Origin of the sequence: Flavobacterium sp. LHD-80, assembly GCF_030929605.1 — a bacterium.
Taxonomy (GTDB): domain Bacteria; phylum Bacteroidota; class Bacteroidia; order Flavobacteriales; family Flavobacteriaceae; genus Flavobacterium.
In genome coordinates, this window is record NZ_JAVFVS010000005.1 from 519,041 (window position 1) to 621,971 (window position 102,931).

94 protein-coding genes, 1 tRNA gene and 1 rRNA gene (1 of these 96 only partly in view) are annotated in these 102,931 nt (G+C 33.1%); 47 read left to right on the plus strand and 49 right to left on the minus strand.

What is annotated here, in order from left to right; translation table 11 throughout:
- The 16 genes from RB619_RS10275 to RB619_RS10350 form a co-directional block, all read right to left on the minus strand.
- Positions 1-381 carry the beginning of a WecB/TagA/CpsF family glycosyltransferase gene (locus RB619_RS10275; protein WP_308097026.1) on the minus strand. 381 nt of this gene lie to the left of the window's left edge, so the window shows 381 of its 762 coding nt (coding positions 1-381); it begins with the start codon at positions 379-381; the stop codon falls past the left edge of the window.
- A gap of 8 nt (positions 382-389) precedes the next feature.
- The gene (locus tag RB619_RS10280) at positions 390-1,544 is read right to left on the minus strand and encodes a glycosyltransferase family 4 protein (protein ID WP_308097027.1); all 1,155 of its coding nucleotides are present in this window, start codon (positions 1,542-1,544) and stop codon (positions 390-392) included.
- Between the two features lie 34 nt (positions 1,545-1,578).
- A complete protein-coding gene (locus tag RB619_RS10285) occupies positions 1,579-2,715 on the minus strand; it encodes a glycosyltransferase family 4 protein (protein WP_308097028.1) in 1,137 nt (378 codons plus the stop codon).
- A gap of 66 nt (positions 2,716-2,781) precedes the next feature.
- The gene (locus RB619_RS10290; protein WP_308097029.1) at positions 2,782-3,906 is read right to left on the minus strand and encodes a glycosyltransferase; all 1,125 of its coding nucleotides are present in this window, start codon (positions 3,904-3,906) and stop codon (positions 2,782-2,784) included.
- A 19-nt stretch (positions 3,907-3,925) separates the two neighbouring features.
- On the minus strand, positions 3,926-4,579 hold the full coding sequence (locus RB619_RS10295; protein WP_308097030.1) for an acyltransferase: 654 nt from the start codon (positions 4,577-4,579) through the stop codon (positions 3,926-3,928).
- Positions 4,580-4,601: 22 nt separating this feature from the next.
- The gene (locus RB619_RS10300) at positions 4,602-5,441 is read right to left on the minus strand and encodes a glycosyltransferase family 2 protein (protein WP_308097031.1); all 840 of its coding nucleotides are present in this window, start codon (positions 5,439-5,441) and stop codon (positions 4,602-4,604) included.
- A gap of 12 nt (positions 5,442-5,453) precedes the next feature.
- A complete protein-coding gene (locus RB619_RS10305) occupies positions 5,454-6,680 on the minus strand; it encodes an O-antigen ligase family protein (protein ID WP_308097032.1) in 1,227 nt (408 codons plus the stop codon).
- Between the two features lie 198 nt (positions 6,681-6,878).
- Positions 6,879-8,099, minus strand: a complete 1,221-nt coding sequence (locus tag RB619_RS10310) for a glycosyltransferase family 4 protein (protein ID WP_308097034.1) — start codon at positions 8,097-8,099, stop codon at positions 6,879-6,881.
- A 159-nt stretch (positions 8,100-8,258) separates the two neighbouring features.
- Positions 8,259-9,038 carry a LicD family protein gene (locus RB619_RS10315; RefSeq protein WP_308097036.1) on the minus strand — a complete coding sequence of 260 codons (780 nt, stop codon included), beginning with the start codon at positions 9,036-9,038 and terminating at the stop codon, positions 8,259-8,261.
- Positions 9,039-9,048: 10 nt separating this feature from the next.
- Complete coding sequence (locus RB619_RS10320; RefSeq protein ID WP_308097038.1) at positions 9,049-9,777, minus strand: SDR family oxidoreductase; 729 nt, start codon at positions 9,775-9,777, stop codon at positions 9,049-9,051.
- Positions 9,774-10,229: an adenylyltransferase/cytidyltransferase family protein gene (locus RB619_RS10325; protein ID WP_308097040.1), complete on the minus strand. Its 456-nt coding sequence runs from the start codon at positions 10,227-10,229 to the stop codon at positions 9,774-9,776. Before RB619_RS10325 ends, RB619_RS10320 begins: the two co-directional genes overlap by 4 nt.
- A 28-nt stretch (positions 10,230-10,257) precedes the next feature.
- Positions 10,258-11,202, minus strand: a complete 945-nt coding sequence (locus RB619_RS10330) for a glycerophosphodiester phosphodiesterase family protein (protein ID WP_308097042.1) — start codon at positions 11,200-11,202, stop codon at positions 10,258-10,260.
- A 254-nt stretch (positions 11,203-11,456) separates the two neighbouring features.
- Positions 11,457-12,992, minus strand: a complete 1,536-nt coding sequence (locus RB619_RS10335) for an MATE family efflux transporter (protein WP_308097044.1) — start codon at positions 12,990-12,992, stop codon at positions 11,457-11,459.
- 98 nt (positions 12,993-13,090) lie between these two features.
- Positions 13,091-14,173: a GDP-mannose 4,6-dehydratase gene (gene gmd / locus RB619_RS10340; RefSeq protein WP_308097046.1), complete on the minus strand. Its 1,083-nt coding sequence runs from the start codon at positions 14,171-14,173 to the stop codon at positions 13,091-13,093.
- A gap of 74 nt (positions 14,174-14,247) precedes the next feature.
- Complete coding sequence (locus RB619_RS10345) at positions 14,248-15,198, minus strand: GDP-L-fucose synthase (RefSeq protein ID WP_308097048.1); 951 nt, start codon at positions 15,196-15,198, stop codon at positions 14,248-14,250.
- A gap of 15 nt (positions 15,199-15,213) precedes the next feature.
- Positions 15,214-15,639: an adenylyltransferase/cytidyltransferase family protein gene (locus RB619_RS10350; RefSeq protein ID WP_308097205.1), complete on the minus strand. Its 426-nt coding sequence runs from the start codon at positions 15,637-15,639 to the stop codon at positions 15,214-15,216.
- A 459-nt stretch (positions 15,640-16,098) separates the two neighbouring features.
- Here RB619_RS10350 and RB619_RS10355 point away from each other — a divergent pair, with 459 nt between their 5' ends.
- The 4 genes from RB619_RS10355 to RB619_RS10370 all read left to right on the plus strand — a co-directional run bounded on the left by RB619_RS10355 (position 16,099) and on the right by RB619_RS10370 (position 20,566).
- Complete coding sequence (locus tag RB619_RS10355) at positions 16,099-17,064, plus strand: T9SS C-terminal target domain-containing protein (protein ID WP_308097050.1); 966 nt, start codon at positions 16,099-16,101, stop codon at positions 17,062-17,064.
- Positions 17,065-17,157: 93 nt separating this feature from the next.
- On the plus strand, positions 17,158-19,020 hold the full coding sequence (locus RB619_RS10360; RefSeq protein WP_308097051.1) for an ABC-F family ATP-binding cassette domain-containing protein: 1,863 nt from the start codon (positions 17,158-17,160) through the stop codon (positions 19,018-19,020).
- A gap of 178 nt (positions 19,021-19,198) precedes the next feature.
- Positions 19,199-19,663, plus strand: a complete 465-nt coding sequence (locus RB619_RS10365; protein WP_308097053.1) for an FKBP-type peptidyl-prolyl cis-trans isomerase — start codon at positions 19,199-19,201, stop codon at positions 19,661-19,663.
- A 123-nt stretch (positions 19,664-19,786) separates the two neighbouring features.
- On the plus strand, positions 19,787-20,566 hold the full coding sequence (locus RB619_RS10370) for a class I SAM-dependent methyltransferase (protein ID WP_308097055.1): 780 nt from the start codon (positions 19,787-19,789) through the stop codon (positions 20,564-20,566).
- Positions 20,567-20,621: 55 nt separating this feature from the next.
- Here the strand turns inward: RB619_RS10370 and RB619_RS10375 are convergent, their stop codons facing one another.
- On the minus strand, positions 20,622-21,284 hold the full coding sequence (locus tag RB619_RS10375) for a DUF6565 domain-containing protein (RefSeq protein ID WP_308097057.1): 663 nt from the start codon (positions 21,282-21,284) through the stop codon (positions 20,622-20,624).
- A gap of 306 nt (positions 21,285-21,590) precedes the next feature.
- Between RB619_RS10375 and RB619_RS10380 the strand changes: the two genes are divergently transcribed.
- The 9 genes from RB619_RS10380 to RB619_RS10420 all read left to right on the plus strand — a co-directional run bounded on the left by RB619_RS10380 (position 21,591) and on the right by RB619_RS10420 (position 33,012).
- Positions 21,591-22,283, plus strand: a complete 693-nt coding sequence (locus RB619_RS10380; RefSeq protein ID WP_308097059.1) for an ABC transporter ATP-binding protein — start codon at positions 21,591-21,593, stop codon at positions 22,281-22,283.
- A 112-nt stretch (positions 22,284-22,395) separates the two neighbouring features.
- Complete coding sequence (locus RB619_RS10385) at positions 22,396-22,965, plus strand: cob(I)yrinic acid a,c-diamide adenosyltransferase (protein WP_155104300.1); 570 nt, start codon at positions 22,396-22,398, stop codon at positions 22,963-22,965.
- Between the two features lie 220 nt (positions 22,966-23,185).
- Positions 23,186-23,407, plus strand: coding sequence for a DUF2795 domain-containing protein (locus RB619_RS10390; protein WP_007138072.1), 222 nt, complete (start codon positions 23,186-23,188; stop codon positions 23,405-23,407).
- An 89-nt stretch (positions 23,408-23,496) separates the two neighbouring features.
- Positions 23,497-26,841, plus strand: a complete 3,345-nt coding sequence (gene secA, locus RB619_RS10395) for a preprotein translocase subunit SecA (RefSeq protein WP_308097062.1) — start codon at positions 23,497-23,499, stop codon at positions 26,839-26,841.
- A gap of 273 nt (positions 26,842-27,114) precedes the next feature.
- Positions 27,115-27,459, plus strand: a complete 345-nt coding sequence (locus RB619_RS10400; RefSeq protein WP_308097064.1) for a hypothetical protein — start codon at positions 27,115-27,117, stop codon at positions 27,457-27,459.
- An 87-nt stretch (positions 27,460-27,546) separates the two neighbouring features.
- Positions 27,547-29,706 (plus strand): TonB-dependent receptor, encoded by a 2,160-nt coding sequence (locus RB619_RS10405; RefSeq protein WP_308097066.1) that lies wholly within the window; start codon positions 27,547-27,549, stop codon positions 29,704-29,706.
- 50 nt (positions 29,707-29,756) lie between these two features.
- On the plus strand, positions 29,757-31,352 hold the full coding sequence (locus RB619_RS10410; protein WP_308097067.1) for a PepSY-associated TM helix domain-containing protein: 1,596 nt from the start codon (positions 29,757-29,759) through the stop codon (positions 31,350-31,352).
- A gap of 116 nt (positions 31,353-31,468) precedes the next feature.
- On the plus strand, positions 31,469-32,104 hold the full coding sequence (locus RB619_RS10415) for a DUF2306 domain-containing protein (RefSeq protein WP_308097069.1): 636 nt from the start codon (positions 31,469-31,471) through the stop codon (positions 32,102-32,104).
- Entirely contained in the window at positions 32,101-33,012 is a 912-nt protein-coding gene (locus RB619_RS10420; RefSeq protein WP_308097071.1) for a YARHG domain-containing protein, read from the plus strand. The genes RB619_RS10415 and RB619_RS10420 overlap by 4 nt, the downstream gene beginning before the upstream one ends.
- A gap of 153 nt (positions 33,013-33,165) precedes the next feature.
- Here the strand turns inward: RB619_RS10420 and RB619_RS10425 are convergent, their stop codons facing one another.
- Positions 33,166-33,828, minus strand: coding sequence for an RNA methyltransferase (locus RB619_RS10425; protein ID WP_308097207.1), 663 nt, complete (start codon positions 33,826-33,828; stop codon positions 33,166-33,168).
- Between the two features lie 192 nt (positions 33,829-34,020).
- Here RB619_RS10425 and RB619_RS10430 point away from each other — a divergent pair, with 192 nt between their 5' ends.
- The 5 genes from RB619_RS10430 to RB619_RS10450 all read left to right on the plus strand — a co-directional run bounded on the left by RB619_RS10430 (position 34,021) and on the right by RB619_RS10450 (position 40,771).
- The gene (locus tag RB619_RS10430) at positions 34,021-35,328 is read left to right on the plus strand and encodes a BNR repeat-containing protein (protein WP_308097073.1); all 1,308 of its coding nucleotides are present in this window, start codon (positions 34,021-34,023) and stop codon (positions 35,326-35,328) included.
- Positions 35,329-35,343: 15 nt separating this feature from the next.
- Positions 35,344-36,033 (plus strand): NAD-dependent deacylase, encoded by a 690-nt coding sequence (locus RB619_RS10435; RefSeq protein WP_308097075.1) that lies wholly within the window; start codon positions 35,344-35,346, stop codon positions 36,031-36,033.
- 231 nt (positions 36,034-36,264) lie between these two features.
- Positions 36,265-37,611 (plus strand): adenylosuccinate lyase, encoded by a 1,347-nt coding sequence (purB, locus tag RB619_RS10440; RefSeq protein ID WP_308097077.1) that lies wholly within the window; start codon positions 36,265-36,267, stop codon positions 37,609-37,611.
- 6 nt (positions 37,612-37,617) lie between these two features.
- Positions 37,618-38,232, plus strand: coding sequence for a hypothetical protein (locus tag RB619_RS10445; RefSeq protein ID WP_308097080.1), 615 nt, complete (start codon positions 37,618-37,620; stop codon positions 38,230-38,232).
- 286 nt (positions 38,233-38,518) lie between these two features.
- Positions 38,519-40,771, plus strand: a complete 2,253-nt coding sequence (locus RB619_RS10450; RefSeq protein ID WP_308097083.1) for a cation:proton antiporter — start codon at positions 38,519-38,521, stop codon at positions 40,769-40,771.
- Between the two features lie 141 nt (positions 40,772-40,912).
- Here the strand turns inward: RB619_RS10450 and RB619_RS10455 are convergent, their stop codons facing one another.
- Together RB619_RS10455 and RB619_RS10460 are read right to left on the minus strand one after the other, a co-directional pair.
- Positions 40,913-41,551 carry a peroxiredoxin gene (locus RB619_RS10455; RefSeq protein WP_026727986.1) on the minus strand — a complete coding sequence of 213 codons (639 nt, stop codon included), beginning with the start codon at positions 41,549-41,551 and terminating at the stop codon, positions 40,913-40,915.
- A 112-nt stretch (positions 41,552-41,663) separates the two neighbouring features.
- On the minus strand, positions 41,664-42,575 hold the full coding sequence (locus RB619_RS10460; protein ID WP_308097086.1) for an AEC family transporter: 912 nt from the start codon (positions 42,573-42,575) through the stop codon (positions 41,664-41,666).
- Positions 42,576-42,823: 248 nt separating this feature from the next.
- Here RB619_RS10460 and RB619_RS10465 point away from each other — a divergent pair, with 248 nt between their 5' ends.
- The 3 genes from RB619_RS10465 (at position 42,824) to meaB (ending at position 45,332) form a co-directional block, all read left to right on the plus strand.
- Positions 42,824-43,231: an Rrf2 family transcriptional regulator gene (locus RB619_RS10465; RefSeq protein ID WP_308097089.1), complete on the plus strand. Its 408-nt coding sequence runs from the start codon at positions 42,824-42,826 to the stop codon at positions 43,229-43,231.
- A 57-nt stretch (positions 43,232-43,288) separates the two neighbouring features.
- A complete protein-coding gene (locus RB619_RS10470) occupies positions 43,289-43,930 on the plus strand; it encodes an NAD(P)H-binding protein (RefSeq protein ID WP_308097092.1) in 642 nt (213 codons plus the stop codon).
- Positions 43,931-44,237: 307 nt separating this feature from the next.
- Positions 44,238-45,332, plus strand: coding sequence for a methylmalonyl Co-A mutase-associated GTPase MeaB (meaB, locus tag RB619_RS10475; protein ID WP_308097094.1), 1,095 nt, complete (start codon positions 44,238-44,240; stop codon positions 45,330-45,332).
- A gap of 153 nt (positions 45,333-45,485) precedes the next feature.
- Here the strand turns inward: meaB and RB619_RS10480 are convergent, their stop codons facing one another.
- The 3 genes from RB619_RS10480 to RB619_RS10490 form a co-directional block, all read right to left on the minus strand.
- Entirely contained in the window at positions 45,486-47,417 is a 1,932-nt protein-coding gene (locus RB619_RS10480; RefSeq protein ID WP_308097096.1) for an LTA synthase family protein, read from the minus strand.
- A gap of 226 nt (positions 47,418-47,643) precedes the next feature.
- On the minus strand, positions 47,644-47,871 hold the full coding sequence (locus RB619_RS10485; RefSeq protein ID WP_026984926.1) for a hypothetical protein: 228 nt from the start codon (positions 47,869-47,871) through the stop codon (positions 47,644-47,646).
- 122 nt (positions 47,872-47,993) lie between these two features.
- Positions 47,994-49,379, minus strand: coding sequence for an MATE family efflux transporter (locus RB619_RS10490; protein WP_308097098.1), 1,386 nt, complete (start codon positions 49,377-49,379; stop codon positions 47,994-47,996).
- A 189-nt stretch (positions 49,380-49,568) separates the two neighbouring features.
- On the opposite strand from RB619_RS10490, the gene RB619_RS10495 reads away from it, so the two are divergent.
- A complete protein-coding gene (locus RB619_RS10495; RefSeq protein ID WP_308097100.1) occupies positions 49,569-50,087 on the plus strand; it encodes a hypothetical protein in 519 nt (172 codons plus the stop codon).
- A gap of 188 nt (positions 50,088-50,275) precedes the next feature.
- Here the strand turns inward: RB619_RS10495 and RB619_RS10500 are convergent, their stop codons facing one another.
- From RB619_RS10500 to RB619_RS10510, 3 genes are all read right to left on the minus strand, one after another.
- On the minus strand, positions 50,276-52,060 hold the full coding sequence (locus tag RB619_RS10500; protein WP_308097103.1) for a cytochrome c peroxidase: 1,785 nt from the start codon (positions 52,058-52,060) through the stop codon (positions 50,276-50,278).
- A gap of 94 nt (positions 52,061-52,154) precedes the next feature.
- Positions 52,155-53,606, minus strand: coding sequence for a hypothetical protein (locus RB619_RS10505; protein WP_308097105.1), 1,452 nt, complete (start codon positions 53,604-53,606; stop codon positions 52,155-52,157).
- A gap of 191 nt (positions 53,607-53,797) precedes the next feature.
- A complete protein-coding gene (locus RB619_RS10510) occupies positions 53,798-54,679 on the minus strand; it encodes a PPK2 family polyphosphate kinase (protein ID WP_308097107.1) in 882 nt (293 codons plus the stop codon).
- A gap of 293 nt (positions 54,680-54,972) precedes the next feature.
- Here RB619_RS10510 and RB619_RS10515 point away from each other — a divergent pair, with 293 nt between their 5' ends.
- The 7 genes from RB619_RS10515 (at position 54,973) to RB619_RS10545 (ending at position 62,199) form a co-directional block, all read left to right on the plus strand.
- The gene (locus RB619_RS10515) at positions 54,973-55,809 is read left to right on the plus strand and encodes a hypothetical protein (protein WP_308097108.1); all 837 of its coding nucleotides are present in this window, start codon (positions 54,973-54,975) and stop codon (positions 55,807-55,809) included.
- Between the two features lie 343 nt (positions 55,810-56,152).
- On the plus strand, positions 56,153-56,830 hold the full coding sequence (locus tag RB619_RS10520) for a CPBP family intramembrane glutamic endopeptidase (protein WP_308097110.1): 678 nt from the start codon (positions 56,153-56,155) through the stop codon (positions 56,828-56,830).
- 167 nt (positions 56,831-56,997) lie between these two features.
- A complete protein-coding gene (locus tag RB619_RS10525) occupies positions 56,998-57,498 on the plus strand; it encodes a sigma-70 family RNA polymerase sigma factor (RefSeq protein WP_308097112.1) in 501 nt (166 codons plus the stop codon).
- Positions 57,499-57,500: 2 nt separating this feature from the next.
- Positions 57,501-58,463: a hypothetical protein gene (locus RB619_RS10530; protein ID WP_308097114.1), complete on the plus strand. Its 963-nt coding sequence runs from the start codon at positions 57,501-57,503 to the stop codon at positions 58,461-58,463.
- A 71-nt stretch (positions 58,464-58,534) separates the two neighbouring features.
- Positions 58,535-60,703 carry a von Willebrand factor type A domain-containing protein gene (locus RB619_RS10535; protein WP_308097115.1) on the plus strand — a complete coding sequence of 723 codons (2,169 nt, stop codon included), beginning with the start codon at positions 58,535-58,537 and terminating at the stop codon, positions 60,701-60,703.
- Between the two features lie 199 nt (positions 60,704-60,902).
- The gene (locus RB619_RS10540) at positions 60,903-61,619 is read left to right on the plus strand and encodes a 3-ketoacyl-ACP reductase (protein ID WP_308097117.1); all 717 of its coding nucleotides are present in this window, start codon (positions 60,903-60,905) and stop codon (positions 61,617-61,619) included.
- A gap of 70 nt (positions 61,620-61,689) precedes the next feature.
- On the plus strand, positions 61,690-62,199 hold the full coding sequence (locus RB619_RS10545) for a hypothetical protein (protein ID WP_308097119.1): 510 nt from the start codon (positions 61,690-61,692) through the stop codon (positions 62,197-62,199).
- A 193-nt stretch (positions 62,200-62,392) separates the two neighbouring features.
- Here the strand turns inward: RB619_RS10545 and mtaB are convergent, their stop codons facing one another.
- The gene (mtaB, locus tag RB619_RS10550; protein WP_308097121.1) at positions 62,393-63,727 is read right to left on the minus strand and encodes a tRNA (N(6)-L-threonylcarbamoyladenosine(37)-C(2))-methylthiotransferase MtaB; all 1,335 of its coding nucleotides are present in this window, start codon (positions 63,725-63,727) and stop codon (positions 62,393-62,395) included.
- Positions 63,728-64,200: 473 nt separating this feature from the next.
- On the opposite strand from mtaB, the gene RB619_RS10555 reads away from it, so the two are divergent.
- Positions 64,201-64,719, plus strand: coding sequence for a hypothetical protein (locus RB619_RS10555; RefSeq protein ID WP_308097123.1), 519 nt, complete (start codon positions 64,201-64,203; stop codon positions 64,717-64,719).
- Between the two features lie 76 nt (positions 64,720-64,795).
- Here RB619_RS10555 and RB619_RS10560 read toward each other — a convergent pair whose 3' ends face one another.
- From RB619_RS10560 to hisS, 12 genes are all read right to left on the minus strand, one after another.
- The gene (locus RB619_RS10560; protein WP_308097125.1) at positions 64,796-65,323 is read right to left on the minus strand and encodes a GNAT family N-acetyltransferase; all 528 of its coding nucleotides are present in this window, start codon (positions 65,321-65,323) and stop codon (positions 64,796-64,798) included.
- A gap of 7 nt (positions 65,324-65,330) precedes the next feature.
- Entirely contained in the window at positions 65,331-66,134 is an 804-nt protein-coding gene (locus RB619_RS10565) for a Cof-type HAD-IIB family hydrolase (RefSeq protein WP_308097127.1), read from the minus strand.
- Between the two features lie 95 nt (positions 66,135-66,229).
- Entirely contained in the window at positions 66,230-66,448 is a 219-nt protein-coding gene (locus RB619_RS10570; RefSeq protein ID WP_026727963.1) for a putative signal transducing protein, read from the minus strand.
- A 19-nt stretch (positions 66,449-66,467) separates the two neighbouring features.
- Positions 66,468-67,277 carry an alpha/beta fold hydrolase gene (locus tag RB619_RS10575; RefSeq protein WP_308097129.1) on the minus strand — a complete coding sequence of 270 codons (810 nt, stop codon included), beginning with the start codon at positions 67,275-67,277 and terminating at the stop codon, positions 66,468-66,470.
- A gap of 21 nt (positions 67,278-67,298) precedes the next feature.
- Entirely contained in the window at positions 67,299-67,961 is a 663-nt protein-coding gene (locus tag RB619_RS10580) for a DEAD/DEAH box helicase (RefSeq protein ID WP_308097131.1), read from the minus strand.
- 96 nt (positions 67,962-68,057) lie between these two features.
- Positions 68,058-69,221, minus strand: a complete 1,164-nt coding sequence (locus RB619_RS10585) for a sigma-54 dependent transcriptional regulator (RefSeq protein WP_308097133.1) — start codon at positions 69,219-69,221, stop codon at positions 68,058-68,060.
- Positions 69,222-69,311: 90 nt separating this feature from the next.
- Positions 69,312-70,628 carry an ABC transporter permease gene (locus RB619_RS10590; RefSeq protein ID WP_308097135.1) on the minus strand — a complete coding sequence of 439 codons (1,317 nt, stop codon included), beginning with the start codon at positions 70,626-70,628 and terminating at the stop codon, positions 69,312-69,314.
- Between the two features lie 79 nt (positions 70,629-70,707).
- Positions 70,708-71,637: an ATP-binding cassette domain-containing protein gene (locus RB619_RS10595; protein ID WP_308097137.1), complete on the minus strand. Its 930-nt coding sequence runs from the start codon at positions 71,635-71,637 to the stop codon at positions 70,708-70,710.
- Between the two features lie 162 nt (positions 71,638-71,799).
- A complete protein-coding gene (dnaJ, locus tag RB619_RS10600; protein ID WP_308097139.1) occupies positions 71,800-72,909 on the minus strand; it encodes a molecular chaperone DnaJ in 1,110 nt (369 codons plus the stop codon).
- Positions 72,910-72,977: 68 nt separating this feature from the next.
- Positions 72,978-73,556, minus strand: a complete 579-nt coding sequence (locus RB619_RS10605) for a nucleotide exchange factor GrpE (RefSeq protein WP_308097141.1) — start codon at positions 73,554-73,556, stop codon at positions 72,978-72,980.
- Between the two features lie 499 nt (positions 73,557-74,055).
- Positions 74,056-74,126, minus strand: a tRNA-Trp gene (locus RB619_RS10610).
- Positions 74,127-74,246: 120 nt separating this feature from the next.
- Complete coding sequence (hisS, locus tag RB619_RS10615; RefSeq protein ID WP_308097143.1) at positions 74,247-75,674, minus strand: histidine--tRNA ligase; 1,428 nt, start codon at positions 75,672-75,674, stop codon at positions 74,247-74,249.
- A gap of 251 nt (positions 75,675-75,925) precedes the next feature.
- On the opposite strand from hisS, the gene RB619_RS10620 reads away from it, so the two are divergent.
- Entirely contained in the window at positions 75,926-77,170 is a 1,245-nt protein-coding gene (locus tag RB619_RS10620) for an ABC transporter permease (protein ID WP_308097145.1), read from the plus strand.
- A gap of 82 nt (positions 77,171-77,252) precedes the next feature.
- Here RB619_RS10620 and prmC read toward each other — a convergent pair whose 3' ends face one another.
- Both prmC and RB619_RS10630 read right to left on the minus strand, forming a co-directional pair.
- On the minus strand, positions 77,253-78,107 hold the full coding sequence (gene prmC / locus RB619_RS10625) for a peptide chain release factor N(5)-glutamine methyltransferase (protein ID WP_308097147.1): 855 nt from the start codon (positions 78,105-78,107) through the stop codon (positions 77,253-77,255).
- Positions 78,108-78,191: 84 nt separating this feature from the next.
- A complete protein-coding gene (locus tag RB619_RS10630) occupies positions 78,192-78,677 on the minus strand; it encodes a GNAT family N-acetyltransferase (RefSeq protein WP_308097149.1) in 486 nt (161 codons plus the stop codon).
- Between the two features lie 108 nt (positions 78,678-78,785).
- Here RB619_RS10630 and ribD point away from each other — a divergent pair, with 108 nt between their 5' ends.
- The 3 genes from ribD to RB619_RS10645 all read left to right on the plus strand — a co-directional run bounded on the left by ribD (position 78,786) and on the right by RB619_RS10645 (position 81,173).
- Positions 78,786-79,835: a bifunctional diaminohydroxyphosphoribosylaminopyrimidine deaminase/5-amino-6-(5-phosphoribosylamino)uracil reductase RibD gene (gene ribD, locus RB619_RS10635; protein ID WP_308097151.1), complete on the plus strand. Its 1,050-nt coding sequence runs from the start codon at positions 78,786-78,788 to the stop codon at positions 79,833-79,835.
- Positions 79,828-80,430, plus strand: a complete 603-nt coding sequence (locus RB619_RS10640; RefSeq protein WP_308097154.1) for an HAD family phosphatase — start codon at positions 79,828-79,830, stop codon at positions 80,428-80,430. The genes ribD and RB619_RS10640 overlap by 8 nt, the downstream gene beginning before the upstream one ends.
- A gap of 110 nt (positions 80,431-80,540) precedes the next feature.
- On the plus strand, positions 80,541-81,173 hold the full coding sequence (locus tag RB619_RS10645) for a YigZ family protein (protein ID WP_308097155.1): 633 nt from the start codon (positions 80,541-80,543) through the stop codon (positions 81,171-81,173).
- Between the two features lie 31 nt (positions 81,174-81,204).
- On the opposite strand, the gene RB619_RS10650 is transcribed toward RB619_RS10645, so the two are convergent.
- The gene (locus RB619_RS10650) at positions 81,205-81,609 is read right to left on the minus strand and encodes a thioesterase family protein (RefSeq protein ID WP_133524814.1); all 405 of its coding nucleotides are present in this window, start codon (positions 81,607-81,609) and stop codon (positions 81,205-81,207) included.
- 186 nt (positions 81,610-81,795) lie between these two features.
- Between RB619_RS10650 and dnaA the strand changes: the two genes are divergently transcribed.
- From dnaA to scpA, 10 genes are all read left to right on the plus strand, one after another.
- Positions 81,796-83,223: a chromosomal replication initiator protein DnaA gene (dnaA, locus tag RB619_RS10655; RefSeq protein ID WP_057116951.1), complete on the plus strand. Its 1,428-nt coding sequence runs from the start codon at positions 81,796-81,798 to the stop codon at positions 83,221-83,223.
- 9 nt (positions 83,224-83,232) lie between these two features.
- Positions 83,233-83,700, plus strand: a complete 468-nt coding sequence (locus RB619_RS10660; protein WP_308097158.1) for a low molecular weight protein-tyrosine-phosphatase — start codon at positions 83,233-83,235, stop codon at positions 83,698-83,700.
- Between the two features lie 60 nt (positions 83,701-83,760).
- Entirely contained in the window at positions 83,761-84,474 is a 714-nt protein-coding gene (locus RB619_RS10665; protein WP_308097160.1) for an SAM-dependent methyltransferase, read from the plus strand.
- 20 nt (positions 84,475-84,494) lie between these two features.
- On the plus strand, positions 84,495-84,929 hold the full coding sequence (locus RB619_RS10670; protein WP_308097162.1) for an energy transducer TonB: 435 nt from the start codon (positions 84,495-84,497) through the stop codon (positions 84,927-84,929).
- Between the two features lie 51 nt (positions 84,930-84,980).
- Positions 84,981-86,108 (plus strand): methionine aminotransferase, encoded by a 1,128-nt coding sequence (locus RB619_RS10675; protein WP_308097164.1) that lies wholly within the window; start codon positions 84,981-84,983, stop codon positions 86,106-86,108.
- 74 nt (positions 86,109-86,182) lie between these two features.
- A complete protein-coding gene (locus tag RB619_RS10680; protein WP_308097166.1) occupies positions 86,183-87,064 on the plus strand; it encodes an SDR family oxidoreductase in 882 nt (293 codons plus the stop codon).
- 264 nt (positions 87,065-87,328) lie between these two features.
- A complete protein-coding gene (udk, locus tag RB619_RS10685; protein WP_115888988.1) occupies positions 87,329-87,937 on the plus strand; it encodes a uridine kinase in 609 nt (202 codons plus the stop codon).
- A 146-nt stretch (positions 87,938-88,083) separates the two neighbouring features.
- On the plus strand, positions 88,084-88,416 hold the full coding sequence (locus RB619_RS10690) for a septum formation initiator family protein (RefSeq protein ID WP_115888989.1): 333 nt from the start codon (positions 88,084-88,086) through the stop codon (positions 88,414-88,416).
- Positions 88,417-88,433: 17 nt separating this feature from the next.
- A complete protein-coding gene (locus RB619_RS10695; RefSeq protein WP_308097172.1) occupies positions 88,434-89,795 on the plus strand; it encodes a methylmalonyl-CoA mutase subunit beta in 1,362 nt (453 codons plus the stop codon).
- A gap of 45 nt (positions 89,796-89,840) precedes the next feature.
- The gene (scpA, locus tag RB619_RS10700; protein WP_308097175.1) at positions 89,841-91,988 is read left to right on the plus strand and encodes a methylmalonyl-CoA mutase; all 2,148 of its coding nucleotides are present in this window, start codon (positions 89,841-89,843) and stop codon (positions 91,986-91,988) included.
- A 50-nt stretch (positions 91,989-92,038) separates the two neighbouring features.
- Here the strand turns inward: scpA and RB619_RS10705 are convergent, their stop codons facing one another.
- The 4 genes from RB619_RS10705 to dapF form a co-directional block, all read right to left on the minus strand.
- Positions 92,039-92,680 (minus strand): peptidoglycan-binding protein LysM, encoded by a 642-nt coding sequence (locus RB619_RS10705; protein WP_308097177.1) that lies wholly within the window; start codon positions 92,678-92,680, stop codon positions 92,039-92,041.
- A 530-nt stretch (positions 92,681-93,210) separates the two neighbouring features.
- Positions 93,211-94,251, minus strand: a complete 1,041-nt coding sequence (gene mltG, locus RB619_RS10710; RefSeq protein WP_308097179.1) for an endolytic transglycosylase MltG — start codon at positions 94,249-94,251, stop codon at positions 93,211-93,213.
- A gap of 10 nt (positions 94,252-94,261) precedes the next feature.
- Positions 94,262-94,795 carry a GNAT family protein gene (locus RB619_RS10715; RefSeq protein ID WP_308097181.1) on the minus strand — a complete coding sequence of 178 codons (534 nt, stop codon included), beginning with the start codon at positions 94,793-94,795 and terminating at the stop codon, positions 94,262-94,264.
- Positions 94,796-94,879: 84 nt separating this feature from the next.
- A complete protein-coding gene (gene dapF, locus RB619_RS10720) occupies positions 94,880-95,662 on the minus strand; it encodes a diaminopimelate epimerase (RefSeq protein WP_308097183.1) in 783 nt (260 codons plus the stop codon).
- 174 nt (positions 95,663-95,836) lie between these two features.
- Between dapF and RB619_RS10725 the strand changes: the two genes are divergently transcribed.
- Positions 95,837-97,237: a trypsin-like peptidase domain-containing protein gene (locus RB619_RS10725; RefSeq protein WP_308097186.1), complete on the plus strand. Its 1,401-nt coding sequence runs from the start codon at positions 95,837-95,839 to the stop codon at positions 97,235-97,237.
- A 222-nt stretch (positions 97,238-97,459) separates the two neighbouring features.
- Positions 97,460-98,908, plus strand: a complete 1,449-nt coding sequence (locus RB619_RS10730; RefSeq protein ID WP_308097188.1) for a glyceraldehyde-3-phosphate dehydrogenase — start codon at positions 97,460-97,462, stop codon at positions 98,906-98,908.
- Between the two features lie 61 nt (positions 98,909-98,969).
- Here the strand turns inward: RB619_RS10730 and RB619_RS10735 are convergent, their stop codons facing one another.
- The gene (locus RB619_RS10735; RefSeq protein WP_035690121.1) at positions 98,970-99,428 is read right to left on the minus strand and encodes an Lrp/AsnC family transcriptional regulator; all 459 of its coding nucleotides are present in this window, start codon (positions 99,426-99,428) and stop codon (positions 98,970-98,972) included.
- A gap of 200 nt (positions 99,429-99,628) precedes the next feature.
- Here RB619_RS10735 and ald point away from each other — a divergent pair, with 200 nt between their 5' ends.
- Positions 99,629-100,747, plus strand: a complete 1,119-nt coding sequence (gene ald / locus RB619_RS10740; RefSeq protein ID WP_308097192.1) for an alanine dehydrogenase — start codon at positions 99,629-99,631, stop codon at positions 100,745-100,747.
- A gap of 124 nt (positions 100,748-100,871) precedes the next feature.
- On the opposite strand, the gene pafA is transcribed toward ald, so the two are convergent.
- Both pafA and rrf read right to left on the minus strand, forming a co-directional pair.
- Positions 100,872-102,512, minus strand: coding sequence for an alkaline phosphatase PafA (gene pafA, locus RB619_RS10745; protein WP_308097194.1), 1,641 nt, complete (start codon positions 102,510-102,512; stop codon positions 100,872-100,874).
- 272 nt (positions 102,513-102,784) lie between these two features.
- Positions 102,785-102,894: ribosomal RNA gene (rrf, locus tag RB619_RS10750) — 5S ribosomal RNA — on the minus strand.
- Positions 102,895-102,931 lie beyond the last annotated feature (37 nt).

Here is a 102,931-nt window from a genome sequence, read left to right on the forward strand (position 1 = left end):
TTTAATATTAGGGAATTCTTCTGATACTTTCTGAATAATCATATCCAAAGTTTTTTGAGAAGAGCCTAAATAAAAACAGGATCCTCCTTTCTTATTTAGGTCAGTAAGTAGTGATTCATGAATATCAGCTCCCGCTATTTTTTTTATTTTTTTTCCATTCAATAATTGAACTGCCGCAACGATACCTATCCCATCAGGCAAAAGAATATCGGATTCCTGTAAAGCTTTTTTAAACTCAGGATCTTCTTCTGCAATACAATAAGAGTATTGATTGATTGTACTTATTAAGACCTTGCCACAGACTGAAAATGTACAATCAGATATATCTCCATTAAAAATCAAATAATCTACACAAGACGTAAATAATATATCACTATTCATTTAATCACTTAATTTAAAATATTGCAAAAAATAGAATTAAAATACTCGATTTGCAAATTGGAATCATATTCCTTTGAAAATTTTTTATACGCATTTTTTTGTAGATTCACTTTCATTTCTTCAGGTAATTCAAAAAAATATTTTATAGTTTGCCTCAAACTATCGACGTTTCCTACCTCAAAATGGAATCCATCAACTCCATCTGTAATCATCGAAGAGGTAGCACCCAAATTTGAAGCTATTATTGGAGTCTTACATGAAAAAGCCTCCAAAATTGTCATTGGCATTCCTTCATACCAAATTGATGGAAAAATTAATGCTGTCGCTTTTTGCAATTCCAATAGTACTTCTTCTCTTTTCAAATTACCTAAATAAGTAATATTGTTGTTTTTTTTCGCTACATCCAAAACTTTTTCTTTCAACTGACCATCTCCTGCAATTTTCAACGAATAAAGAGTATCTTTAAAAGCATTCAACAAAACTGATATTCCTTTTTCATTAGATAATCTACCTACAAACAAAAAATATTCTTCTTTTTCAAGACTCGTAGTTTTAATGGGGATAGAAGTGAAATTTGGTTTTACAACAAATTTTTTCTTTTCAATTCCAAAGTTGGATTTTTGAAAAAGCTCAACAGCAAAGGATGTTAAACAAATATAACAATCAATTTTTTTCCAAGTACCAATTTTTTTATGGAACCACACAATAAAGGCAAGCCAAAATGTTTGAAAAAAAGAAGAACGATATACTCTATTAACAATTGCTTTCCACGGAAAAGATTGCGATAAACTATCTGTAAATAAATAGTCTTTGTGTAAAAGAATTGCTGATGGACACAACAAACGATAATTATGTATGGTATGGATTACCGGTATTTTCAAACGATTTATTGTCCTAAAAATTAAAGGGCCAGAGGCAAAATGCCAATTATGTACATGAACAACATCAGGTTGAAACTCCAATATTTTTCGTTTTACTTTTTTTGCAGAAAAAACATTCCATAATGATCCAAGAAACTGTAATCCCCCCTTTAAACCTCTTTTATTTTGGAAATGTAAAATTTCGACCTCATGCAATTGTTTTAACAGTAATGCTTCTTGGTCAACAACCGCGTCTTCGCCTCCGCGCAATAAATAGTGACTATGTATTATGAGAATTTTCATTTATTTTTTTTCGACTATGAATCTAATATTAATCTTAAGATAGATCTGCATAAATTTTATTGTATTTTTCAATCATACAATCAATACTGAAAAGTCTGTTTGCAAAATCAAACGCTTCCTGTTTTAGTTCATTAATATCAAACTCTTTGTTTACAATTTTCTCAAAAATATTCAATAAACCTTCTTCATTATTTAAATCAAACCATAATGGCCAATTTTCTGGTAATGTCTCCTCTAATCCAGGCGTTTTGGCAGCAATCACAGGAACTTTGGAAAATGACGATTCAATTGAAACAAGTGGCAAGCCCTCAAAACGAGAAGGCATTATGACAAAATCAAAACAATGCAGCTTATTAGCAATCGAAGGAATAGCTTCGTGCACAAAAATATTATCATTATGCTTTGCAAGGTTATCCAATTCATGTTTGAACTGACCACTTCCTATAAAATAAAAATGTAAATTGTTTTTATAAAGCCGATTAATACTCGACATTCGATTTATTAAAATATCAACTCCTTTTTGATACTCAAAACGACCACAAAATGCAATATTAATTTTACTTAGCGACAAAGAAATATCAATAACTGATGGTACTGTTAAATTACGACCATTATAAACAACCATTTTTCGATTAGAAACACTTAAATTATTACTTTCTCGAATATTGCAATATGCTTGAAGAGCAGCTTTTGAAACACCAACTACAACATCATTATTAAAAACACTTTCTGTATATTTAGCAATTCTTGGATATGTTGGCCACAATTTTGTATTATGTATAGTACGAATAATTTCCGGAATATCCATTCTGAATAAATGCATTAAACGGATTGTATTTGCAAGAACTAAATCGGGCAAATCGGTATGTGAATGAATACAGATTGGCTTTTCTTTTTTAATAAACCACAATAAAGTAATAGGTGCAAAAATTAAACTTAAATGCTTAAATCCTTTAAACAAACTCAATGTTTCTATTTTCTTCTCTTTTAATTCGACACGTTTACTATTCGAATAGCTTGTACTTGAACGATACAATTCCACTATAAAAAATTCAATAGATTTATCGCCATTTCTTTTACAATGCTCTGCAAGTGTAAAAGCAACATTTTCAGCACCTCCCAAATTGACAGAAGTAATTAAATGAAAAATTTTTTGCTTCTTTTTATTCATCTATGATTTACAGTTATATATTTTTTATCTATGACTATTAATTACGTTCATCAATCCATCATAAGTTTATGAGCTAACTATCTTTTTTAGCTCTTCTTCAATAAAATCTCTTCGAAACACAATTTTAGAAGGTTTACTAGATAGTAGCAAAGTCTCTAATATATTTACATTACTTAAAAATATTTGAAGTCTTTCAATCACATCATTTGCATCAATAGGATCAAATAACTCACCCATGTCATATTCTAACAAGCTAGCTGATCCGGCATACTTTGAACAAAAAACAGGAAGTCCGAAAATCAATGCTTCATTTACAACTGCACCAAAAGGTTCGTAAGTACTAGGCAAAATAAAACCAGATGCACATAAATACCATGCCAAAAGTTCATCCCCTTCAAATCTTCCCGGCAAGATAACTTTTGATTGCAACTGATAGTTTTTAATTATCGACAAAATTTCACCCTTAACATCACCTTCTCCTATCAAAACGAGTCTTAAATTTTCATCATTACTTAGTAAAGAAGATATCGTTTTTATAAAAAGAGGCAAACCTTTTGGTTCTATAAATCTTCCTACAAATAGTAATACTTTTTTTCCTAAGAGGTCATATTCACTCGCATACTTTTCAGCTATTTGTTCTAAAGAGCTTGAATTTACCCGTAAACGTTCAGGTAATTGCAAAATAGGAAAAACCACAATCCTACTTTTTGAAAGATTAAATTTTCTATTATAGTAATCAGAAACATCCTTAGATAGCACTATTATAAAGTCTAATTTTTTTACCGAAAAACTTCGTGCTAAAAATCTTAATTTTGATTGTACTTCGTCACATATTTGAATACTATCATCAATCGTAGAACCAAGTGTCTGATTGATTATACCCAAACGTTTAAGCATTATTAAATACTGTGTTGTAAACGAATATTCATAGCTAATAATAAATTCTGGCTTAAAATCCCTGATAGCTTTTAACATCCCAAATCTAAAGACCCTCCCCTTGAACTCTGGCCCTTTTAATAAAAAAGAATAAGAACACTTTAACTGCGAAAGCAATTTTTCTTGATCAAATTTATGGTTCCAAACATTGTCGTAAATAAATAAAATTTTAACTTCGAATAAATCACTTAAAAAATTAAAATAATCTATCCTATAAGGAGCCAGTGCTGGATGAAAAATAAGTAGTTTTTTCATGTCATTTTTTCTCTCAACTTTAATAACGATCTCTTGTCCACGTGACACCTTCCTTGATTTTCGTTGCAGGAATTCCAGCATATACAGCATTAAAATCTGAAAATTTTCCAGTAACGATGGCACCGGAAGCAATAATTGAATTATCACCAACAATTGATCCTTTTAAAATTTTTGAATCAGCACCTAACCAAACATGATTTCCTATCAAAACTGACTCGGCAGGATTTATCCTTAACATTGATTTTTCATCGTAAATAGCATGACTATCACCATTCCTTATTTCAATTCTATGTGCAAACATGCAATCTTGGCCAATAGAAATTGATTTTCCTTCCGTAGCTGCAATATGCCCGCTCTCCATGGTAGTGCGATGACCAATTTGAATTATACCTCCATCATCTTCAATCCATAGCTCAATATTGGACAATATACAATGTTCACCAATTATTATTTCACAATTATTACCCGAAACATGCAACAAACAATTCTGTAATCTATTTTCAGGATGAATTCTTATTATATTATTTTTTCCGTTAATTCTAATTTTTGTCTTTTTAAGGAAAGCTTGCTTTAAAATCAGGCGGTTTCCAAATATGCCACGCATATATAAAAGAGAAAATAAACTATAAAAAAAGGCTAAAAGTGACATTAGATTTTTATTTTCTTTCATCATGTATATTAATGTTTTCCGCATTTCACTTAAGCTTTAAATTCCATAAAGAAGGGATGATAGCACGTAAATGTATTGTGCAATAATGAAAGCAAGCCACGAAAAACCCATTATGTCTTTTATCGAAAACAAAAAATTGAGGTGGATAACAGCCACTGGATGCGGAATACAAGCTTTTTAATCTGGTTCTTAAACTTAATGATACCGATCTCCATCTTGGCACTTCGGAATGGCTCTCACAGAATCCAATATATCTAGGCGCTAAAAAAAGATCTATACCATTTTTTTTAGCTCTAAGACTATAATCAAAATCTCCTACAGCATGATGAAAAATATAATCCAAATTACCTAAAACTTGAAATACCTTTCTAGGTATCAATACACAATTTCCATTACAATAATCGGCTTTCTGGAAAGTTCCGTCAGGAATGATTAGTTGATTAGAGTTCCTATTAAATCCTCCATAAGTTATATTATAACTTTCTGAAGATTGCGTAGAACCACAAACAATCGCATTAGGAAAATTTTGACTTAACAAATCAGAAATAGCTTCTTTAACTAAAAAAGTATCATCATTCAACCATAAATAATAATCAAAATCCTTTGCAATCGAAGCTCTTTCCCATGCTAAATGCATTCCTCTATTCCAATAAAGATCACCATTTCCCATAATAATATTTACAGATGGAAATTGAGACGTTATAGCTTCAGAAGTCCCATCAGTCGAACCATCATCAACTAAAAAAACATCAAAAGTAAATTTTTCTGGAATAATACATTGATAGAGTGCTGTTAGACTTGATATGGTTTTATCTTTACGATTATGACATGTTAATAAAACTGCTATTGAAGATTTATAATCCATTTATCTATATTATTACTGTGGGAAATTATCCCTTTTAATTAACATTTTTTCATTAACTACTTTATTTCTGACAGAATATCTTTTTAGATTTTCTTTTTTAAAAAATGGAAAGCAATACACACTCAAAATAAAGAAAGTCCACGGCGCTGAATTTACAAGCCCATTATTAGTAGATCCGACAAGTATAAAAGAACAAAAAATTACAAATTTATCAAGCAATCTATACTGTTTAAAAAATCTATTTATAAATAAATAATACAAAAAAAGTAATATTATTGATAATGGTAATCCGTAGTTTATTATCAACACTATATATGAATTCTCAACACCTCCTGCACCTAACTTATACATTATAGGCAGATAATTTTCGCCATTGCCACACCAAAAATCACTATCACTGATGTATGAAAAAGCATCAAAAACCTCAAATCGTGTTTGGGCACTACCGTCGTTAATTTTTGAATTTGTAATTCTTCCACCTAATCCGTAGTCATTAACAGCCTTAAAAATTAAATATCCAGATATGACAAAGAAAAATAAAAACAGAAAAGAAACTATTTTTTTTGTCTTTTTATCCTTTAATACACGCCAAATATAGATTAACAATAGAAAAAGCCATACTAAAATTGAAGCTCGAGCATTAAAACAAAGTAATGCAATAAACCCTAAAATAACTAAAACTAATTTCGTTTGCAATTTCATGGAACTAGTAATAATAAAGCCCATCATTGTAGAGACGCACAAAGCATTAGAAAGTGGGTGACCCAAAAAACCAGAGCTTCTAAATGCCCAATCTTCTAAATAATACTCCGCATTACTATCCATATAAGGAAATACATTTACAAAAAAAAGTCGTTCATAAATAGCTAAAAGACACTCCGTTATAAAAAAAATAAGAACTAAATATCTAATTATTTTTCTATTTTCTTTATTTTGAAAGCCTACCAAAACTGATAAAATCATTGGCATTAAGACAAAAAACAATACCTGATTTATTTGATTAGACTGACCTATGAAAATTTTAAAAAAAACAATAATTATTCCAACGAACATTATTCTAAACTCTAGCTTAAAGCGCTTAATGAGTGCTTGATTAACATCTGTTATAATATTAGACACAAATAATACAAATAAAATAAAACTTGAATATGTACCTACTTGAAGTATTCCAATTTTAGCTGCAACAGTAGTACTTATAAACATATAAAGTAATATCCCTAGAAATAAAAAATATCTCATTTTTATACTTTCATAACATACACAAATTCATGCGTAAAAAATTATTATTTTCTAAATTATTTCACGAAATTTTCACCAAACATTGTAGTTAGTAAAAGACCTGCTTTCAAAAATTAACAAATCAAGAAAATGAAGATGACCGACGTATATTTTTTTTAAAGTCAAAATGCATTTGAAAAAAACTATTATGAAATAAAATCAATTATTATTTTTCCAATTAGCTATAATATAATCGTAATAATCTAAATATTGTTTAACAACCTCTTCGGAAGAAAATCTATTAATAACATTTTGATATCCATCCTTGGCAATTTCTTTATAAAGAATTTTATTTGTTAATATTTCAAAGAGTTTATCCTTAATTTTAATTGGATCACTTACATCCACCAATAACCTGTTATCATTTAAGACCCAAGGTACTGCTCCAGAATTTTCTCCCCCGATAGCAGGTAAGCCAAAAGACATTGCCTCAATAAATACCACTCCAAAAGATTCTTCTAACGATGGGTGCATTAGTATATGCGCTTGTTTTATTTCTTCAACAAGTGTTTGGTGCGAAACAGGTCCATAAAAAGTAACATTTTTTAATCCAATTTCATCTGCATCTTGATTAGCCAAGCCATTTTCCTCTGAACCATTGCCAAAAAGATGCAAGGTAGCTAAGGGGATTTCTTTTTGTAATTCCTGAAAAGCTAGTAGTCCATTACATCCATTCTTTCTAGAATCCCAGCTATTATTAATCATCAAAATACGGGGATTTACTAATGATTCAGTCTTTATTTCAATGAATAATTCAATATTAGAAATTTCTTTACTTATTACTGTAGGATTTGGAATAATTCTAACCATTTTACATTTTCTTTGCGCATAAGATAACATATAGGGAGAAACGGTAGAAGCAAATTTTACTTTTTTAAGTATTTGCTCTGACATTACCAAACGGAGAAACCAAAATAATTTCTTTACAAAACGAAATACCTGAAAAGCATTATCATGAATAGTAACTAAATAAGGAAAACCGGATTTAATAGCTGATCCTGCAAATTCATATGACCAATGAGCATGCACAAAATCTGGTTTAACTAATTTTATTTGCTTGGTTAATTGATTGATTTCATAATGATATAAATCTAATATTCTTCCTATTTTGTGACCATTCATACGCATAGATCTAGGTCTTGAAGGCACAACAATCCAAGTAAAGTTATCACATGTGTAGGATTTTATACTATAATCATTTTCAACGGCTACTGTTGTTGTAATTGCAGTTACTTTGTAATTTTTGTTTAAAAGCTCTCCGATAATTGTGCCTATAAATGGGGCTCCAGAAAAACCATTTGGCAATTCTTCTTCTTGATAAATATGTAAAAATTTACTTATAAAAGTTTTATCGGATGGGGAAACGATTGCGATATGCATATTATTTAGTTTGAAAAATTATCAGCACTCTTCAATAATGAACAATTTTTATTTTAAGAATGATAGTATAAAATATAGTAATACAAAATCTTCATTTTTTACATTGATAAATATCTGCGTGCATTTTAACTGACATATTTTAAATTAATAAAAATTACTTTACTCAAATATTTTAATCTCAGCAGAGTGAATTTGTCTTTTATTAGCTGGTGGGATTTCCATATAGTCTCCATACTCATCAATTAGATATTGGTTAACATCGTTTGGAGCATTAAAAACAAAACCTTCAAATTCTATTGATCCTACAGGAAAACATGTGGATAACTTGTGAGGAGCATAAAAAAAATTACCATAACCATGTGAGTACCTATCTTTAGTAAATCTCCCAAAAAACCTTAAAACAGGAACAAGTACAGAAGTTAAATAAAAGAAAAAACTAGCCACAATTTTCCAAAACAAACCTTTTTTACCCTCATATTGAAGTTTAGAATATCTTACATCAAAAGCAAGTTTCCATTTTTTTGTCAAACATATAGATTCGAATGGAAAAATATCTATAAACAATCCTGTGTATTTATAAGATCTATGCAGCGAATCATTTTCAACAATTTTAGAATTCAGATCTCGAATTTTTGCAAAGTAAAATGGAAAATTCGAATCACTATTTTTAGCTTGTAATTTTAAATTTTCGGGCAATTCTTTTTCTAAACAGATCAATAATTTACCATAATCTTCGTACCTAACTCCTACATCAAAGTCATCATCCCATGGAATAAACCCCCCATGTCTTTTAGCTCCTAACAAAGTGCCAGACATAATCCAATAAGGAATTCCATTATTATTACAAATGCGATCAAACTCTCTAGCTATTTCGAGCATCCGCAATTGAGCTTTACGTAAATCAGATCCCTCAGGATTATATAAATTTAGATCTTCCATTGACATTAAATTACGACAGGGAATAACCTCCATCAATCACCAATATTTCACCATTAACATAGTTATTTGTTATCAAAAACAAATAAGCATCTGTTAATTCATCTGGGGCACAAAAACGGCCCAATGCTATTTTTTTATTAATATTTATCTTTTGCTCTTCAGGTTTTGTTTTTTGCCATTCTGTATCAACAAATCCGGGAGCGATGGCATTCACTCTAATTTTTTGAACCGAAAATACTTTTACTAAATTCTTAACTAAAGCATGTACCGCAGCTTTCGTAACTCCATAAGCTAAGGAAAGAGAATGAGCATGTATTCCCATCAGTGAACCTGTAAAAATGATTGATGACTTATTATTCAAACGAACTGCTATTTTTTGCAATAAAAACGTTGGAACATTTATATTGATATCAAAAACCCTTTGCCAATTATCTGTAGAAATTTCTCCAAAAAAACTTCTATCTGTTGCTCCAGCATTAAATAAAACCGCATCAAGATAAATATTGTTTTCAACTAAGTTGCTATGTATTGAGTCTATAGCACTTAAATTACTACAATCAATTTTTAAAATGGTAATTGTAGATTTAGGATATAAAGAAGACAGCTGATTTTCCATTAAATTAGCATTGTTATCGTCAAAAAAATAAGTCACTATGACATTCCATCCCTCACTTAACAGACGTTCAGTAACAGCTCTTCCTATACCTTTGGTACCTCCAGTAATTAAAGCCGTTTTCATCTTATTTTAATTTCAGGATTTCTCTTTTCACTATCAACCTTCAATTCCCTATATTTATTAAAAATATCTTCCTTAAGTTTAGATGAGGATACACCATCTCCATAAGGAAAATAAAAAACTTCAATACCTAGCTCTCTTAAGTAATCATACTTTCCAACCCAATCATCACCTACAACGAAAGCATCAATATTTAAATTCTTAACAAGTTCAGTATGATCCAGAGAACGCTGAGGTATAACAACATCTGGATATTTCAAAGCTTCTATAATAGCCAATCTTTCTTCAAAAGGAATTATTGGAGCTTTTTTATAAGAGCAAACTAATTCATCCGAACTTACTCCAACTATCAAAGTTTCACCTAATCCCCTGGCATATTTTATCATTTTTAAATGATTGGAATGAAACATATCAAACGTCCCAGAGGTATAAATAATTTTTTTTTTCTTTTGCATTATCTTATAATATTTTAGAACCAATTATTTATTTCTTACTCAGAAACAATTCCGGTTCGTCAGTTGTAACAAAATCGAACTTATTATCTATCGCCCATTTCATTTCCACATCCTGATTTACAGTCCAAACATTTAAGGTAACATTATTTTTCTTTGCATTGATTATCCATTCAGGATTATTTTTATAAACAGATATATTATAATCAATCCCAGATATTTTATCCGCTTTAAGTTGTTCAGGAGTGATATTTCCAGATAAATATTCGATATTAGCAAAAGGATCAATAGCTCTAATTTGCTTCATTATATTGTAATCAAAACTGATGTAAACCATTAATTGATGCGCTTTTAATTTTTCAACTGTCAACAGAGTATTTTGAACAAACAAAATTCTTCTTTCTTGTGGTAGCGAATAATTTTTTAATTCGCAAAACAATTTGGTTGTTGTATTATTTTGTTTTCCTGCTAATATATATTCTCGCAATGTTGGTAATTTTTCTCCATTGGAAAGATTCAAATTTATTAAATCTGTATACTTTGATTTCTGAATATCTAATTTATTATACTCAAGATCATGGCTCACTACTAACGAATCATCTGCCGTCAGAATGATATCAAATTCTGCTCCATAATATTTGGATCGAATTGCTTCCATTAAAGATGCTATCGAATTTTGAGGTAAATTCCTTTTTTTCCACGCACCGCGATGAGCAATAACATTATTATCAGTTAAAATTAAATTATTTAATGATTGTGGAACGTACACTATATTACTTTTGTTGTTTACACTATTATCTGAAACTGTATCAGTATTCACAACATTATTTTTAGTATCAACAACAATATCTGAAACGGTATCAGTATATACAAGTGAAGGTGGTTTCGATACAAAATTATTTACTGGCTCTTCAGTTGAACATCCTAAAAAAAACAAAACGTATAAAAATGTAACTAATGGTAATTTTAATTTCATATTTTTTAATTTATTATATTCAAAAAAATTGATAATCGATTTAATGTTAAAACTATCAAATATAAATTTTACAATAGATGATTTAAGGCAAAATCAGATTGAATTTATAATTAATTCATTAACTATTTAATAAATCCAAAAAGTATTGTTAAATGTAATTTAACTCCCAAAAAAAAATTAAATTAACTCAAAATACATTCCGTTTCGCAATCTATTTTATTAGCTCTAAGCAGCTATGCGCTAAACTTCTCTTTTTAAAATAATTTATTTACAGAAAATATAAACTTATCTTTCAAATTCAGAACTAATATTCTTTCTTGCTTAGTTAGGGCAAAAATCCAAATTAATACCATATAAGAGAAAATCCCGATGATGGTTACTGAAATAAGCTGAAAAAATTGATTACTAAAAATACAAAGCGAGAAGAATGCCAAACATAAAGCCAAAGTAAACGATATAAAGCAAGCAAATACAACATTAAAATAGAAATCTTTTAACTGCAATCCACAATTAATACTTGCGTAATAAGCAACATTCGCAACCTTAGCCATTGAAAAGAATAAAAAAATCAAGTAAAGTGCATATGGCGGATAACCAATTTTAAAAAAAATATAAGTAAAAACAAATGGCACACAATTTAATAATGAACTTGCTATTTGATACTTTTTAATTTTACCAACCGCTCCTAAAGCATTGATCAATGGCATATACAATTGTTCAACTAAATTTCTTACCAATAGCAACCGACAAAATATCACAGTGAACTCAGGAACATTTTTTAGCCATAATCCTAAAATATAAGGCATTTTGATCAAAAAAGGTATGCATAAAAATCCAAGTAAAAAAAAAGAAATTTTCGTACCGCCTAATGTTGCTTTTAGCATTAAGCTTCTATTTCCAGCTCCTTCACTTTTATCTATTAATGGGTTCAGAGCTTTACTTAGCGTAAGTGAAAAAACTCCCAATTGTCCACTTATCTGTGTTGCAATACCTTGAGCTGCATTAACCAATGTACCAAAAAAAACATTCATTAAAATTCCTTGACCATAAAAAGCAACCATACTAGTTGCTGAGCCTAGTAAAGACCAACCAGCAAAACTGCTGATTTCCTTCATTAGGCTTTTCTGATAATATTTAGAAAAATCAAATACACATTCAGTATAATAACGATGACAATAAATACGCCGTAAAATCAATAAAAAAATTGACAGCCCAGCCATTAAAAATCCATAAGCAATCAAATGATCAAAGGCACTGTAACTAATGTATACTGCAATTGCTAACTTTAGTACTGCTTCCAGAACTCCTAAAACAGCATAAAAAGTCATATTTTCATGGGAGGTAATTACCGCTTCATATGGTACTGACAAAACCGTAAAAAAAGTATTAACCATCATAAAATGGTAAATAATTTTTGCTACGTCAAGTCGATCTTCTTTGATGTTCAATATCCCATTGAAAAAAAAATACCCTACAATTTCTAATACTAATACAATAAGTACAGCAATACCAGCATGTAAAATCGTACTCATATTAAAAATACGCTTTACTCTTTCTAAATCTCCAGCACCTTGTGCATATGAGATAAATCTTTGGGTCGCCGAAGCCATGGAACTATTCAAAAACCCCAGCATTGAGACAACTCCACCAACCACATTAAACAAACCAAAGTCTGCTACGCCCAAAGCCTCTAAAATCAACCTCGTACTATATAACGAAATAAATACGGTGATTGCCATTCGCATATACAAAATCCCAGTATTTTTTACGACTCGTCTTATTGCTTGCATTCAGTTCTCAATTAGTGATATTGATAATTAATCAATTTTGCATTTCTAAAAAAACTCAATCGATTCACTTTTAACTTAAGTCTTTTATACGCAACGCTTTAAAACAACTCCAGATCACTTGCTACCATCTCCTTCACTAAAGCAACCAAATCATATTGAGGTTCCCATCCTAACTTAGTTTTAGATTTTGTAGGGTCACCAATCAAAAGATCTACCTCTGTAGGACGATAATATTCTGGATCGACACGCACTACAACTTTTCCTATTTCCAATTGATATAAAGGATTGTTACAAGCTTTAATTTTGGCAACTTCATTTTCATTTTCACCTTCAAAAGTTAATTCCATTCCCACTTCGGCAAATGCCATCGTAACGAAATCTCTAATATATGTTGTAACTCCTGTAGCTATCACATAGTCTTCAGGCGTATCTTGCTGTAAAATTCTCCACATTGCTTCAACATAATCTTTTGCATGCCCCCAATCTCTTTGCGAATTAAGGTTTCCAAGATACAGACAATCTTGTTTTCCTTTTGCGATAGCTGCAGTTGCCATTGTAATTTTACGCGTTACAAAAGTTTCACCACGTCTTGGAGATTCATGATTAAATAGTATACCATTACAAGCAAACATATTATAAGCTTCACGGTAATTTTTAGTTATCCAAAAACCATATATTTTTGCCGCACCATAAGGAGAACGAGGATAAAATGGTGAGTTTTCATCATAAAAACCTCTTTCATTTTTATTCTCTGACATACCTCCATAAAGTTCAGAAGTAGATGCTTGGTAAATTCTTGTTTTTTTCTCTAAACCTAAAATTCTTACAGCCTCCAAAATTCTTAAAGTACCAATACCATCAACATTAGCAACATATTCAGGAGAGTCAAAAGATACTTTTACATGTGACATTGCTCCTAAATTATAGATCTCATCAGGTTTTACTTCTTGAATAATTCTAATAATATTAGTCGAATCTGTTAAATCCCCATAATGCAATGTAAAATGAACATTATTTTCATGCTGATCTTGATAAAGATGATCTATTCGCTGTGTATTAAAAGAAGATGCACGTCTTTTTACACCATGTACTTGATACCCTTTTTCTAATAATAATTCTGCCAAATATGATCCATCTTGACCTGTTATTCCTGTTATAAGTGCTACTTTTTGCGTGCTCATTGGTTTGAGTTTTATTTTTTTGTTGATATGACGAAACTGAAATTACTTTCAGTGAATCTATGTTAAATGTATTGTTATAATTTGACTTGCTTAAAGTTTAAAATATTTTCTAAAAACCAATCATATGTTTTTTGAATTCCATCATGAAGTTCAATTTGATGTTTCCATCCTAAATCATGCATTTTAGAAACATCCATCAACTTTCTTGGCGTACCATCTGGTTTGCTTGAATCCCAAATAATTTCACCTTTATGGCCAGTAATTTTCTGAATTGTTTCTGCTAATTCTTTAATCGTTAAATCTTCACCTGTTCCAACATTATATAAATAATCCGGCAATTTATTTTCTAAAGCAAAAACAACTGCTTTAGCCATATCATCAACAAATAAAAACTCACGCATCGGCGTTCCGCTTCCCCAAAGAGTTACAGGAGCATTATTATTTTCTTTGGCTTCATGAAACTTTCGAATCATAGCTGGCAAAACATGGGAAGTATTTAAATCGAAATTATCAAATGTTCCATACAGGTTAGTAGGCATAAGACTCACAAAATCCTTTCCGTATTGTTTTCTAATGGCTTGGCACGTTTTTACTCCAGTAATTTTTGCAATTGCATACCATTCATTTGTTGGTTCAAGAGTATCTGTCAACAAATAATCTTCTTTTAATGGCTGTGGAGCTAATTTTGGGTAAATACAAGAACTTCCAAGAAAAATAAATTTATCTACATTGTTTTGGAGTGCTGCATCAATTAAATTATTCTGGATCTGCATGTTTTCCATAATAAATTGATATGGATAATCATTATTAGCCATAATACCACCTACACGCGCTGCCGCATCAATAATGACATCTGGCTTTTCATTTTCTATAAAATCCTGAACCATTTGTTGATTCCTTAGATCTAATTCTTTACTAGATTTCCCAATTAAGTTATTAAATCCTTGGTCTGATAATGTTCTCCAAATGGCACTACCAACCATTCCGTTGTGTCCTGCTATATAAATCTTACTTTTCTTATCCATTCGAATAATTAATTTTTACTTGACCCTCTTTAATTCCTTAACAGCAACCTCTTTTCTCAAACCACTGCTAGAGAAACGATGATCTCTTGTGTTAAAATACAATTCGATCCCCTTTTGCTCACAATAAGCTCTTCCTGAAAAATTTTTCTCTTTATACTCGTCTCCAAGTATGCGAACATCTATTTTGAAAGCACGCAAAATATCATCTAAATCCTGCTCTGTTGCATAAGGAACGATTTCATCGACAAATTTACATCCTTTTAATTGTATATATCTTTCAACAACTGTTTGCGTTGGACTGTTTTTTTCTGGACGATCTAAAGTTGGATCTGTCTGTAAACCAACTATTAAATAATCACACTGACGCTTAGCTTCTTCCAGCATTTTAATATGCCCAGCATGCAAAAGATCAAATGCACTAAATGTGATTCCTATTTTCATTTTTTTATTTTTTTTTAAATATAATTTTCTGAAATTTTTTCCTTGATTCAACACATGGCTTCGCCATTCCAACTCCCACAAACTGAGATCAGAAAAATTTACATTGGCGGCAAATATATTGACAAATTTTAAGTTTTTTTTATCAAAAAATACTTTAGCAGAATCGCGATAAAAAACATTTTTTACCGCAAACAACTAACAAACAACAACTTAAAACCAAGCAGGTAAGAATACCCCTCTAATAATTTTGCAAAAATACATTTCTAAATTGACTATAAAAAGGTCTAAAGAAAGAATTGTCTTAACTTAATACATAAAAAACGTTATGCTACTGTGGCAGATAACTGTGTAGTTTTAAAAAAATTGCATTTTGTTAAGCTATTATTTTGCTGATTTTGTGAGCATTTTAAGGATATTAAAAATTACTTTTGCTTAATCCATTGAATCACATATTTATAAATGAAAAAATTAGTTTTCTTTCTCATAATGCTTTTTAATTCAGCTTTTTCTCAAGTAACTGGCTGCACTGATTCTCTTGCAAGCAATTATGACGAAACTGCAATTGCAAACAACGGAAGCTGTAAATATGAATCTTTCAAAATAAAACCTCGATTTTCTGTAAAACTAAACGACACCATCAAAGAAACTTCGGGATTAATTTCGTTTTATAATTTACTTTGGACACACAATGACGATCATGATTTACATATTTATGGATTAGATTCTTTAGGGAAAATTCAAAAAAAAGTTATTCTTGATGAAGCTACAAACCATGATTGGGAAGAGATTTCACAGGACAGTTCTCATATTTACATCGGTGATTTTGGAAATAATGCCACCGGAAACAGAAAGGATCTAAATATCTTAAAAATCAATAAAAAAACTTTTTTAGACGAAAAACCAGTAATCGAAAAAATTTCATTCACTTATTCCAATCAAACGGATTTTTCAATTCAAAAACCAAATACAACAAATTTTGACTGCGAAGCTTTTTTAACAACTAAAGACAGTATTTTTCTTTTTACCAAACAATGGAAATCATCTAAAACCAGCATTTATGCTTTGCCAAATCAGCCGGGAAATCATATTGCTCAGTTTAAACAAATGCTTGACACAAAAGGATTGGTAACTGGCGCAACTTATTTGGAATCGAAAAAACTTCTTGTTCTTTGTGGGTATTCAAAACTCGGAAAACCATTTCTCTATTTATTATACGATTTTAAAAACAATGATTTTTTATCTGGAAATAAACGTAGAATTGATCTTCAGCTTTCTTTTCATCAAATTGAAGGGATCGCAACGACAGACGGACTTCACTATTACATGACAAACGAAACATTAATTCGGAAACCAATTATAAATGTTCCGGCACAAATTCATTATTTGGATCTTACTCCTGTTCTAAATTCCTATGTTCACAAATAATTCGCAAATGGGGAGATAATAGTTTACTTTTGCAAAAAAGTTATGTTTTGCAAATTACTCATAACTTATAATTTATAACTTATAATTTACAAAGTGAATTACTTATCTGTAGAAAATATATCGAAGTCTTTTGGCGAAAGAGTTCTTTTTGACAACATTTCGTTTGGAATAAATAAAGACCAAAAAATTGCTTTTATTGCCAAAAACGGTTCTGGAAAAACCACCATTATGAGCATTATTAATGGCTTGGACGAACCAGATACAGGTCAAGTTGTTTTGAGAAAAGGAATCAGAATGGCGTTTCTTTCGCAAGACAATAATCTTCAGGATGAACTTACGATTGAAGAAAGCATTTTCGCTTCAGATAATGAAACACTTAAGATAATTGAAGCTTACGAAAAAGCACTTGAAAACCCAAATGATGAAGAAGCTTATCAAAAAGCTTTTGACGGCATGGATCAGCATAATGCGTGGGATTTCGAAACACAATACAAACAAATTCTTTTCAAATTAAAACTGGAAGATTTTAAACTTAAAGTAAAAAATCTTTCGGGAGGACAAAAAAAACGTCTCTCCCTGGCTATCATATTAATCAATCGTCCTGATTTATTGATTCTTGATGAGCCAACTAACCACTTAGATCTTGAAATGATCGAATGGCTGGAAAGTTATTTTGCTAAAGAAAATATTACGTTGTTTATGGTAACGCACGACCGTTTCTTTTTGGAGCGTGTTTGTAACGAAATTATTGAATTAGACAACGGAAAATTATTCCAATACAAAGGAAATTACTCTTATTATTTAGAGAAAAAAGAAGAAAGAATAACTTCTGAAAATTCTAGTATTGACAAAGCTAAAAATTTATTTGTAAAAGAATTAGAATGGATGCGCCGCCAACCAAAAGCGAGAACGACCAAATCTAAATCGCGTCAGGATGACTTTTATGTAATTAAAGAAAAAGCTCAAAGTCGACGAAAAGAAAACAAAGTTGAGCTAGAAATCAACATGGAAAGAATGGGAAGCAAAATTATTGAACTTCACAAACTTTCTAAAAAATTCAAAGATCGCGTTATTCTGGATAATTTTAGTTTTGATTTTCAGCGTGGCGAAAGAATCGGAATTATTGGTAAAAACGGAACTGGAAAATCGACTTTTTTAAATCTGCTTACAGGAACAATTCCGCCAGACAGCGGTCGTGTTGTAAAAGGGGATACAATTAAAATTGGTTATTATACACAGTCGGGAATTAATCCAAAACCGGGACAACGTGTTATTGATATTATTAAAGAATACGGAGAATATATTCCGCTTGCAAAAGGAAAAATTATTTCGGCTTCACAATTATTAGAACGCTTTCTTTTTGATGCTAAAAAACAATACGATTATGTTGAAAAATTGAGCGGAGGTGAATTAAAGCGTTTGTATTTATGTACAGTTTTGATTCAGAATCCAAATTTTTTAATTCTGGATGAGCCTACAAATGACTTAGACATTGTAACGCTTAACGTTCTGGAAAGTTTCCTTTTAGATTATCCTGGATGTTTATTGGTAGTTTCTCACGACCGTTACTTTATGGATAAAATTGTTGATCATTTATTTGTTTTCAGAGGGCAAGGCGAAATTGAGAATTTCCCAGGGAACTATTCTGATTTCCGTGCTTATGAAGACAGTGCCGATGTGGCTCAAAAAGAAGAAAACAAAGCCGAAAAGAAAGATTGGAAACAAAATAACCCAACTGGAAATTTAAGTTTCAACGAACAAAAGGAATATCAGAAAATCGAAAGAGAAATTAAAGATTTAGAAATCGAAAAAACTAAAATCGAACAATTATTTTCTGACGGAAAAGTAGCCGACGCTGACATCGAGAAAAAAGCAAATGAACTTCAAAACATCATAAATAAAATTGATGCAAAAGAAGAACGTTGGTTTGAGCTTTCGGCTAAAATTGAAGGATAGATTTTAGTTCTCAAGTTTCAAGTTTCAAGTTTCAAGTTTCAAGTTTCAAGTTTCAAATTTCAAGTTTCAAGTTTCAAATTTCAGGTTTCAGGTTTCAGGTTACTGAAAACTGTCACTGAAAACCATGACCAAAAACAATTTCCGTTATATTTACGACTTTAAAAATTTAAATACCCCAATGAAACATTTTTTATCTGCATTATTTGCTCTTACACTTTTTATTTCTGGTTCTGATAAAGATTTGAATGCACCGCCTAAGGATTATTCAGCAGAAAACGAAAAGGAAATTACAGACTATTTAACCAAAAACAAATTAACTGCACAACGATCCGATTCGGGTTTGTATTATATCATTAACGAACAAGGAACTGGAAAACAGCCAACAAGCAGTTCAACTGTAACTGTTGCTTATAAAGGCTATTTTACAAATGGAAATGTTTTCGATCAAAGCAGCGAAGCAGGTATTTCGTTCCCTCTTTCTAAAGTTATTCCAGGCTGGACAGAAGGTATTACGTACTTTAAAGAAGGAGGAAGTGGCGTTTTATTAATACCATCACGTTTAGCTTACGGAAGTTATAATCGTCCTGGAATACCAGCTGGTTCAGTTTTACTTTTTGATGTAAAATTGGTTTCTACTAATTAACATCTTCAAAAAATCATTTATAATCTTATACAAAAGACTGCAACAAAAAAATGTTGTGGTCTTTTTTCATTAATTTATTTCAGTTTCTGATTCGTATCTTCGCATTTTATTGCAAATTCAGGTATGCTATTTCAAATACAATCTTACTTAAAATTTCTTTGGAACTCCAAAAACGAACATGGAGTTCATTCACCTTTCGTGTTTAATTTGTTAACGAAATGTTTTTACGACAAGAAAGCTAAACCAGAATATGCAATTTTGAAAAAATACCGAAAATCACTTTTAGAAAATAAAAATTTCATTGAAGTAACTGATTTTGGTGCAGGTTCGAAAGTTTTTAAATCGAACAGAAGACAAATTGCCAAAATTGCCAAAACAGCTGGAATTTCTTCAAAACGAGCCGAATTATTATTTAGAGTCACAAATTATTTTAAACCGAAAAATGTTTTAGAAATTGGAACATCTTTAGGCTTAGCAACTTCGGCTATTGCATTGGGAAATAAAGATTCTTATTTGTTGAGTCTTGAAGGCTGTGAAAATACACAATCGATCGCCGAAAGCTTATTTAACACGCAATTTCCAAATCATAACTTTGAATTTCTAAATTTAGAATTTGGTGAATTCTTAAAAGGTTCAGCAAATATTTGCAGTTGGGATTTAGTTTATTTTGACGGAAATCATTCAAAAAAGGCAACGCTAGAATATTTTGAACTTTTGTTATCCTCTGCAAATAATGATTCTGTTTGGATCTTTGATGATATACATTGGTCCCCAGAAATGGAGGAAGCTTGGAAAATTATTAAAAACCATCCAAAAGTGACCGTAACAATTGACACCTTTCAATGGGGTTTTGTTTTTTTTAGATATGAGCAAGAAAAAGAACATTTTATAATTAGAGCATAAAAAAAGACAATCATTTCTGATTGTCTTTTTTTACTAATGCAAAATTTTAAAAAGCTTATTTTTTAGCTTCTTTATTTTCTTCAGACTTCGCTCCCATTCTGTTAACAGTATACATTGGAGCAAATTTTATTTTTAAACCTGCAATTTTTCTATTGTCTTCGGCAGTCAAACCTTCTTTTTCAACTGTGTTTTTACGGCTGTCCAATGCTTCATACAATAATTTGATTTCATCCCAATCTTCTCTTGAATAACGATCTTTATTATCTTCAACTGTATGAACAAATTGCTGGTATACACTATGAATATTTTGGGCGTTTACCCAAGAAAAACTCATATCATCTCCAATTTTTCCTTCACCAAACAAAGCATTACGCAATTGCTGTTTCGGACTTGGAGCTGGTGGCGGGGCAAAAACGGTGGTCATTTCCTTTTTAAATTCCTCGTATTTAATTTTACTAGTATTTACTTTTTCAGTTGCTGCTGTTTTGTCTTTTAAATCTGCTAAAGCCAATTCTGCTTCTTGTGCTCGTCTGTCATATTCGGCATCTACACTTTTCCAGTCAGCTTTCAAATCTTCTGCAGCTACATTTTTAACTGAATCAACATAAGCTACATAGGAGTCTACGGTTTTTTGAGCTTTTTCTTGTTTTTCATCTTTACACGAAGTAAAACCCAAAACTATTAATGCTATTCCTGATAACAATTGTATTTTTTTCATAATTCTGATTATTTAATTAATTATACAAACAAATGTACTTAAACCATAATCTAAAAAATTACATTATTATCATCTTTAAAACATTAAAAACATAATAAAACTGTAAAACACAAAAAATAATGATAATAATATAAAATCAAACAAGAATAATGTAACAGCCTATATAGTAAAACAATGTATAATTTTTAGTTGTCTAACGAAATTTAGAAAACGAAACAGATTTGTGTAACAAAAACCAATAATCAACTACTTATGATTTTTATTGAAAAGTGTTTTGTACTTTTAAAACCAAAATTGTAAAACAAAATGGCAAATCCATTAATTAAAATAACTGACATAAAGCGAAATTTTGTACTTGGAAATGAAATCGTATATGTCTTAAAAGGAATTAATCTTGAAATAAACAAAGGAGAATATGTTGCATTGATGGGACCTTCGGGATCTGGAAAATCAACTTTAATGAATTTGCTCGGTTGTTTGGACACGCCAACTTCTGGACAATATATTTTAAATGGAAAAGATGTCAGCCAAATGCGTGATGATGAATTGGCCGGAATCAGAAATACTGAAATTGGCTTTGTTTTTCAAACTTTTAATCTTTTGCCAAGAACAACGGCTTTAGACAATGTAGCGTTGCCAATGATTTACGCCGGATATTCAAAATCGGATCGAAACACCAGAGCAGTTGAAGTTTTAAATCAAGTAAATCTTGCCGACAGAATGGATCACCAACCAAATCAGCTTTCTGGAGGACAACGTCAGCGTGTTGCCATTGCCCGAGCTTTGGTCAACAAACCTTCGATTATTTTAGCTGATGAGCCAACTGGAAACTTAGACAGTAAAACTTCTGTAGAAATCATGAAGCTTTTTGGAGACATTCACGCACAAGGAAACACAGTAATTCTAGTTACGCACGAAGAAGATATTGCTGCTTATGCGCATAGAGTTATTCGTTTACGTGATGGGTTAATTGAAAGCGATACGAGTAAATCTGTTTAACCGTTTATTTGGTTAATTGTTTAATCGGAAAAAGAAACACTAGTTTTTAGGTTACTTCAAAGAGAGAAAATTTAGCATCTCAGCATCTTAGAACCTTAGCATCTTAAAAAAAATGAAAGTATATACCAAAACAGGCGATAAAGGAACAACAGCTCTTTTTGGAGGCACGCGCGTCCCTAAAGATCACATCAGAATTGACAGTTATGGAACTGTGGATGAATTGAATTCATACATCGGATTAATTCGTGATCAAGAAATGGATTCCCATTACAAAACCATTTTAATCGAAATTCAGGATCGTCTTTTTACAGTTGGTGCCATTTTGGCAACTCCTCAGGAAAAAGAAGTCTTAAAAAATGGCGAACTTCGTTTAAAAAATCTTGGCATAATTGATTCAGATATAGAATTGCTCGAAAACGAAATAGATAAAATGGAAGAAAGCCTTCCGCCAATGACGCATTTTGTTTTACCTGGAGGTCATCCTACTGTGTCACATTGTCATATCGCGCGCTGTATTTGTCGTCGCGCAGAGCGTTTGGCAGTACATTTAAGCCATAATGAACACGTTCCTGAAATAGCAATCAAGTACTTAAACCGACTTTCTGACTACCTTTTTGTCTTGGCACGGAAGTTGTCGTTTGACTTAAAAGCGGAAGAAGTGAAATGGATTCCGAGGAAGTAAACAGTCGCCGTTTTTAGTTTTCAGTTTTCACGCTGAAAATTAGGACCAAAACTGAATACTAAATGAAGTAATTAGTTGCAAAACTAAGTCTCCAGACTGAAAACTGCCACTGAAAACTGAGTACTAGTAGGGACGTTCTTAAATTTTATTAAAATAAATCAAAATTTACTTGTCTTTTTCAGTAAAAAATTTATTTTTGCACAAACTAAACAGATAACAGATGTATTGGACATTAGAATTAGCATCTTATTTAAGTGATGCGCCATGGCCTGCTAACAAAGATGAACTTATTGACTACGCTATTAGAGCTGGTGCTCCATTAGAAGTAGTAGAAAACCTTCAGTCAATCGAAGATGAAGGCGAGATATATGAATCAATGGAAGAAATTTGGCCTGATTATCCAACAGACGAAGATTATCTTTGGAATGAGGATGAATATTAAAAAATAAACCAAAGGAAAAAGTCTCATCACAGAGACTTTTTTTTTGGTTCAAAATACAACATTATATAATAAAGAAATACTAATAAATCATGAGTTTCATAAACAGTATTATTAAAGTCTTTGTAGGTGATAAATCACAAAAAGATGTCAAAGCTTTACAACCTTACTTAAACAAAATTAAAACATTCGAAACCAGCTTAATGAGTTTGTCTAACGACGAATTAAGAGCTAGAACCGTTTATTTTAAAGACAGAATAAAAGATGCTAGAGCTGACAAAGATGCTAAAATTGCTTCGCTTAAAGCGGAAGTAGAAAACATCGAAGACATTGACAAAAGAGAAGATCTTTATGATGCAATAGATGCTCTTGAAAAAGAAGCTTATGAAATCTCTGAGAAAACTTTATTGGAACTTCTTCCAGAAGCGTTTTCTGTTGTAAAAGAAACAGCGCGCCGTTTCAAAGAAAACACTTTTGTTGAAGTTACGGCAACTCCAAAAGACCGCGAATTCTCGGCTACAAAACCTTATATTACTATTGATGGCGAAAAATCGGTTTGGGCCAACAAATGGAATGCTGCCGGAAAAGATATCACTTGGGACATGATTCACTATGATGTTCAGTTGATTGGTGGTATGGTTTTGCACGAAGGTAAAGTTGCCGAAATGCAAACAGGTGAAGGTAAAACGTTAGTAGCTACTCTTCCACTTTACTTAAATGCTTTGACTGGAAATGGAGTTCACTTAGTAACGGTGAATGACTACTTGGCAAAACGTGATAGTACTTGGAAAGCTCCTTTATTCGAATTCCACGGTTTATCTGTTGATTGTATCGACAACCACCAACCAAGTACAGAACAAAGAAAGAAAGCTTACGACGCTGATATCACTTACGGAACCAACAACGAATTTGGTTTTGACTACTTGAGAGATAACATGGCGCACTCACCAAGCGATTTAGTTCAAAGAAAACACAATTTTGCTATTGTCGACGAGGTCGATTCTGTATTAATTGATGACGCTAGAACACCGCTTATTATTTCAGGACCAGTTCCTCAAGGAGATCGTCATGAATTCAACGAATTGAAACCAAAAATCGAAAACTTAGTTGCTCAACAACGTCAGCTTGCGAATGGTTTCTTGGCAGAAGCTAAAAAATTAATCAAAGAAGGAAATACTAAAGAAGGCGGATTCTTATTATTAAGAGCTTACAGAAGTTTACCTAAAAATAAAGCATTAATTAAATTTTTAAGTGAAGAAGGAATTAAACAATTGCTTCAAAAAACTGAAAATCAATACATGCAAGATAACAATCGCGAAATGCATAAAGTTGACGAAGCTTTATACTTTGTGATTGAAGAAAAAAACAATCAGGTAGAATTGACAGATAATGGTATCCAATATTTATCTGGAGATACTGATGCAGATTTCTTCGTTTTACCAGACATTGGAACAGAAATCGCAGCAATCGAAAAACAAAAATTAGATAAAGACGCAGAAGCAGAAGCTAAAGAAAGATTATTCCAAGATTTTGGAGTAAAAAGCGAACGTATCCACACATTGACACAACTTTTAAAAGCGTATGCTCTTTTTGAAAAAGATGTAGAATACGTAATCATGGACAACAAAATTATGATTGTCGATGAACAAACAGGTCGTATCATGGACGGACGTCGTTATTCTGACGGATTACACCAAGCGATTGAAGCAAAAGAAAATGTAAAAATCGAAGCTGCAACACAAACTTTTGCAACTGTAACATTACAGAATTATTTCAGAATGTACAGCAAATTAGCTGGTATGACGGGTACTGCTGTGACAGAAGCTGGTGAGTTATGGCAGATTTATAAATTAGACGTTGTTGAAATCCCAACTAACCGTGGAATTGCAAGAATTGACAAAGAAGATTATATCTACAAAACGACACGTGAGAAATTCAACGCTGTAATTGAAGATGTTACTGAATTATCACAAGCTGGAAGACCAGTATTGATTGGAACAACTTCTGTAGAGATTTCAGAATTATTAAGCCGTATGCTTAAAATGAGAGGAATCACGCACAACGTATTGAATGCTAAAATGCACAAGCAAGAAGCACAAATCGTTGAAGAAGCTGGTAAAGCTGGAGTTGTAACAATTGCAACAAACATGGCTGGTCGTGGTACCGATATTAAATTATCTCCAGAAGTTAAAGCTGCGGGAGGTTTAGCAATCGTGGGTACAGAGCGTCATGATTCACGTCGTGTTGACAGACAGTTACGTGGTCGTTCTGGACGTCAAGGAGATCCAGGAAGTTCTCAATTTTATGTTTCTCTTGAAGACAACTTGATGCGTTTATTCGGTTCTGAAAGAGTAGCGAAAGTTATGGACAGAATGGGATTACAGGAAGGTGAAGTTATTCAGCATTCTATGATGACTAAATCGATCGAACGTGCTCAGAAAAAAGTAGAAGAAAACAACTTTGGTGTTCGTAAACGTTTATTAGAATATGATGACGTTATGAATTCACAACGTGAAGTAGTTTACAAACGTCGTCGTCATGCTTTATTTGGTGAGCGTTTGAAACTAGATATCGCGAATATGCTTTATGATACTTGCGAATTAATTGTAAGCAATCACAAAATAGCAAATGACTTTAAAGGATTTGAGTTTGATTTAATCCGTTATTTCGGAATCACTTCTCCAATTTCTGAAGCAGATTTCGCAAAATTATCTGATATTGAAGTTACTGGAAAAGTATACAAAGAAGCTTTGAATTTCTATACTGAAAAAACAGAAAGAAGCGCAAGAGAAGCTTTCCCAATTATTAAAGGTGTATTTGAAGAACCAAATAATCATTTTGAAAGAATTGTAGTTCCTTTTACAGACGGAATCAAAACTTTGAACGTTGTAACAGATTTGCAAAAAGCATACGAAAGCCAAGGTGCTCAGTTAATTGCTGATTTCGAGAAAAACATCACACTTTCAATTGTTGATGAGGCTTGGAAAAAACACTTACGTAAAATGGACGAATTGAAACAATCTGTTCAATTAGCTGTTCACGAGCAAAAAGATCCATTGCTTATTTACAAATTAGAAGCTTTCAACTTGTTTAGAGGAATGTTAGACAACGTTAACAAAGAAGTTATTTCATTTTTATTCAAAGGTGATTTGCCTGCTCAAAACGTCAGCTCTGAAATTCACGAAGCAAGAGAAGTTCGTCAAGCAGAGAATTTACAATTAAGCAAAGACGAAATTCCTAACAGCGAAAGCATTAACCGTGAAGCTGGAGAAACACAACAGCGTCAGGTTACTGAAACGATTGTTAGAGATATGCCAAAAATCAACAGAAATGATACAGTTACTGTTCAGGAAGTTGCTACAGGCAAAACTGAAGAAATGAAATTCAAAAAAGCAGAAGCCCTATTAGCTTCAGGAACTTGGGTTTTAGTTAAATAATTTTTTTAAGTATTCAGTCGCAGTTTTAAGTTTACAGACTAGTACTTAAATTCCATATCAAACCCGACAGGTTTTAAAAAACTGTCGGGTTTATTTATTTAAAAAAGTTTCTAGTTCCGCACTGAGACTGAAAACTGAGACTGAGACTAAAAAAAGACTTTTTTACACAAAATGACAAAAATCATTCTTGTAAATAATATTTATAATGTATTTTTGCTCTCGAAAACAACGAAACACATTTTGAAACGACTTTTCGTCATATTTCTTTCCTGCATGCTATTAGTTCCTTCTTTTGGCAGTTTCTTTGTTTATACCTCATTCAAATTAAATCAGAAAGAGATTTCAAAAACAATCTGTGTGCAGCGTAAAATGGTTTTCAACACTTGTAACGGCCGTTGTGAACTTCAAAAAAGCTTAAAAAAATACGCTGACAATGAAAAAAGAATGCAAAACAATCTGAAAGAAAAAGCAGAAGTTGTTTACATTCAAACTTCCGTTTTAAATAATTTCAAATTAACAGCACTTATCGAATCAAAAGCAAAAATCTTCGCTTCATTCGATAAAAAACCTATTGCAATAGCAAATTCAACTTTTCACCCTCCATCCTATTTTATATAAATTTTAAAAAGTCACAACTATAAGACTTACAGTTCAAAGCTTACGGCTTATTGCCTATAGCTTATAGCTTAATTTATATAATTTAAAATGAAAAAAATATACTTTACCCTATTGATTATAGGGCAATGTGTTTTTGCGCAAAATAAAACGGAGCAAGACACAACAAAGTCGCATGAACTTGAAAATGTTTTTATAACTGCCAATCGAACTGCAACTTTAAGAAAAGAAACGCCTGTTGCCATAAGCAAACTAACAGCTAAAACCATTAACGAAGCCAAAGCAACTGCAGTTTATGAAATCATAAATAAAACCCCTGGCGTATTAATGGTAAATTTAGGAAACGAACAGCATATGATGTCTATTCGTCAGCCCATGACAACCAATGCCTATTATTTATATTTGGAAGACGGATTGCCAATTCGCCCTATGGGAATTTTTAATCATAATGCATTATTGGAAATAAACCAATACAATCTACAAAGTATTGAAGTCGTTAAAGGTCCTGTTTCCTCATTATACGGACCTGAAGCTGTTGGAGGAACTATTAATTTAATTTCACTGAAACCACCTGTTGATCCAGAATTCAAATTTGGAATTCAGGCTGATAATTATGGCTACAGAAGATTTCAGGCGGCCGGTGGTGCAACGATCGGAAAAGTAGGTTTTCATATTGCAGGCATTTCAAGTCTACAGGAAAATGGATGGATGACCTATTCTGATTATAACAAAGATAATCTGAATGCAAGAATTGACTACCAGATCTCTCCTTCTACCCGATTGATAAGCAATACGATGTACGGAAAATATTATTCGGATATGAGTGGTTCTGTAAATGAAAGCGATTTCAATAACAGAACTTACAAAAGCACTTCTAATTTTACGTATCGAAAATCGGATGCTTTACGAACTCGACTGACACTGGAACATGACTGGAATAGCAATTCAAGCAGTTATACCACAGCTTATTTACGCGATAATAAATTGGGTCAAAACCCGTCATACGGAATTAAATGGAGCCCGACAGTAAATCCAACAACAGCTAAAGGTGAAGTTAATTCAAACAATTTCAAAAGTTACGGTGCAATTGGGCAGCACACGCAAAAATTCGATTTTCTGAATACTAAAATTGTTGCGGGCGCTTTATATGATTATTCGCCAGTAACCTATTGGTCGTATGTAATTGATTTAAAAGCCAATTTAAATGCAGGTGCTCCAGGAAAACAAACGGTAGATTCATATGAAATCATCGCTGAACATCCAGATTCTAAACTAGCAGATTATACAGCAGACATTTTCAATACAGCTGGTTACGCGCAAATCAGTTTTAATCCAATCGAGAAATTAGTCATTACGCTTGGCGGTCGATATGACAATATGAAAGTGAATTATGATAACGCAATCGACCTTTCGTCTGGAAGCAAAGTATATGACAAAGCCACTTTTAAAGCCGGAGCAAATTACAATCCGTTTGAATTTGCTGGTTTTTACGGCAATTATTCCCAAGGTTTTGCGCCTCCAGGAATTACGTCAATATTTAGAGCAAAACCAGGAACTGGAGGAACAACAGGTATTCCTGCCGAATTTTATTACAATCTGAAACCAGCCGATTTTGATAATTATGAAATTGGCGGATGGCTTTCATTTTTAGAAAACAAACTAAACTTTGATTATGCTTTTTATTATATGGAAGGTAAAAATGAATTACTGAACATCAAACTTCCAGATAATTCAACAGATTATCGTTCGGCTGGAGAAACGCGCCACAAAGGAATTGAGTTTGGCGCTTCATACAGACCTTCAAAACAATTCAATATTCGTTTGGGAGGCACTTATGCACAACATACTTACATTGATTTTAAACTTTCAGACAAACCAACAGATCCTATTCAAGATTTAAATGGAAAAGAAATGCCGTCAGCTCCAAAATGGTCAGGAAATTCAGAAGTAACTTATTACCCAAATTGGCTTCCAAATTTGAGAACGTCTTTAGAATGGCAATTGGTCGGCAGTTATTACCAAGATCAAATTAATACGGTAAAATATGACGGCTACAATATCTTTAATGCCCGAATTGGTTATCAATGGAAAAAAATTGAGGTTTATGGAAATGTTCTAAATCTTACCGATAAGCTATACGCATATAATGTTTCAAGAACAAATGTTGCAAACGCACAGCCTACTTACACAGCTGCAGCGCCACGAACTTTTGTGTTCGGAATTCAATATAATTTTTCATTAAAAAAATAATATTTAGCCACTCCCGATAGCTATCGGGAGTGGCCAAAAAAAAGCAACCAATGAGTAAAGAAACAAACAAAAAATCTTCGAAAAAGAAAGATTCTAAAATCGTTAAAAAAATCAAACAACACATGTATAGATGGCATCGTGTTATTGGATTAATTACTATTATTCCCGTGATTTTTTGGACATTTTCTGGCTTGATGCATCCTTTTATGGCGCATTTTTTCAAACCAGAAATTGCGCATGACAAGATCGAACAGCAAATTATTGACAAGAGCCAATTGCACTATTCTATTCAGGAAGTTTTGCTGAAAAACGAATTATCTCAGTTTAAAAATTTCCGAATCGTAACTTTCAATAATGCCGCTTATTATCAAGTAAAAACAATTCTTGGCGAACTTTGGTATTTTGATGCTTCCACAGCCAAAAAACTAGAAAACGGAGATCAAAAATATGCCGAATGGCTTTCGCGTTATTTTTTAGATGACCAAAAAAGTGTCGTAAAAAACAGTGAAATTGTAACCGAATTTACATCGCAATATAAATATGTAAATCGTTATTTGCCAGTTTATAAATTAAGTTTTAACCGTCCAGATGCTATGCAGGTTTATGTCGAAACCTCATCTAGCAAACTGGCAACTTATAATCCAACTTCGAGACAATTTTTTATCTGGTTTTTTGATACGTTTCACAATTGGTCGTTTATAGATGCGATCAGCAATAACAGTATCCGAATTATTACGATGATTTTCTTATTATCAATTATTGGATTTTCTGCCTTGAGCGGTATTTTAATTTATGGTCTGCTTTGGAAACAATTCAAAAAAACAGATAATTTAGCTCCAAAAAAAGGTTTAAGAAAATACCACCGCCAAATAGGAATCTGGGTTTCGCTTTTCACCCTTACTTTTGCTTTTAGCGGTGCGTATCATGCGACGACAAAATGGGCGCCGTATACTTTATCGCAAATGGTTTATGAGCCTACATTTGTAACCAAAGAAATTCCTGGCGCAAATAACAATCTCAATTTAGATTGGAATCGTTTTCAAAACATCAGTTTAACTACATTGAATGACTCTACTTATTACAGATGTCAATTACTTGAAAAAAAAACAAAAAGATTCAAAAAACCAAAATCAGATTCTAAATGGAATAAAAAAGAAGATCCAAAATCTGAAGTAGTTTACATTAATGCTGCAACAAATCAAGTTGTTCCAAATATGGATCTGCAATATGCTGAATTTTTGGCTTATTATTTTACCGATGGAGCTCCAAAAGCATCTTGCTGTGAAATGATTGATACATCTGAGGAAGATTCTCCTTCTTTAGAAAACATAAAACTATTAGAATCAAAAGAATTAACCGATTTTGAAAGCAGAGAATATGGCTTTGTCAACAAAAGACTTCCGGTTATAAAACTGGCTTATGATACGCCAGAGAAAACGACTTATTTTATCGAAACTTCAACATCAAGATTGGCTGCAGTTGTAAATAATTCAGACAAAATCGAAGGATATTCTTTTGCCATTTTGCACAAATTTTTATTTATGGATTGGGCTGGAAAAAACATTCGAGATTTAGCGACTGTTTTAGCAGCGCTATCCATTTTAATTGTGAGCATTCTAGGTTTTGTTCTTTTTCTAAAAAAATAGTTCAAAGATGCTAAGGTTCTGAGTTGCTAAGATTCTAAGTTTTTGCCTTTAGAATCTTAGCAACTCAGAATATTTTTCTTACATTTGATTTTCAAAATAATCTCTTGCAAATAAAATTGAAAAAGTACTTAAAGCTTTCGTTTCCATTCTTAATGACATTGTGCTTTAGCTATTTTTTTATTTTGATGATTCAAATTACTTGGCAATATGTTCCATTAAGAAATGATGTTGCTTTTCTTCAAATAAAACAAACAGAAGTTTCTGAAATCCCTTTTTACATTACTTTCTTTTACATACATGTGTATTCGGCAATCTTTGTTTTACTTGCCGGATTTACTCAGTTTAATTCGGGTTTATTACAGAACAAGCCTGTTCTTCATAGAAATATTGGAAAATTATATGTGTTTACAGTATTGTTTTTAAGTGCGCCGTCTGGTCTATTTATTGGTGTTTTTGCTAATGGCGGTTTTTACTCAAAAATATCTTTCGTCACTTTATCGATCTTATGGTTTTATTTTACACTGAGAGGTTTTTTAACCATTAAAAACAAAAATATCCCACTTCATAAAGCCTTTATGATGCGAAGTTTCGCCTTAACATTTTCAGCAATAACATTGCGTTTTTGGAAGGTTATTCTTGTATATTTGTTTCAGCCTTCGCCAATGGATGTCTATCAAATCATTGCTTGGATTGGCTGGATTCCAAATTTATTAATCATTGAATACTATCTATTTAATCAATCTAAAAAATGAAAAAACTTTTTTGTTTCCTGTTAGTTGTATTATTATTTTCTTGTAACTCAAAAGAGAAAGAAAGTCCAAAAAACACTAAACTTTTAGCAGAAAACAAAGAAATAAGAACCTATTTATACGGCTCTTATGTGGGATATTCTATGATTGAAGAACGAGACACTACTAGACCTGTTGTAGAAGGTGCAAACACGATTAATATTTTAATTAAGAGAATTACAGAATCAGAAGTAATTGGTCAAAGAATTATAGACGGGAAAAGCAAACCTATTAAAGGTTTTATGAGAAAAACAGGGAATACCTTTTATTTTACTCTGAAGGAACCTGGAGATGATAAAAATGATGGCGTCTTTACTTTTGAAATACAAAAAGATTCGGTACTGAAAGGAACTTGGCAAGCAAACGATCCCAAAAAAGAAGTCACAAAAAGAAAATACATACTTAAAAAAAGGGAATTTAAATACGATCCTCATGCTATGCTTCCCGAAGGAGAAATGTATATTGATTATGTAAATCCTAAAGAACAAGAACAGGCAGAAAATCAGACAGAAAAAATCGAAAACGATACAATCGATGATTATGAAGGCGAAGATGAATCCAGCAGCGCACTTTATAGAGCCGCGTCAGAAGTCGTTTTTAAACTTAATTCTTCAACAACAAAACTGAAAGAAAGTCAGTTAAAAAATTTAAAGAAACTGGATTTAGAAATTCTAAGAAACACCATTTTTGCCCGACATGGTTATGCTTTCAAATCGGAAACGATTAGACAATTTTTTGATTTTGTTCCTTGGTATGTTCCAATTTCAGAAAATGTTGACAATCAATTAACCGAAACAGAAAAACAAAACGTAGCAATATTAAAACGTTTTGAGAAATACGCTACGGACAATTATGATACTTTTGGAAGATAGTTCTTCGTAAGTTTCTAAGATTTTGAGAGGCTAAAGTTCTAAGGTTTTTATTCCACAGATAGCATTGTAGAGACAAACAGCAGTACGTTTTTCGCATTTTTTAAAATACTTAGCAACTAAGAATCTTAGCGTCTTAGAAACTTAAAAAAAACTTTATCTTGGATTTTCTTCGTAATAACGCGCTTCAATTCGTTTAATATCCTTAATCGAATTTTTGGCCCATAAAAGACGTTTCTCTAAAATTTCGTCTTCAGAAAGTTGCCATTTTACATTGGATCTTCTCAGTCTGTTTGTCAAACTTTGAATGATAATTGCAGCCGAAACAGAAATATTCAAACTCTCAGTAAAACCTACCATTGGTATTTTTAGGAAACCATCGGCGTTGTCCATAATTTCTTTTGACAATCCTTCTTTTTCTGTTCCAAAAAATAAAGCGCTTGGTTTTGAAATATCAAAATCTTCCAACACCGAATCATTTTCATGTGGTGTTGTTGCAATGATTTGATAACCTTTATTTTTTAAATCAGAAAGACATCCTGAAACCGAATCAAATCTATTAATATCTACCCATTTTTGAGCACCCAAAGCAATTTCTTTGTCAATTCTTTTTCCAAAACGTTGTTCGATTACATTTAATTCTTGGATACCAAAAACTTCACAGCTTCTCATTACCGCACTTGTGTTGTGCATTTGGAAAACATCTTCTACAGCAACTGTAAAATGTTTAGTGCGATTTTCCAAAACGTGCAGAAATCTTTCTTTACGGTTCTCTGTCAGTATATTTTCAAGAAATGCGAGGTAATCTAAATCAATCATTTTATTTCTGTTTCCGGCAAAAATAACAATAATTGTGATATCGGGCAAAGCGACTTTTTATAGGTGCAACTTCATTTATAGATTTAAACTGGTATGGTTTAGGACTTAATTATATTTAAATCGGCTATTTTTACTGATTCGAAAAATCCAACCAATTTTCATTTTACTAACTACAACCAACCACACTTTTTAATGAAATCACATTTTTACAAAATTCTTTTTTTTCTTCTTTTTAGTTCATTTTCCTGCATCGCACAACAAAACGTAGAAATTCCGGTAGGAAATGGCTGGAGCAGCAATTCTGTCAATACGGTAAAATTTAGAAAAAATGCCTTAACGACTTTTAAAGACTTTCAATTTATAGCTTATTATGATAATGAAGGTTATGTGATTTTGGGCAAAAGAAAATTAAAATCTACAAATTGGGAACTCGTAAAAACACCTTATACCGGAAATATCAAAGATGCTCATAATACCATTAGTATTGCTATTGACGGCGAAGGATATTTACATTTAAGCTGGGATCATCATGACACCAAACTTCGATATGCAAAAAGCAAATTGCCATTGAGTTTAAATTTAGGAAAAGAAGAATCGATGACTGGCAATTCTGAACAAAAAGTAACCTATCCTGAATTTCACAATTTACCAAATGGAAATTTATTATTCTTGTACCGTTCTGGCGCTTCGGGAAGAGGCAATATGATTATTAATTCTTATTCGGTTAAAGATAAAAAATGGTCACAAATTCAAAGTAATTTAGTAAATGGCGAAGAGCAAAGAAGTGCCTACTGGCAAGCCAAAGTAGATAAAAAAGGCACCATTCACCTTTCTTGGACATGGAGAGAAAGTTGGGATGTTTCGACCAATCACGATATTTGTTATGCCCGTTCAGAAGATGGCGGTTTGACTTGGGAAAAATCAAATGGAGAAAAATACAATTTGCCAATAACTATCGCATCGGCAGAAATTGCTTGGAAAATCCCAGAAAAATCAAGCTTGATTAATCAGACTTCGATGACTGCTGACGAAAACGGAAATCCTTATATTGCCAATTATTGGAACGAAAATAATATTCCGCAATTTCAAATTGTATATTTGGAAAATGGCGTTTGGAAAAAAACAAATACAGCATTCAGAAAAACTTCTTTTTCCTTAGGCGGCGGAGGCACCAAAAAAATTCCGATTTCTAGACCCGATTTAGTAATTAAAGAAAACGGAAAAAACCGAAATTTATATCTTCTTTTTAGAGACAGCGAAAGAGACAATAAAGTTTCAATGGCGTACACCAATTTGAGCAATAATATAGCATGGAAAGTTACCGACTTAACTACAGCTTCTATTGGTGAATGGGAACCAAATTATGATATTTCGCTTTGGGAAAAACAAAAAAAACTTCATATCTTTCTTCAAAATGTGAATCAGGTTGACGGCGAAGGTCTGGCAAAATCAGAACCAACAATGGTAAGGGTTTTAGAAGTGAATCAGTTGCCTGAATAAGATAATATTAGAAAAATGAAAAAGAAACTTGTCGTTTTAACCGGCGCCGGAATTAGTGCTGAAAGCGGTATCAAAACCTTTCGAGACAGCGATGGTTTATGGGAAGGACACGATGTTATGGAAGTTGCAACTCCTGAAGGCTGGCATAAAAATCAGGAATTGGTTTTGGATTTTTACAACAAAAGACGTCAGCAACTAAAAGAAGTAAAACCAAATTTAGGCCATATTATTTTAGCCGAATTAGAAAAAGATTTCGACGTTCATATCATTACACAAAATGTTGATGATTTGCATGAACGCGCCGGAAGTACAAATGTTTTGCATTTGCATGGTGAATTATTAAAAGTAAGAAGCATTAGAGATAAAAACCTCATTTTAGATTGGACTGAAGATTTATATACAGGCGATTTTGATGCAAACGGACACCAATTGCGCCCGCATATTGTTTGGTTTGGTGAAGAAGTTCCGGCTCTTGAAGAAGCAATTGACATTACAGAAACGGCCGATTATTTTGCTGTAATTGGAACTTCACTGCAAGTTTATCCTGCAGCAGGCCTTATTGCTTATGCGCCAAGTACAACTCCCGTTTTTTATATTGATCCAAAACCAATTGCGATTCCGAATATCCGAAATAAAGTAGAAACGATTGCCAAATTTGCATCAGAAGGTGTTGCTGATTTAAGAGAAAAATTAAAATCGATTTAAAAGCATAATTATTAAACACTAATTTACTTTGTCTGTTCGCTATCGCTCGAGTCACGAATTAACACGAATGTTTGTCTTGTCTATAAATTGAGCAGAGAAAATTAGTGCTAATTCGTGAAATTTGTGTTTTGCCTTCTTTTTTCTCTTTTAAAATGCCTTCAATTGACTTTCTGATTACTTTAAATCCGCAAATTCTGTTTATATTTGCACCTTTCGAAAAACAACATAACAATGACTACTCTAAACGAATTGAATGCTATATCACCAATTGATGGAAGATATAGAAATAAAACTCAAAATTTAGCACCTTTTTTCTCTGAAGAAGCTTTAATAAAATACCGTGTTTTGGTTGAAGTGGAATACTTCATTGCTTTATGCGAAATTCCGTTGCCACAGCTTTCTAGTGTAAATTCAGATTTATTTGACAGCTTAAGAAATATCTACAAAAATTTCTCAACTGAAGATGCACTTTGGATTAAAGAAACAGAAAAAGTGACCAACCACGACGTAAAAGCAGTTGAATACTTCATTAAAGATGCTTTTGAAAAATTAGGTTTATCACAATACAAAGAGTTCATTCACTTCGGATTAACATCTCAAGATATTAATAATACTGCTATTCCGCTTTCTACAAAAGAAGCTTTTGAGCAGGTTTATATGCCATCCTTAATTTCTTTGATTTCTAAATTGAAAGAATTAAGTGTTGAATGGAAAGATATCCCGATGTTGGCGCGTACGCACGGACAGCCGGCCTCTCCTACTCGTTTAGGAAAAGAGATTTTGGTTTTTGTTGAGCGTTTAGAAGAGCAAATGCGTTTGTTATTCAACGTTCCTTTTGCAGCTAAATTTGGTGGTGCAACTGGAAATTTCAACGCTCATCATGTAGCTTATCCACAAATTGACTGGAAACAATTCGGAACTAAATTTGTTGAAACTGATTTAGGTTTACAACATTCTTTTCCAACAACACAAATTGAACATTACGACCATTTTGCTGCCTTTTTTGACGGCTTAAAAAGAATCAACAATATCATTATCGATTTAGACCGTGATATCTGGACGTATGTTTCAATGGATTATTTCAAACAAAAAATCAAAGCTGGAGAAATTGGTTCATCGGCAATGCCACATAAAGTAAACCCTATCGATTTTGAAAATTCTGAAGGAAACTTAGGAATTGCAAATGCTATTTTCGAGCATTTAGCAGCGAAATTGCCAATTTCAAGATTACAGCGTGATTTAACAGACAGTACTGTTTTAAGAAATGTTGGTGTTCCTGTTGGACACACAATTATTGCTTTTGAAGCAACTTTAAAAGGTTTGAACAAATTGCTTTTGAACGAAAGTAAATTTGCTGAAGATTTAGAGAAAAACTGGGCTGTTGTTGCTGAGGCTATTCAGACTATTTTACGTCGTGAGGCGTATCCAAATCCGTATGAGGCTTTGAAAGGTTTGACAAGAACAAATGAAGCAATTGACAAAAACGCAATTCATAATTTTATTGCGACTTTAGAGGTTTCTGATGCCGTTAGAGCTGAATTAATGCAAATAACTCCTAGCAATTACACAGGTATTTAATCTTTTATGAAAATAAGATTTATTGTAATTTTATTGTTTGCACTGCATGTGTCAGCCTTTTACGGACAAAAGAAAACTGTAGACGATATTGAAATTGAAATTCTTAAAGTAAAAGAACCTTCCAGTTTTTCAAACGAACTGTTGAGAGGCATCAAATTCGATCAAGAAAAGTTTAAGTACGTAATGGTGAAATGCAAAGTCAACTCATTGAAAGAGAATCGTACTCAAATAAGTGCTTTTTCATTAGTAGACACAGTTAACAAAATTAGATATCGTTTAGGTGATTATTTAGGCTATGGAGCTATTATTGGTAATCCTGAAAGAAATTATTTCAGGAAAACAAAATCCAATAACAAAACATCTAATTACAATACGCCCCAATTTCGTGCAAATGAAATTGATTTATTTGACAAGTATAAATTTGAAGGATACACTCCTTTTGAGATTCCAGTAGAATTTGGAACAAAAAAGAATCCGGACCAAAGTATCATTTATTTTGGACAAACGGCATATAAAAATTTTAAAGCTGAATTGTTTTTCATTATTCCTTTAGAACTAAAAAACGATAGTTTTATTCTTTATTATAAAGATTCAAAAATAGGAACTGCAAAACTAAAATAACTTGAAAGGCATATTTAAAACCTAGTAACTCCTAAGGAATTTAAAGAAAACCTAAAATATTTTCCCAAAAAAAGCTATCTTTATCGAGATAGCTTTTTTTATTGAATCTGATTGGAAAACTAGCCCAGACTGAAATGAAAAGCCTTTTGCTCGAAAAACTATATTTTTTTGCTGTTACAGAGCGACCAACGGAAGCTCCTGTAACGGCGTTAAAAATATGTTTTTTGAGCAAAAGCTTGAAATGTAAGGCTGGAAATAGCTCCTGAAACTAAAATACCACTTCTATATGATTGCCTTAAACGCCGCTGCGGAAACTACACACCATTTGCAACCTTTAATCAGCGACTTGGGATTAATCCTGATGACTGCTGGAATTGCTGTGCTCATCTTTAAAAAAATGAAACAGCCTCTAGTTTTAGGTTATCTGATCGCAGGATTTTTGGCCGGAAACCATTTCGATTTTTTTCCTTCAATAACTGATATGAAAAGTGTCGAAGTTTGGGCCGAAATTGGTGTTATCTTTTTACTGTTCAGTTTAGGACTCGAATTTAGTTTTAAGAAACTGATGAAAGTTGGAGGCACTTCTTCCGTCACCGCCATCACTCAGATTATATTTATGACATTAATTGGTTATTTAGTAGGCCAATGGATGGGCTGGGGAAAAATGGATAGTATTTTTCTTGGTGCAACACTTTCGATTTCTTCCACAACTATTATTATTAGGGCTTTTGATGAATTGGGAGTAAAAGGAAAAAAGTTCGTTGGGATTGTATTTGGCGCGTTGATTGTAGAGGATATTGTGGCTATTTTAATGCTTGTTTTATTGTCAACAATTGCAGTTAGCGATCAAATTTCTGGAACAGCATTATTGCAGTCTGTTTTAAAATTAGTATTCTTTTTGATTATTTGGTTTTTAGGCGGGATTTTTATTATTCCAACACTTCTCAAAAAGGCAAAGCATTTATTAAGTGACGAAATGTTGCTAATTATTTCGCTTGCATTGTGTTTGATGATGGTAATGTTTGCTGCCAATGTTGGTTTTTCTCCCGCACTGGGCGCTTTCATTATGGGTTCTATTATTGCTGAAACCACTCAGGCAGAAAAAATCGAACATTTAATTCAACCCGTAAAAGACTTATTTGGAGCCGTTTTCTTCGTGTCTGTCGGAATGTTGATTAATCCTGTGACTTTAGTTGATTTTGCGCTTCCTGTTTTGATTATCACTTTGGTGACAATTTTTGGAAAAGCACTAAGTTCTGCAACGGGAGCTTTACTTTCAGGTCAACCTTTGAAACAATCCGTACAAACCGGAATGAGTTTAGCGCAAATTGGGGAATTCTCATTTATTATCGCAACTCTGGGAATGACATTAAAAGTTACAAGTGATTTCTTGTATCCCATAATTGTAGCAGTTTCAGCAGTTACTACATTTACAACTCCTTTTTTAATTAAATATTCGGAAACGTTTGCTTTATATCTAGAACAGAAAATGCCTAAAAGGTGGGTTAAAAACATCAACCGTTATAGTATGAACGCGCAGGCAATTAAGTCGGTGAGCACGTGGCAAATTGTTTTGAGAGCATCGATCACGCAAATTATACTGCATACCATAATTATTACGGCAATCATTTTATTATCGTCGAAATTTGTTGCGCCTTTAGTGGCTGATACCCGATTTGGAAACACACTTGCGGCTTTAATAACTTTAGTGATTATCGCGCCGTTTTTATGGGCGCTTTCGTTACGAAGAGTAAAAGTTGATGAAGTCGAACTTTTATGGGAAGAACGTAAATACCGTGGTGCGCTTTTAATGCTGATTTTAATTAGAATGAGCCTTGGTTTATTTTTCGTCGGATTTTTATTGAACATTTTCTTCTCGCCTTTAGTCGCTTTTGTTGCCTTGATCATCGCGATTGGAGCGTATCAAATTTTTCCAAAAAAATTAAACGAGCAATATCATAAAATTGAAAATCACTTTCTGAAAAACCTGAACGATCGTGAGAACAAAAAAATCGACAGACGTTACGCTAATTTAATGCCTTGGGACGGTCACATGTCGTTTTTTGATATTGGTAAAGAATCAAACTTGGCTGGAAAAACGCTTGAAGAATTAAGAATTCGCGAACAACTCGGAATTAATATTGCAGAAATAAAACGTGGCGATATTACGATTCCGATTCCCACTAAAAATGAACGTTTGTTTCCAGGTGACGAAATTTGCGTAATTGGTACGGATGCTCAAGTAACCGAATTTGCCAAATATTTAAATCAAAACGAAATCGAAGCCGCCACCGAAGTTGAACAATCTGACATTGTACTTCGTCAATTAGAGGTTTCTCAAGAAGAATTCATTCAAAAAAGTATTGGTCAATTTAGAGGAAAAACCGGCGGTCTAGTCGTAGGGATCGAACGAAACGGAAACCGAATTTTAAATCCTGAATCTAATATTATTTTAAGCAAAAATGATATTATCTGGGTCGTAGGAGACAGAAAAAAAATGAATGAGTTGACGAAAGGAACTAAGGTTCTGAGAGGTTAAGGTTCTAAGGTTTTCTACCTTTATCAATATATTTTTTTTCCGAAACAAAAAAAGGCGCTAAGATTCTAAGTCATTAAGAGTATATCCTCTTCAATAAAAAACTTAGAATCTTAGCGCCTTAGTATCTTAGCACCTCAAAAACTATTTATTTGGTTGCGGTGTTAATCTTAAATAAGGTTTAATTGGTGTGTGTCCTTTTGGGAATTTTGCTGGAATATCACTATCTGGAATCGCTGGCGCAATTACAACATCTTCACCATCTTTCCAGTTTGCAGGAGTCGCAACACTATAATTTGCAGTTAATTGCAAACTGTCAATTACACGAAGTAATTCGTCAAAATTTCTTCCAGTCGAAGCAGGATAAGTCAAAGTCAATTTGATTTTTTTATCGGCACCAATCACAAAAACAGAGCGAACAGTAAATTTATCGCTTGCATTCGGGTGAAGCATATCATATAAAGTTGCTACTTTTTTATCTTCATCAGCAATAATTGGGAAATTAACTTCAGTATTTTGAGTTTCGTTAATGTCTTTAATCCACTCTTTGTGTGATTCTAAACCATCTACGCTCAAAGCAATAACTTTTGTATTTCTTTTATTGAATTCAGGAACATAGTTCGCCACAGTACCCAACTCAGTTGTACAAACCGGAGTAAAATCAGCAGGATGCGAAAATAAAACACCCCATGAATCGCCTAAATATTCGTGAAAATTGATTGGTCCTTGTGTGGTTTCTGCATGAAAATCTGGAGCTATATCGCCTAATCTTAATGTTGACATAATTTATAGTTTTTAGTTCCAATAAAATTAACCAAAAAACACATTAAGAAAACATCTAAAAGGTAAAAAAAAGTTAAAATTCTACTTTATCGATATAATTACTATTTTACTACTAAATAAAACTAAGAATAAAGTACCAAAAAGCAAGGGTTATAAAGGAAATTGGAATCCCGAAACCAATCATCATACTGCTTAATTTGGGTTTTAATCCGTAAGTTGAGGCTAAAATTGCACCTGTAATCATTGGCGCCATTGCAGTTTCCATCAAAGTAATTTTGATGGCCTCAGAATGCTGATTAAAAATAAAGACATACAGTACAAAAATGATAAAAGGAACTAATAGCAACTTAAAGAAAAGTCCCAGTTGTAAAAATTTCCAATGCTGGCTTTTTCTATCAAAAGTCAATTGCAAACCAACAGAAAGCAAAGCCAAAGGCGTTACCAAGCTTCCAATTTTCAGCAATACCGATTGAAAATTTTCATTTAAATTATAATCAAAAATATTCATCAGACATGCCAAAACAAACATTAAAAAGGGCGGAAACAAAATAATTTTTTTGAAAATCCCTAAAGCATTAGGGCTTCCTTTAGAATAAAAAGCCGCTGTAAAAACACCAAGTGTTGAAACTACCACAAAAGTTCCTGGTTGATCTACCAGAACGGCAGTTTCTAAACCTTTTTTACCAAATAAAGCTTCAATAATTGGATATCCAAGGAAAGAACTGTTGCTTAAACCTGCAGTTAAAATCAAACAGCCAATTAGTTTGTTGGACCAGCCATTTCTTCTTCCTAAAAAGTGAAAAAAGATACAAGCCACAATATAAGTAATCCATCCCGCTCCTATTGGAAACAGCAATTCACTACTCCATTTTATTTTTGGAATATGATATAAAGTAATAGCGGGAAGACAAAAATAAATGACAATCTTATTGAGTGTCTTATAAATATGAGTAGGAAATTGCTTTACGTGTTGTAAAAGCAATCCTAAAAACAAAAAGAAGAATATTATAATAAAGTTGTTCATATCGAGGCTTCGGGACAAAAATAGTTATTTATATTTTAGTGATTAGTGAAAAGTAATTAGTAATTAGCTTTTCGAACGAATAGCAACTACATTTTTTCTTTTGTTAAACTTATAACACATCGACAAGAATAATTTGCTAATCACTTTTCACTAATTACTATTCACTAATCACTTATTTCCAAAAAGTTAGTTAAAATTTATTTTCGTATTGTAAAACTTCTTATATTTGTAACATATTTTATTACAGTATGCTTTCAGGTAAATTTGCCATAACGATTCACATTCTCACTTTGCTTAATAAATTCCCAAACGATTATTTGTCTTCGGAATATATTGCGGGAAGTATGAACCTGAACCCTGTTTTGGTTAGAAAAGAGATTGCAAATCTAAAAGCACATCATATTGTAGAAAGTAAAGAAGGAAAAAATGGAGGCACAAAATTGGCCGTAGATTCATCTAAACTGACATTAAGAGAGATTTTTGAAATGACTTTTGAAACCATTGGATTGGGTTATGCTAAAAATCAGCCAAATCCTGATTGTCCAGTTGGAAAAAAAATCAATCAAAATCTACATGTTTTGTATGGGGAAATGAATCAAAAAGTGAGCGCTCAATTGGAAGGAATTTCTTTAGAAGATTTTTCGAACCAATTTTAAAACTATTTTTTTTACCAAAACTGTAACATTTTTTATTACTAAATAAATTTATATATTATGAAAATCGCACTTATTGGAGCTACAGGATTTGTAGGCTCAGCAATTTTAACCGAATTAGCAGACAGAAAACACGAAATTACAGCAATAGCAAGAACTCCAAAAAATACTGACAATGCAAAATGGATTGCTGCAGATATTTTTAATGCAGATGCTTTGGCAGAAATTTTAAAAGGACATGATTTAATCATTAACGCTTACAATCCGGGATGGACAAATTCAAATTACACCGCTGATTTCGAAAACGGATCAAAATCGATTCAAGAAGCGACAAAAAAATCAGGTGTAAAACGTTTTATCACTATTGGAGGTGCTGGAAGTTTATATGTAGCACCGGGCTTACAGGCAGTTGATACTCCAGAGTTTCCAAAGGAATATTATACAGCGGCTTCTGCTGCGAGAGATTATTTGAATGTTATAAAGGAGGAAAAAGAATTAGATTGGGCATTTTTTAGTCCTGCTCTTGAAATGCATCAGGGAATTACAACAGGGAGAACAGGTAAATACCGTTTAGGTTTAGAAAACCCAGTTTTCAATGACGAGCAAAGAAGTATTTTATCTGTAGAAGATTTAGCGGTTGTAATTGCTGATGAAGTAGAAACTCCAAAACATCACCAAGTTCGTTTTACAGCAGCTTATTAAAACACAAATTACACGAATTTTCACGAATTACTATTTTAGTGCTTTCTCCATTGCATTTGAGCTAAATCGTGAAACTCCACAATACTAATTGGACCCGACAGGTTTTTAAAACCTGTCGGGTCTCTTTGTGGCCAAACATCTTTAACGAACAACTTGCTATCTTTCAACTTCCTTCAGAATAAAAATAAAGGCAATAATTCGTGCAAATTTGTGAAATTCGTGTTACCACTCATTACAGCTTCAAAAGAATAATTGTCTTTTGAAACTGTTTTTGTTTTCAGTACTTTTACATTACTAAAAAAGTATTTTGTCAAGTGTAAAAAAACAGTCGAGCAGTTTAACTGAAAAAGCTGGAATTTCATCTCCTGAAATTACCAATGTTTCGGCTATAAATGACATTAAAAACAAACGCAGACAACAGCCTTCTGCATCAGAATTAATCTCTGGAATTCTTTCGGGAAACAGAACTTCGTTAAGTCGTGCAATTACGCTTATCGAAAGCACAAATCCTGAACATACTGCAAAAGCGGAAGAGATTATAAAAGGTTGTTTGCCTCATGCTAACAAATCTATTCGAATAGGAATTACGGGCGTTCCCGGAGTTGGTAAAAGTACTTTTATCGAAGCTTTTGGAACTTATCTTACTCAAACAGGAAAAAAAGTAGCAGTTCTGGCAGTTGACCCAAGCAGTTCAATTTCACACGGAAGTATTTTAGGCGATAAAACCCGAATGGAAGAATTGGTGAAAGATGAAAATGCTTTTATCAGACCAAGTGCTTCTGGGGAAACTTTAGGCGGCGTAGCGCGAAAAACCCGTGAATCGATTATTTTATGCGAAGCGGCAGGTTTTGACACCATCATTATTGAAACTGTTGGTGTTGGTCAAAGCGAAACTGCTGTTCACAGTATGGTTGACTTTTTTCTTTTATTGAAAATTTCTGGTGCCGGCGACGAACTTCAAGGCATTAAACGAGGCATTATGGAAATGGCTGATGCTATTGTAATTAATAAAGCCGACGGAGACAATATTAAAAAAGCGAATCAGGCGAAATTAGAATTCAACAGAGCTTTGCATTTGTTTCCTCCAAAAAAATCAAACTGGCAACCAAAAGTGACAACTTGCAGCGCCATTACTAAAGATGGTATTTCAGAAATCTGGAGTACTATTTCTGATTATTTTGAACTCACTAAAGAATCAGGTTTTTTCCAAGAAAAACGACATGAACAAAATCAGTTCTGGATGATGGAAACCATCAACGAACAATTGAAATCAAATTTCTATAATCAACCTGAAATTATTTCGCTTTTGGAACAAAATAAAAAAGCAGTGCAAAATGATGAAGTTTCACCTTTTGCTGCTGCTTCTGAGTTATTAAGATTTTATTTTAATAAAAGTCGCTAAGTTACTAAGATGCTAAGGTTCTAAGATTTTTTGTCAATATTGTCAGTTTGAGCGAGGTCGAGAACCCACAAAGCATTTCGACTTCGCTCAATGTGACACCGTGACAAGTCCTTAAATTAAAAACTTAGAAACTTAGCATCTTAGTTTAGTAACTTAGCGTCTTAATTTATACTTGTTTTCCTTATACAAATTTCCTGCTGTAATGACATGCGCCAACGCATCTTTTGCTAATTCTTCATTTAATTTAACCGGAATTAAAGTTGTATCGTTTTTGATTTCAAACTGCAACGGTTTCAAATTTGGCTGCATGATGACAACTTGGTTTTCAACTCTAAAAGCATTGATGTCATTAAACTGCATGATGGATCTTCCTTGAACTTTTGGATCCAGTTTACTCAAGTTTCTACCAACCATTGGTGTTTCAAAAGGAATTCCTAAATAACTTAACAATGTTGGCGGAATATCAATTTGACTTGCCAATCGATCGTAAACTGCACCTTTTGGAACTCCAGGTCCCATAATAAATGCTGGAATATGGAATTTGTTTATTGGCACTAAATTTTTTCCGTAGGTTCTTGTATTATGATCGGCGATTACAATAAAAATAGTATTCTTGAAATACTCTTCTTTTTTAGCCATTTCAAAGAATTTTCCAATTGAGAAATCGGCATATTTCATGGCGTTGTTTACTGTCGCCGGTTTTTTATCGTAAGGTTTTATTCTTCCTTCAGGATATTCAAATGGTTCGTGATTTGACGTTGAAAACATCAAAGAGAAAAAGGGCTTATTCCCTTTTGCTTTAAAATAATTATTTGCTTTCGTTACCAAATCTTCATCTGAGTAACCCCAAGTTCCTTTAAAAGCGTATTTATTTCCATCTGACTCAAAATCAGTTTGGTCAACAATATCTGTAAAACCATTTCCGTTGAAAAATGAAGCCATATTATCAAAATTGGCCATTCCACCATAAATGAAACTTGTATCGTAACCTTTATGTTTTAAAGCATCTGCAAGTGTAAAAAACCCTTGTTGCGAGTTTCCCAACTTCACTACACTTTCTGAAGGTGATGGCAAAAATCCTGTTACAACCGCTTCAATTCCGCGAACACTTCTGGTTCCTGTACAATATAAGTTAGTAAATAATAAACCTTCTTTTGATAATTTATCAAATTCTGGAGTTAGTGGTTTTCCACCCAAAATTCCAACATATTCTGCACCTAAACTTTCTTGCAAAAAGATCACCAAATTGTATGGCTTTTTCATTACAGAATCAGGTTGCTGCACATGAAGAAACGGAATTTCAGCATCGGTAAAATCATTTGGGCCGGCAATCATGTATTTTTTTACACGTGCAATCGCTTCTGCCTCATCCATTTTGCCGTACATTTTGGTATTTCCTTCATTTTTAATTGAATAAGCAGCAAAAGCAACAGTATAAAATGAATTTAGCCCAAGAGTATTTGTCAGCTGATCTGTTGAAAAAACAGCATTACTCGCATTAATAGGACGTTTTGAAGTTAAACTTGAACGTGCTCCAAAAAACAATAAAAAAGCAACTAACGGAAAAACCATTAATTTGAATTTATATTCGATACTTGTTGTATGAAAATATTTTTTTCCTTTTTTGAAGGCAAAATAAATTACAACACCAAGAATTAAAAAAGTCACAATGATTGAAGCCAAGTAACTTTTCAATAGCATTCCGACAACTTCTTTTGGATAGATAAGATAATCCAAGAAAATCTTATTTGGACGTGTATCGTATTGTTTTACAAAATCTGGTGACGCTAATTCTACAAAAAGAATTAGAAACAGAAACAAGAAACTGTAAATTACTAAAAATTTATTGGTGAATTTCAGCCACTTATTTGGAAGAAAAGTAATTAAAACAGCTGGCAGAAATGACAAATAACAAAGTAAAATCAAATCCATTCGCAAACCGATTGGAAAAATATACCAGAAGTCTGGGGTTTGCTCTACTCTTTCTTTAAAAAGGAAAAACAAAAAAAGTCGGCTTAAAGTAGTAATAAGTAATCCGATTAATATAAAATTGAAAATAGGTTTTAAAAAACTTAATTTTTTCATTAGATGATTTGCATTATTTTTTGATTGAAACAGGGAAATATAGAGCCGTATTTTTTATTTCACGCAGATTTTGCAAATTTAAGCAGATGTACGTAGATATTTTTAAAGCAAATTTTAAAATTAAATCGACTTAAATCTGCAAAATCTGCGTGAAAAAATCTCCGGATACCAAGAAGACGCACTGCTGTGCGTCTCTACAGACATACATGCCTCTATTCTTTTTTATTTACTCTTCGTAGCGGTTTATTTCTCTGTCGTAAAAATCATTTGCTTTTTCGATCAAGCCTTCCATTTCAGCATTTAATTCGGCTTCGTCAAGATCTTCGGCTTCTTCTAAGAATTCAACCTCATCATCTTTTAAATTGATAATAAATCGAGGATAATCAAGGTGAATGATGAAAATATCATCTGGAAAATCAGTATTGTCTCCAAGTAAAAATTTAGGTAATTCCATTTTATATAAGTTTATTTTAGATTTTACAATTGCCTGCTAAACTGGCTGTTTTTTTGTTTAGCCACAGATTAAAAGGATTAAAAAGATTTTAATTTCTGGCGTTAAAATTTAATGTCTCAAATTTAGCTATTTGAAACTGAATTCGTGATTAATCTCTTTGTTAAGTAATGAAAGCGAATGTACAGAAAGATTGCTGCTGTTGTTAAACCCGCTAAAAGTCCTATCCAAACGCCTTGTGCTTTCAGTTCTGTGTGTTCTCCCAAATAATAGGAAATTGGAAAACCAACAACCCAGTAGGCTACAAAAGTGATATACATTGGGATTTTTACATCCTGCAAACCACGTAAAGCGCCTAAAACCACAACCTGAATTCCGTCAGAAATCTGGAAAATGGCTGCTATCAATAATAATTTCGAAGCTATTGCGATTACTTCAGTATTATCTAAAACCTGTCCGCTATTTTCCATATTTAAAAAGATATGAGGGAAAAAATCATGAAAGACAACAAATAGAAATGCAAAAAAAGTTTCGATTACAATGGCAAGCAAAAATATAGAACGCGCTACAACCACTAGATTTTTATAATCCTGCAATCCTCTTTGATTACTTACTCTAATCATCGATGTTACGCTTAAACCCATTGCAAACATAAAAGTAAGCGATGACAAACTCAAAGCAATTTGATTGGCTGCCTGACTAGTTTTACCAATATTGCCACAAAGCCATATCGAAGCAGTAAACAATACGACTTCAAAAAGCATTTGCATAGCCGATGGAAATCCTAAATTGATAATTTTTTTTAGAGTCTCACTTTTAATTTCACTGAAACTGAAGTCTTTGAAAAAACGTTTCAAATCATTTCTTCTGGATAACATTATATGCATGAACATTACCAAAAATATTCTCGAAATTACTGTGCCAAGCGCCGCCCCAATAATTCCCATTTTAGGAAAAATCCAAATACCATAAATTAGCACATAATTGATTCCTACGTGAAGAACATTTGCCATAATCATAGCATACATTGAATATTTTGTCATCGATTTTCCGTCGGCAAATTGTTTATAGCCTTGGTACATTACTAAAGGAATCAACGAAAAAGCAATCCAGTCTAAATAGGGTTTTGCCAAAACAATTACTTCTTTTGGCTGTTCTAATAATTCCATTAATGGTTTTGCCAGAACAATTAAACCAAAAAGCAATAATCCAATAATGGCGCATAAAAATAAACCATGATGAAATGCTGAACGAATTTTACTGTCATTTTTCTCGGCGTCTCCTTCTGCAACAATTGGTGTAATTGCTGTCGAAAAACCAATTCCTAAAGACATCGCAATAAAAACCATACTGTTTCCAAGTGAAACAGCGGCCAATTCTGTGCTTCCTAATTTCCCAACCATTATGTTGTCAACAATACCAATTAGGGTATGGCCAACCATACCTAATATAATAGGATATGCTAGTCTGAAATTATACGAAAACTCTTTGGTGTATTGCTTTAAATTCACTTCTATTTTATTTTGTCGGCAAAGATAATCAGAAGCGATGAATTCTGTCCTATCAATAAAAATATATCCCCTTTTTAAGGCAAAATTAAGCACACCCTGATATTATGTAACGATTTTTAAAAATTATATAACAAGCCCCAAAGCCCTTGATTATACTTTTACATTATTAATAATTCAAATATATATGCCATGAGAAAAGTACAAATGATATGCCTAGCTGCTTTTGCATTTTTATACGCTAACACCACTTTCGCACAAGACAATGCAGCGACAAATTACGATCAGGGTTTTAAATTAGGTTTTGGTTTAAACGGAGGAATTCCAACAGATAATGACTACGATTGGTCACTTGGAGGAGATGTTCGTTTACAATATGACTTATCTAAAAGAACTTCATTAACCTTAACAACAGGTTTTACTAATTTATTTATGGGTAAAGATGATCTTGGAAATGACATCAAAGATCTTGGATTTATTCCTGCAAAAGCTGGTTTTAAAGCTTTTATTTGGGAAGACCAATTTTACGTTTTAGGTGAAGTAGGTGCCGGTTTTGCAGTGACAAATGGTTATGACAAAACTACTTTTTTATGGGCGCCTGGAATTGGATACGCTACTAAATCTATCGATTTGAGCGTACGTTACGAAGATTATCACGATTTCAAAACCAATCAAGTAGCATTAAGAGTTGCTTATGGTTTTGACTTATAAAAATTAAGGTTTAATTTATTTTTTGTTTTTGGTATGAACCCGGCAGATCGCACAGTCTGCCGGGTTTGGTGTTTTATATCATCAACTTTGGGCAAAAAATTAACCGCAAAGAACGCAAGTCATAAAATTTAGAAAGTCAAAAAGTCCGCAAAGCTATAGGTAAAAAAACACTCTTTACTCTTTACTCTTTACTCTTTACTCTTTACTAAATACCGCGTATCCGTCAAAGTTTTCATAAAATCAATTAATTGCTTTTTTTCTTTATCGGTTAAATTTAATTTGTCTTCTGGCAAAGTCTGGTTTGGAACCTCTAAACCTAAGCCAAGTCCGCCGCCTTCATTATAAAAATCGATAACTTCTTCGAGCGTTTTATAGACTCCGTTATGCATGTATGGCGCAGTAAGTTCGATATTTCGAATCGTTGGCGTTTTAAACGAGTTTTTATGAATCGCTGCCTGCGTAATTACAAATTTCCCCAAGTCGCCATCGAGTTTTTTATTTCGGTTTGGAACACCTAAAATTTCACTTTCTGTTCGGTCAAAATTTGGAGGAACAGTTCCATTTGTAAGCGGAATAAAATGGCAAGTCGCACATTTTGCTTTTCCAGCAAATAAATTAAAACCAGCTTTTTCATCGGGAGTAAAAGCTGTTTTATTTTGCATTACAAGGTCAAATTTAGAATCGTAATGACTTAACGAACGAATGTAAGATCCTAAAGCATTCTTGATTGCAAATTCGTTTATTTCTCCTTTAGGAAAAGCCTTTTTGAAAGACTGCGCATAAGCCGTATTTTGCTTTAATGCCAAAACCGATTTTTCCAGCGATCCATGCATTTCGTTTTCATTTTTAATAACCGCAACAGCCTGATCTTCGAGATAACTAACTCTCGAATCTGCAAAAAACACACGCTGAAAAGCAATATTCGCAAGCGTTGGCGTGTTGCGCTGAATCATAGATTTTCCGTCAAGCGAAACCGCTCTTTCTAATCCGTCTGTGAATGCTTTATCTGCGTGATGACAAGACGCGCAAGAACGCGTATTATTTCCGGACAGAATTGGATCATTAAATAGCTTTTTGCCTAGCGCAATTTTTTCTGGAGTCGTTTTATAATCTGGAAATCCTGAAAAAGCTTCAGTATCAAAAGCATCTTTATCAAATAAAGTCTGCGCCGTAACTTTTAAGCCACGTTGTTCTTTCATTAACGGAATTCCTAATTCCGACTGTGTTTTAAAAAGTCCTTTACTTAACGGATTTAAAATTTCGTTGATAAAATAAGCACGATCAAAAGCATTAAAATTGGTATTCGATTTTAAATATTTCTTTCCTTTTTCTAAAAGCTGAAATACCAGTTTTGAATTTGTTGAATTTTTATTTTCGGTATAAACACGATAATATCTTTCGATAGTTTCTAACGAAATCTTAGCTTCAGGAAGTGAATTGAAAGCAACCGGCGAATCAAAACCAGTAATTCCCAATGTAATAATTCGGTAGACTTCTAATCGCATAGCGTCAAAAACGTGTGCATCTGTTAATTCATTGGAACTTGAAACTTTTTCCAACCGAATCAAATTTGCAGACAAAACGCCTAATTCCTGAATTAATTCTTTTTTATTGTCTTTGCTGTATTTTGGAAAAACCAATTCTTCAATAACCTGAAATCCTTCTGGCGGAACCGTAACTTTATCATTTTCTTCAAACTCATTTATCGCGGGGCCATTAATCGATTTTGAAACCGCGGGCGAATAATACTCACTTATCATTTCGACCTTTTTATAGCTTTCGTGGGCTTCCAGAAACTGCCTCTGAATTTGTGCTTCAGTCGAATCTTCCTGCACAGAATATTTCAGTTTGGCTACTTTCTCAATTAACAAAGTTATATCTGCCTGAAATAATTCATTTATTTCTTGATGTTTGCTTTTTTTTCCGCAACTAGCAAACACTACCAAGAACAGCAGACCATATATTTTTTTCATGATTTTATGACAATTAAAAAGAGGTATAATCATAAAAACAGAAACCACTATCTCAAAAATGAAATAGTGGACAACTGCTTTTATTGATTTAAATTTATCTCGCTAAACCTTTAATAACAACAATTTGACTTGCCTGTTGTTCGTTAGGACGGTTTGTTCCGCCATCAACTCCTTTGTATTTTGCACCAGTCCAAGTATGTGGCTGTACACTCAACATAAAAGTATCAGCAATACCTACCTGATCAGATACATCGATCAAAGCGCCATATTCCCAATCACCAAATTTTGAAGTGCCGCCTACATTGTATTTTGCAGCATCTGTAGCAGTACGACGGTGGTCTAATTCAACTACAACTTTTAAATCTTTTGTAGCAATATTGTATTGATAAATATAAGCATCGTGCGTTTCGTCTCCGTAACCATTTGCATCTTCCTGAACGTAAACATAGTTTTTAGTCACACAAATATTATCTGGATTTTGAAATTTACCTGCAATTCCGCTTCTATTGTCTCCGTCAAGAATAACTTCCAAAGTACCTTTTAACGGGTCAGCAGCATCAAGATTTAATCTGTAAACTCTACCGTATTTCGTTCTTGAACCATCAGCATTTGTTCCTGTAGTTGCTTGTCCTGTTACGTTAAAATACAATTCTCTGTCTGCATTGCTGCCGCCTTTGCGGTAATCTAAATCTTCAACACGTCCAAATTTGATTGCTTTCAAAGTATTTACCGCTGCATTAATTTGCGCACCAGTAAGCGTAGTATGATTATCAATTTTTACAAAAGTAACTGGATACGTTTTGCTAACCTCCATGTCTTTTTCTCTTTGGTTGTCATCATTTCTTTTCAGCATGTACAATGAACCATTAGACAAATCGCCCACAGTATTCGATACATACATAAAAACCTGACCTCCATAAGTTCCAGAATCGTCATCGCCAATTACAACAACCGTTTTGCCTTTGTATGCGCTAGAACGCAATGGCAAAGCATTCTCGGCACTTAAACGTCCAAATCCTGCCAACTCTTTTGATACTGAAGCATTTCCAGCACTAGCATAAGGATCTAAAGCATGCGTACGAGATTCTTCACCAGATTCTCCGCAAGTCAAATAAACAGGTCCAAAACCGTGTTCTGCTTGTGTAGCCATAGTTGCGCCACACAATCTCCAAGTTCCTCCGCTTGAATTCAATAAATATTCCCCTTTTGTAGGTTTAAATGTTTTGTCTAAAGTAATTCTAGAAACCGCAAAATTATCTTCGTTGTTTACTAAAAAAGTAAAAGTTCCGTCACTGTTTTTTAACAAACCAGAACCATCTGCCGAACCTCCAAAAACAAAACTTGGACTGTCTGGAAAAACATCATCGGAACCAAAAAGAGAATAAATTTTCAAACTTTCAAATCCTGCTTGCGCTTTCAATAAACTTGGCGTTACAGATTGGTCTTTCAATACAACACTTGTTGGTACAGTGTCATCTTTAGAATCGTTGTTACAAGAAGTAACCATTGAACCTAAAATAATTAAAGGTAGAATAATTCGTTTCATGAGCTAAAATGGTTTTTTATTTTTTTACAAAGTAACTCCCACCATTTTAACTGAAAATGATTTTGATATTATCAAAAAAACAAGACTTTTACCACAAGAAGCACATATTGTTAAAAAAATTAACAATAAATTAGTAATACAAAATACTCATAAACTTTCAGTAACATTCAAACAAAAAAAAGAGCCTTACTTTAAGACTCCTTTTTTAATTGTTCTTTATAAAGCTCAAAATTGGCTTTTATTTTTTCGTCCAATTCTGGTTCTTTAATATCAGTATGCTTTTGCATTTCTTCCCAAATAATTTTGGCAACTATATAACGTGCCATTTCTTTATCATCAGCAGGAACAATATACCAGGGCGCATGTTCTTTAGAAGTTTGGTTGATTGCTTCTTCGTAATACTTTTGATATTCGTCCCAATGTTCGCGTTCTTTCAAATCGCCGGGCGAAAATTTCCAATTGTGTTTTCCTTCTTCCAAACGACGAAGCAAACGCTGTCTTTGCTCCTCTTTGCTCAAATGCAGATAAAACTTCATTACTATAGTTCCGTTTTGCGAAATATGCTTTTCAAAATTATTGATTTGCTTAATTCTATTTTCCCAAAAATCAGGCGTAATATCTTTAACCGAATTAATTCCTGGCAAATTCTCGCTCAAAATATATTCTGGATGAACGCGCGTTACCAACACATTTTCATAATGTGTTCTATTAAAAATCGCAAATTTTCCTTTTTCTGGCAACGCAACATAATGACGCCATAAATAATCGTGTTCTAATTCATTTGAATTTGGCGTTTTAAAACTATGAACCACAACCCCACGCGGATTAAATTCTTTAAAAACTTCCCGAATTAAACTGTCTTTTCCCGAAGTATCCATTCCTTGAAGGCAAATTAAAACCCCGTATTTATTGTGTGCGTACATGACATCCTGCAAATCGCTCAATTTTGCCTGAACCTTATCCAGTTTTTCTTCCTTTTCATCATCATCAGCATTAATATTTAATAAAGTCGGAATCTTTTTTAGTTTTATTTTATCAGTAACTTTAAAATCTTTCGGGTCTATTGATTTCATATTTTTTGATTTTATTTTTAAGAGGTAAAATATGTTATCGCTTTCTCGTTTTTTATTTTAATGACTTTTTTGAAATAGCGGTTTCATATTTTAATATTTTGTATCATAAATATAGTAATTTTACGAAGCATATTCCTGCTATTCATTGCAATACTTTTCAATAAATTGCTTTTTTCCAAAGCCATAACAAGAGCTTCCGTTGGTCGCTTTGTTCTGTCAGGAAAAAATGCAATTTCTTTTCAAAGTATTTCCATTACTATCAGGGCTAGGCACTTATTTTCAAATCAACATTCATGGAAAAATTCACATTAGAAATATTATTTCAAATCATCGGAATCGGTTCTGCATCAGGATTGTTTTATAATAATGATGCACTTTATGTCATTGGCGACAACAGCGGATTTCTGTACGAATACAATATGCAGAATCAACAATTAAATCAACATGCTTTAATTGATAATCCGTCGCAAAACATTCCAAAAAACTTAAAACCCGATTTTGAATCAATTACGAATCATAATGATACACTTTATATTTTTGGTTCCGGTTCAACCGAAAATCGAAACAAAATGATTGAGTTTGATCTTAAAAACAAAAAGGTTTTACAAAAAAACAATTTAGTTGATATATACGGTTTGATGCAAAGTTTCGGCGAAATAAAACCTGAAGATTTCAATTTAGAAGGCACTATTTTCGATGGTGAAAACTGGTATTTATTCAACCGTGGAAACGGCGTTACAAACAAAAATACCATTTTCACCATTCATGCCAAAAGTTTAGGAGATGAATTTGCTTTGATTTCTGTCAATTATAAACTGCCAAAAATAAAAGGCGTTCGTTCGAGTTTTACAGACGCGATTTTGGTCGAAGACAAAATCTATTTCCTCTCAACCGCCGAAGACACAAAATCAACTTACGACGACGGCGAAATTCTAGGAAGTTTCATTGGAAGAATAGATCTTAAAACCATGAAAATCGATTTTACTCAAAAAATAACGTCAACTAATAAATTTGAAGGTTTGACTTTCTACAAAAAAGAAAACAACAAAATTGAGTTTTTGCTTTGTGAAGATAATGATACGGATGTTTTAGAGACCAAAATTTTTAAATTGACTTTGCCGATAAAATAAGAGCTACACAAAGTCGCACAAAGTCTTTCGATTACAATATTCCGTAGAGGCGCACAGCAGTGCGTCTCCGCAAAGAATTATGCCAAAGTTGTTCCTTTACGTGACGTTAGACGCACTGCTGTGCGCCTCTACGATAAAAAAACGACAGTTGCTGGTTATTTTTAACCGCATTTTTGTCATTTCGACGGAGGAGAAATCTTCGCAAGAAACTCGACAAAGATTGGCTTATTGGAATGGAGTTACTTGTGGAGATTTCTCCTCCGTCGAAATGACAAGATTGTGAAAAGTTATAAATCCAAGCCAATAAAACTAGCCTAAAACCCAAAACCTACAACCAAAATAAATGCTCAACATTTCAAACTTAGCCAAGAAACCAGCTTTAATTATCAGCATAATAATTTCTGTGCTTCTTCCCGTTCTGGCGCTTTATTCTCCTTTATTATTCAAAGGTTTAGGAATCAGTAAAGAAATTCAATTCTACATTTCGAGATTGGCCATTTGGGTTTCACTTTTGCTGTTATTCTTATATTCTCTAAAAATAGAAAAACAGCCTTTTTTGCTTTGGAAAGAAACCAATTTTACATTTCCTGATTTCGCTATAGCATTATTTAAAACATTCGTAAAACTATTTATAGCAGTTTATATTACGGGTCTTTTAATCATGCTTTTTAAAGTTACAGCAGAAAGTGCGGTGCTACAAAAAGCCTTGGCACTTTTTAAAAAGAGTTATTTTCTGCTTTTTTTCACTTGCGTGACGGCTGGAATTACCGAAGAATTAATTTTTAGGGGTTATTTACTGCCAAGATTAGAACTGCTTTTTAAAAACAAAATTCCGGCTATTATTATTTCCAGCGTTTTGTTTGGATTGCTTCACATTGGTTACGGAACATTGCTGAATGTCATTGGCCCAATTGTAATCGGGCTCGTATTTGCTATTCAATATGAGAAATACAGAAACATAAAAATCTTGATTGTGTGTCATTTTTTATGGGATCTTATGCTTTTAACTGCAAAAACCTAAAAAATCAAATTAAAAATAAACCCCGCAAAAACAACAGCTTACAAACTAATTTAAATTATTTTTATATTTATTTCACCTTCGTCCCAACCTTTTTATCTATTTCGCTCTCTTTATAAATAAAGACCAACATTGTGATAAACGAAACGCTAATTTCTAACTGCAAAAAAATGAACCGCGACGCCCAGCGTCAGGTTTATGAGTATATGGCTCCAAAGCTGTATCGCGTCTGCAAACGATACTTGAAAAAAGAAGAAGAAATTGAAGAAGCTCTGGCCGACGCTTTCTATACTATTTTCACGAAACTGGAACAGCTTAAAGAAGACAAAGCTTTTGAAGCTTGGTCCAGAAAAATTGCCGTTAATCACTGCTTGGCAACCATCAAGAAAAATACCAATTTCAATATGTATCTTGATGATGTAAAAGTGCTTTCACAGCCTTTTACAGATGAAATGAGCGCACTGGAAGAAGAAGATTTACTCAATTTATTAAACCATATTCCGGATGGCTGTAAAACCGTTTTTAACCTTTTTGTAATTGAAGGTTTTGGACACAAGGAAATAGCGGCTATGCTGAATATCTCGGAAGGCACTTCGAAATCACAATTGAATGCCGCGAAAACCAAACTAAAAGATCTGGTTAATAAATTGTATTATCAAAAAGCAAAATAGTCATGGACAATCAAGATAAAATATTCGACAAATTTAAAGAAGTCGCTGAAAATGCGCCAGCACAAGATTTTCCAGGAATGGAAAAAGTTTGGTCGCGCGTTGAACAAAAACTCGACAAAAAAGAAGATAAAAAAACAATTTCGCTTTGGAAAAAAATTGCCGTTGCTGCTTCACTTTTATTAGTAGTTTCTTTAGGATATCAATTTCTGAAAACAGATAAAAAATCAACTTTAGAAAATGTTGATCAGGTTGTTACCAATGAAACGAAAAACGAGACAACTAAAAACAATTCGGCTGAAGAAAGTAATGCACCAGTTTCATCAGATTCACAATTAGTTACTAAAAAAGAAGGTACAGCAATTTTAGAAAACCAGATAAAACATAAAGAAAGAGTTGCAATTCAAGAAACAACAAGTTCAAACAGTGAAATGGTTGTATCTGAACCAATAGGCGCTGGAACCCAAGCTGTAACGGTAGTGGCTGATGAAGAAAGCGCAGAAGAAGAAAGCGACAATATAATTTCAAAAAAAGAAAATAATTCACAAGTTGGTTATATTGGATATCCAGAAAAAGAATCGGCTAAAGTTGCTTTTGCTGAAAAACAGTCGGCTAAAGCTAAAAAAAGTGCGCCTTTGATAATCTTAAACGGTAACGCTATTGCCCATAACGATGATGTAAAAAGAGATAAAATGATGCAGGCCGAAATGAAAAATGTAGAGCCTGAAAATGTAGAATCATTAGTAATTCTTGACGAACCGCTTTACATTATTGATGGCGTATATTATTCTGAAAATGATTTATTCGGCAAAAACCCTACAAGTCCGTATGCGCCCTTAAATCAGCAGGACATCAAAACAATAACCATTTTACAAGACCTTGAAGCCACTGAAAAATATGGCGAAAAAGGGAAAAAAGGAGTTGTAATAATTACTACAAAAACAGGAAAACCAACTCCTAAAAAGTAATTCCAAGCTTTGTCAAAGTCTGCAGCTTTGACAAAGCAAAATCCGAACATTAAATCTTAAAACTTATTATCATGAAAAGTCTAAAACTTATTTCATCAGCCATTGCTATGCTTATATGTTTCGTGAGCATGGCACAAGAAAGAACCATCACAGGAACTGTTACTGACCAATCTAATTTGCCACTTCCGGGTGTACAAATAACTATTAAAGGCACAAAAAAATATGCACAAACAAATTTTGAAGGAAACTATTCCATCCAAGCAAAAACAGGCGATGCGCTAGTTTTTAGTTTCATAGGTATGGATTCTAGAACCTTTTATGTTAACACATCAAATATTATCAATGTTGTATTAAAAGAAAACAGTGCCCAACTACAAGAAGTTGTAGTTGTTGGTTATGGCACAAGTGAAAGCAATTCAGATTACAGTGCTAGAAGTTATGAACGAGCGGAAAGAAGAAGAGAAAAAAAAGAAGCTAAGCAAGCTGCTAAATCTGTGATTGCCGGCACACAAATTACTCAGGCAAACAAACAATATATGCCTTCTCAAAATATAATAATCCGAGGCAATGCACCGATTTCTCCAAAAAATGAACCTTTGTATATAATTGACGGAGTTCCTGCAAAAGCCAATCAAATGGCTAAAATTAATCCGAATGACATTAAAGATTTAAAGGTTTTAAAAGATTTAGATGCCACTTCAATTTATGGAAGTAAAGCGTCAAATGGTGTTGTCGTGATTTCGACCAAAAATGAAATGTACAAAAACCTTTCAGAAAAAGAATTGGACAAAAAATTAAATATCATGCCAATTCCGGTCGAACCAACTCAGGAAGATTATGATTCTTTTATCGAAAATGCTTTCGAAAGCCCAAAAACAGCGCCACTTTCTACTTTTTCAATTGATGTGGATAATGCGTCCTACACGAACATAAGACGTTTTTTAAACAACGGACAACAAGTTCCAAAAGATGCGGTGCGTGTTGAAGAAATGGTGAATTTTTTCAAATACACGTATCCACAGCCAAAAGATGAACATCCATTTTCAATTAATACAGAAGTAAGTGATTCGCCTTGGAACGCAAATAATAAAATCGTAAAAATTGGTTTACAAGGGAAAAACATTCCGACTGAAGATTTACCTGCTTCAAACCTTGTTTTCTTAATCGATGTTTCGGGTTCAATGGCTGAAATGAATAAACTGCCTTTATTGAAACAATCTCTAAAAATATTGGTAAACGAATTGCGTCCAAAAGACAAAGTTGCGATTGTAGTGTATGCGGGCGCTGCGGGAATGGTTTTACCGCCAACTTCTGGAGACGAGAAAAAAACAATTATTGATGCTTTAGATAAATTGCAATCTGGCGGAAGCACTGCAGGTGGCGCCGGAATCGAATTGGCTTATAAAACGGCGACAGAAAATTTCATTAAAGACGGAAACAACCGCGTGATTCTAGCAACAGACGGCGATTTCAACGTAGGAAGCGCTTCAAATGCTGATATGGAAAAATTAATCGAAGAAAAAAGAAAAACAGGCGTTTTCTTGACTTGTTTGGGTTACGGAATGGGGAATTACAAAGACAGCAAAATGGAAATTTTAGCCGATAAAGGAAATGGAAATTACGCCTATATCGATAACATTCAGGAAGCGAATCGTTTTTTAGGAAAAGAATTTAAAGGTTCGATGTTTGCCATTGCGAAGGATGTGAAAATTCAGATTGAGTTTAATCCGAAACAAGTTCAGGCGTATCGTTTGATTGGTTATGAAAACAGAAAACTTCGTCCTGAAGATTTTAAAAATGACGCGATTGATGCAGGCGAACTAGGAAGCAATCATACCGTTACGGCATTATATGAAATCATTCCAGCTGGTGCAAAAAGCGATTATTTAGCCGAACAGCCAGATGATTTGAAATACACTAAAACAGAAGCTAGTACAAACAATTACAGCAATGAATTAGCAACTATAAAATTCCGTTACAAAAAACCTGACGGCGATAAAAGTATCGAAATGGTTCAGGTAATTGCCAACAAATCGGTTGCCTTAGAAAAATCTAGCGATGATATGAAATTTAGTTCTGCTGTAGCTTGGTTTGGCTTGAAATTGAGAGATTCAAAATTAATCAAGGACAAATCTTCAGAAGAAATTGTAAAACTGGCAAAACAAGGAAATTCAAATGATGGTGAGGGCTATAAAGCAGAATTTATTCGTTTAGTTGAAACTTCTAAGCAGTATAATTAAATCGGCGGACTGGGATTTTAATTCTTCATATGAAAATAAACAAATCTTAAGAGCTGTAATATACACTGATAGGATTCTAAAGGAATAAAGAAGGTGTTAAACTTAGATTAAGAAAGCATTTAAAGCATCATTTTAGGAAGCAAAAACTGTATTTTTGTGTTACTCAAATGATGCTTTCTGCATTTCAAAAAATACAATCATGACAGACTTAAAAAATAAAACCGCTTTAATTACAGGAGCTGGAAAAGGAATTGGAAAAGCAATTGCAATTGCCTTAGCCAAAGAAGGTGTAAATGTAATTTTAGTTGCAAGAACTCAAGCCGATGTTGACCAACTTGCCAATCAAACTAATAACTTAGGCGTAAAATCGTTAGCTTTAGCAGCAGATGTTTCGGATATGAATTCGATAAACGCAGCAGTTGAAAAAGCTTTTTCCGAATTTAAAAATATTGACATTTTAATTAATAATGCCGGAATTGCTTCTTTTGGGAAATTCTTAGAATTAGAACCAAGCGATTGGGAAAAAATCATTCAGGTCAATTTAATGGGAACGTATTACACGACTCGTGCCGTAATTCCAAACATGATTGAAAGACAAACTGGCGATATCATTAATATTTCATCGACTGCAGGTTTAAACGGAAATGCGTTGACAAGTGCTTACAGCGCCTCAAAATTTGCCGTTTTAGGATTAACTGATTCCTTGATGCAAGAAATGAGAAAACACAACATTCGTGTTACGGCTTTAACGCCAAGCACTGTAGCAACAGATTTAGCCATTGATTTAAAATTAACCGATGGAAATCCTGAAAAAGTAATGCAGTCTGAAGATATGGCCGATTTAATTATTGCACAGCTTAAATTAAACCGAAGAGTTTTTATTAAAAACAGCAGTATCTGGTCTACCAACCCATAAAAAACATTCTGACGAAATTTTGTCAAAGTTTTGAACTTTGACAAAGTTATAGCAACTAAAGTAAATCAATATGGAACAATATTTAAGACAATTAGTCGAAATAGAATTTGAGGATAAAAAACAGATTTTTACCGGATTTCTTATTGACTATTCTGATGACTGGATTTTACTTCGAAACAATCCGGTTGATTTTATTTTGGATGGTTTTGTGATTTTAAAAAACAAAAACATCTTAGCGGTTAATCGCGATCATGATTTGGCTTTTACCGAAAAAGTAATTCGGTTAAAAGGTTTAAAAATCAATTCGGAAGATATTATCCCAATTAGAGATTTGGAATCGATTTTAAATTATATCAGTAATAAATTCGGTATTTTTCAAATTGCTAAAAAATCAGCTAAATCGGCTTATTTAGGAAAATTGCTTTCACTGACAGACGAAGAACTTTTAATTGACTTTCTAGACATTAAAGGTCAGTTTGGTGGCGAATTAAGTTTCAATCCGGAGAAAATTAGAGTTATAGAATTTGATACGGATTATATTAATTCTTTGAAACTAGTGGTTTCTGAGGATTTAAAATAGATTTTAACACAATAAAAAACCGCATAATTTTTTTTAGAAAAAACTATGCGGTTTTTTTGTCATTCCGAGGAACGAGGAATCTCCACAAGTAACTCCTCTCCAAAAATCACCAATCTTTGTAGAGTTTCTTGCGGAGATTCCTCGTTCCTCGGAATGACAAACTATATGGCAACTTTGGAATATCCTAAAATATTTAAGCCTCCGCCAATTTATTTACAAACTCCATACGAACACTTCCATCTTCATCAATTTTTGTTAAATTGATTTCTTGTAAAGTGTTTACCAATTCTGGATTCCAAGGTGTTTTTACTTTCACGTAATTTTCAGTAAAACCGTGAATATATCCTTCTTTATTTTCACCTTCAAAAAGAACCGTTCTTTTAGTTCCTAATTGGCTTTCGTAAAAAGCACGGCGTTTTTTAACTGATAATCCGCGAAGCATTTTACTTCTTTTTGCACGAACATTTGCCGGAACAACTCCGTCCATTTCTACAGCTTCTGTATTATCTCTTTCTGAATAGGTAAAAACATGCAGGTAAGAAATATCCAATTCATTTAAGAAATGATACGTTTCTAAAAAGTGTTCATCGGTTTCACCTGGAAAACCAACAATAACATCGACACCAATACACGCATGAGGCATTACTTCACGAATTTTGTTTACTCGGTCAATATAAACTTCACGCAGATAACGGCGTTTCATTAATTTTAAAATATCATTGCTTCCTGATTGCAACGGAATATGAAAATGCGGTACAAAAGTGCGGCTTTTAGAAACGAACTCAATGGTTTCATTTTTCAATAAATTCGGTTCGATCGATGAAATTCGTAAACGCTCGATTCCTTCAACTTTGTCTAAAGCCTGAACTAAATCCAGAAAAGTATGTTCGTGTTTTTTATTCCCGAATTCTCCTTTTCCGTAATCACCAATATTTACACCCGTTAAAACAATTTCACGAATATTTTGAGCTGAGATTTCTTTGGCATTTTTAAGAACATTTTCTAAAGCATCACTTCTGGAAATTCCTCTTGCCAACGGAATCGTACAATAGGTACATTTATAATCGCAACCATCTTGAACTTTTAAGAAAGCACGGGTTCTGTCACCAATTGAGTAACTTCCAACGTAAAAATCGGCTTCAGCAATTTCGCATGAGTGCACTTCACCCATATCGTTTTTGCTTAAATCGTGAATATAATCGGTGATTTTAAATTTTTCTGTTGCTCCTAAAACCAAATCAACACCATCAACAGCGGCTAATTCTTCAGGTTTTAACTGTGCATAACAACCAACCGCAGCGACAAAAGCCTTGTCATTAAGCTTCATGGCTTTTTTTACAACCTGTTTAAATTGTTTATCAGCATTATCAGTTACAGAACAAGTATTGATTACATAAATATCTGCAACTTCTTCAAAATCGACGCGGTCAAAACCTTCGTCATTGAAATTTCTGGCGATTGTAGAAGTCTCTGAAAAATTCAGTTTACAACCCAGCGTATAAAAGGCAACTTTCTTTCTATTTTCCATAATTTTCTTAAATTAATGAAATCGTTGTCAAAAAATTTAAGGCTGCAAATTTACGAACAATTTTTGTAAAAGAAAATCAATAATCGACTTCGTTTCAACAATTTGTCTTCATTAAAAATAAAACACACTTAAAGTTCGTAAAAATTTTGATAAACAATATTTTTTTCGAACTTTACATTATACAATTCAATAAGAATTAAATGACAAAAACATCGATTAAGTGCAAATTTTATCGATTAAATACATTTTTTTACAATTTAAATTCAAAAAATCTTACATTTACTAGAACTTGAATCTACATTAGAATTCAGGCTTATTTAGAAATCATAGAACGTGTTGATTAATTTAATAATAAATCAGACATAACAATTTTGAATTTCAATCGTTATGTTGTTGTTTTGTGTTACAAAATGAAATGGGAAAGCCGAAAACCAAAGAGAGTAGGCAAAATCAAAATACAAATACCACACTTTATGAAAGCATTTTTACCCACAATCTGCTTGATGTTCTTAACCATTTTTAGCTCGCAAGCGCAAACTAATGCTCCAGCCACAAATCCATTTCCTTCGATTAGTACTTTAACGACTTGGGCAAGTTTAAACTCTCAGCAGCAATTTGATGTTGCTATTCGTGCAGTTGGTTTTAAATTTGAAGTTAAAGAACCAGGTGCTGAATCAACTGCTTATACTTACATTCGTAAAGTAACTGTAAATGAAGTAAATTATACAGACAGAATTGTTTACAGAATTACAAACAATAATTCTGCAAGTATCATTTCGCTGGTTACGGCTTCTACAGATTTAGTAAGTTTGTACACACCACAATTAGCAACTTTTAAAAACAACAACTGTAAAACAGAAATGTCTAAAGACAAAAATACAACTTGCAGCTGTTATGAAAGTGCCGCTTTTGCAATTGATCTTTGCGATGAGCGCGTGAAATTAACAATGGGTGACGGAAATAAATATTTTGTTTCTGTAGCTAAAAAATAATTTAAGAAACTACGTTTTCCAAATCTTTGCAATCTTATTAAAGTTTACAAAGATTTGGAACGCATTTCTTAGAAAGTTATACGTTTGGATTTTTGATTTCGTACCAAAGTTCTCTTTCCCCTTCATATTCAAAAGAGTTTACAAATTGTAAGCCTAGTTTTTCGAGAATTTTTCTTGAGTTAGTATTCCCTTCATCTGCATAGGCATAAACAGCATCAACTTTCATTTCGTTGAAAGCATGATCTATAAAGGCTTTTCCGGCTTCGGTTGCATAACCTTTACCCCAATGTTTTTCTATAAAACGATAACCAATCTCGTAAAAGTTTTGATGGTTATTAATTTCATGTGTTATAAATTTTATCCCCGACCAGCCAATAAATTCATTGGTTTCTTTTAGAATAACCGCCCAGCGTCCGGTTCCAAAATCTTTGTATTGCTGATTAACAAATTCAATGTAAGCACGACTTTGATCAATATCTGTAATAGGTTTGTTCCCTACATACAAATGCACATTAGGATTAGATTCCAATTCAAACATTCCATCAACGTCTGACATCTGTAATTGTCTTAAAAGCAAACGTTCTGTTTCGATTGGATTTTTCATCGGAAAATTAATCTAAAATATATTTTTGGACCACTTCAGCAACTCCATCATCATTATTTGAAGCTACGATCAAATCGGCTCTGTCACGTAATTCTGGTGTTACATTATCAACCCAAACACCAAGACCAGCATATTCAATCATTGTCAAATCATTTCCTGCGTTACCAACAGCAATAATTTCTTCTTGAAGTATTCCTAATTTATCGGCCAGAAGTTTCAAACTTGCTGCTTTGTCAATTCCTTGTTGCGCTGCTTCAAGAAAAAAAGGTTTTGACATTGAAACGCTTAAATGTGGCATTTTAGCTTTCAGATCTTCTTCTAATTCTTTCAATTCAGAAGGTTCTTTCAACAGAATACATTTTACAGCAGGTCTGTCAACGTAATCTTTAAAACTAGAAACCATAAGATGTGGCATACCCGTAATCTCTTTTTCAATTTCTATGAATTCAGAATCGGTTTCGCTTATAATTTCGTCATCTAAATAGGTAATGATATGCGTATTCATTTTCACGCTGTAATCATACAAATCGTGAATTTGTTCAACAGTTAATTTCTGTTCAAATAAAACCAAATCATCTTTTACACGACTGATAATAGCTCCGTTAAACGAAATCATATACGAATCGTTTTTATCAAGTTCAAGCTCTTTCGCATAAGCCGTCATTGCCGAAGTTGGTCGGCCAGAAGCCAAAACCACATAAACTCCTTTTGCTTGAGCCTCTAATAAAACTTTTTTGTTTAAATCTGAAATTCTATGATCGTCTGTCAACAAGGTGTCATCCATGTCGAGCACTAGCATTTTGTATTGCATATTTTTTTAGTTCGCAGTAAACAGTATTTAGTATTCAGTCGCAGTTTGCAATTAAAGCATAAAACTGTGACTAAATGCTGAACACTGAATACTATTTAAATACTCATTCTAAAATCTTCGATAACGGGATTTGCTTTTGCAAAATCGGTTTCTTGAATAAAAACCTCAACTGCCAAATCTGTTCCGCCAAAACCTCCTAAACGAGCTGATTGAATATTATCTTTTTTTACTGTTTCTACTCCAGCTTCTTCTAATCTTTCCTGCAAAGCAATTGCTAAAACTTCGCTTCCTGAAAATACCTTCATTAATCCCATGACATTGTATTTTTATTATTTATTGTAATATTACTTTTAATTGTTCTTGAAAACTTTCATTTTCATTCATTCCAATGTGCCCTTGTCCTTTTAAAAGGTACAAATGTCCTTTAGAACCTAAAATTTTATTTAGTCGGACCGAATTTTCAACTGGAATCAATTGATCATCTAATCCATGAAAAATAAATATTGGCGCTTTAATTTTTGGAAGATACTGATAGGTTTCCAAATGAAACTTTTTCATAAAATCAGGAAAAAATCGAACTCTAGTTCCAGATAATTCTGTAAAACTAAAATAAGGAGATTGGAGAATTAGTGCTTTCGGCTTATTTTCTGAAGCTAAAATTGTTGCCAATCCTGAACCAATAGAATAACCCGAAATAACAATTTTATTTTCGGGATATCTTTCAGTTAATCTCTTATAAACTTCTGCAACATCTTTATTTAACTGTTCTTCGTTTTCAATTTCTCCTTCACTTTTCCCAAAACTCCGATAATCTAAAATAAAAATATCGTATCCTAAATTGGTATAAGTTTTTGCAATTTTGCCCCAACTTTCAAGCGTTCCAGCATTTCCGTGAAGATAAAACACAAGACCTTTAGAATTTTCAGTCTTAAATAAAAGACCATTTAAATTTACGCCATCAAAAGATTTGATATTCAACTCTTCAAATGGACTTTCGTATTCAAATTTAAAATCTTTTGGAAGCGCGGCACTCTGGAAAACCATTCCGACCTGATTAAAATATATATAAGAAACCACAACAACATAAATAATTGCGAAAAAAGCCAGAAGCGCAATCGTCAAAAATTTTAGCGTTTTTATCATTTCCATACTATATTGAAAAGTCTATTCTTCTTCTACGTCGTCTTCCTCTTCATCAAGTTCTTCCTCGCCTTCTTCATCCATATCAAATAAATAAGGTTCGACCAGCATTTTATCAGCCAAAATTTCGATTCTTTCTGTCAGTGTTTCAGCAAAAATCAATCGTTGCGTTTTGGCGATACTACCCGAAATACGCATAATTTTAGTTTCGTGGCGAAGTCTCAAAATAGGATCTGCATCATCTAAAATTAGCATTTTAAGACGGTTCACATTGTAACCAGCTGTACTAAACATATCGTTTAACTTTGTAGGCGTTCCAATCAAAACATCTATTCCCGTAGAAATATAGTTTTTATCGTAATCCATATCGCCTTTTTCATTTACCCCATACACCTCTAAGTTGGTATATTTTCCATATTTTTCAAAAAGAGCAACCATTTCCAAAACCTTCGCTTTATCTTCTACAATAATTAAAGCTCGTGGCGACTCTTCTGTTTTTCCAGCCAATTGCTGAATCACATTTAATACAATAGTTGTACTTTTTCCACTTCCCGCTGGAGAAATAATTATACAATCGGCACCGCTTTTTATGGTAGAAAACGTTTCCATCTGCAAAACATTTGCTTCTGTTAAACCGTTTTCAATTAGTCCGTCTTGTAGTTTCTCGTTTATTTTTTTTAGTTTCATCTTTATATGCTTTAAGCTTTAAGCAATAGGCTATAAGCTAAATATCTAGTTTTAAAAGCCCAAAGCCTATAGCTTAAAGCTTATTGCGCGAAGCACCTATTTGCTTGCGAACATTTTCACATCATTTTCAGAGATTTCGTTTCCTCCTAAAATGATTAATCTTTCCACAACATTTCGAAGTTCACGAATGTTTCCTGTCCAATCGTATTCCTGCAATAATTGTATGGCTTGCGCCGAAAATACTTTGACTACATTTCCTTGTTCCGAAGCAATTTTCTCAGCAAAATGCCTGATCAAAGCCGGAATATCATCGCGTCTTTCATTCAATGGCGGGACTTTTATTAGAATAACCGCCAAACGATGGTATAAATCTTCACGGAAACGGCCTTCGGCAATTTCTGTTTTTAAATCTTTATTTGTTGCAGCAACAACGCGAACATCAACTTTAATATCTTTATCGGCACCCACTCTGGTAATCATGCTTTCCTGAAGCGCGCGTAAAACTTTGGCTTGCGCCGAAAGACTCATGTCGCCAATTTCATCTAAGAAAATAGTTCCTTTATCAGCTGCTTCAAACTTTCCTGCACGATCTTTCACTGCCGATGTAAAAGCACCTTTTACGTGCCCGAATAATTCACTTTCGATTAATTCACTCGGGATTGCCGCGCAGTTTACTTCAATTAAAGGAAAATTAGCACGCTCGCTTTTTTCATGTAATTGATGCGCTACTAATTCTTTTCCAGTTCCGTTTGGACCTGTAATTAAAACTCTGGCTTCGGTTTGAGCGACTTTATCAATCATCACTTTAATATGATTAATCGATTCGCTGTCACCAATCATTTCGTAATTTTTACTAACTTTTTTCTTCAGAATTTTATTCTCAACAACTAATTGTTTTTTATCTAAAGCATTACGAACAGTATTCAATAAACGATTCAAATCTGGCGGTTTTGAAATATAATCAAAAGCTCCCAAACGCATCGTATGAATTGCCGTTTCCATATCGCCGTGACCGGAAATCATCACCATCGGAATTTCTGGTTTTATCTTTTTTACTTCTTCTAAAACCTCAACACCGTCCATTTTTGGCATTTTGATATCACACAAAACCAAATCGTAATCGTTGTTTTTTATTTTGTCCAGACCTGCAACGCCATCTTCAGCTTCATCAACCTGATACGAATCATTTTCTTCTGATAATATTTTTACCAAAACTCTTCTGATCGCTGCTTCGTCTTCGATAATTAGTATTTTACTCATTTTTTTAAGGTTCTGAGGTTCTAAGATGCTAAGGTTCTAAGTTTTTTGAAGCTAATATCTTAGCATCTCAGCACCTTAGCACCTTTAAAATTAATATTTAAGCCATTTATACAATTCCTTCCATGTTGGTTTTTTGCCGTACATTAAAATACCTACTCGGTAAATTTTTGCAGCGAACCAAACGACAAGGAAAAAGGTAGCAAACAATAATGATACCGAAATTGCAATTTGCCACCACGGCACGCCAAACGGAATACGCATTAACATAACAATTGGCGATGTAAGCGGAATCATTGAAAATACAACGGCAACAGTTCCGTGTGGATCATTTACAACCGTAAAAAATCCGATGTACACACTTAAAATTAAAGGCATTAATATTGGCAAAAGAAATTGCTGTGAATCAGTTTGATTATCAACCGCTGCTCCAATTGCCGCATAAAATGAACTGTATAGAAAATAACCTCCAATAAAATAAACTACGAAACCTATTATAATACTGGCAATTGGCAGATTCCACATTTCAGCTATATACATTTGTGCTGAACCTGAAAGTTCATGTTGTGCTGATTGCATTAATTCTGGTGAAATTCTTGCTGTTGGCCCAACATTTACACCAAAAAAAGCCGAAGCCGCAAACATTAATCCCAACCCAATAATAGCCCAAATAATAAATTGCAAAATTCCGGCCAATGAAGTTCCGACAATTTTACCAATCATTAATTGAAATGGCTTTACTGATGAAATAATGATTTCGATAATTCGGTTTGTTTTTTCTTCAATTACGCTTCGCATTACCATATTTCCGTAGATGATAATGAACATCATAATTAAATAACCAAATGCACCGCCTATTGCAATTTTAATTTCATTTAAACCTTTTAGACTCTCTTCTCCGGAAGCTTTTACCAAATGAATATTAACTTCTGATTGCGCTTTCTGGATTGCCAAAGTATCTAGTTTTGCTTCCTCAAGATTTAACTTTGTAATTTTTGTTCCGATGATATCCTGTGTGTTTTCTATAAAAGAAATACTTGGACTGTTATTCGAAATAAATTCAATTTTACTTTCTAAATCTTTTGAATTATTTGTTTTCGGAATGACAATCAAACCGCTGAAATTCTCTTTTGTAATACTGTCTTTTAAGGATTTTACATCAATTTCAGAAAGATTCAAATATTTATATTCGCCATTTTTCTTGTTTTGTTTTACAAAATCATTGGCAAATAATCCGGTTTCATCATGAATGGCAATACGTTTTGTATCAGCTTTCATTGAACTCAAATAACCAATAAAAACAGCTATCGCAACAAACAAAAGTGGACTCAAAAAAGTCATGACCACAAAAGATTTATTGCGGACTTTGGCAATAAATTCTCTTTTTATAATTAATGAAATAATACTCATTTCTTGATTTTAGATTTTAGATTGTTGACTTTAGATTTTTAGATTTTAGGCCTTCACTCTAAAATCTAAAATCTGAAATCTAAACTTTATTTTCAGTAACTGTTTGAATAAAAATATCGTTTATACTTGGAATTTTTTCAACAAAGTGAGTCACTTGTCCTCGTTGTGTCAAAAGATGTAGCAATTCATTTGGCGAAGCATTTCCTATTTGGATATTTAATTTCAAATCATCATTCAACGATTTAAAACTCGCTGGCGAAACTGTAAATTTCTGAGTAATATCATACATCAAACCTTCAACATTGCTAGTCAAGATTCCAACTTCAAAACTGTTTGTTCTGAATTGACGTTTCACATCGACCACTTTTCCTTCTATCAGTTTATTTGATTTATGAATCAAAGCAATATTTTCACAAAGCTCTTCAACGCTTTCCATTCTGTGAGTAGAGAAAATAATAGTTGAACCTTGCTCTTTTAATGCCAGAATTTCATCTTTGATAACATTCGCATTTACAGGATCAAATCCTGAGAAAGGTTCATCTAAAATCAGCAGTTTTGGTTTGTGCAAAACGCAAACTACAAACTGAATTTTCTGAGCCATTCCTTTAGAAAGCTCTTGGATTTTTTTATTCCACCAACCTTGAATTCCCAAACGATCAAACCAATAATCCAATTGTTTTTTAGCTTCGGTTTTCGAAAGTCCCTTCATTTGCGCCAGATACAAACACTGTTCGCCTACTTTCATCGAACTGTACAATCCTCTTTCCTCAGGAAGATATCCAATGGTTTGCACGTGTTTTGGTTGCAGTCTTTCTCCATCTAAAATTACTTCACCGCTGTCTGGCAGTGTTATTTGATTGATGATTCGGATAAGGGAAGTTTTTCCAGCTCCATTTGGACCTAATAATCCATAAATGCTGCCTTTTGGCACATTTAATGAAACTTCGTTAAGCGCTACATAATCACCGTATTGTTTTACGACTTTATGTACTTCGAGTAAGTTGCTCATGCGATTTTTTAGATTTTCTGCGTCAATTTGACCATTGTGGCTTTGCGCCTGTAAAAGTAAATAATTCACAGCGAATCTAAGTACTAATACACAAAAAACCCATCCTAAATTTATGTTAGAATGGGTTTTATATTTATTTAAACATTTCTAAAAAAGCGTAGCTTATGAAAACATATCTTTTACTTTTTCAAAAAATGATTTTTCTGATTTTTCAGGACTCGGAGCAAAATGTTCGTCGTTTAAAGCATTTTCAAAGAATTGTTTTTGTTCTTTGTTCAATGTTTTTGGTGTCCAAACATTTACGTGAACCAATAAATCACCGCTTCCATAACCGTTGATACTTGGAATACCTTTTCCTTTTAATCTTAAAATTTTTCCTGATTGAATGCCTTCTTCCAGTTTAATACGAACTTTTCCGTTGATTGCTTCAATATCTTTAGAAGCTCCTAAAACCGCTTCTGGGAAACTGATGTATAAATCAAAGTGAATGTTTTCACCTTCACGTTTTAAGAATTCGTGCTCAACTTCTTCAATAACTACAATCAAATCACCTGGAATACTATTTCCTGGCGCATCGTTTCCTTTATTAGAAACTTTTAACTGCATACCGTCAACAACACCGGCTGGAATTTTGATAGAAACTGTTTCGTCTTCTACCACCATACCTTGACCATCTGCTTCAGAAGGTTTTTTATCTAAAATTTGTCCAGAACCACCACAAGTAGGGCAAGTAGATGCAGATTGCATTCTTCCCAAAATGGTGTTTGTAACACGCATTACTTGACCTTGACCATTACAAGTCGAACAAGTTTTGTATGTCACGCCTTTAGCCTGAACTTTACGTTTTACTTTTACTTTTTTCTCAACTCCATTTGCAATTTCTTCTAAAGTCAATTTCACTTTAATACGAAGATTGCTTCCTTTAGCGCGACGTGGACCGCCTCCGCCTCCACCGAAACCGCCAAATCCTCCACCAAAAATGTCACCAAACTGGCTGAAAATGTCATCCATATTCATACCACCGTGGCCACCGCCAAATCCGCCAGAACCATCAAATGCTTGATGTCCGTACTGATCGTATTTCGCTTTTTTCTGTGGATCACTTAAAACTTCATAAGCTTCTGCCGCAAGTTTAAAGTTTTCTTCTGCCTCTTTGTCGCCTGGATTTTTATCTGGGTGGTATTTTAAAGCACTTTTTCGGTAAGCTTTTTTAATTTCAGCAGCGTCAGCATTTTTTGAAATGCCTAGTATTTCGTAAAAATCTTTTTTCATAATTAGGTTTAAATTCCAAATTTTAAAATTCCAAATTCCAATAATGAACTGAAATTTTTATTTGCATTTTAGTTTCCGATTACCACTTTAGGGAAACGAATAATTTTGTCTCCTAATTTGTAGCCTTTTTCAATAACATCAACAATTTTCCCTTTTAATTTGTCAGACGGAGCTGGAATTTGGGTAATTGCCTCAGCAAAATCAGCATTAAAAGCATCACCTGCTCTCACTTCAACTTGCTCTAAACCTTTAGAAACCAAAGTGCTTTTTAATTTTTCGTGAATCAATTCAACACCTTTTTTCAAATTTTCATCGTCAGACTTGTTGATCTCAACTGTCGCTCTGTCAAAATCATCTAAAACTGGAAGCATAGCCAACAAAACTTCTTGGTTTGCTGTTTTAAACAATTCAAGACGCTCTTTTGAAGTTCTTTTTTTGTAATTTTCAAATTCAGCAAATAATCTCAAAAACTTATCTTTTTCGTGAGCCAAGTCTTTAGCTAATTGCTCCTCAACACTTAATTCTTCAACAATTAATTGTTCACCGTTGGCATTGTTCTCTAACGTTACATCATCTAATTCCTGATCGAATTCTGTATTTTCCGTAGTCATATTACTTTTATTTTTAAAAATATTCTTAAACTTCATTTTTATTCTTTTTGTTGGATTGCAAAAGTACTGCCAAATCTTCTAAAATGTCAAATTGTCACTTTATTAAAAATGAGCCTTTTAAAATCCAAATATACCCTAAAAAAATTTAGTATAATTTTAAGACTATTACGTTATAGTTTATTTTATCTTTGAGACGTAAATAATTAAATCTATTACCTATCAAAATTGAATTTAAGGGTTGGCTCAGGCCTCATAAATAATTATTAATTCAAATTTACCTTATATTAAAAAAAGCTTCGCCTTATAAAGACGAAGCTTTTTTTTATGCTTTATTCATCTCTAATGCATTCATGACAAAACCTGAAATAGTGAAAAAAATTAACGCAAAGAACGCAAGGATTTTTTACTATTAAGCTTTATAAAAAAACAAAGTTCGCAAAGCTTTGTATTACTATAGCTTTGCGAACTTTGTGTTTTTGAAAGTATTCTTAAACAAAAAACCTTGCGTTCTTTGCGGTAAAAAAATAGTTTATTGCACGGGCGGAGGGATTCGAACCCCCATCAACGGTTTTGGAGACCGCTATTCTACCCTTGAACTACGCCCGTAACTTAAGGTGGGCAAATTAAGAGTTTTTTTTCTTCTCCAGCAACTATTTTAGGCAGAGATTTTAAAAGAAAATCCTTTAAACACGCACAATCCGAAGCAAAAACCTTTACTACAGACAGTTAAGCCAACAAAGCTTTTTTCAATCCGTCAAAATCTACAGAAACCTGCTCCCCTGACACTAAATTTTTAAGCGAATAAGTATTTGACTCAATTTCGTTGTCACCTGCAATTACTGCAAACGGAATCAAACGTTTATCAGCATATTGAAACTGTTTCCCCACTTTTACGTTGTCAGGATACAATTCAACTTTTATGTTTTCTTGTCTTAATTTCTGAATCGCTTTAGACGCATACAAAGCTTCTTTATCGCCGTAATTGATAAAGATTGCTTTTGAAGTCGCAGCAACAGTTTCTGGAAACAATTGCAATTCTTCTAAAACCAAATAAATTCGATCCAATCCAAAAGAGATTCCGACACCGCTCATATTTTTCAAACCAAAAATACCAGTCAAATCGTCGTATCTTCCTCCACCGCCAATAGAACCCATTGCAACGGTTTTTGGAGCGCCAACTTCAAAAATAGCTCCAGTATAATAATTTAAACCACGTGCCAAAGTCACATCCAAGTCTAAAATTGCAGTTGACAAACCTAAATCTGCAACATTGTCACATATAAATTTCAATTCTTCTACACCTTTCATTCCTTCTTCAGATGAAGACAATAATTCTGAAAGCTGCTTAATTTTATCTGCGAAAGTTCCACTGAAGCTAAAAAGTGGTTGCACTTTTACTAAAGCTTCTTCAGAAATTCCTTTTTCGATCATTTCTTTCTTTACACCGTCCTCTCCAATTTTATCCAATTTATCGAGAGCAACCGTAAAATCAATTAATTTATCTGAAGCGCCAATAACTTCGGCAATTCCAGATAATATTTTTCTGTTATTGATTTTGATTGTAACACCTTCTAAACCTAAAGCTGTAAAAACCGTATCGTACAATTGAACTAATTCAACTTCCTGCCACAATGATTTTGAACCCACAACATCAGCATCACATTGAAAAAACTCTCTGAAACGCCCTTTTTGCGGATTGTCAGCTCTCCAAACTGGCTGAATCTGATATCTTTTAAAAGGGAATTCAATTTCGCTTTGGTGCTGTACAACGTATCTTGCAAACGGAACTGTCAAATCGTAACGCAACGCTTTTTCAGAAATTTTTCCAGTGAATTTATTCAATTCAATTCTTTGCTCTAAACTAATTTTTTCAGCCGAATTTAATTGTAATTCTTCAATTGATTCTGGCAATTCAATTTTGCTTTTGTTATAAAAAAAGTTTCCAGAATTCAGGATTTTAAAAATCAAGCGATCACCTTCTTCTCCATATTTCCCCATTAAAGTATCTGAATTTTCAAACGAAGGTGTTTCGATTGGCTGGAAACCAAATTTCTCGAAATTAGCTTTTATAGTCTGAATAATATATTGACGTTTTGACACCTCAGCAGGTGAAAAATCTCTGGTTCCTTTTGGAATACTTGGTTTTGAAGCCATCTCTTTTTATTTTAGATTTCTGATTTTAGATTTTAGATTCTTTTGAAATCTTAAAACCTAAAACATTTAAAATTAATTTATTTTTAGATTTTCTTTCAGATTGTTGGTTCTTTAGACTTTCGACTTTATGACTTTATGACTTTCCAACTTTCGACTTAAATAAGTCTGCAAATATCTTACTTTTTAAAATAAATAATAACAGTTCGAAAACAAACTTGTAACAAAAACCGTATTTTCGTGACAAATTGGTCATGATGCTAAAATTATTTAAAGAAAATATCCGAATTGCTTTTGGTTCCATCAAAACACAAATTCTTCGAACCATTCTTACCGTATTAATTATTGCTATCGGAATTACCGCTTTGGTTGGAATTTTGACTGTTGTTACGGCTTTAGAAAATACTGTTTCGACCAATTTCGCCTCTATGGGCGCTAATACATTCAACATCAATCAATACGAAAACAATCTAAAAAACCGCGGTGGCAACGAGCGCGAAATCATAAATCCAATTATTTCGTATCCTGAAGCGGTTGCTTTTAAAAACAAATTCAAATATCCATTTACCGAAACCTCTCTTTCGTTTACCGCAACTTCAAAAGCAGAAGTTAAATTTTTAGGCGAAAAAACAGATCCGGAAATAAAAATTTTAGGTGTCGATGAACATTTTATCACAAATTCAGGCCTTGAAACTACTTTAGGACGTTCTTTCAATCAATTTGATATTGATAATAACACCTATTCTTGCATTGTAGGATCTGATTTTGAAAAAGGTTTATTGAAAGATGTAAACCCAATTGATAAAATTATTTCTATTCGAGGTGCGCGTTTCAAAGTAATTGGCGTTTTAAAAGAAAAAGGATCGACTTTTGGAAACAGTCAGGATTTACGTGTTTTAATTCCAATTCAAGTGGCGCGTTCCTTATTTACTGCACCAAACATCAATTATACGGTCAGCGTTATGGTTTCTAAAAAAGAACTTTTAGATCCTGCAATCGATAATGCCACCAGCGTGATGCGTCGAGTTCGTAAATTAAATCCGGTTCGCGACAACAATTTTGGAATTGGCCGAAGCGATGATTTAATCAACCGTATTCTTGGAATCACGCAATATTTAGGTTGGGCTTCTTGGATTATTTCGATTATCACAATTCTGGGATCGTCAATCGCATTAATGAATATTATGATTGTTTCGGTTACAGAGCGCACACGCGAAATTGGAGTACGAAAAGCTTTAGGCGCAACAAAATCAACTATATCTGTTCAGTTTTTTATCGAAACTTTGCTTATTGGACAAATTGGAGGATTGGTCGGAATTGTAATAGGAATTCTGCTTGGTTTTGCGATTGCAACTGCAATGAATTTTGCCTTTGTTATTCCGTGGAGCGCTATTTTTGCCGCTTTTGGTACTAGTTTTACAGTGGCGATAGTTTCAGGATTGTATCCGGCGATAAAAGCTTCAAAATTAGACCCGATTGAGGCTTTGCGTTATGAATAGTTCTTTTAGTGTTCAGTATTCAGGTTTTTAGTGATCAGTTTTAGCTTTTGCTGAATACTAAAAACCTGAACACTGAACACTCTTAAATATTCGTTTTTATCATTCGATCATTATCATAAATATCTTTTCGAAGTTCAATATTTTTGAAATTTAGTTTTTCAAGCATTTCCTTGGTTTCTTTCCCCAGATACTGATTAATTTCAAAATATAATTGTCCGTTTTCTAAGAGGTTTTTCTGAGCTAATTCGGCGATTTTCCTGTAAAAAATCAAAGCATCGTTGTCATCAACAAATAGAGCCAAATGCGGTTCAAAATCCAGAACATTCTTTTTGATTTCAGCTTTTTCTAAATTTCGAACATAAGGCGGATTTGAAACAATGATATCATAATCAGATTTCAAAATTTCCAATTCTAATATATTCTTCAGCATAAAAGTAACCTCGACATTATTGTTTATGGCATTTCTTTTTGCTGTATCCAATGCTTTTTTAGAAACATCAATTGCATAAACTTTTGCATTTGGCAGATTTTTAGCCAACGAAATAGCAATACAGCCACTTCCGGTTCCAATATCTAAAATTTTGATTTCTTTAGATTTGTCCGTTTTTTTATTTTCGTTGATAATCCATTCCACCAATTCTTCCGTTTCTGGCCTAGGAATCAAAACGTTTTCATTTACCTCAAAATCCAATCCGTAAAAACTGGTTTTTCCCAACAAATACTGAATTGGAACTTCTTTTTTAAGCTGATTTAAGAAGGAATCCCAGACTACAAAATCTTTTTCAGAAAAATTCAGTTCGTGATTTAAAGCCAAATCAATCTGGCGCAATCTATGTTTATCTTCTAAAATTAAATAGAAAAAACTCTCCGCTTCATATGCATCATAAAAAGGCGATAATTCTTTTATAAACTGAGTGCGGTATTGTTTAATTTTCATTTTTGGTGTCTGAGTATTTTTTATTCAGCAAAAGCTGATTTTTCTTTCAAATAAGTATCGGAAAATCTAATCTGTTACAAGATTCTACAAAACTTTCAACATCCAAACCGGGCAAGAATTATGCCCAGTACATCCCAACGGAGCATCTAAATATTCAAAACCTGATTTTTTATATAATTTTTGAGCATCATGCATAAATGGCATTGTTTCAATATAGCATTTTTCAAAGCCAAAATCCCTTGCTTCATTCAGGCATTTTTCCATCATTTGGCTTCCAATTCCTAACCCACGCGTCTTTGGCAAAAAATACATTTTTTGCAGTTCGCAAATTTCTGGAGCACCATTATCTAAAGGGGCAATACCACAACAACCCACAATTTCACCTTCATTTTCAACGACAAAATATGCTGATTTTGGTTTGTTGTATTCTTCAAACATTAAATCAAGATACGGATCAGCATATGCGGTACCTACTTTTGGGATTTCCATTTCATCAAAAACAGAACGTATTAATTGAGCAACTGCTTTATTGTCTTCTTTTTGAATTGCTCTGATTATGCAATTTTTCATAATTCTTTATTCTTGTAATATTTACAAAAGTAAAAATACTTTTTCGATAGTTTCCCAACAATCCTAATAACTATTGAGTCTAAAGTCAAAAATAACTACTTTTGCACAGTGAATATACATGAGAAATACATAAAACGCTGTATAGAACTTGCTCAGAATGGTTTTGGAACAACTTATCCAAACCCGATGGTGGGCAGTGTAATTGTTTATGAAGACAAAATCATTGGCGAAGGCTGGCATAAAAAAGCTGGCGAACCACATGCCGAAGTAAATGCTGTTCAATCTGTAAAAGATAAATCACTTTTAAAAAATGCTACAATTTATGTTAGCTTAGAGCCTTGCTCTCATTTTGGAAAAACGCCCCCTTGCTGTGATTTGATCATTGCAAATAAAATTCCGAATGTCGTTGTTGGAACTGTTGATCCAAATGAAAAAGTGGCCGGAAGAGGAATTAAAAAATTAATTGAAAACGGCACAAATGTTACTGTTGGCATTCTTGAAGACGAATGCAACGAACTCAACAAACGCTTTTTTACTTTTCATCAAAAAAAGAGACCTTATATAATACTGAAATGGGCCGAAAGTCAAGACGGTTTTTTAGCGCCTGAAAAAGAGCGCGATAAGGAACGCAAACCGGTTTGGATTACCAATCAATATTCGAGACAATTGGTTCACAAATGGAGAAGTGAAGAACAGGCTATTCTTGTAGGAACCCAAACCGTTATCGACGATAATCCGAAATTAAACACTAGAGATTGGTCAGGAAATAATCCGGTGAGAGTGGTTTTAGATCAAAATAACCGAATTTCAAAAGACAGTTGTGTTTTTGACGATAGTGTAAAAACAATTGTATTTTCAAAAGACGAGAATAGTTCTTCAACTGAAAATACCATTTTTGAAAAAATCGATTTTAATGAGAATTTGATTCCTCAAATTTTAAACGTTTTGCATCAGCATCAAATTCAGTCTATAATTATTGAAGGCGGAAGACAAACTTTGCAATCTTTTATTGACCAAGATTTATGGGATGAAGCTCGAATTTTCATTGGCGCAACTCATTTTGAAAAAGGCATAAAAGCACCAATTATCCAAAAGAAAAGCACCATCAAAACCAGTATTCTAAACGACGAATTACTTTATATTACAAACCATGATTGATACGATAATTTTTGACTTTGGCGATATTTTCATCAATTTAAACAAACAAGGAACTATTTCAGGATTGCAAAAATTAGGCATGACCGAATGGAATTCAAAAATGGATCGTTTGAATTTATTATATGAAACTGGCGATGTTTCGTATGAAGATTTTTTAGGCGGATTTCAAAAAGAACTTCCAAATGCTTCAATTGAAGAAATTCTGGAAGCTTGGAATGCCGTTTTAGCCGATTTTCCTTCTTATCGATTAGAATTCTTAAAAGAACTTTCAAAAAAATACCGTTTGTTTCTTTTAAGTAATACAGATGCTATTCATATTGCCACTTTTGAAAAAACAGTAGGTAAAACTTTTTATACCGATTTCTATAACTGTTTTGAAAAAGTTTATTTTTCTTTTGAAATGGGATTGAGAAAACCAGACCCAAAAATATATCAAGTCTTACTTGACAAACACAATTTAGTTCCGGAAAACACTTTGTTTATTGATGACAAAACAGAAAACACAAACAGTGCCGCAACTTTGGGAATTAAAGTCTGGAATCTGCAAGTAGGAAAAGAAGATGTTGTGGATTTATTTGATAAAAAAATACTATAAATATTTTCTTCTCGCAGATTTTGCGGATAAAGCTGATATTTTGAATTTCTTATAAAAACGAATCTGCATGATCTGCAAAATCTGCGAGAGAAAAATTTTAGCCATAATTTATGGAATATCCTGATACTTATCAAACCATTGCATCTGAATCTGAAGAGATTCTTTTTAAAGAAAAAGGAAGCAAATTCTTTGGCTACGCATTTCCTATTGAAAGCGAAGATGAAGTAAAACCAATTATTGAAAATCTAAAAAAACTGCATCCGCATGCTGTTCATTACTGCTACGCTTATCAATTAGGAACAGCTCCAAAAATATCTTATAGAGCAAATGACGACGGCGAACCCAGCAATACTGCCGGCGCACCAATTTATGGCCAAATTCAGTCTTTTGGTTTAACGAATATTCTTGTAGTCGTAGTTCGTATTTTTGGTGGTGTAAAATTAGGTGTTGGCGGTTTGATTACTGCTTATCGAACAACCGCACAAATGACGCTTGAAGTTTGCGAAATTGTTGAAAAAACAATCGACGTTCATTTTTTAATTTCTTTTGATTATAAAAACATGAACAAAGTAATGCGGGTTATTAAAGAAAAAAAACTGGAAATCACTTCTCAAGAAATGGAATTTAATGAAAATTCCGGGCTCCCAATTGGCAAAATAATTATAAAAACGCGAAAAAAAAATGCCGAATCTATATTCGACATTTTTGATTTAATGTTTGAAATAGACATTAAAATTATATAAATTAACATTAAAACCTACCTGATTTTAACAATTATACCAGTGTTTTAAATAATTCCAAAATGTAATCTGGAGGCGCTGTTGGGCGGCCTGTTTTTAACGAAATAAATACTAAAATAAACACAGCTGTTGTTAATAACTCACCCGCTTCGTTAAAGATCTCACAGTCGAATTCAATCTTAACAGAAGACTGACTTTTGAAGGTTGTATGAATTGTAAGAAGTTCATCGTAACGCGCCGATTTTTTATAATTTATTTGCATCGAAACAATTGGCAGGCCAATCCCGCTTTCTTCCATACTTGCATACGAAATCCCTTTATTTCTAAGCCATTCCACGCGTCCGATCTCAAAATATGGCACATAATTTCCGTGATAAACAACTCCCATTTGATCAGTTTCGGAGTAACGGACACGCACTTGCGTTTGATGATTTTTCATTATTTACAGATTAAAAAAGATTAACTTCAAAAAGTTTACTTACAACATTTTTTTATAAAATTAGATACCAAAATATTTTTTTTTACAGAAATTTGTTCACATATTTGTTATCCCGAAATACGGAAAAATTTTGCTCCTTTTTTATTAGGAGAATCTTTATCAATAATAAAAAACTTATCTGAATCTATGACTAAAACTGCTCAATCGGTATGGGAAAACTGTTTGTCCTTTATAAAAGACAATATTCAAGATCAAGCATACAAAACTTGGTTCGAACCAATCAAATCAGTTGAGCTAACCGACAACGCATTATATATTCAGGTACCTAGTAAATTTTTCTACGAATGGTTAGAAGAACATTACGTTAAATTATTGAAAGTTGCGCTTACCAAAGAACTGGGAAAAAACGCAAAGTTACTCTATAAAATTAAAATGGAGAACACTTATGGCAACAAACAGCCATTTACTGAGCAGCTTCCAAGTTCTAACAGAGTACCTATGAAACCGCAAGAGGTTGACGCTCCGTTTAAAAACTTAAATCCAGAGCTTAAAAATCCGTTTGTAATTCCAGGAATTAGAAATTTAAAAATTGAATCGCAGTTAAATCCAAATTACAGTTTTGACAATTTCCTTGAAGGAGATTCAAACCGTTTGGCTCGTTCTGCAGGTATGGCTGTTGCCAATAAACCTGGAGGAACTTCATTTAACCCTTTATTGATTTTTGGAGGAGTTGGTTTAGGTAAAACACACTTAGCACACGCTATTGGTGTTGAAGTAAAAGATAAATATCCTGAAAAAACGGTTTTATATATTTCAGCCGAAATTTTCACACAACAATATATTGATTCTGTAAAAAAGAATAATCGTAATGATTTCATTCACTTTTATCAATTAATCGACGTTTTAATTATTGACGACGTTCAGTTTTTATCTGGAAAATCTGGAACTCAGGACGTTTTCTTCCACATCTTCAATTACCTGCACCAAAACGGAAAACAGGTAATCTTAACATCAGACAAAGCGCCAGTTGATATGCAAGATATCGAACAGCGTTTATTGTCACGATTCAAATGGGGGCTTTCTGCTGAATTACACCAGCCTGATTACGAAACTCGTATTTCAATCTTAAAAAACATTTTGTACCGCGACGGTGTTGAAATGCCAGAAGATATTCTTGAATATGTTGCTCGCAATATCAAAACTAACGTTCGTGAACTTGAAGGTGCGATCATTTCGTTAATCGCTCAGTCATCTTTCAACAAAAAAGAAGTTACTATTGAGTTAGCAAAAAGTGTTGTAGAGAAATTTGTTAAAAACGTAAAGAGAGAAATCTCTATCGATTATATTCAAAAAATCGTTTCAGATTATTTCCAATTAGATATTGAAACACTTCAATCTAAAACTCGAAAGAGGCATGTTGTACAGGCGAGACAATTGGCCATGTTTTTTGCAAAGAAATTCACTAAAGCTTCTTTAGCAAACATTGGCTCACAAATTGGAGATCGCGATCACGCTACCGTTTTACACGCTTGTAAAACTGTTGACAATTTAGTTTCTACAGACAAACAATTCAAAAAATTTGTCGAAGATATCAACAAAAAACTAACGCTATAAACGCGAATCATGCCAGTAAAAGTTTTAATGGTTTGTTTGGGAAATATCTGCAGATCTCCTTTAGCAGAAGGAATTTTAGCATCAAAATTACCCGCTGACAAATTTATTGTTGATTCTGCCGGAACAGGATCTTGGCATGTTGGACATTGTCCAGATAAACGTTCTATAGATATTGCCCACAAAAACGGAATCAACATCAGTGCTCAAAAAGGCAGACAAATTCAATCTTCTGATTTTGATGAATTTGATTATATCTATGTAATGGATAATTCAAATTTTCGCGATGTTGTTCATTTAGCTAAAACTCCAGAACATAAAAATAAAGTTCGTTTGATTTTAAACGAATTGTTTCCAGATGAAAATGTAGATGTACCAGATCCTTATTTTGGATCTGCAAATGGTTTTGACAACGTTTACCAAATGCTGGATGAAGTAACCGATATAATCGCGGATCAGCTTCTAAAAAAACATTCTTAATACAATTCAATTGTTTCTAAAAAAGAGATAGTTGAATTTTTTAATTTTAAACAAATACTCATGAAACTTCTCGGCAAATTATATCTTATTCCAACCACAATGGGCGAAAGCGATCCGATGGATGTTTTACCACAAACGGTAAGAAGAACCATCGAACTTATCGACCATTATATTGTTGAAAACGACAAGACAGCCAGAAAATCCATAAAAGCCGTTTATCCAGAAAAAAAGCAGTCAGAATTGGTGCTTTTCACCTTAAACAAACGCACTGAACCAAGCGAACATTTGGATTTCATCAAACCTTTATTGGAAGGGAAAAATATGGGATTAATGAGTGAAGCAGGCTGTCCGGGCGTTGCTGATCCTGGTGCTGTGATTGTAAAGTTAGCTCATGAAAAAGGAATTCAAGTTGTTCCGTTGGTTGGACCTTCTTCTATTCTATTGGCGATGATGGCTTCTGGAATGAATGGACAGAGTTTTACTTTTAATGGATATTTGCCAATTGACAAAGACGAGAAAAAATCAGCAATACGCCATTTTGAGCGATTATCTCAAGACAAAAACCAATCACAGTTATTTATTGAAACGCCTTACAGAAACAATAAATTGATCGAAGATCTTTTGCAGATTTTAAATCCGTCAACACATTTATGTATTGCAACGGATATTACTTTACCAACAGAATTCATCAAAACCTTGAAAGTATCGGATTGGAAAAAATTGAAAATTGATATTGATAAACGCCCTACGATTTTTATTATTCATAAAATGTAAGCTAACCTTAAAACCACCTTATGAAAAAGTTTTTAATCCTGATTTTGATTTGCTCAGCACAAAACATATTTTGCCAAACTAAAGGCGATCCAAAAGTCCCACAAATAGATGCTTCTGCTAAAAACAATATGCAAAGAGCAGATGAGGACGATAAAATATACAACGTTGCAGGGATAGATACAAGACCTGAATTTCCTGGAGGAATAGATGCCTTGAATACCTTTATAAAACAAAATTTCAAAACTCCAAAACCAGGCCTTAAAGGAAAAATATATATCACTTTCATTATCGAAAAAGATGGATCATTAAACAACATTAACGTTTTAAGAGATCTTGGCTATGAAACAGGTGCGGAAGCCATAAGAGTTTTACAACTCGCTCCAAAATGGAGTCCTGGAAAACAAAACAACAAAATAATTCGCGTTCTCTACTCTATGCCTATGATAATAGATTAGTATTAAGTTAATTTTATTCACTCACAAGTTTTCCCCAAATCAAACTTTATCATGAGTAAACTACCAAACATAACCACAAGCATTTTTACGGTAATGTCAAAAATGGCAGCCGAATACAATGCAATCAATCTTTCTCAAGGATTTCCAAATTTTCCTGTTGATGAAAGATTGACAGATATTGTTGCCCGATTATCAAAGGAAAATGTACACCAATACACACCAATGGCAGGTTATCCGCCGTTAATGAACAAAATTGCGAAGCTGATTCAGGATTCTTATAACAGAACAATTAATCCAGATTTAGAACTTCTAGTTACAGCAGGCGCAACACAGGGAATTTTCACAACTATTTTGGCTTTGGTAAAAGAGAATGATGAAGTAATTATTCTCGATCCAAGTTATGATTCCTATGAATCACCCGTTTTACTTTGCAAAGCAAAACCAATTCGTGTGGCGTTAAATGACGATTACACGCCAAATTGGGAAACAATTGAAAAAGCCTGCTCAGAAAAAAGTCGCATGATTATCATCAATAATCCGCATAATCCAACAGGAAAAATATTAAACGAAGCTGATTTTCTTCAATTAGAAAAAATACTCTCAAAATATCCAGATCTTTTAGTTTTATCTGATGAAGTGTATGAATACATCACTTTCGAAGAAAAACATATTTCGGCACATACCAAAAGTTTTCTTTTAGACAGATGCATTATGGTTTCTTCTTTCGGGAAATCATTTCATATTACAGGCTGGAAAATTGGCTACACCATTGCACCAGAATATTTAATGAAAGAAATAAAGAAAGTACATCAGTTTTTGGTTTTCAGCGTAAACAGCATTTCTCAATTTGCCATCAGCGAATATTTAGATGTTGTTGATGTGAATTTACTTGGAAAATTCTATCAGGAAAAAAGAGATTATTTTCAAAAGTTGCTTCAAAACAGTCGCTTTGAACTAAAACCTTGTGAAGGAACTTATTTTCAGGTGGCTTCTTATGCCAATATTTCAGATGAAGATGATGTGACTTTCTGCAAAAATTTAATCATCAATCACGGCGTTGCAGCGATTCCAATTTCAACTTTTTATTCAGATCACAAAGACCAGAAACTCATTCGTTTTTGTTTCGCCAAAGATAATTTCACCTTAGAAGCTGCCGCAAAAAAACTGTGTGATATATAAAGTTTATCAAAATTTTATAACAATATTATGCGTGCATCCTATTTTTTTAATTAATATTGTAAAAAAAGAAAAGTATGAGCTATACAGATAAAATGTTGCGCGATGACGCCTTAAAAGGCAAAGTCATTGTAGTTACGGGCGGCGGAAGCGGTTTAGGAAAAGCAATGACAAAATATTTCTTAGAATTAGGCGCTCAGGTAGCGATTACTTCTAGAGATTTAGAAAAACTAAAAACTACTGCAGCAGAACTTGAAAGTGAAACTGGCGGAAAATGTTTGCCTCTTCAATGCGACGTTCGTCATTATGAAGAAGTAGAAAATATGCTTCAGGAAACTTTAAAAGTTTTTGGAAAAGTAGATGTTCTTTTAAACAATGCCGCAGGAAATTTCATTTCACCTACAGAACGTTTATCTGCAAATGCATTTGATACTGTGATAGATATCGTACTTAAAGGTTCTAAAAACTGTACACTAGCTTTTGGAAAACATTGGATTGATACGAAACAAACTTCAGCAACGATTTTAAATATTGTAACAACTTATGCTTGGACAGGTTCAGCTTATGTAGTACCAAGTGCAACTGCAAAAGCAGGAGTTTTAGCCATGACAAGAAGTCTTGCTGTAGAATGGGCAAAATACGGAATTCGTTCTAACGCGATCGCTCCGGGGCCATTCCCTACAAAAGGAGCTTGGGACAGATTATTGCCAGGCGATCTTTCTGAAAAGTTTGATATGGCTAAAAAAGTGCCATTGAAACGTGTTGGAGATCACCAGGAATTAGCCAATTTAGCTGCTTATTTAGTTTCTGATTTTTCAGCTTATGTAAATGGTGACGTCATCACAATTGACGGAGGCGAATGGTTAAAAGGCGCAGGACAATTCAATTTATTAGAAGCCATTCCAGAAGAACTTTGGAATCAGCTTGAAATGATGATAAAAGCAAAAAAGAATAAATAATTACAAGTGCTTACTAAATTCAGAATATTTTATCAAATCTATACTGATTGCACGAAATCCCGAAGGTTTACTTTCGGGATTTTTTTTATGTTTTTCACCATATTTTTAACCATATAAGTGATATAAGTTCAGTTAAGTATTGCACCGCTTAAACATTTTGTAGCTTAAATTTACTTACATTACTTATATGGTTAAATTAAATTATATGTTCAGAAATTCACTTTAATTATTAATTTTGTCAAACAAATATCAAACAAAAATTTTATGCTCATTATTGGACTTGCAGGAGGAACAGGAAGTGGAAAAACAACAGTAGTACACCAAATCATGACAGAATTACCAGACACTGAAGTTGGGGTAATTTCTCAAGATTCGTATTATAAAGAAACAACCAATTTGTCATTTGACGAAAGAGCATTAATTAATTTTGATCATCCAAGATCTATTGATTTTGAATTATTGGTAAAACACTTAAAAGCTTTAAAAGCTGGAGAGACAATCGATCAGCCGGTTTATTCGTTCATTCAACATAATAGAACTGATGATACCGTGGCAACGCATCCAAGAAAAGTAATGATCGTTGAAGGTATTTTAATTTTGACAAATCCTGAATTACGCGAACTTTGCGATATTAAAATTTTCGTTCATGCTGATTCTGACGAAAGATTAGTTCGCCGTTTAAAAAGAGATATTTCAGAACGCGGACGTGATATTAACGAGGTTTTAAATCGTTATCAAAACACTTTAAAACCTATGCATGAGCAATTTATCGAACCATCAAAGGCTTTTGCAGATATTATTATTCCAAATGACAAATACAATACTGTAGCAATTGATGTAGTTCGCGCCGTAATTAATCAGAGAATTTCATAATTTTTATTGTAAATTTAAACCATAAAATTTAGGAGCTAATTCCCGCTTTCGCCTTTATCTTTTTATGGCAGAAAAAGCCATAAAAAGGATACCGGCTCTATCGGGGCTAAAAAGACCACTCATATTCAAAAGAAACAATCGGTTATATGAAATTCAAAAATCCATACAAAGACAAAAAATGGTTCAAATATTTGGGTAACAAATATGTTTGGGTTTTGCTGTTTTTTATTGTCTGGATGTTATTTTTAGATAATTACTCCTATTTTGATCATCGTTTTCTAGACGGACAGATTAACGAACTGCAAGACAATAAAAAATATTATCAGGACGAAATAAAAAAAGATCAGGAACAGATCAAACAACTTAAAAATCCTGAACAAATAGAAAAATATGCTCGCGAAAAGTACTTTATGAAAAAAGACAGCGAAGATATTTACATCATTCACTTTGAAGGAGACACTATTCAAGAAAAAGAATAATTCAGAAAAAACACCTAATGGCCACTAACCTATTCGAAGATTTTAATCCAATTTCATCCAAACAATGGAAACAAAAAATTCAGTTTGAATTGGATGGAGCCGACTATAACCAAACTGTAATTTGGAATTCTCCAGAAGATATTCAGGTAAAACCTTTCTATCATGACGATGAATTTACCAAAAGTGCTTCTGTAAAAACTCAGGCTTCAGAATTTAAAATCTGTCAAAATATTTTTGTTTTTGATATCGAAAAATCGATAAAAAAAGCAATTAATACTATTGAAAGAGGTGCAGAAAGTTTACGTTTTACTATCGAAAACGAAAATACTGACATTCAAAAATTACTAGAAAATCTTCCTTTAGAAGGCAGAACAGTTTACTTTCATTTGAGTTTTCTCTCAATCGATTTCGTAAAAAAATTGGACGCGATTTCTACTGAAAAAAAAGCAACATTTTTTTGTAATTTAGATCCAATTGGTCAATTGGCGCGAGACGGAAATTGGTTTATAACATCAGATAAAAACAATTTCGAAACGCTTGAAAAGATTTCAAATCAAACCAATCTTCCATTTCTTAGCGTAGATTTAGGTTTGTATCAAAATTCAGGAGCGAACATTACACAACAAATTGCTTATAGTTTAGCGCATGCTAATGAATATCTGAACCGTTTTCCAACTTCAACAAAAACAATCGTTTTTCAAATATCAGTTGGAACAAATTACTTTTTTGAGATTGCAAAACTTCGTGCTTTGCGAATGCTTTTCAAATTGATTGCTTCAGAATACAATCCTGATGTAGATTGTCATTTTCTGGTTACACCAACCAAACGAAATAAAACTATTTACGATTATAATGTCAACATGCTTCGCACCACAACCGAATGCATGTCGGCAATTTTAGGTGGCGCCGATGCTGTGGCTAATTTACCTTACGATTCTTTGTACCATAAAGACAATGAATTTGGAGACAGAATTGCACGAAATCAGCTTTTGGTTTTAAAACACGAAAGCTATTTCGATAAAGTTGATAATCCAGCCGATGGAAGTTATTATATTGAAAGTTTAACCATGCAATTGGCAGAAAAAAGTCTGACTTTATTTAAAGATATTGAAGCAAACGGAGGCTTTTTGAAGCTTTTGAACGAGGGAACAATCAAAAAGAAAATTCAGGAAAGTGCCAATAAAGAACAAGAACTATTCGATTCTAAAAAAGAAGTTTTATTAGGCACTAATAAATATCCTAACAAAGAAGACAAAATGAAACAGGATTTAGAATTGTTTCCTTTTGTAAAAATCAAACCTAGAAAAACATTAATTACACCTATTATAGAAAAAAGATTAGCTGAGAAATTGGAACAAGAAAGACTTGAGCTTGAGTAATCATTTTTAAACGTAGTTAATATTCACACCAAAGAAAGTGTCTCCATGATGAGAAAAGACCTTAAACATATAAATCTCGAAAGTCAATCCCGAAGCCTCGGGACGAAAGCCGAAAGTCAAAAGTCTGTAGATTTGAATAACAACTTCACAACAGCCGAAGGAATCGAACTCAAAAAAAACTATTCTGAAAAAGATATAGAAGATTTAGAGTTTTTAGATTTCGGAGCTGGTTTTGCGCCCAATTTACGCGGGCCATACGCAACAATGTACGTTCGTCGTCCTTGGACAATTCGTCAGTACGCTGGATTTTCGACTGCAGAAGAAAGTAATGCTTTTTACAGACGAAATCTTGCAGCAGGTCAAAAAGGACTTTCAATTGCTTTTGATTTACCTACCCATCGCGGTTACGATTCAGATCATGAACGTGTCGTTGGTGATGTTGGAAAAGCGGGAGTAGCAATTGATTCGGTTGAAGATATGAAAGTATTATTCGATCAAATTCCGCTTGATGAAATGTCGGTTTCGATGACCATGAATGGCGCTGTTTTACCTATTATGGCTTTTTATATCGTTGCTGCGGAAGAACAAGGCGTTGCAATCGAAAAATTATCTGGAACTATTCAGAACGATATTCTAAAGGAATTTATGGTGCGTAATACTTATATTTATCCACCAACACCTTCGATGAAAATTATTGCTGATATTTTTGAATTTACGAGCAAAAAAATGCCAAAATTCAATTCTATTTCTATTTCTGGATATCACATGCAGGAAGCTGGAGCAACAGCCGATATTGAATTAGCCTACACTTTAGCAGATGGTTTAGAATATATTCGAACAGGTTTATCTACCGGAATGACGATTGATGAATTTGCGCCACGTTTATCTTTCTTTTGGGCCATTGGTATGAATCATTTTATGGAAATTGCAAAAATGAGAGCCGGCCGAATGATTTGGGCAAAACTGATTCAGCAATTTAACCCAAAAAGCGATAAATCATTGGCATTAAGAACACATTGCCAAACTAGCGGATGGAGTTTAACCGAACAGGATCCATTTAATAATGTGGCCAGAACTTGTATCGAAGCAACTGCAGCAGCATTTGGAGGAACGCAATCTCTTCATACCAACGCACTTGACGAAGCTATTGCTTTACCAACTGACTTTTCGGCCAGAATAGCACGAAATACCCAAATATATTTACAGGAAGAAACAAAGATTACTAAAACCGTAGATCCTTGGGGAGGCAGTTATTATGTTGAATCGTTGACAAATGAGATTTTAGATAAAACCTGGAAATTAATTGAAGAAGTTGAAGAATTAGGCGGTATGACAAAAGCAATCGAAGCCGGAATTCCGAAACTTCGAATTGAAGAAGCTGCAGCAAGAAAACAAGCCAGAATAGATAGCGGGCAAGATATTATTGTTGGTGTCAATAAATTTAGATTAGAAAAAGAAGATCCGCTTCATATTTTAGATGTTGATAACCAAATGGTACGTAAACAACAAATTGAGCGTCTTACAGAAATAAAAGCAAGCAGAAATACTGAAAAAGTAAATCAATCACTGGAAAAATTAATTCATTGTGCTAAAACTGGACAAGGAAACTTACTAGAAATCGCGACTGAAGCCGCACGCGAAAGAGCAACTTTAGGTGAAATAAGCGATGCTCTAGAAAGTGTTTTTGGACGATTCAAAGCACAAATTAAATCCTTTAGCGGTGTGTATAGTGCAGCAATAAAAAACGACGAGAATTTTGAAAAGGCGAAACAATTAGCTGATGCCTTTGCAAAACAAGAAGGAAGACGCCCAAGAATTATGATTGCAAAAATGGGACAAGACGGTCATGATCGCGGTGCAAAAGTAGTAGCGACAGGCTACGCTGATGTTGGTTTTGATGTTGATATAGGGCCACTTTTTCAAACTCCGGCAGAAGCCGCTAAACAAGCCGTTGAAAATGACGTTCATATTTTAGGAGTTTCATCATTAGCCGCCGGGCATAAAACATTAGTACCGCAAGTCATTGAAGAACTAAAAAAACATGGACGTGAAGACATCATGGTAATTGTAGGCGGTGTAATTCCGGCGCAAGACTATCAATATCTATTCGATGCTGGTGCAGTGGCTATTTTTGGCCCAGGAACAAAAATAAGTGAAGCTGCAATTCAAATCTTAGAAATATTAATTGACTAAAAAGTATAAAAAATCCCGAATTTGATTAATTCGGGATTTTTTATGCTTTTTTAGATCTTATGTATTGTCGCATTACTGTCAGCTTCAATATAAGAGAGATCATAACCTCCAAAATCTTTCATATAGCTTCTTAACGAAGTTCCGTATGCATCTCTAAAATGCCTCGCTCCTTTGTTTTTAAAGAAGCTTTTTACAGAACCAGCTCCACCAAGGTGCGCTGCCGCTAAAATTCCAGATTCGGTAATTTCAATACCATTAATAACTTTTCCTTCATACTTTGCAATTTCATAACGCAAAATCCATTTGTTTTTGGATAATAATGCAATGAAAGCTTTCTCTTGTAGTGCAGGATCCTTTAAAAAGGCTTTGTTGTTTTTTATACCAATGGCTCTTAGGGCTTCAGAACCAAACTGATATTTTCCCATGTAACCAAGTGAATTAACCAAGCGGTATTTTCCTTGAGATTCTTTGAAAGCAACTGCTTCTTTAAAACCTATTAGATGATTCCCTGTGTATGGGACGTTTGTGTTAGGATAATCATCCTTTTCTTTTGATGGAAAGATGTATTCAGCTCCATCTGTTTTTTCAATTGAAAACCAAGGTTTGGTTTCGTGGTTAGAGGGAATAAATCCCAAACTTAAAAATGTAATAATAACGATCAAACTCGCATAAAAATACCATTTCTTTATCATAAATTGTTTTTCTTCAAGACGCTGTCACCCTCTTGAAATTTCTACAGTGCAAAGATAACGAATACAAAATAATACTGAAAATCAATTACTTACATAATTTTAAAGAATTAAAGATCTCGTTTAAACCCTTTGGTCATGCAGTTTAAGAGCAGTTTTAATGAAGTCGAACTTTGATGAAAACCAGCAAAAATCAAATCTCTAAAAATGTCATTTTTATCATTTTTTTATCAAATTTGTTAAAAAACAAAGATAAAGCTTACAAAAATTATTGCTTTTTTGGGCTCAATATAATTTAAGCTGAAAAATATTTAGAATAAATTTGTAATAAAAAACCTAAAAATTAGCATTTTTTTGATTTTTACATTAAAAAATAGTTTCCAAAATCGCTACATCATTAAATTTGAATTATCTTTTTCAATCTCGGTTTCAAAAAAAAAAGTTTATTTTTCCTATGATCAAGTAAATTTTACAAATAAAAAAACCGAAGTAAATTACTTCGGTTTTTTTATTTGTATTTATCAAAATCTTGATTATCTCGTTACACCTTGACTTGCAATCCAGTCTGAATATTTTTTTGCATTTACATTATGTTCTGCTAAAGTAGACGCAAATTCATGATAACCAAAACGATCAACACTTGCGCAGAAATAAATATAATCGTTTTTCTCAGGATTTAAGACCGCTTCAAGAGCTGTAATATCAGGCATCGCGATTGGTCCCGGAGGAAGCCCCACATTTACATACGTATTATATGGAGATCTCATAACCAAATCGTTATAAAAAACTCGTTTTATAACTTGGTCAAAATTATTATCTCTTAATTTTAAAGCATAAATAACTGTTGGATCTGCTTGAAGAGGCATTTCTAAACGCAAACGGTTTAAATAAACTCCTGCAATACGTGGTCTTTCATCTTTCTTTACAGATTCTTTATGTACTATAGAAGCCAAAATCGTTGCCTGAACTGGCGTCAATCCTTGTTTTTTTGCTTTCGCTATTCTTTCGTCAGTCCAAAAATTATGATATTCCTTGATCATTTTATCACGGAATTTTTCCGCTGAAGTATTCCAGTAAATCTCATAGGTATTTGGAATAAACATTGCAAAAACATTGTCTTCATTAAAGCCATTCTGCGCCATAAAGGTAGAATCCTTAATCGCTTTTAATAAAGACAAACTGTCTGCCTCAATTTCTGAACCAACTCTTCCAGCAAAATTTTCTAAACGTTCTTGGTTATTAAAAGCTAATTTAACCGGAACATTAGAACGCATTGCACGAACTAAATCAATATTATTCATTCCTTTTTTAAGTAAAAAACGTCCTGACTTTACATTTTCAGGATAACTTCTTTTATTGGCAACCATTTCAAAATTGTCAAAGTTTTTGACATATGGTTCTAATATTTTTTTTACGTCTGTATAATTTGCACCAGTTGGTACATAAACGTAAAGTTCTTCTTTTTCAAATTTGGTATTCGAGCTGAAAATTTTATTAATTAAAATAAATCCGTAAATCATTAAAACTGAAATTACGGCTACAGCTGTTATCGTGATAATTTTTTTTAAGCTCAAAGTTTAAATTTTAGATATGTTTGTTAATTAATTGAAAAATTGCTTCATCTTGATAGCGATTATCCAGCAAAATCCAATCTTTTTTAATTCCGATTTTCTCAAAACCAAATTTAGTAAAAAGTGCTATACTAGCTACATTTCCTACATTAATATTTGCATAAAGCTGATGCAGATTTAAATTATGAAAAGAGTATTTAATTAATAACTCTAATGCCTCAGAACCAATGTTTTGATTTCTATATTCTTTATTCATGATCACAATTCCCACTCCCGCTCTATTATTTCTAGGATCAAACTCAAATAAATCTATTAATCCAATAGCCGGAAAATCTTTATCTTGACAAATTGCCAATCGCAATTGTTTAGCTTCATAAATATCCTGCTTGGCATTTTCAAGATACTGCCGAATTAAATAGCGACTATATGGCGTATTCGTATTGCTGACCTCCCAAATGTTTTGATCATTTTCCATTTCATACACGAACTCTAAATCATTAGGTTCTAATGCACGTAAATAAATATTTTCGCCTTTGAGTGTGATCATTAATAATTTTAGATTTTAGAATTCAGATTTTAGATTGTTGAATTTGGAATTTGTCTTCGACTTCGTTCAGAATGAGATCATTGATTATATTTCAATTGTTCCTTTAAAAACAAATTTTGCAGGTCCAGTCAAGAATACATTTGAAAAATGCTCTCCTAATTTATCGAATGAAACCACCAGTTTTCCGCCTTCAACATTTAAATTAATTGAAGTTTTGTCTGTTTGACCAATGGCATTCATTGCGATAGCAACTGCAGTTGCGCCAGTTCCGCAAGCAAGTGTTTCATCTTCCACACCTCTTTCATAAGTACGAAGTGAAAAAGTATCTTCATCAATCTTTTTGACAAAATTAATGTTGCTTCCTTTTTCTCCATATAAGGCTCCGTAACGAATTGCTGCTCCGTTTTCTTTCACATTATATTCTTTTAAATTTTCAACTATTTGAACATGATGCGGAGAACCTGTATTTAAAAAAGTGTGTGAATCATGTTTTTGAACTTCATCAACATCAATCATCTGCAATGAAACAATAGCATCGTTTCCTACTGAAGCATGATGCAGACCATCTGTTGCAATAAAAGTGGCTTTATCATTAATAACGCCTAACTGATTGGCAAAAGCAACTAGACAACGTCCACCGTTTCCACACATTGAACTTTCGTTCCCATCAGAGTTATAATAAACCATTTTGAAATCAGTTTCAGAATCATTTTCAAGCAAAATAAGTCCGTCAGCACCAATGCCAAATCGTCTGTCGCATAAACGCTCAATCAATTGAATATCCTCTTTTGGAAAAAAATTAGAACGATTGTCGATCATCACAAAATCGTTCCCAGTACCTTGATATTTATAAAATTCTATTTGCATTTTTTAGTGGTTAAGAAATGCAAAAGTACGAAGAAACTGCGAAGATTAATTAATGAAATGTTAATCATTGTTAAAGAGCGTTAAAGCGTTTTATCAAATAATTTTTTGGTATAATTTTACGTTATAAATGTTAAAAACAAACACCTAAAATAACTTAAAAACATAAACAGTACTATGAAAAAGTTTTCAACCTTATTTTTAGTTTCATTACTAAGTGGTGCTACTACCCTTGGTGCTTACAAGTTATTATTTGATGACAACGATTCTTTTTTTGGAAAAGGAAATTCTGTTGTTACTCTTGCCCCTAATTCATACGGAAAAACCGTTGGTTTGCCTGGAGAAGCGGTTGATTTTACCGAAGCTGCGGACAAAACGATTCACACGGTTGTTCACGTAAAAAATGTTTCTAGAAGAACAGTCACCAATCCTATGATGGAATTTTTCTACGGTTACGGAGGACAGCAACAACAAGAACAAGTTGGTACTGGGTCTGGCGTTATTATTTCTGAAGATGGATATATCGTGACTAATAATCATGTAATCAAAGATGCTTCAGAAATTGAAATTACCTTAAACAATAAAAAATCCTATACGGCAAAACTTATAGGAACCGATTCAAAAATGGACATTGCATTGTTAAAAATCAATGCCGATGAAAAATTGCCTTATACAGCATTTGCTAATTCTGATTCAGTAAAAGTGGGCGAATGGGTTTTGGCTGTTGGTAATCCGTACAATTTAACTTCAACTGTTACAGCTGGAATTGTTTCGGCTAAAGCCAGAAATTTAGACCAAAGTGGTATTCAATCTTTTATCCAGACCGATGCCGCAGTAAATCCAGGAAATAGCGGTGGAGCATTAGTAAATACTCGCGGAGAATTAATTGGAATCAATACTATGATTTCATCAATGACAGGTTCTTACGTTGGATATTCTTTCGCAGTTCCGTCAAACATTGCCAGAAAAATTATTGAAGATATAATGGAATATGGAAATGTTCAAAGAGGAATTCTTGGAGTTGAAGGAGGCGAACTAAATAGCAGTGCTTCTAAAGAATTAGGAATAACTGAAACGCAAGGTTTTTATATTAATAAAGTTTCTAAAAACTCTGGCGCTGAAAAGGCTGGACTTGCCAAAGGTGATATCATTGTAAAATTAGACGAACAAAACATTTCAACTTATGCTGATTTGTCTGGCTACATTAATACCAAAAGACCAAATGATGTAGTAAAAGTAACGTATATCAAAGACGGAAAAACGAGAACGGTCCCAGTTACTTTAAGCAAAAATGAATTTTTTAGTGCTGAATTTAAAGGATTGGAATTGGAAAATATAGATACAGCTGATAAAAAGAGATTCAGAATTGACTATGGCGTGAAAATTAAGAATATTACAGATGAAAATTTAAAGCGCTATCAAAATGAATTACAAGGCAATATCATTCTGAGCATTGATAATGTCAAAGCTGTAAATGTAGAGACCGTGTCTAAACTGTTAAGCAAAAAAGACGAAGGCCAAAGTGCCCGAATTGAAATGATAAACAGAAACGGAGAGATATTTAGAATTATAATTTAAGTCGCAGTATTCAGTCTCAGCTTACAGTCTCAATGTCCAGATTTGAAACTGTAAACCAAGACTGCGACTGAAAACTCAAAAAAAAGCCATCTTAAGAAATTTAAGGTGGCTTTTTTATTTTTAAAAATAAATGCTAAAATAGTTTACGAAATCGATTGAAATGGATACTTTTGCGCCAAATTTTAAAATAGTGAGCATTTTATTTTTTCAATTTAGTTAATTATGAGCAAAAAATCCTTGTACCAAAAAGAGGTATCATTACAAGTCGACCGAAGAAGAGCTGGTGTCGAATTAATCAAAGTTATAAGTGATTTATGGTATGACAAATCCATTGAAATGGTTTTATTTAAAAACCAATTATTGGATCAAAACGTAAGCGATATAATCAATTTGCATCAATATGCAGGTGAATTTGTTGGAAAACCAATTACCATTTTTGATTCGGTTGAAATCGCAAAAGTTGTTTTATCATTAGACTTGCCTCCTGCAAAAATAGATTTGGGCAAATTAACTTATGAATATCGCTTAGAAGATGAAAAATATCCTGATGCAAGATACTTTGTTATGGATAAATTAAAAAATGCAAAATCTTCTAAAGAAGTTCAGCCAAAAGATGTTGTCCTATACGGCTTTGGAAGAATTGGACGTTTATTAGCTAGAGAATTAATGTCTAAAACCGGAAAAGGAAATCAATTGCGTTTGAGAGCAATTGTAACTCGTGATAAAAATGATGCTTCAAGCTTAGAGAAACGAGCTTCTCTTTTGCGTTATGATTCAATTCACGGAGATTTTCAAGGTTCTGTAACGGCAGATCCAAAAAATAACGCTTTAATAATCAACGGAACAACCGTTCATATTATATCGGCAAACACGCCAGAAGAAATTGATTACACACAATATGGAATCAACGATTCATTGCTAATTGACAATACTGGAGTATTTACTACAGAAGAAGCACTAAAAAGACATTTAACTTCAAAAGGAGTTAATAAAGTTTTACTGACAGCACCAGGAAAAGGAATTCCAAATATTGTTCATGGCGTAAATCACACTGATTTTAATCCAGATGAAATCAATATTTTTTCTGCCGCATCTTGCACAACAAATGCTATTACTCCAGTTTTAAAAGCTATTGAAGATACTATTGGTGTTGTAAAAGGACATTTGGAAACCATTCATGCTTATACAAATGACCAAAATCTGGTAGATAATATGCATAGAAAATATCGTCGCGGAAGAGCTGCAACTTTAAATATGGTTATTACCGAAACTGGTGCCGGAAGCGCGGTTGCAAAAGCTTTGCCTTCATTAGAAGGAAAACTGACTTCAAACGCTATTCGTGTTCCGGTACCAAATGGTTCATTAGTAGTTTTGAATCTAGAAGTTAAAAAAGCAACGACGATTTTAGGCGTAAATAAAATCATGAAAAAATACGCTCTAGAAGGTGAACTTGTAGAACAAATAAAATATTCTTTGAATAATGAATTAGTATCATCTGATATTGTTGGAACATCAGCTCCTGCAATCTATGATAGTAATGCTACAATTGTATCAAAAGATGGAAAAAATATTGTACTCTATATTTGGTACGATAATGAATATGGCTATAGCCATCAGGTAATTCGTCTTGCAAAATACATTGCAAAAGTGAGACGCTTTACATACTATTAATATAAAACCAAAACCAACCATTTCTAAAAACCATCAAGTTTACTTGGTGGTTTTTTATTTATTAAATTGGAAGAACGGTTGTACTTTTTACTTCAGAAATAACAAAAACAGTATTAATCAAAGAAACCTCAGGCAAAACAGATAATTTCTTTTGATGAAAATGATGATAACTTTCCATATCAGGAATGATAATTTTTAGCATATAATCAAAGTTTCCAGAAACGTAGTTACATTCTACAACTTCTGGTAAATCGAGAATTGATTGATTAAATCCTTCAGAAGTATCATAGGTCTGTTTTGTTAAGGTAACTTGGCAATATACCGTAAGATTGTTTCCCAATTTTTTCTTGTTTAAAATGGAAACATACTTCTCTATAACTCCCTCTTTTTCAAGACGTTTGACCCTATCATGAACCGGAGTAAGAGACAAATTTATTTTGTTTGCGATGTCTTTCAGCGTATAGTGCGCATTTTCCTGCAAAAGACGTAAGATTTTCTTGTCAATTTCATCTAAAATCATAGCGAAAACGTTTTCTTTAATTAATAGAATATAGTCATTTTTTCTCTTTTAGGAACTTTAAAAGCACTTAAACAGAAAATATTTCTGTAAAAGTATTAAATAAAATAATATTTTCTTATTTATAGACCAATTATCAATAATATATTCTCTATGAGTAGCTTTGTAAAACAAATTCAAGAAAAACAAAAAAATATAACATTATGATAATAGGTGTTCCAAAAGAAATTAAAAATAATGAAAATCGTGTAGCATTAACTCCAGCTGGTGTTTCTGAAATGAAAAAACACGGACATGTTGTTTATGTACAATCAACTGCAGGTGTAGGAAGTGGATTTGCTGATGAGGAATATGCAACTGCTGGTGCAGTAGTTTTAGGAACTATTGAAGAAGTTTATGCTATTGCAGAAATGATCATTAAAGTAAAAGAACCAATTGCATCTGAATATCCGTTAATCAAAAAAGATCAATTACTTTTTACTTATTTTCACTTTGCTTCATCAGAAGAATTAACTCATGCGATGCTTGAAAAAGGTGCAGTTTGTTTAGCATATGAAACTGTAGAAAAAACAGACCGCAGTTTACCTTTATTAGTTCCAATGTCTGAAGTTGCAGGTCGTATGGCTATTCAGCAAGGAGCAAAATATCTTGAAAAACCATTAAAAGGAAGAGGAATTCTTTTAGGCGGTGTTCCAGGTGTTCCTCCAGCAAAAGTATTAGTTTTAGGTGGAGGAATCGTTGGTACTCAAGCTGCTAAAATGGCTGCAGGTTTAGGAGCTCAAGTTACTATCATGGATTTAAGTTTGCCACGTTTACGTCAATTGGATGATATTATGCCAGCAAATGTAAATACAGAAATGTCTAATCATTACAATATCACAAGAGCAATTAAAGATGCTGATTTAGTTGTTGGTGCTGTTTTGATTCCAGGAGCAAAAGCGCCTCACTTAATTACTCGTGATATGCTTAAATTAATGCGCCCAGGAGCAGTTGTTGTTGACGTTGCTGTTGATCAAGGTGGTTGTATTGAAACTTGTACTCCAACAACACACGAAAACCCAACTTTTATTATTGATGATATTGTTCACTATTGTGTAGCTAATATGCCGGGAGCTGTTCCTTACACTTCTACTTTAGCTTTAACTAATGCAACTTTACCATATGCTGTACAATTAGCAAATAAAGGATGGGAAAAAGCATGTGCAGAAAACGAAGAATTGAAAAAAGGATTAAACGTAGCGAATGGAAAAATCCTTTATAAAGGAGTTGCTGAAGCTTGGAATCTTCCTTATAACGAAGAATTAGTGTTAGCAAACGCATAGTGCTAACATTAAAATAAGTGCTTACTAAACACTATTTAAAAGGCTTTTCTTAATTGAAAAGCCTTTTTTTCTGCAATAAAAAAGCCAGTCACATGACTGGCTTTTTTATTTATTTTATTCTGAATTATTTTTTTGCATTCAAAACTTCTTTTTTCTCATCTAAAACTTCCTGCAATACTTTTGCCTCAGTTCCATTAGGAAAAGTAACTTTTATTTTTTGTGCTACAGTTGGAGCAATTTCCGTTATAGCTTTTTTGTCATATGACTCTCCTTTTTTAATATGCCATCCAAAAAAGATCGCCGGTACATGCGTATCATAACTGTAAGGCGTACCATGAGATGTCCCTGTAGTCGAATATTCAATATTTCCAGGTTTATCAATCACAATCATATCACCATCTTGAGTCACATCATAACCTTTTGCAACAAAATTCAAGTAATAATCATTACCTCCGTTAGCTAAAATTTCTTCTTCAGTATATACTTTTTTAACCTGAGGCTGTGAAATTAAAAATTCTTTAAAAGCCTGTTTTACTTTTGTTAATTCCAAACCTTTATCTTTAATGATTTGTTTATTGAAGAAAATATTAAAATTAGAATAGTTCAATAATAAGTCTACCCCAAAAGTCTTAACCGAAAAATCTTGAAGGCTTTTACGGACATCTTTTGATGGGTAATTATCTACATTATATTTGCGGTCTTTCAAATAAATTACATTTTCAGCTCCAGCATGATCAGCTGTTAAAAACAAAAGATAATTTCCTTTACCTACAGTTTTATCCAAATAAGCTAAAAAATCAGCAATAGTTTGATCTAATCTCAAATAAGTATCTTGAAGCTCCATTGAACGTGGTCCAAGTAAATGTCCAACATAATCAGTTGAAGAAAAACTTACAGTTAAAAAGTCCGTAATATCGTCTTTACCAAGATTTTCTTTTTCAATAGCTTTTTTAGCAAATTCAGCCAAAAGATCATTACCAAACGGTGTAGCCCTTAAAACGCCTGCATCATTTTTCTCATACATTGTTTTTAAATCATATGGAAAAACCGGCGCCAAGCTTCCATATAGTTTACCTTCATATGGATTATTATCAGGAAGGCTTTCATTATAAACCGAAGCTGGTTTGTATAAATCCCAACCTTTATTGATATATTTCAAATAGTTTTTTTCGGAATTGAATTCAGTTACCCATTCTGGTAATTTTTCACCATAAAAAGTACTTGAAATAAAAGAACCAGTTTTACTGTACCAAAAAGCCCAGTTTGCAAAATGGCCAGCAGGCAAAATTGCACCACGATCTTTAAGGCTCATTCCAATTACTTTTCCCTGAAAGTTAGTTGCCATTCTCACTTCATCAGTAATAGTAGTACTCTGAAGGTTTTTTGGTGACATTGCACCTTCTTCAACAGTTCCATCACCAACAGTTTTCACTCCTGCATCATCAGTGCAATACATTTCTTTACCTGAAGTTCTGCTGAACCACTCATTCCCCACTATACCATGAGTTGCCGGTGTTGTTCCTGTATAAATTGAAGCATGGCCTGGTGCAGTATAAGTTGGCATATAATTATAATGCATATTCTGAAAAGTGAATCCTTCATTCATTAATCTCTTGAAGCCATTTTGCGTAAAATCATCTGAAAAACGATATAAATATTCCATTTTCATTTGATCTACAACAATACCTACAACCAACTTAGGGCGCTGTTGAGCATTTAAATTTGCAATAACAAACAATGTCAACAATACAATAGTTTTTTTCATACTTAAATTATAATATTTAAAACAAAAATAGGGATTCACATTTAAAAAGGCTAGCTCAGGCTCATTTAAAACCCAAAATTGACTTTAATTTAACAGAATTATATAAGACGATAAAGCGCTCTGTTACAAGTTTAATTTTAAAAATTCTCTACAGCATTTCCAGATATAGCCTGTGGTTTCCATTGAGGAAACACAATAAATCCCAACAAATTGACAAATAAGACAGGCATAAAACAAAAAAACCCTATCCGATATGGATAGGGTTCTCAAAAGAAAGGCGACGACATACTCTCCCACATGACTGCAGTACCATCTGCGCAGGCGGGCTTAACTTCTCTGTTCGGGATGGGAAGAGGTGAGCCCCGCCGCAATAACCACCTTAAGGTTTTTAGTGACTAGTCCTTAGTGATTAGTAATTA

Bases quoted from the DNA above. Each gene is read 5' to 3' on its own strand.
- RB619_RS10280 (WP_308097027.1), bottom strand. From the start codon at position 1,544: ATGAAAATTCTCATAATACATAGTCACTATTTATTGCGCGGAGGCGAA.
- RB619_RS10285 (WP_308097028.1), bottom strand. From the start codon at position 2,715: ATGAATAAAAAGAAGCAAAAAATTTTTCATTTAATTACTTCTGTCAAT.
- RB619_RS10290 (WP_308097029.1), bottom strand. From the start codon at position 3,906: ATGAAAAAACTACTTATTTTTCATCCAGCACTGGCTCCTTATAGGATA.
- RB619_RS10295 (WP_308097030.1), bottom strand. From the start codon at position 4,579: ATGATGAAAGAAAATAAAAATCTAATGTCACTTTTAGCCTTTTTTTAT.
- RB619_RS10300 (WP_308097031.1), bottom strand. From the start codon at position 5,441: ATGGATTATAAATCTTCAATAGCAGTTTTATTAACATGTCATAATCGT.
- RB619_RS10305 (WP_308097032.1), bottom strand. From the start codon at position 6,680: ATGAGATATTTTTTATTTCTAGGGATATTACTTTATATGTTTATAAGT.
- RB619_RS10310 (WP_308097034.1), bottom strand. From the start codon at position 8,099: ATGCATATCGCAATCGTTTCCCCATCCGATAAAACTTTTATAAGTAAA.
- RB619_RS10315 (WP_308097036.1), bottom strand. From the start codon at position 9,038: ATGGAAGATCTAAATTTATATAATCCTGAGGGATCTGATTTACGTAAA.
- RB619_RS10320 (WP_308097038.1), bottom strand. From the start codon at position 9,777: ATGAAAACGGCTTTAATTACTGGAGGTACCAAAGGTATAGGAAGAGCT.
- RB619_RS10325 (WP_308097040.1), bottom strand. From the start codon at position 10,229: ATGCAAAAGAAAAAAAAAATTATTTATACCTCTGGGACGTTTGATATG.
- RB619_RS10330 (WP_308097042.1), bottom strand. From the start codon at position 11,202: ATGAAATTAAAATTACCATTAGTTACATTTTTATACGTTTTGTTTTTT.
- RB619_RS10335 (WP_308097044.1), bottom strand. From the start codon at position 12,992: ATGCAAGCAATAAGACGAGTCGTAAAAAATACTGGGATTTTGTATATG.
- gmd (WP_308097046.1), bottom strand. From the start codon at position 14,173: ATGAGCACGCAAAAAGTAGCACTTATAACAGGAATAACAGGTCAAGAT.
- RB619_RS10345 (WP_308097048.1), bottom strand. From the start codon at position 15,198: ATGGATAAGAAAAGTAAGATTTATATAGCAGGACACAACGGAATGGTT.
- RB619_RS10350 (WP_308097205.1), bottom strand. From the start codon at position 15,639: ATGAAAATAGGAATCACATTTAGTGCATTTGATCTTTTGCATGCTGGG.
- RB619_RS10355 (WP_308097050.1), top strand. From the start codon at position 16,099: ATGAAAAAATTAGTTTTCTTTCTCATAATGCTTTTTAATTCAGCTTTT.
- RB619_RS10365 (WP_308097053.1), top strand. From the start codon at position 19,199: ATGAAACATTTTTTATCTGCATTATTTGCTCTTACACTTTTTATTTCT.
- RB619_RS10370 (WP_308097055.1), top strand. From the start codon at position 19,787: ATGCTATTTCAAATACAATCTTACTTAAAATTTCTTTGGAACTCCAAA.
- RB619_RS10375 (WP_308097057.1), bottom strand. From the start codon at position 21,284: ATGAAAAAAATACAATTGTTATCAGGAATAGCATTAATAGTTTTGGGT.
- RB619_RS10380 (WP_308097059.1), top strand. From the start codon at position 21,591: ATGGCAAATCCATTAATTAAAATAACTGACATAAAGCGAAATTTTGTA.
- RB619_RS10385 (WP_155104300.1), top strand. From the start codon at position 22,396: ATGAAAGTATATACCAAAACAGGCGATAAAGGAACAACAGCTCTTTTT.
- RB619_RS10390 (WP_007138072.1), top strand. From the start codon at position 23,186: ATGTATTGGACATTAGAATTAGCATCTTATTTAAGTGATGCGCCATGG.
- secA (WP_308097062.1), top strand. From the start codon at position 23,497: ATGAGTTTCATAAACAGTATTATTAAAGTCTTTGTAGGTGATAAATCA.
- RB619_RS10400 (WP_308097064.1), top strand. From the start codon at position 27,115: ATGCTATTAGTTCCTTCTTTTGGCAGTTTCTTTGTTTATACCTCATTC.
- RB619_RS10405 (WP_308097066.1), top strand. From the start codon at position 27,547: ATGAAAAAAATATACTTTACCCTATTGATTATAGGGCAATGTGTTTTT.
- RB619_RS10410 (WP_308097067.1), top strand. From the start codon at position 29,757: ATGAGTAAAGAAACAAACAAAAAATCTTCGAAAAAGAAAGATTCTAAA.
- RB619_RS10420 (WP_308097071.1), top strand. From the start codon at position 32,101: ATGAAAAAACTTTTTTGTTTCCTGTTAGTTGTATTATTATTTTCTTGT.
- RB619_RS10425 (WP_308097207.1), bottom strand. From the start codon at position 33,828: ATGATTGATTTAGATTACCTCGCATTTCTTGAAAATATACTGACAGAG.
- RB619_RS10430 (WP_308097073.1), top strand. From the start codon at position 34,021: ATGAAATCACATTTTTACAAAATTCTTTTTTTTCTTCTTTTTAGTTCA.
- RB619_RS10435 (WP_308097075.1), top strand. From the start codon at position 35,344: ATGAAAAAGAAACTTGTCGTTTTAACCGGCGCCGGAATTAGTGCTGAA.
- purB (WP_308097077.1), top strand. From the start codon at position 36,265: ATGACTACTCTAAACGAATTGAATGCTATATCACCAATTGATGGAAGA.
- RB619_RS10445 (WP_308097080.1), top strand. From the start codon at position 37,618: ATGAAAATAAGATTTATTGTAATTTTATTGTTTGCACTGCATGTGTCA.
- RB619_RS10450 (WP_308097083.1), top strand. From the start codon at position 38,519: ATGATTGCCTTAAACGCCGCTGCGGAAACTACACACCATTTGCAACCT.
- RB619_RS10455 (WP_026727986.1), bottom strand. From the start codon at position 41,551: ATGTCAACATTAAGATTAGGCGATATAGCTCCAGATTTTCATGCAGAA.
- RB619_RS10460 (WP_308097086.1), bottom strand. From the start codon at position 42,575: ATGAACAACTTTATTATAATATTCTTCTTTTTGTTTTTAGGATTGCTT.
- RB619_RS10465 (WP_308097089.1), top strand. From the start codon at position 42,824: ATGCTTTCAGGTAAATTTGCCATAACGATTCACATTCTCACTTTGCTT.
- RB619_RS10470 (WP_308097092.1), top strand. From the start codon at position 43,289: ATGAAAATCGCACTTATTGGAGCTACAGGATTTGTAGGCTCAGCAATT.
- RB619_RS10480 (WP_308097096.1), bottom strand. From the start codon at position 47,417: ATGAAAAAATTAAGTTTTTTAAAACCTATTTTCAATTTTATATTAATC.
- RB619_RS10485 (WP_026984926.1), bottom strand. From the start codon at position 47,871: ATGGAATTACCTAAATTTTTACTTGGAGACAATACTGATTTTCCAGAT.
- RB619_RS10495 (WP_308097100.1), top strand. From the start codon at position 49,569: ATGAGAAAAGTACAAATGATATGCCTAGCTGCTTTTGCATTTTTATAC.
- RB619_RS10500 (WP_308097103.1), bottom strand. From the start codon at position 52,060: ATGAAAAAAATATATGGTCTGCTGTTCTTGGTAGTGTTTGCTAGTTGC.
- RB619_RS10505 (WP_308097105.1), bottom strand. From the start codon at position 53,606: ATGAAACGAATTATTCTACCTTTAATTATTTTAGGTTCAATGGTTACT.
- RB619_RS10510 (WP_308097107.1), bottom strand. From the start codon at position 54,679: ATGAAATCAATAGACCCGAAAGATTTTAAAGTTACTGATAAAATAAAA.
- RB619_RS10515 (WP_308097108.1), top strand. From the start codon at position 54,973: ATGGAAAAATTCACATTAGAAATATTATTTCAAATCATCGGAATCGGT.
- RB619_RS10520 (WP_308097110.1), top strand. From the start codon at position 56,153: ATGCTCAACATTTCAAACTTAGCCAAGAAACCAGCTTTAATTATCAGC.
- RB619_RS10525 (WP_308097112.1), top strand. From the start codon at position 56,998: ATGAACCGCGACGCCCAGCGTCAGGTTTATGAGTATATGGCTCCAAAG.
- RB619_RS10530 (WP_308097114.1), top strand. From the start codon at position 57,501: ATGGACAATCAAGATAAAATATTCGACAAATTTAAAGAAGTCGCTGAA.
- RB619_RS10535 (WP_308097115.1), top strand. From the start codon at position 58,535: ATGAAAAGTCTAAAACTTATTTCATCAGCCATTGCTATGCTTATATGT.
- RB619_RS10540 (WP_308097117.1), top strand. From the start codon at position 60,903: ATGACAGACTTAAAAAATAAAACCGCTTTAATTACAGGAGCTGGAAAA.
- RB619_RS10545 (WP_308097119.1), top strand. From the start codon at position 61,690: ATGGAACAATATTTAAGACAATTAGTCGAAATAGAATTTGAGGATAAA.
- mtaB (WP_308097121.1), bottom strand. From the start codon at position 63,727: ATGGAAAATAGAAAGAAAGTTGCCTTTTATACGCTGGGTTGTAAACTG.
- RB619_RS10555 (WP_308097123.1), top strand. From the start codon at position 64,201: ATGAAAGCATTTTTACCCACAATCTGCTTGATGTTCTTAACCATTTTT.
- RB619_RS10560 (WP_308097125.1), bottom strand. From the start codon at position 65,323: ATGAAAAATCCAATCGAAACAGAACGTTTGCTTTTAAGACAATTACAG.
- RB619_RS10565 (WP_308097127.1), bottom strand. From the start codon at position 66,134: ATGCAATACAAAATGCTAGTGCTCGACATGGATGACACCTTGTTGACA.
- RB619_RS10570 (WP_026727963.1), bottom strand. From the start codon at position 66,448: ATGGGATTAATGAAGGTATTTTCAGGAAGCGAAGTTTTAGCAATTGCT.
- RB619_RS10575 (WP_308097129.1), bottom strand. From the start codon at position 67,277: ATGATAAAAACGCTAAAATTTTTGACGATTGCGCTTCTGGCTTTTTTC.
- RB619_RS10580 (WP_308097131.1), bottom strand. From the start codon at position 67,961: ATGAAACTAAAAAAAATAAACGAGAAACTACAAGACGGACTAATTGAA.
- RB619_RS10585 (WP_308097133.1), bottom strand. From the start codon at position 69,221: ATGAGTAAAATACTAATTATCGAAGACGAAGCAGCGATCAGAAGAGTT.
- RB619_RS10590 (WP_308097135.1), bottom strand. From the start codon at position 70,628: ATGAGTATTATTTCATTAATTATAAAAAGAGAATTTATTGCCAAAGTC.
- RB619_RS10595 (WP_308097137.1), bottom strand. From the start codon at position 71,637: ATGAGCAACTTACTCGAAGTACATAAAGTCGTAAAACAATACGGTGAT.
- dnaJ (WP_308097139.1), bottom strand. From the start codon at position 72,909: ATGAAAAAAGATTTTTACGAAATACTAGGCATTTCAAAAAATGCTGAC.
- RB619_RS10605 (WP_308097141.1), bottom strand. From the start codon at position 73,556: ATGAAGTTTAAGAATATTTTTAAAAATAAAAGTAATATGACTACGGAA.
- hisS (WP_308097143.1), bottom strand. From the start codon at position 75,674: ATGGCTTCAAAACCAAGTATTCCAAAAGGAACCAGAGATTTTTCACCT.
- RB619_RS10620 (WP_308097145.1), top strand. From the start codon at position 75,926: ATGATGCTAAAATTATTTAAAGAAAATATCCGAATTGCTTTTGGTTCC.
- prmC (WP_308097147.1), bottom strand. From the start codon at position 78,107: ATGAAAATTAAACAATACCGCACTCAGTTTATAAAAGAATTATCGCCT.
- RB619_RS10630 (WP_308097149.1), bottom strand. From the start codon at position 78,677: ATGAAAAATTGCATAATCAGAGCAATTCAAAAAGAAGACAATAAAGCA.
- RB619_RS10640 (WP_308097154.1), top strand. From the start codon at position 79,828: ATGATTGATACGATAATTTTTGACTTTGGCGATATTTTCATCAATTTA.
- RB619_RS10645 (WP_308097155.1), top strand. From the start codon at position 80,541: ATGGAATATCCTGATACTTATCAAACCATTGCATCTGAATCTGAAGAG.
- RB619_RS10650 (WP_133524814.1), bottom strand. From the start codon at position 81,609: ATGAAAAATCATCAAACGCAAGTGCGTGTCCGTTACTCCGAAACTGAT.
- dnaA (WP_057116951.1), top strand. From the start codon at position 81,796: ATGACTAAAACTGCTCAATCGGTATGGGAAAACTGTTTGTCCTTTATA.
- RB619_RS10660 (WP_308097158.1), top strand. From the start codon at position 83,233: ATGCCAGTAAAAGTTTTAATGGTTTGTTTGGGAAATATCTGCAGATCT.
- RB619_RS10665 (WP_308097160.1), top strand. From the start codon at position 83,761: ATGAAACTTCTCGGCAAATTATATCTTATTCCAACCACAATGGGCGAA.
- RB619_RS10670 (WP_308097162.1), top strand. From the start codon at position 84,495: ATGAAAAAGTTTTTAATCCTGATTTTGATTTGCTCAGCACAAAACATA.
- RB619_RS10675 (WP_308097164.1), top strand. From the start codon at position 84,981: ATGAGTAAACTACCAAACATAACCACAAGCATTTTTACGGTAATGTCA.
- RB619_RS10680 (WP_308097166.1), top strand. From the start codon at position 86,183: ATGAGCTATACAGATAAAATGTTGCGCGATGACGCCTTAAAAGGCAAA.
- udk (WP_115888988.1), top strand. From the start codon at position 87,329: ATGCTCATTATTGGACTTGCAGGAGGAACAGGAAGTGGAAAAACAACA.
- RB619_RS10690 (WP_115888989.1), top strand. From the start codon at position 88,084: ATGAAATTCAAAAATCCATACAAAGACAAAAAATGGTTCAAATATTTG.
- RB619_RS10695 (WP_308097172.1), top strand. From the start codon at position 88,434: ATGGCCACTAACCTATTCGAAGATTTTAATCCAATTTCATCCAAACAA.
- scpA (WP_308097175.1), top strand. From the start codon at position 89,841: ATGATGAGAAAAGACCTTAAACATATAAATCTCGAAAGTCAATCCCGA.
- RB619_RS10705 (WP_308097177.1), bottom strand. From the start codon at position 92,680: ATGATAAAGAAATGGTATTTTTATGCGAGTTTGATCGTTATTATTACA.
- RB619_RS10715 (WP_308097181.1), bottom strand. From the start codon at position 94,795: ATGATCACACTCAAAGGCGAAAATATTTATTTACGTGCATTAGAACCT.
- dapF (WP_308097183.1), bottom strand. From the start codon at position 95,662: ATGCAAATAGAATTTTATAAATATCAAGGTACTGGGAACGATTTTGTG.
- RB619_RS10725 (WP_308097186.1), top strand. From the start codon at position 95,837: ATGAAAAAGTTTTCAACCTTATTTTTAGTTTCATTACTAAGTGGTGCT.
- RB619_RS10730 (WP_308097188.1), top strand. From the start codon at position 97,460: ATGAGCAAAAAATCCTTGTACCAAAAAGAGGTATCATTACAAGTCGAC.
- RB619_RS10735 (WP_035690121.1), bottom strand. From the start codon at position 99,428: ATGATTTTAGATGAAATTGACAAGAAAATCTTACGTCTTTTGCAGGAA.
- ald (WP_308097192.1), top strand. From the start codon at position 99,629: ATGATAATAGGTGTTCCAAAAGAAATTAAAAATAATGAAAATCGTGTA.
- pafA (WP_308097194.1), bottom strand. From the start codon at position 102,512: ATGAAAAAAACTATTGTATTGTTGACATTGTTTGTTATTGCAAATTTA.